This window comes from Algoriphagus aquimarinus, from assembly GCF_007997215.1.
Lineage (GTDB): Bacteria > Bacteroidota > Bacteroidia > Cytophagales > Cyclobacteriaceae > Algoriphagus > Algoriphagus aquimarinus_A.
The window spans coordinates 1-115,343 of the sequence record NZ_VORW01000011.1; the positions used below are offsets into that span (position 1 = coordinate 1).

Sequence of the window (115,343 nt, forward strand, 5' to 3'; positions counted from 1 at the left end):
AATTTAGCTATCCCAATTCGCCCTGAAAATGTAGAATCAGGTGACATTGTTACAAACGCAGTATCCGTTGATAATAATTTGCTGTTCATGGCAAATGGTGCTGCGGGAATCTCCATATCAAATGTAACCGACCTAGCTGCAATCAAGCAATTTGGTGTATTGGATCTTGATGGGTCTTCTAATTATGTAAGAAATGAAGAAGAATTTGTATTTGTAGCTACAGGATTCGGTGGTCTTCAAATATTGAAAATTAACAAAATTGCTAGTGCTACAGATATTTCCTGCAATGGCTTGCCTGTCTATACCGGTAATGCCAACTTAAATATCAATGGGAATGAATCTCAATCCTACGGAGGTTCAACTGTTTTAAAAACGGCAAATATTGGAGGCACTTTCTTATTCTGTGGCTCACTGGCAATAGAGCAAAATCTGAATGTAAACAGCAATGGTTTGATGACCATTAATAGATCATTTGCCTTTGGTCAATTCAAAAAGAATACAAGTTTGAATGTCAATAGTGATTCCAAACTTCAATTACATGGAAGCACTGTAATTTACGGAGATCTTAAACTAGATAGTGGAGCTACTCTGGAGTTCTTAGGAGAAGATAATAGCATTACAGTTTATGGTACAGTGACTATTAACAGTGGCGCACAAATCATAGGATCTTATACAGACTCAGAAGGGAAGTTTAAATAAAGATAATTGTTCTTTCACTACTGTACCAAACCGACTCAAAAATGAGTCGGTTTTTTTATTAGTAAAGTTCTGCTTTTTTCATACAAACTGGTTATTTAGTATATATAATGGGATACAACATTTTTTCTTTCGAAGAGGGATATTTTTAATAAAATTAGGCAGACAAACTATTTCATAAAAACACCCTTATTCTGAAAATATTTATACTCACATATTTTTTTATTCAAAATATTATTTCATTTTTGATATGAATTTAGGTCTCTGGCCATATAATAATCTTCAAAAAAGTTATTATTAAAATATAATTCTTATTTACGCGTATAAACCACAATTTTAAGTAGATGAAATAAGGTCTCATCTTTTATCTAAAACAATATGAAAAAATATCATTTACTCAGCTTGCTTGCTGTCATAGCGTTTTATTCCTGTAATGATAGTTCTGACCCAATTGGTGACGGCCCTAGCATCGCAAAAAACATCACAATAAACACTGACAGTCAATCTCTAACCACGCGTGTAAAAAGAGATAATACAGGTGTTATGGCGTTAATTGACCCCGATCTTCCTACAGGGAGACTGCTAGAAGTAGCATCCCACCTACCTATTATTATGGTTTCCCAGGTGGAAGCACCTGTCTTTAATGGACAAACACTTAAAGCAACTCATGTGGATATTGATGGTGATTATGCCTATGTATCTTACAATACAGAAGGAAGTACCTATTTGGGAGCAGTTGATATCTTTGACATCACAAATCTCTACAGCCCAGTAATCACCGAACAGGCTATTTTCACGGATGCTGATATAAGCTCCCTAGAATACAAAAACGGCATACTTTACCTTGCCGCTGCAGTAAATATTGATGTAAACACAGATGTAACTTCTCCAGCTAACTTGATCACTGTATCTGTAGCTGGCGGGAAATTCATCTCTGACTTTGTTTACACCTCCCTGCCTAGTTATGTTGCCACAGATGTTGCAAACACAAATTCAAATACAGCTGTTACTAGCGGAAATGATGGCGTAATCGGTCTTTTTGATGGCTCCCATAAACCTGGATCTAGCAGTCAAATGGGAGACCTAAGAGCAGTAGCATTTGGAAGTGAGAAACTTGCAGTTCTTAGCGGTACCTCAGGTGTACATATTTTGGATCCAAGCAGTCTATCTGAAGTAATTAATATCCCTATGCCAGCAGATGTAGCTGGTGCAAAAAGAACATTAGACATAGACAACGGGAATTTATATGTAGCTGAAGGCGCCAAGGGTGCCGGTATTTACAAAATGACTGACGGAAGCTTGATTCAAAAACTACCTATCCCAAACAATCCAGAGGATGTAGATCCAAGTGATATCGTGACAAATGCTGTTTCGGTAGATAAAAACTTGCTGTTTATGGCAAATGGCGCAGCAGGAATTTCTATATCAGATGTAGCTGATCTAGCCGCTATCAAAAGTTTGGGCGTTCTTGATCTGGATGGATCTTCAAACTTCTTACGAAACGAAGAAGAGTTTGTGTTCGTTGCTGCTGGTCATGTTGGTCTTCAGATTTTGAAAATCAATAAGAGTGTTGGATCAACTGATGCGAGCTGCGCTGGATTGCCTAACTACAACGGTACTGCCTACTTAAATATCAATATGTATGAGTCAGCTGCCTATTCAGGCTCCAGCGTATTAAAAGCTGTCAATATTGGAGGTTCATTCTTGTTTTGTGGCTCTTTGGCAATCGAGCAAAACCTAAATATCAATAGTGATGCAATAATGACAGTAAACGGTTCCTTTGTCTTTGGACAGTATCAAAAGAACACAAGCCTGAATTTGGGTAGCCTTTCTACACTTAAACTTCATGGCAACACCGTAATCTATGGAGATTTAAAATTGAATAGTGGATCTACGCTTGAATTCATAGGAGAAGGCAATTCCATTACTGTATATGGTTCCGTTACAGTTAACAGTGGTGCCCAAATAATAGGCAAGTTTACAGACACAGAAGGGAAGTTAAAATAAAGAACCCTGTATAAAATTAATTGCTAAACCGACTCACTCCAGAGTCGGTTTTTTTTATATAGGAGTTTCTTATCTGCAGTGGAAAAACATTTTTCACTAATTACTGCTTATAAATACGCTCAATTTGAGAAGTCAATTATTTTCAACCAGTTATACCGAAACCCATTGCTTTTAATTTAAATCATCTTAAATTTGAAGTGCATTTTAATAGCAATGAAATACTTTTTTCCAAATTAGATATTAATGCCTCTGAAGAACCTTTTACCTAACTCACTTTCTCGGTTCATCTTTCTATTAGGATTGATGTGGTTTGCCCTATTTTCTAATTTTCTAGGAGCACAGACAGTAACTTATAATTCAGGCTCAGCAAACTTCACAGTTCCAGATGGAGTAACCACTATCAGTGTATCAGTATGGGGAGCTGGTGGAGGTGGTGGTTTTAATAGCGGAAACAAAGGAGCTGCTGGAGGAGGAGGCGGAGCTTTTATTTTAGCAAATAACTATACAGTAACCCCCGGAGGAACTATCTCCTACACTATTGGTACTGGAGGCATAGGGCAATCCTCCACTTCCCCGGCACCTTTTCCCGTAGGAAATGGAATGCCTTCAATATTTGGGCCTGTTGGGCCTTCACAACTATATGCAAATGGTGGAAGTAGAGGAAGCGGTACTACAGCTGGTACAGGAGGGGCAGCAGGAGCTGGATCATACGTTTATAGAGGAGGAGGTAATTCTGCTACTCCTTCAAATTCTGGAAATAGCCCAGGATCAGGTGGGGGGGCTGCAGGAAATTCTTTATTAGCTGGAGCTGATGGAAACAATTTAGGAATTGGAGGAATAGGTTTAAATGGGGGCGGTTCAGGTGGTGCCGGTGGTACATCAGGTACAGCAGCACAACAACTGGGTAAAAATGGAATTCAACCTGGAGGCGGTGGAGGTGGTGAAGGCGCAGATGGAACTTCTGGTGGTAATGGAGGAGATGGACGGATAATAATCACATGGACCTGCTCCAACACCCTTACTTCAACAGCTAGCACTGCAAGTCAAACAGTTTGTGTTGGAACTGGAATTACTGATATTACTTATACTATCAAAGGAGCTTATGGAGCTACATTTTCCAATTTACCTCCAGGAGTCACGGGCAACTATGTAGGTGGTCTGGTAACTATCTCTGGAACCCCAACAGCAGCTGCAGCCGGAACCACATATAACTACACAGTAACTCCAACCGGAAGCTGTACTAGCTCAATAGCCACAGGAACTATCGTCGTTTCCCCTAACAATACCGCTGGATCCATTACCTCTTCTACTTTCTGCCAAGGCTCAGCCCTTCCAGCAGGAGTAACTCAAGCCACTACTGGAGCAACAGGAATTGGGGCAGCCTCAAACCTACCTCCTGGTGTGACCGTTGCTTGGGCTTCAAATCAGATTACATTTTCAGGAACTCCTACCGTATTTGGGGATTATGCCTATACAATTCCTCTAACTGGTGGATGTGGAACTGTAAATGCAACAGGTACTATTACAATCAATGAGACCCCAAGCATCAAAAGTCAAAATACCTCAGGAGGTTCAACATGCATTAATGGTGCAGCTTTTAGCCAAATGTCAGTAGGAACTGGATTTGGATACACTTATCAGTGGTTTAGCAATGATACCCCAGATTATACAACACCAAATTCGATTTCAGGAGCTACTTCAAATACATATACCCCGCTTAATTCTGCTTCAGGTACTATATATTACTATGTTGTCGTAAGTTCTCCTACCTGTACAAGTAGTGTGACTAGCCCAGTTTCTGGAGCCTACATCGTAAATCCAACTAACACTGTTGCTGCAGCTTCTTCCTCGCCTACTGTTTGTATAAACACAGCTTTACTATCTGCGATAACACATACGACTACTGGGGCTACTGGTATCGGCACAATAGTTTGGAGCCCCTCTAATCCAGGAGGCATGTCTACTTCTTTTTCTGGTAATACCATATCTATATCTGGAACGCCTGCTACTTTTGGAGTATTTACTTATTCTATACCATTAACGGGCGGATGTGGGGCTGTCAATGCTACTGGCACTATCACTGTCAATGCAACTGCAGCTATTATCAGCCCAAGCCTAGGCAATGCGACCCAATCTAAATGTATAAACTCAACTCCTGCTTTCAGCCCCATTTCTGTAGCTAATAGAACAGGTTTTACTTACCAATGGTATAGTAATACAACAAATGTGAATTCTGGAGGAAGTTCTATTCCAGGAGCAAATTCAAATAGTTATTTGCCTTTAAATAATGTAGCTGGGACAAAATACTATTATGTAGAAGTTTCCTCTTCGGGCTCTTGTGGAACCACTGCGACCAGTGCAATTTCGGGGGCGTTTGTGGTAAATGCACTCCCGGTAGTCTCATTTACAGCACAGCCATCTAGCCCAACATGCGTAGATACTGATGTAACATATTCAACCCAAGCTGGCGAAACCAATTACGTTTGGACTATTCCTGGAACACTAGGTACCGATTACTCAATAACTTCTGGAGGAAATGGTAGTCCAAACCTAGTATTAAAATGGTTGACTCCGGGAAGTAAAGCAGTTACTGTGAATTATCAAGATTTACAAGGATGTGGAGCTACAAGTCCTGCGACCTCTAATTCGATTACGGTTCAGAAAAATACGGCAACTCCGCCTTCTACCTATCCAAGTGTATGTTTAAATGGAACAATCACTCCTTTTACGCATACTACTACTCTCGCGACTGGTATTGGAGCTCCTTCTGGTCTTCCAGCTGGATTAACTGCTGGTTTTTCTGGTAACACAATTACGATCAGTGGCACTATTACTGGGGCTGTCACCCCAGGTTTTTACAATTACACGATTCCACTTACTGGAGGTTGTGGAACTGTTTCTGCAACTGGAACGGTAGAAGTAACTCCAGTTTATACGCTAAGCACCATCACATCAGTATCTCCCTCAGCAACAGGCGGTACCGCTACAGTAACAATCACAGGCGACCCAACCATTCTACTAAACGGCACTTATCTAGTGACCTATTCAATGGGGCTTGCAAACACTTCCGGACCAACTACTACTTCGGTAACATTTACAAATGGAAAAGGAGTTTTCCCAACTACTGTTATTGGCAATGAAGATTTAACTTCACTCACTATTTCCCAAATCAAAAAAGATACAGACGCGTGCTTTGTTCCCATAACTAATAATAATATTACTTTTTTCGGAATTCGATCAGCGGTTTACACTTCATCTGGCACCTATTATGTCCCTGCTGGTATTTATCAAATCACCATCAAAGTTTGGGGCGGCGGCGGCGGCGGAAGTAAAGCTTCCAACGGTGCTGGAGGTGGAGGCGGCGGCTACTCACAAGTTACCATTCCAGTTATCCCTGGCGAACCGATAGGTATGTATATTGGCTCGAGTGGGAATGGAGAAACAAATTCACCAGCAACTAGCGGCGGAAATAGCTACGCAACTAGAGATCCCGCGTTTCCTTCAAGCCTTGCCTTTGCAAATGGTGGGAGTGCAGCTTCAGGTGGCACCTTAGGAAATGGCGGTACAGGACAAACTAATAATGGCCAAAATGGATCATCCCCAACAGTCTCCGCTGGTGGCAAAGGCGGTAATGGAGGTGGATCAAACGGTGGACCTGGAGGCCCTGGAGGAACAGGATCTGGAAACAACCCTGGAGGAGCAGGAACAGCACCTGGTGGCGGAGGTGGTGGTTCAGATGGTAATAGTAACGGAGGAAATGGCGGACAAGGTCTTATCCTGATATCTTATCCTTTACCTCCCGTAGGACCTTGCTTTAAAGTAATTGATGATGGAGCAATTTCTGGTACTACGATTATTGAATTCACTTGTAACTATACATGGACTGCTCCGGAAGGTTTGAAAGAATTTACAGTTATCGTTGGTAGTGGTGGTGGTGGTGGTGGTGGTGGCTTTGGTTCAGGTGGTGGTGGGTCTGGAGCCTTAATTAAGCAATCTTTTAGTACTACTAATCCTTACGGCTTACCTGCTGGCACCTCATTTCAAATAACTGTAGGAGATGGTGGACTTGGCGCAACAGCCCCTAATTCATCTGGTATAGATGGTGACCCGTCTAAATTCTTAGGAAACATAGATGGGAATCCAATAAATATATCTGTGCCGGGAGGTGGGGGTGGTGGTTCCCAAAACTCTATTCCTGGAGCAGCCGGAGCTTCAGGTGGCGGAGGCGGAGCAAGACCTAACCCTATTGGAGCAGCTGGCACAGGAGGAAATTCTATTCCAATTATATATTCTGGTATTGGCGCAACATTATATCAAGGGAACCCTGGAGGAAATGGTGACTATAACTCAAATCAGAATGCAATTGCAGGTGGCGGTGGAGGCGGTTTGGTTCCTTGGACAGCGGCTGATCGTCCAAATGGCAAGGCTGCTGGAGCTGGACAAGGTGAAGGAGGAAATGGCGCATTTGGTGTAGGACTTAATTTGGGAGACTCCATACGATATTACGGTGCCGGAGGTGGTGGCATTGGTGAATATTTTAATGGAACTGAGAAAGTTGGGATAGGTGGATCAGCCAATGGAGTGAAACTTGGAGGGGATGGAAATCTGGCAAGTCCCACTGCTACGGGTGGCACAGGCAGAAATAAAACTGGGTCTGGTGGTGGTGCAGGATACGGCGCAGGAGGAAAAGGCGGAAAAGGCATTGTTTACATTACTTATCTAGTCAATCGTATCCTCCAAGTAGAATACCTCTATTTCAAAGCCGAATACAACCAAGAAAATCGTTCAGGTAAACTCACTTGGGCAACAGCACAGGAGTGGGAAAATGACCGTTTTGAGATTGAAAGAGCTACATCTAGTGATTTGACTTCCTGGACTAAAATCGGAGAAGTAAATGGACAAGGATATAAAGACTCTCCTACTTCTTACAGCTTTGAGGACACAGATCTACCAGCAGCAGGAGGAAATATTTTCTATCGATTGAAACAAATTGATGTGGATGGATCTTTTGCTTATAGCGTCACAAGGTCTATTCAGGTAAAAGGACTCAAAGGCCAATCCAAATGGATAGCCTATCCAAATCCTAGCAGCCCAGGAAGCTACGTCTCAGTTGATCTACTGGATAGAAGCAGCTATAGAGATGAGCAAATACTCATCAAAATATCAGATGTGAAAGGGGTTTTCCATTCCTATACAGTCAGGTCAGTTGAAGATGTAAGTGTAGCTGTTAATGATTACCTAGAACAAGCTGCTCCTGGAATCCATATCGTTCAGTTAATTTGGGGTACTAATAGCGAGCAACTCAAAATCGTTAGAAGGTAAACAAATTAAGAAATAACTAAAAAGCCCTTATGAAATCAATTTCATAAGGGCTTTTCTTATTAAAACGCGAAATATATACTGATCCTAATCCTCTTCCTTTCTCTTTGGAGCTTTGGGCTGACCAAGCCCCAAAGTCCCTTTAAGTCCACTAAAGGTAGCGCGCCACCATCCACCAAAAATAAACTTGGACTTGTCTCGCTCGAAATACACGCGCGAGGTCACACGATGATTCAGAAACTTCCTTGGGTTATTATTTTTAGCAAAGGTATTGGCAAGAAAAGTCATTAAACCTAGTTTACCTCTACCTCGCTCCAAAGTCAAAGAATCCAAGAACTCGATCTTTAGATCCTTATACTTAAAGTTCATTTTACCTCGAGCCACATCGTCGTCCATCCTGAAATTCCATTTACCATCAGTAACTCGACCATCTACAACTCTTAAAAAAAGTCCTCTACTGAGCATATTATTAAGAAGCGTAAGATCAAACCTTCCCAATTCCACATCCACATCCATCGGGTAAGGGTCACCAAAGGACATGTCAGCATTTAACTGCACTTCCCCTTCTCCCATCAGCTTAGAGGTGGCTGAAAGCATACTGGACTTCAAAGGAAAATCTTCACCAGTTCTTCTCATCGCAAAAGGAGCTATTGAAGCGTCCAGATCATCAAAATAAATAGCGCCTGGAAGCATAGCTTTCGGTGCGAATTCCTGATATCTGACCAATCCATCCTTAACTATCACCGAATCTATAGTTAAATCAAACGGAGCATTTTCCATTAATTGCTGAGGCATTGGTTTGATAATTCCTTCTTTAATGGGAATTCTCTTATCTCTAAACACATCCATTTGAAAACCATCCAACTTTAGTGAATGAGCCCTTAAATTGTTGTTATTAAAATATTCTTGAAAATCTATGTCCTTTAGATGTACGCTACTGGCAAAAGCCGTAATTGTATTGTCTTGATATACTCTTTTTCTCAGGAACTCGTATCTCCCCATAGCTGGCTCGAAATAGACACTATCAAGTATAATATCATTGTTCAAATACCTGATCTTACCAATAGTTAGCCTACTCATACTATCTTTTGTATAAATACGATAGTTGGAAAGAGATAAACTAAGATCCTTCTCAAGCAGTAACTGAGGACTAAAATCCTTACTCTTTTTCAGCAAATCCAGATTCATGGCTTTTAATCCAAAATCCACATCTCGAAAAGCCATCCTAGGTATTTGGCCTCCATCTTTGTTAAAGAAAGCAATATTTCCTTTTTGCACTAATACATCCTGCAAAAGCACAGATTCTATAAGTCCTGTTACTTTGGTGTCCTTTTGTGGTTTTTCAGTTTTCTTAGCTTTCTCGTCTGAATCCAGATATACTTTAATCGTTGGGTTACTCAATCTAAGCTGACTCAGATCAAAAATCCCTGTGGACTGAATATCACGAAGATTGTTATTTCTAACGCCCAACTGATCAATCTTTGCAGATACGATTGGCTTACCAGGAGCACCCGTAGTATTTCGTGGTACTATTTCAAAATCAGAGAAAACAGTTTCGACGTCCGTATTGTCTACCGTCAAACTGGAAAACTTAATCGTATGCATACTATCCGGTAAAGCATAAGAGAAATCTTCCAATGTTAGATTTATTTCTCTGAAAAGCCCTTCAATATTCTGCCTTGCATTTGTTGCCGAATCCAGATTCAATCCATTTATTTCCAAATCAAAATTCGTTTGAACAGACTGAAAGTCATCCTCTCCTATTCTATAATTCAAACTCAGTTTGGAATTCTTTGCTACAACACCATCAATTGTAACTCGCTCAATAGACTTTGGAAGCGCTTTCCCATCTAGAGGATCATCTTTTTTCTCTTTCCCACTTTCGTCATAATCCTTATTGATTTCTAAACTGATGGTACTACCATCTACTACCAGCCTATCCAAATCGAGTTGGTTTTCAAATAAAAATGACTCTATATCAACTCCTTCAAATAATACACTTGGCAAGCTAAGAGACAAAGCAATTTTACTTTTTATGGACTTGCTTGGCTTTAAAACTAGATTATCTACAAAAATGGTTTTTGATTTTGAGTTGAATCTCAATCCATCAGTATCTACTTCATAATTTCCCCCAGCTACCGAGAAATCATATTTCCTTAAAATCAATTCTATTTCATCCGAGAAAAATGTCCTGCCAGCTTCAGAAACTTGCCCCTTTTGGAGATAGAAACCCTTTAAATTCAGTGAAAGACTATCCTCACTCAAAGACAACTCTTTCGCTGCTGCATGATTCAAGTAATGAACTTGACCATCACTGAAACTGACTGAATCTATCTGTATATGAGAAAAATAAGAGGTGAGTAAATCCTCGATTTCATCAGACGATTCTACTTGGTTTGAGGCGCCACCAGCTGAGTTCTTCTTTCTAAATCGTGTTAAGCTTGCATTAGGTGAGGGAACCAGAATCCTGTTTATTAAAAGTTTTTCATCTTGGTATGCTGCCATAAGATCAATCCCTTCTACTCTGAATTCAGGAATTGTAAGGTTTAAGATCACTGTCTTACCATAGCTGTCTAGAATGTATTGAATAGAGTCAGGATTTTCTGGTCTCAGGGTAAAATTGTTTACGACTACCAGAGAATTCTTTGAGTCAATCAATACCTTATCAGCCATGAATTCGTGAAGATTGTCCCTCAATTTCAGCCTGTATTTATATAAACTAAGCACCATTTCTTTCGCTAAAAATTGATTCCTAACATCAATATCTGAGTTTGGTTGAAGAAATACTTTTTCTAATAGCAAGCTAAATCTCTCAAATCCGATGTCATTACTACGTACACCTTGCTCATTTTTGAATTGGACTTCACCTTCTTGCAAATCAAATCTCCCAATAGCCACTTCATTCAAATAACCCTTCAAAAGCTCTGCTACAGATTCAGTGTCTACATTTTCTACCTGACTAACCAGCTCTGTAATCTCTACTTTGGGAGACTGAACCAGCATTTCATCTATACTCAGTTTCCCTTCACGATAGAGCTGTTTAAGGTTTGCTTTATTCAGCGAGAGTTTTGGCAACGAAATTCTAACAATATTTTTAGGCTGCAATTTTTCAAGAGCTACCGTCCGCGGCTCCACCAGTACATTTTCTATGATAATTTCATCCTTAAAAGAAGAGACGCTAACACGATCGCTATAGATCACATGAATCTCATCTGAGAGATACAAGTCGGCATCTTGGATCTCCATGGCAGCATCTTCTCCATAAAAAAATTGATTTTCCTTTCTCTTCTCATCCCCACCCAAATAAAACTTAACCATCTTGAAATCAAGTTTCTGGATGTCAATGCGATTTTTCAGCGTGTCATCAGCATCGGAAGTAATAAACTTCCCATTATTAATTGAAAGCTCCTTCACTTCAAAGGACTCCAATATGCCTTTAATCAACTCATTCAAATCGCCTGTGGCCGTGCTGTCCTTCGTCTCTCGCTTATTCTGCAATACTCTGAATTCAGGATTGTTTAGAATAATCTCATCTATCGAAACATTGGAAGTCATAAAGGCCTCATTTAATGCGACATTTCCAACCCGCAGTTCATCTAGATCCACATCATAATAGGTTTTACTATCACGGGTTTTATCAGCGTAAAGCTTGAAGCCTTTGATATCTATTACATTATCCAATGAACTGACATAAACCTGATTTGCATAGATGGAATGAACGCCATCTGGAAGAGGGAAATCCACATTGTTTAGATCAAACTCAAATCCCTTAGCATTGAATGGTGTTTTCCATTCTCCTCTACTAGTCCAGTCGATATCCTTTACTAACAACCTAGTGTTTTCAGCTTTTAGAGAGTTTTGACTAAGGAAGTTTAAGAAGAATAAATCCGCATGATTGATAGATAATTCGGAGATATAAACACCTTTAAACCTAGTGTTGTTAATGATTTTCTTCAGTTCGTTTTCTAAGGCTTTTACAGAGGATTCTTTAACGACACTAGTGTCCAAACTGTCTGCTATAGGCAAATCCATACTAATGACAGGGTTATCAAAGTCCAGTTTCCCGACATAAAAAATCCCCTCTGAGAAATCATACCACAAATTTCTGAGTGCTAACTCATCCAAAGTCAAATCAAATAATGCCTGTTTTTGATCCGGTTTTCTCTCCCCCACAGGCTTCATAATCAATCCGTCCAAGAATACTCCCCTTCGAATTATTGAGAACCTAACTCTGTTAAAATCAATCGTATAGACACCTTGAGCAGAATCGTTTATTTTTCTTCTGGCCCAGTCAGCCAAGACAAAATTTGCTCCGAAATAGAATAGAAACTCTAAAAAAATGATGGATAGAAAAGCAAACATCATCCATCTCAGCACCTTCTTTCTAAAGGGATGTTTGGAATGTTTGTTTTTTTGCTCTTCAGCCATATAGCACGGATTTTTGTCTAAAATAGACAATTAGTCCAAACTTAAATGAAAAAAGCAGCACATCTGTGCTGCTTTTAAAAGCTGTAGGAGAAGGATTCGAACCTCCACGGGGCAGTTAGGCAATAGTCCGGTTGAATTACGCTTTATGCTTTCCGATCCCGATAGCTATCGGGATGGGATCCCCACCCCCGAGACAGGAGGGCTTGTCTGCCAGTTTCAACATCCTACAATGATGAATTTTAATTTCTACTGACCTTCCGCCAGTATTTGTTGGTTTTTCATATTCGAAAGAAAAAACCAAAGGTTTAATAGGTCTGAATAAGCAAGAGTCAAAACATCTGTTGTCATTTTGCTACAACAGATTTTTATTTTGCTGGGTCAAAATTAGAAATACCATTCGTTTATTAAAATTATTATAACAAATAATTATATTTTTTACAGTATTCATATCAGATGTAATATTTCAATATCATATCTATAATTAAATAGTAGATTTATGCTCATGAATTACTAATTCATTAATAGAGGTAAGCAAGTATTTTATCAAAATCTTATTGGGAAAAAGCATTTATATACCAAATTAAAAAATAGGCTCATTATAGAAAGAGCATAAAAAAAACCATGAAACAAAATTTCATGGTTTTAGTCAATTAACAATAAACCCAAAATAACCTGCTGTAGGAGAAGGATTCGAACCTCCACGGAGTAGTTAGGCAAATTTACGAGCTCGCTAAATGCTTTATCCTATAACCTCCACCCCCGAGACAGGAGGGCTTGTCTGCCAGTTTCAACATCCTACAATGTTGTGTAATTTCAATGTATTTTGAGTGCTTACCGTTTGTTTGCTCTCTTTCTATGATTCAAATATAGCAGACAGGTTTGTTTATTAAAAATAATTCAAAAATAAAACTGAATATTTACAGTATTTTTAATGAAAACGATTGAAAAATACAGTATCATTAAAAACGGCATTAATATAGACTCCTCCATTGACTATTCTTCAATAGATCAACTCTATATTGCCAAAACAGCCCAAAAAGGGCTGTTTTGTTAGCAAAATCACATCATTATGAGCAAAATATTAACTATTCATCAATATTGATACTCTTATTCGAAATTGACATAATTCTCCCACTTATCTAAAACTGCCTGAAAATCCGCAGGCAATGGAGCTTCAAAATATAGTTTCTCCTTGGTCACAGGATGTATGAATCCCAATGACTTCGCATGTAATGCCTGCCTTGGTAAAAGATTAAATGCATTGTGAACAAAGGTCTTATACTTAGAGAATTGAGTTCCTTTACGGATTTTATCACCTCCGTAGGTAGCATCATTGAAAAGAGGATGTCCCAAATACTTCATATGAGCACGGATCTGATGTGTACGCCCAGTCTCCAGATTACACTGAATCAGTGACACATACCGAAGTCTATTCAATACTTTCCAATGAGTAACTGCATGCTTCCCTTGACTTCCGTCTGGAAATACATCCATTATCTTTCTGTTCTTTGCACTTCTGCCCACATTCCCTGTGACAGTACCTGCCTCCTCTTCTATCTCGCCCCACACAATAGCCAAATAGGTTCTCTCTATCGTATGATGAAAAAACTGTGAAGCCAGGTGAGTCATGGCCTCCTCAGATTTGGCAATTACTAATAATCCGGATGTATCCTTATCTATGCGATGAACCAAGCCCGGTCTACCTTCATTACCCTTCATCTCTGGAAGATTCTGAAAGTAAAACACTAAAGCATTCACCAGAGTACCGGTCCAGTTACCATGCGCGGGATGAACGACCATTCCCGCCTCTTTGTTGACCACCAATAAATGTTGATCCTCATAGACGATGTTAAGCGGAATATCCTCCGGTACAACTTCTGTATCTCGCGGAGGCTTACCCATATGGACACGAATATCATCCAACGGCTTTACCTTATAGCTCCCCTTAATGGATTCACCATTTACTTGAATTAGGCCGGCATCAATGGCCTGCTGAATTTTATTACGGGTGGCAAAAGCTATTTTATCTGTCAAAAACTTATCGATCCTAATTGGAGTCTGACCTTTATCTATTACAAACTTAAAATGTTCATAAAGCTCTAATTCTTCCTCTTCGAAATCTTCCTCTGGTTGCATGCTCATGCTGCAAAAATAAGATTATCAAGCTTAACTTTGACACCTCTGCAAAAAAGCACTGTAAATGCTCCTTCCAAATCCGGCTCCAATCCAATTTCTTACTCACACTATTCTTGAAGAAAAAGGTATAGAACTTGCCGTAAAGCGCTTGGATTTAGTGCATCCAGAAATTTCGGGAAACAAGTTTTTCAAACTCAAATACAACCTAGAAAAAGCTAAAAAAGAAGGGAAAAACAAGATCCTGACCTTTGGAGGGGCTTTTTCGAATCATATCTACGCCACTGCCGAAGCAGCAAAAGCTGAAAATATCGAAGCCATCGGCGTCATACGAGGCGAAAGAACTGAGCCGCTTAACGCTACACTTTCACATGCCGAAAACCTAGGCATGCGTCTTCATTTTATTGATAGAAATAGTTACAGAAATAAATCAGAGCCTCAATTTCTGTCCACTCTGCAAAAAAAATTCGGCGATTTCTATCTAATTCCAGAAGGAGGCACCAATGAATTGGCCATCGAGGGAACAAAAGAAATACTAGATTCAGATGATCAGAAATTCTCACATGTATGCAGTTCGATAGGAACAGGAGGCACTTTTTCCGGAGTGTACTCATCACTTTCTAAGAATCAAAAACTACTTGGCTTTTCATCATTAAAAGGCGAATTCATTCACGAAGAAATTGCTGATTTACTAGAAAAATATCAATTGAACAGTCTAGGTACTTACGAGATCTTCACTTCCTATAACTTCGGCGGCTACGCCAAACACACCCAAGAGCTAATCGAATTCCTCTGGTGGTTCTATGAGAGTTTCGGCATTGTCCTCGACCCCATCTATACTGGGAAGATGGCTTACGGAATCTGGGACTTGATCAAAAAAGATTATTTCAGGGAAGGATCAAAAATCCTGATGATCCATTCCGGCGGTCTTCAGGGGAATATTGGCTTTACCGAAATGACAGGAATTAAACTCCCGAATCCTTCAATGTAAAAAAGTCCTCGGACTCCTGCGGATGGATTAGAAGCACATTCGCCAAAACTAAGCGCACCAAAGTTTTAGACGCTAGAAATCTTGGCAGATTCGCCAGCTTAGAAAATTCTTTGAGTGTGATTCTCTCGGATTCCGCAAGTGCTTTCATCAAGATCTCTTCCTTTCTACCATAAGTAAAGACCATATCCTTTGGGGTTTTACTTCTTCTCAAAATCTCCCAAACTTCCTTACTCGCCTGCACAGATCTATCTGCTACACGTATATAAGCTTGCTTTCTGTCTTTTTCTTTCAAATAGTGTGGACGTTGGGTACTTATCGGAACTTTGAAAACTGCCACTCCTTTTTTTTCATTGAGTTTCAGGGAAAACAATTGGTAGTCTAATGGTGGTAAAATAAACTCTTTGATAGCTTTCTCCATCACAAAAATCTCCTCCTCTATATAGCGCTGACCGCTTACTGTCCCATCATCATCGACTCCGATCAGCAAATCACCGCCCGAAGTATTGGCAAAGGCGATAAGTTCACGGACTATCTTCTCAGGAAAAGTCGCTTTCTTTTTAAATTCAATTCTCAGCCCCTCGCCCTTTGTAGCGAGCACCTTCACATCCTGCAGCGTCATTTAGTTTAGATTTTGGAAAGTACTAGCCTATTTACTTACTCCACGGTTCAATTGCTCCAATCTGGATTTTTGAGATTGCCACTCGTCCCGAAGACGCGCAGCTTCCATAAAATTGAGTTCTTTCGCAGCTTTCTCCATCATTTTCTGCGTTTGCTGAATCAGCTTTTCCAGCTTTTCTTTACTTAGGTATTGCACCACTGGATCTGCCGCCATGCTTGCTTCACCTGGCATAGGTTCCGCATAGAATTTAGGGTTCTTCTTAGAGTCAGCCACCTTAGTTTGCCCCATGATTTTATCATGTGATTTCACCACAGTAGTTGGAGTAATACCATGCTTTGTATTGTATTCGATTTGTAAGACACGTCTTCGCTTCGTTTCATCCATCGCGAGTTGCATGGAATTGGTGATTTTATCCGCATACATAATCACTCGCCCTTCAGAGTTCCGAGCCGCACGGCCAATTGTTTGAACCAAACTTCGCTCATTTCTCAAGAACCCTTCTTTGTCCGCATCCAGTATTGCTACTAAGGAAACCTCGGGCAAATCCAATCCTTCTCTAAGCAAATTCACCCCAACAAGTACATCGAAAATCCCTAAACGTAACTCCCGCAAGATTTCCACCCGGTCAAGTGTTTTCACCTCAGAGTGAATGTATCGGGACTTCACACCAGCTCTTTCGAGGAATTTCTGAAGCTCTTCAGCCATTCGTTTGGTCAGAGTTGTCACAAGCGTTCTCGCCCCAGATTTAATTGTCTGGTCAATTTCTTCCAGTAAATCGTCAATCTGATTTTGGCTTGGTCTTACTTCAATAGTAGGATCCAGCAGCCCCGTAGGTCGAATGATTTGCTCTACTACTACACCTTCTGTCAACGACAACTCGTAATCAGCTGGAGTTGCAGATACATAAATGACCTGATCGCATAGGTCTTGAAACTCTTCGAACTTCAAAGGCCTGTTATCCAAGGCCGAAGGAAGTCGGAAACCAAAATCTACCAAATTGATCTTTCGAGATCTATCTCCTCCCCACATTGCTCGCACTTGCGGTAGGGTCACGTGGCTTTCATCTACGACTAGAAGGAAATCATCCGGGAAATAATCTATCAAACAGAATGGTCTTGCTCCAGGAGCTCTTCTATCAAAATATCTGGAGTAATTTTCTACGCCAGAGCAGTAACCTAGCTCTCGCATCATTTCCAAATCGAACTCAGTTCGCTCCTGCAAACGTTTTGCTTCTGCAAACCTTCCTTCTCTTTCGAAGAAATTCACCTGATCCACCATATCATATTGAATCTCATGAATGGCAGTTTGCAACGTATCTTTTCCTGTTACAAACAGGTTTGCCGGGAAAATAGAAATGATTTTCTCGTCATTCAGCTTTTTCCCCGTAGCCGGATCAAAGCGCTGAATTGCTTCAATCTCGTCTCCCCAGAAGAAAATCCTATATCCCCAGTCAGCATAAGCCACAAAAATATCCACCGTGTCACCTTTCACACGGAAAGTCCCATGGGTCAAATCATGCTGGGTTCGGCTGTAAAGAATATCTACCAATTTGAAAAGCAACTGATTTCTTGGAATCCGATCGCCTTCCTGAAGCTTGATGACATTTTTCCCAAACTCCTCTGGATTCCCTATACCATAGATACATGACACAGATGCCACTACAATCACATCTCTTCTCCCTGTAAGCAGCGCGGAAGAAGCACTCAGCCGAAGCTTCTCAATCTCTTGATTGATCGATAGATCCTTTTCTATATAAGTACCTGAGGTAGGTATAAATGCCTCTGGCTGATAATAATCATAGTAGGAAATGAAGTACTCAACAGCGTTATCAGGAAAAAACTGTTTGAATTCTCCGTACAACTGGGCCGCGAGTGTCTTATTATGACTTAAAATTAAGGTTGGTTTCTGGGTCTGCTGAATAACATTGGCTACGGTAAAAGTTTTACCGGACCCCGTCACACCCAGCAAAACCTGAGCGGCATCGCCATTATTCACTCCAGCCGTAAGCTGTTCTATAGCCTTGGGCTGATCTCCAGTAGGTTGATAATCTGAGGTAAGTTTGAATTCCATAAGCTTCGTCCGAAAATACCCAACACCAATCCCCTATGCAATAGTTTAGAGGGAAACAAAATATTACCATGAGAACTTGATTGTTCTACCTGTAAATAGTCCTCGACTCCGCTCGGACTGACAAACTTTGGTCAGACTGACAAACTTTGGTCAGACTGAGCGGAGTCGAAGTCACTTACAATAAAAAAGGAAAAGGATGAAAAGTCAATTCACTCTCCTAAACTTCCCAATATTATAATACAAATAGTTTGTTCTGAGAATCAGCACCAAAAGCAAAGGAATAAGACTTGGGTGAAAAGACTGCCAACCCAAAATCCAGAAAACAACCGCCGCATCTGCCATGATCAAGGCAAATAGCAAGTATTTCAAAACCCAAGGTTTGATAGTGTTCTTGAGCAAAACGATAGCTAGTATGAGGTGACCTGGGAAAGCCCAAAGAATATTCCAGTTATACTTGGTAGAAGGGATTTCGGAACCTATCCAAAGCAAAGACATCACCAGGCCCATGATTCCCAAAATTCCGAAAAACACCACATCAAAACCTATAAAGAGCTTTCCTTTCTTAAATCCTATAAATGTGATTGCGGTAAAAATGATCGCGATTACCCAGAAAATCCAATAAGGATTTATCGCCCCGAAAGAACCAACTGGCTTTTCAAAATCCAAAATAACTCTGCTCTGCCCTACCAAAGAACGGGTAGGCCCATCACCTTGGATCGTTGCTCTCGAAAAAGCTCCCTCCACATACTTAGGAAGAAACTGCTCTTCCAGCGGAGTAGCATCTCTATCCAAGCGTGAACCAAGTGCCAAGTCAATTCCCAAATCAGACCAAGACATGTAATAAACCATCTCATCGATTAATTCCCGAAAGCTTCTGTCGACAGGCTCCCGCACCTCATCATGCCAGATCAATTGATCACCCAATACCGTACTGATCGCGTCACGTACCCGGGTGGCACAATTGTCAAAGAAAAAATCGTAACGATAAGCCCGATTCTCCGGGAGATAATTTGTTTCTAAAAACTGGATCAACTCTATTTTCTGCTGTTCATTGAGACTCAGCACCTGCTCCCGCACGGAGCGCTGAAAGTAATCGTACTCAGCTATAAAGCGATCAAACGTAGATACTGAGAGGTAGTAATCCAGTCTGCCTCCGGCAAAATTTAGGACAAAGTTCGGCGCGCCAAAATCAAAGGTGCCGTAGTTGTACACCACATCCCTACCTGTGTTGAGATCCAGTACCCGAATACCGCTGTGGCCAAAGGAACTGTAGATCTCCTCTCCAGGGTCACAAGTCAGCAAACTGATCTGGTATTGCTGGGCTTGTAAAGAAGCTAAACTACTGATAGTCAGTAAAAAAATTAAACTAATTGCTGTTTTTATCAAGTTCATTTCACTAAATTAATAGACGTTTTTTAATATACTTTTTAATATGAAAACACGGGGCAAAACGCTGGCCTGGAGCACACTTTTTAACTGCCGAATATACTTCATATTCTCGGCAGTTACATTTCATTGCCTTTACTTAAACGCTTCATTGTGTCAGGAAATTGGCGCTTATCGCACAGTAGCTTCTGGGAATTTTGGAAATCTCGCTATATGGGAAGTGTACAACGGTTCGGTATGGGCTCCCGCATCCGTCAAGCCGACTCTTATTAATGATATTTATATAGATCAAACTCACAAAGTAACATTAACTGCTAATGAGGAAGCTAAGAGTTTGTTTATAAATGCCGAGACCGGCGCAGGAGAGAAACTGAATCTCAGTGGCAGAAATATCAATCTCTATGGTTCTTTGCAAGCATTCTCAGGCGCAGCGCCTGGCATCCCTTCAGGTACGTGGAATAGCCAAAATTGGATAGGAAATTCTACTGCAAGTACAATTACATTTAAGGGTAACTCAAGAATAATTATCCCCAAAAATGCATGGAGTGGCTTCACAATACAAAGTAGATATACTGTAATATTCGACCCAGGTGCCGGCAATACTTTGACAATTGAAGAACCATTTAAAGCTGTAAAATTCATACTTCGATCTGGTATTTTACTTCAAAAGTTAGACATTTCAGTAGTTCCTAATTTTTGTGCTTCTATCTCCTTTAATACAGAAACGAGCTTTTATCCATCTGGACCATTCGGAGATTTCATAATCGAGTCAGGCGGGATTTTTATTTCTGAATGCAGTGATAACATTATCGCTAGATCGATTTCAGGATCTGTGAGTGCTAACCTCTTCGAGATCCAATCTGGAGGTGAACTCATTCTAGAAGGTACTTCGCCCAAAATTGAAGCTGCTACTTTTCTACTAAATGGGAAAGTAACGTTCAGAAAAAACTCAGGCACTCAGAATTTTCTTTCTAAATCTTATGCAAGCTCAGCAGTTCCCTTGACCTTCCACGACCTAGAAATCCAAGGCACTCAAAATATCACTTTACCTACCACCTTGTCACTAAACGGAAATATATCTCAAGTGGGAATAGGGGTATTTAATCTCACAAATACAACCCTCAACCTAACCGGAGCAACGGATCAACACATCATAGGATTCGCTATGAATGTTAATAATCTTACTTTAAATAAGCCTGCTGGAACAGCTTTTTTCGAACAAAACCTAATGATCCGAAACAATCTTAAAATGGATGCTGGAGGGATAAATCTCCAAGGCAATAATCTTATACTGAATACTTTGGGATCAGGAGGCTTGGAATACAATGCTGGTCATTGGAGTAACCTTGGCCAATTCACTTATCAAACCACACCTACTTCAATGACCTCCGTAAATGCCACCTTCCCATTTTACGATCAGTATCAAGGTGGTATTCGTAAGGTTCAAATGCTAGGCACTTCAGCTGGTGGTAATTTAAACATACAATTCACGGAATATAAAGGAGCAGATTTCAATCCTAGTTTCAATGACTTGGATGGCACACCAATACTTTATAGACTCTTCAGTTATTTCAATTTTTCAGGGTTAAACACTTCATCAAACCCATTGGAATTAAGGATCTCAGCAGAAAAATTAATCGTCGATGAGCCTGAAGATCTTCGGCTAGTATGCACTGGATATGCTGCTCCTGGAAATCATATTGAAGGTACAGATGAGATAAATCTATGGGCAATAAGAAGTCTGACCTTTGATGATCTTCCGGGTAAAAATTTCACTGTGGGAAGTTTCAGAACTCTCAGCATTTTACCAGTCACTTGGCTATCGATTTCTGCCCATCTTAAAGATAATCTCAAACAGATTACTTGGTCAGTCGCGGAAGAAAACGACAATGAAAAGTTTGAGATCTATAGCTCCAACAATCCACTAAAAGATTGGATAAAAATCGGAGAAGTCCTCAGCCAAGGCGATTCTGACAGTCCAACTTTGTATTCATTCACTGATGAAAACATAAGAAAAAACTCTTCAACCTATTATCTAATTAGACTTATAAATTTCTCAGGGCAAGAATTTTGGAGCAAGGTGGTGAGACTTGAAAATGACCTAACAGTTTCTAACGATCAAATTTCAATTTCACCAAATCCACATTCTTCCGGCAAAATCAGTGTAACACTCCCTGATAGTTTCAATCTCGAAAATTCACAAATAAGCATATATACAACTCAAGGTCTGTTGATTTCAGACTTTAGGTATAATGAAATTCTCCTCTCTGAAAAATTAGAGATCTTAACTCCTGGTATATATCTAATCAAATTTTCAAACCCGGAGAACACCATTCAAAGCAAATGGATTAAGCACTAACAATCATTTTCGAGGAATTATCTTAGCTGAAACGCACTTTACCCCATTTTTTTTATCTTAGCCAGCTAAACCCAACCTATTCCTATGACCATTCTTCTTGTACTGCTCAGTATTGCCATCCTGGTGCTGCTAATTGTCTGGGCCAAGCTCAATCCATTTTTAGCATTTCTCATCTCATCCATATCCGCAGGTTTTCTTCTCGGGCTCCCGGCAGACCAGATAGCTGGCTCGGTACAGCGCGGAATGGGCGTGCTACTAGGCGACTTAGTGATTGTGATTGTGATGGGCGCGATGCTAGGCAAGCTCGTAGCTGAATCTGGCGCTGCTCAGCGAATTGCTGGTTTCCTGATGAAAATCTTTGGACAAAAACACATCACCTGGGCCATGTCCATCACTGGATTAGTAGTAGGAATTCCCTTGTTTTATAATGTAGGCTTCGTGTTGCTTGTGCCCCTTGCGTTCACTGTAGCTTATCAGTATAAGATCTCGGCTGTCTATGTAGGCATACCACTTTTGGCCGCCCTTTCGGTGACACATGGTTTTTTGCCTCCACATCCTTCACCAGCCGCTTTAGTAGCTCAGTTTGATGCCAACATGGGCTTGACACTCTTCTACGGTTTTATGATCGCTATCCCCACCATTGCTCTTGCAGGACCTCTTTTCGCAAGAACTCTGAAGAATATGAAAGCAGAACCTCTCAAGACCTTCCAAGCAGAAACGAAACCTGAATCTGAGCTTCCTTCTGCTGCAAATAGCTTTTTCACCGCATTACTTCCTGTATTTCTCCTAGTGGGAACTACAGCTTTGAATCTAAATATTTCCCCTGAAAGCAGCTTAGCTCCGATTATTGGCTTTGTTGCAGATCCAGGAATTGTGATGTTGGTATCCGTTCTTATCGCGACCTACACGCTGGGCTTAAATCGCGGTTTCAACATGAAGCAAATCATGGACCTATACACGGTGGCGACTAAAGACATCGCCATGATTCTATTGATCGTTGCTGGTGCTGGCGCTTTGAAGCAAATCTTCACTGACACTGGAGTTAGCTTGGTGATCGCCGAAGGCTTGCAAACATGGGATATTCACCCACTGATCTTGGCCTGGATCATTACTGCCATTATTCGAGTTTGCGTAGGCTCTGCGACTGTAGCTGGCTTGACCACCGCCGGGATAATTGCTCCACTAGTGACGACCATGAATGTCGACCCCAATCTCCTGGTATTATCCATCGGTGCAGGAAGCTTGATGTTCTCACATTTCAACGATGCAGGATTCTGGATGTACAAGGAATTTTTCAACGTAAGTATCAAAGACACCATCAAATCTTGGTCTCTGATGGAAACCATCGTTGCAGTAGCCGGATTAGCAGGCGTGCTAATCCTTGACATTTTCGTATAATTTAAATTTCAAAAAATCACCCAAATGGAAACTCCAGAAAGCAATTTCACTAAACTTGGTCTCAATCTTCCTCCAGCGCCAAAGCCACTTGGCGTTTACAAACCTTGCTTGATTGACGGAAAATACCTGTACCTCTCAGGCCATGGCACTGTCCAAGATGATGGTAGCCTGATCATCGGAAGAATTGGAGAGGAACTTGATATAGAAGCTGGAAAAATGGCTGCTAGGCAAGTTGGATTGGCAATGCTCTCAACCATTAAAGCTAACCTTGGTTCTCTCAATAGAGTGAAGCGCGTGATCAAAGTCTTAGGAATGGTGAATTGCGTCTCTACATTCGAGCGCCATCCATACATCATCAATGGATGTAGTGAGCTTTTTGCTCAGGTCTGGGGAGAAGAATATGGAATTGGCGTTCGATCAGCTGTGGGAATGGGAACTTTGCCAGATAATATACCAGTGGAAGTAGAAGCTATGTTTGAGTTACACGAAGGAGCTTGATACCGCAGAAGCGCATTGTAGTATAAAAAAAAATGGTCTGTGAAACACAGACCATGGTAATTACAATTAGTTGAATTAATTATCCTAAGGTTCTACGAGTGCCTTGTAGGACTCGAAGACCGACATCACGTCCTTTACATAGTTCACCGCCAAATGCCCTTTGGCAAAGCCACTCTTGACAATAGGATCCCGGTAATAATCGGGATCACTTTTTAATTCTAAGAATTTGGAAACATCTGCCCAAGTCTGCGTGTTTTCACCAAATTTCATGGTCAATCTCCATGCATCTTCTACATGCCCATGACCGATATTATAGGAGGCTAAAATAAATTTGAGACGCTCACTAGTATCTGGCACTCTTTCCATCCAGAACTTATCCAAATACCTCAAGTATCGAACTCCTCCCATCAAAGACTGTTGTGGATCATTGGGATTATCCACACCAAAGCGTTCCAAAGTCACTGGCATGAGCTGAAGCAAACCTTTTGCGCCAGCATACGAAGTAGCTACCGTGTCGAAACGGGATTCCTTATAAACCAATGAAGCCAACAAGCGCCAATCCCAGCCTAGCTGTTCCGCTCCATTTTTAATCATATCATCATAAACAGAAATCTGATTTCCTGCTAAAGACGAGAATGGGCTATTACTTCTGAAATAACTGTTTTTAGAATTCAGAAAATATTTTGCGTATAGATCAGGTATAAATCTCTTCTGTTTATCCTCGAGCCAATCATCCAGTGCAGTCAATAGTTTTGGAGAATTCTCCCTAACCACCCAAGACACATCTCCTTCTTTCTGAACTTTCCAAGATATATCCAACCCATCGTAATAGGTAGCATTTGCCTGCGCGATATTCTGATCAGCAATAGTCCATTTGATCGTTCCATCAGCCACTTGATCAATCAGTGTCTCCTCATGATCGGGAGTAGTCACAATCGTGTAGTTCAATAGAAGAGAATCTTTCAGAGTGCAAAGCTGAGTTTTATACACAGCACCTTCTCTTACATATATTGTATCAGAGGCTAATTGATCCCACGCAGTGATTTTTCCTGAGGATTCATTTCCGACGAGAACCGTGTTCATTTTTCCCAAAGGAATAGAAAAAGAAGCCTTTTCAGACCGTTCCATGTTCTTCTCAAGATTCATGGCAATCAAATCCACTTTTCCTTCTTGCAGGTAGTCAAAAGCTTTGTCTATGTCCGAAACCATCACCAAATGCAATTGAACATTTAATCTCCTAGCAAGGTCACGAAGTAGCTCATACTCATAGCCCATTCTACGTCCACGATAGATGTAGTAGCCCGTGGAATTATTATCCACTGCGGCACGGATAAACCCTTGGTTTTGGATCCCTGCAAGGTCAAGTATATAGACTTCTTCCTTGAATTTGGAGCCAAAGTTCTTCTCTATAAAGGTGCATTGCACACCAAAAAGAAGAAGCGTCAATAGGGAGAAAAAGAGTATTAATGATTTTTTCATTCACTAGAGCCATAAGACTCTGGATGTTACACGAAAGCCCATTTGGCAAATGCTGTGCCAAAAGAAAAATAAAGCATTCGTTAAAAAAAGCAAATAAAAAAACGAAGGCTATTGATGAGGCCTTCGTTTCGTAACTAATCTTCTGAAGTCAACTGAAAGTCTTCGAAGCTATTTTGAAAGAAAATCTTTCCAGAAAGCCTTCTCAATTCGATTTCTTGTTCCTTGATGTTATATATAGAAGTGATGAGTCTGTTCTCTGCTGTCAGCAAATTTACCTGAGCATCCCTGAATTCAAGGTATGAAGAGATACCCAATCTGAATCGTTCCAAAGCAATTTCAGAGCTTTCTTTCGCTACCGCATAATTCTTTTGCTCCACTTCTAGCAGATTACGATTAGTGGTATACGTATTAAAAGCCCTATGAATATCTGAACGCAACTGGATCTCATACTGGTCTACCGCATAAGACTGGATTTTCTGTTGCACTTTGGCATTTTGGATTCTTCTGTTCAAGGTAAATCCGTTAAATACATTCAACTGGATATTGCCTCCATAATTAAATCCAGAACGCTGATTCTGAATCAAAATCCCTGCATCTGAATTGGAAGTATTATTGGCATAATTGGCATTCAGGTTAATGACTGGCAATCTGGAAGCACGGAGCTCCTTCATCTGAAGGAAAGCAACATTCTCTTGGCGTTGAGTGATTAAGTATGTTTTATTCTCCAGAAAAGCATTTTCTACCAAGTTTTGAAGTAGTAAAGGTTCTCCGATGAGGATTGTATCCTTTACGACAAATTGTTCATCTGGATTCAAAGCCATCAGCTCATTCAGGTTAATTCGCGCATTTTGAATTACCTGCTCTTGTCCTAATAGCAAACTTAAATCAGAATTGTAATCAACTTCTGCTGTTAGAAAATCCCGCTTTCCTGCACCGCCTAGAGAATATTGCGCTTCAGCGATATCTAATCTAGACTGACTAAGTTCAAGTGTACGCGCTAAAACTTCCTGACGCTGAAGCTCCAAAACCAATCTATAATACGCAGAGGATATATTGGCTACAGTATTCTCCACAGCAATTTTCGCATCCAACTCAGAGATTTCCGTCAACACTCCAAATCGCTCCATAACTACAAAGCTTTCTGGGCGGAATCCGTATATAGCAGCCAAACTAAAGTTTTTGGATCTGGATTTTGCATTGTCGATAGTTCTAGGATTAGGATCTGTAGCAAAAACTTGTTCCACATCTTCGTTGCTATAACTTCTGGTATAGGCAGCATTTAGACTAGGCAGCAAATAATCGCCAGCACCAATACGCTTATTCCCTTCTTGAATAGCTACTGTTTCCACAGCGATTTTTACATCCAGATTATTCTCCAACCCCATAGTAATCGCTCTCTCCAAATCCAGAGATTCATTACTTTGGGCATAAAGGCTTGTTCCAATGATACTCAATAAGAGCAATAAGCTTAGTTTTTTCATTAAATTCTGGCTAATCTTCCTTCATTGGAAGTGAGATAAGTATAAATAGCTGGGATCACAAAAAGCGTCAAAACAGTCGCGAAAGCCAAGCCACCAATCACGGCAGCACCCATCGGCACACGACTTTCTGCCCCTGCACCTAGCCCAAGAGCAATCGGCAAAATACCCAGGATAGTAGATAAACTAGTCATCAAAATCGGTCTAAATCTTGCCACCGCAGCACCATAAATTGCTTCATGAACCGTCATTCCTGAGGCTTTTCGTTGGTTAGCAAATTCCACGATCAAGATCCCGTTCTTGGTAACTAGACCTATCAGCATGATTATACCAATCTGGCTGAAAATATTCAGCGTGAATCCAAAAGCCCAAAGCGTAAATAATGCACCAAAGAGTGCTAATGGCACAGTAAACATGATAGTAAGTGGATCCAAGAAACTTTCAAACTGTGCCGAAAGCACCAGATAAATCAAGACCAAGGCGAATAAGAATGCAAAAAGCAAACTGTTTGAGCTTTCTCTAAATTCCTTAGAAGGACCAGAAACGTCAGTAGTAAATGAGTCATCGAGAACATCAGCTGCGATTCGATCCATCTCTTTCAAACCATCTCCGATAGTATAGCCTTCGGCCAGGTTTGCTGAAACTGTTCCTGCTACGAATCTATTAAATCTATACAATTGTGGCGGCGTACTTTTCTCTGTCACTGATACTAAGTTGTCTAGCTGTACCAACGATCCATTTTCAGCACGTACATAAAGCATTCTTAGATTTACAGGCTCATTTCTATCCTCCAATCTCATTTCTCCCACGACTTGATACTGCTTACCATTCTTGATGAAATAGGCAAATCTCTGTCCTGAATAGGACAACTGAAGTGTTCTAGCTATTTCTTGGATAGACACACCGATATTTCTTGCTTTCGCCCGGTCTATTTCAATCTCTAGCTCCGGTTTGGTAAATTTCAAATTGATATCAGAGAAAATGAATATGGGGCTTTTACCAACTTCTTCCATAAATGTCGGAATCACTTCCTTCAGCTTATCCAAAGTAGGAGCCTGCAACACATACTGTACAGGAAGACCACCGCGTGAATTCCCAATAGACTGTGCTTGGGACGCAAAAGCTTTTACTCCAGTGTATGCCTTGAGTTTCTGATTGATTTCATTGAAATATTGCCCTTGGGTTTTATCTCTATTCTCAGCATCTGTAAGTATGAATCTCACAAATCCTGAATTAGTGCTGGATGATCCAAAACCTGGAGAAGTAACTGAAATCAATCCTCTTACATCTTCCTTCGGAAACTCGCTTTTGAAATCCTCCACCATTTGATCTATTACTCGATCCATGTACCCGAATGTCGCCCCTTCCGGACCGTTCATCCGTATTACGATTTCACCTCTATCCTCTGTTGGCGCCAGTTCAGTAGGTATTTCGTTGAACAACCAATAGATACCAAAGCCCATCAAACCTACCAATAGGAAGGATACCCAACGGAATTGCATAAACCATGAAAGTGCACCATCGTACTTGTCGTTGATCCAAACAAATATCGGTTCAGTAGCATTATAAAAACGGTTGTGCTTTTCCCTTTTTTTCAAAAGCTTAGAACTCAACATTGGAGTCATCGTCAAGGCCACAAAGGAGGAAATAATCACAGCTCCTGCTACCACTATCCCAAATTCACGGAATAGACGTCCAGTTGTTCCTGTCAAAAATATAACTGGTAAGAACACAGCTGCAAGTGCTACAGTAGTAGCAATAACTGCGAAGAAAATCTCTTCAGAACCTTGCTCAGCTGCTTTCTGAGGTTCTTCACCTTTTTCTATTCGAGTATATATATTCTCCAAAACTACAATCGCATCATCGACGACGAGTCCAATGGAGAGCACGATTCCTAGGAGAGTCAGTACGTTGATGGAGAAATCCATCAGGTACATGATAAAGAATACTCCAATCAGGGAAATAGGAATTGTCAATACAGGAATAAAAGTAGTACGCCAATCCCGTAGGAAAAGGAAGATAATCGCTACCACCAAGATAAATGCAGTGATAATCGTCTCCTGAACCTCTGAGATGGAGCTACGGATATATTTGGTGGAATCAAATCCGATCTCCAATCCTACATCTGCTGGGAGATCCTTCTTGATAAACTCTAAACGTCTATAAAATTCATCTGCGATTTCAATACTGTTTGAGCCCGGAAGGGGCACGAGCACCACACCAACCATTGGCACTCCGTCCCTTTTTAAAACTGTGCGTTCATTCAAGGCAGCCAATTCAGCTCTTCCTATATCCTGAAAACGTACAATATTATTTTGATCTTCTTTGATAATCAGATCATTGAATTCTTGTGGACTACTTAGTCTACTCTTCGTTCTTACAGAAAGCTCAATAGTCTCTCCTTCGATTCTTCCTGAAGGAAGCTCCACATTTTCACTTTGTACTTTGGATAAAACATCCAGTGGAGTCACCCCATAAGATGCCATTTTGAGTGGATCCATTCTCAATCGGATCGCATACTCTTTTTCTCCCCAGATCTGAACCCGGCTTACTCCAGGAATGGTTTGAAGTCTTTCTTTGAAAATATTCTGTGCAATATCTGAAAGGTCCAACAGGCTCCTCTCGTCACTTTTCACATTTAAGAAAACAATAGGCTGGGAATCCGCATCTGCTTTGGATACAACTGGCGGCTCAGCATCAGGCGGAAGATTACGTTGTGCGCCAGAAACTTTATCACGTACGTCATTTGCAGCAGCTTCCAAATCCGCTCCCACATCAAATTCTACGGTGATGCTGCTTCCCCCATCATTACTTGTTGAGGTCAAAGATTTAATTCCCTGGATCCCATTAATTGCCTCTTCAAGAGGTTCAGTGATTTGTGCCTCGATTACATCGGCATTTGCCCCTACGTAGGTAGTCCTCACATTGATTACAGGAGGATCTACACTTGGGAACTCCCTGATTCCTAATAGAGAAATACCGATGGCACCAAAGAGCATGATGACCAGAGACATTACGATGGCCAATACCGGCCTGTTAATACTTATACTTGATAAGCTAGCCATGTTAGTTTATTTGAGTGAATTCAACAGGCGTTCCCGTCCTTGCTTGCAATACACCAGTGGTGAGCACCAGATCACCCACATCCAAACCACTCATGATTTGAACGTGTGTATCTGTACGTGTACCAATCTCTACCGTCCGCTCTTCGGCTTTATTATCGGCACCAACTACAAAAACTTTATACCCCTGCAATTCAGGAATTATAGATTCTGAAGGAACCATCAAGGCATCTTCAGTTTCTCCTAATACAAAGCGGATTCTAACAAACATTCCTGGTAAATACCTTCTTTCCTTATTTGGGCTTTCAGCACGTAACTTTAATGTACGCGTGGCAGCATCTATCTGAGGCTCAAAAGCATATACTTTACCCATAACCTCCTCTGGGGTGGATTCATTAGAAAAGTAAATAGGAGACCCAACTGAAACCTGATTAGCATAGCGCTCCGGAATGGAAAACTCAATCTTAATCGGATCGATATTCACGAAGTTTGCAATAATATCATTGGTTCCGATCACCGATCCTTCACTCACTTGCCTCAAGCCCAAAATCCCATTGAACGGAGCTCTAATTACAGTTTTGGAAAGCTGAGCTTCTACCAATTTCAAATCAGAAAGTGTAGTATTATATTGATTTAATGCAATATCATATTCTTCCTGGCTGATTGCTTCTCTAGCCAAAAGCTGCTTTTGTCTGTTTTCCTGTGTTTCAAAAAGTTTCTGAGTATACTGAAGCCGCTGAAATTGAGCTTGTAGCTCATCGTCATTCAGGTAGAGCAAAGGAGTTCCTTTACTTACGTATTGACCTTCTTTAAAAGAAATTTTGGTAATCAAACCAGAGATCTCAGTTCTCAGATCTACTGACTCGTTTGGTATAATAGTGCCAGTGATAGAAAGTTGATTTCTCAAAGTCTCACGCTGAAGCTTCACTACTTTCACCGGTAAATTTGTAGGCTCACCCGGGCCAGCGCCTGTCGATGCCACTCCCGTGTCATTGCTCTTGCGACTGTCCATCCTAGGGTAAATGTATGCCACCGCAGCAATCAAAATAACAGCAACGATCAATATGGTTTTAGTTTGCTTTTTCATTAGCTTAAAATTGCTTTTTTATGGTCATACCGATAGCTATCGGTAGGAATCTCGCGTGACAGATAATCATCCTATTTTTTGACATTTAGAGTTATGCTCGATTTCATATAGAAAAGTAATAGGCTTATAGGGTTTGATTCTGGAGAAATGCGAGTGACAACTGGTTAAATTCCTGCGGCCTTTCCACGTTTACTACATGTCCGCACTTCTTCAAAATATTCAGTACTGAGTTTTTATGCGTCTTAATTATTTTCTTCACTGGCTCCAAAAACATAACATCCTGATCTCCCATCACATACAACGTAGGAATCCCTAAATCGGATTCCTTAAAGTATCTAAGAAGCGGATTAATATCCTTTGTCAATTGAAACCATCGTATAAATTCTTTCTGACAGAGTTTTTGAGCTTCTCGGACAAATAGATTTCTAGATTCAGCGTGTTGCTTACGTGGCATAATCACAAATGCGAACAGTCTGTAAAGCCACATGTAAGGAATCACACGCTTAAATGTACTCCCCAAGAAAACGAATATCCTGGACTGAGCGGTCAATCGGGTAATTGCACCAGCCATCACAAGAGATTTCACTCTCCATTGCTCCAACTCTGCTAGCTGACGAACGATGATAGTTCCTAGTGACACACCCATGAAATGCGCTGGCGGAATCTTCAGGTGATCCAAAACTTCAATAATATCCTCAGTCACTCCCTTAAAAGTATATTCTTCATTGTAGATCGCTTGGGGCAAATCAGCTGATTTACCGTGTCCACGAAGGTCAATGAGCAGTAGATTATACTTTTCTTTGAAGTCCTTGAGTTGTTTAAACCAAACCGCAGAGGATCCTCCTGCCCCATGTATAAACACGACCCATTCCTTACTCACCGAATGAGAAAATATTTTATAATACAACATGCTTGGTTAACCTTTAGACCTTTCACAAGGTTGTCAGAATACAAAAATAACTTACAATAAAACGGAAAAATCAATAAAACTTACTGATGGCAAATCTCCTCTATCAATGGAAAAAATAAAGGATACTCAAAATAACAAAGGTCGACATCAGGTATGATATTGATTCTTTTTAGTTATAGTAAACTGTAAATGCCTTCTAACGCCACACCACTTTAGCTTGAATAATGTAATCAAGCTAAATAGCACCCTCAAGGCTGATTTTCACAGTAATAAATAGAGCCTTTCTTCGCACTTATAACCTACCGTACATCAACGTGTTTATTCATTACAAACCACAGCATAAAACGAAAAAGGCATCCCAGATCTGGGATGCCTTTAAACTTATATCATTAAATTCTTAGAATATATATCTCAAACCTAACTGCATACTCCAGGTAGTAGAGAAATTACTTACATTCTGGTAAGGAGATGTTGGCAATTGACCAGAAACTTGGTTCATCACATAGTTAGGGGTTGCACTAACTGAACCAGAGCGAGAAAGAAGGTTCTGAGCTCCGTTTGTTCTCTGCGAAATTCCCCAATCCTTGTTTAATAGGTTACCAAAGTTCACAACGTCTAAACTAACTTGAAGTGTATTTCTCTTCTCACCGATATTAGTGAAAATATCCTGTAGAACTCTCACGTCAAATCTGCTCAACCATGGCTGAACGATAGCATTTCTTGGCACATATCCACCTCTGTATTGCTCAAGATCATTATCTGCTACATACTGGTCGAAAGCAGTTCTTTGCTGCTCAGCAGTGTAAACTATATTGCCACTAGATACGATATTCACAAAGTTGAAATCTGCAGTATTTGCTGGAATGTACAGAAGATCAGCATTGATACCATCACCATTTAGATCATTTCCATAAGTGTAAGAAAGTCTACCTTGGTTTGCGCCTGTGTAATACACGCCAATAGTAGTTGCAAGAAAGTTTGCATATTCCACTCTGTAGCTCATGTTAGCTACTACTCTATTTGGTAAAGCAAAATCTGAGATATTCAAACGCTGATCATTAGGCGAGTTGATATTTGGAGAAGCTCCCCAAGCAGAACTTGCGCTAGATCCAGAATTGGAACTAACCTCTTTTGCAGCTGAGTAAGTATAAAATACACTTCCTGAGAAGCCATTGTATTCAGGAACAGACAAACCAATGGTTGCACTTACAGCATGACCTTTCACGTCAGTGTTAGTCAAGATAGTTGCATTATTAGCACCCAAAGCTGAGTTATAAGCTACACTAGTACCTGGTAATACAACCTCTCTGTTATCTCCAGCACTATTCATTTTGTTTGTTGAAATAGCTCTGTTTGCTCCGAATTGGAATACACCATTGATATCTTTAGTGTAAAGGAGATCAGCAGTCACCATAAATGGAGAATCACCCAACTGGTAATCAGCTCCTAAACTAGATCTCCATACCATTGGCATTCTGAAATCAGTATCAACCAAAGCGAATGAGTTCGGTGCACCTTGCGTTGGACTCTTGATGAAAACACTTTCAGCACCAGCTGGAGGGTTTTGCACATAATAGTATTTCTCAGGCTGGAAAGTCATATTTCCAATCCATCCAGCAATCTCACCATAGCTACCAGGCTCCACAGTGTTTTGAAGAACACCAGCTCCAGTCGGCATATTTGTCAACCATACAAATGGAACTCTACCAGAGAAAACACCTGTACCACCTCTTACAATTAGGCTTCTATCACCCATTACGTCATAATTGAATCCGAATCTTGGAGACAACATCACGCGAGATTTAGGCCAGCTACCTGAATCGTAATTCTTAGGCTTATAATCTGTACCTAATAAGGAAAGATCGTTGATCGCCTCGTTTGGAGTAAGATCGTTCAAATAAATTGGTAATTCAGCTCTTAAACCTAGAGTCAAAGTCAATTGATCGTTTACTACGAATTTGTCTTGAGCATATAGAGATGCCAAACCGAAATTCACTCGTGCGTAAGTCTCTTGTCCCTCATATGGATAAGTCAAGGCAAACATTATTGGAGCAACTTCATTTGGAGTGCCTGTAGTTAAGAAATCTTCTACCGATGCATATCTGTAGTATGAAGTTCCTTCTCTAACAAAACTATTTCCAAATTTTTGAATCTCAAATGCAGCACCTGCGGTGATCGTGTGGCGACCCTCAGTATAAGTCAAGTTGTCGATAAAAGAGAAATTGTCATTTATCACATCATTGTTGTAAGAGAATAGCTCAGTACCGAAGCTCATGTAGTTGGAATTACCATCACCTCTTCCACCACCATCCCAGATATCAACCATAGGGAATTCAGCACCCGGTGTTGTTCTGGTATCTTGGATTTTGGAGTAAGTAGCCAAAAATTGGTTGGATACTTTAGCGCTTAAGTAAGAGTTCAATTCTGCAGTTAATGATCTTACCGAATTTTCAAAGCCATAAGCTGCGTTTTCAAAAGCCATAGAGTTAGGTCCAACTCTTTGTGCTGAACCTGGAGTTCTAGGTCTTGGACCTGAAGATCCATTTGTAATTTGAGGAGAAGTACCTACTACTTGATTGTAACGAACCGCTAGCTTATGCTTGTCATTGATGTTCCAGTCAATTCTAGCCAAAAATTTAGTGCTTGACTGCTCTGCTTCATTCGCAAATCCTTGGTATCTACCTGGATCATATCCCCACTGATTGATCAAGTGACTTTGTACAGCTTCAAGATCAGTTACTGTAGTTCTTGCAATGTTATTATCAGGATCAGCAACACCATTTGTAGATGCTTTCCAAAGGTTAGCTCCAGAAGCATTTGCTCCAGTGTTCACTTCTCTTTCAGCATTTACGAAGAAGAATAATTTGTTTTTGATGATTGGACCACCTAGTCTAAAACCGAAGTTGTTTGTAGCAGCATCAGTTGCTTCTAGTTCAGTGTCACCAATTTTCTTGCCTTGCAAGTTTTGGTTTTTGTTGAAATAGTAAGCAGAACCAGTAAAGGTATTTGTACCACTACGAGTTACAGCATTGATACCTGCTCCAGTGAAACCAGATTGAGTTACATCAAAAGGAGCAATGTTTACAGAAATTTGCTCAATTGCGTCCAAAGAGATTGGCTGAGAATTTCCACCTGGAAGTGGGTTACTGCTCAAACCAAAACCGTTGTTGAAGTTTGCTCCATCGACCTGTAGATTGTTATATCTAGAATCACGACCTGCGAAAGATGTTCCATTTGCTTGTGGAGTCAATCGGGTGAATTCCGTAACAGATCTGTTGATCTGAGGAAGATCAGTCAATTGCTTTGTAGAGATACTAGTGGAAGTACCTGTCTTGTTTGAATCAAATTCCGAAGATTTTGATGCAGACACGATCACTTCACCAAGTTCTGTGCTATCATCGTTTAGCGTAATTGAAAGCGCAAACGGCTCGCCTAGTCTTAATACCACATTGCCATAAGTAGCAGCTTGGTATCCAATAAAGCTAACTTGAATAGTGTAAGGACCACCAATTCTCATGTTTGGAATGGTGAATCTACCATCCAAATTGGAAACAGCTCCATAACGAGTACCTGAAGGCTCGTGCGTAGCTACAACATTCGCCCCTGGAAGAGTTTCTCCCTGTGCGTCCACCACTTGTCCTACGATAGAACTTGTGGTGACCTGTGCTTGTGACACGCCGATAGTTGCAATCACAACCAATACGAGTGAAATCAAACTTTTAAGTAAATTTTGCCTCATAATTTGTACGTTTTGATATAAGTTGGTTTGAAATAAATTCCAGATACAAAGGTAATTTCGCCTTTTGGGATGTAGGGGTACTTACAGTTAAGTTTTACACCCCAAATTTCACAAATTTTAACAATTTGTTAACATTGATAGATGAATAATATTTTGTTTTTGATAGAAAAAAATATGTTTCACCATTCATTGATTAGGAAATACCCACTTAACTTAGAATATTATTCTAAATTAAACCCAATCCATTACCAAATTGTTAAGACATGTTTTAGCCAAATTTATTTTGGTTTATTCGTACTAATTCAAATTATTAATTTCATATTTTAACTTCATTCAAAATTTATAACTCATTGAAAAAGAAAAATATTTTGTGGCTTTACCTGTTTTTATTCGCTTCTATGACGGATATGGCCTTTATCTTAGAACAAAAAAATGAGCTAAGATTTTTTTCCAAACCTTTGATTATTTTAGGTTTAGCACTCTATTTCTATCAAATAACCAAACCAATTTCCACGACTTTATTGGCAAAGTCAGTTTTAAGTGGATTGATTTTCTCCTTACTCGGAGATATTTTACTGCTTTGGGACAACCTTTTCATCTATGGAATCGGCGCATTTCTCATCGCTCATGTGTGTTACATCATAGGATTCAAAGTAGCACAGAAAGCACCCGAATCCATTTTGAATGTAAACTTCGTAAAGACCTTCTTCATCAACCTACCAATATATTTTGTCGCAGCTTTTATATTCTATATGATCAATCCCAATTTGGGAGTGCTCAAAATCCCTGTTATAGTATACATCATCGCTATCGTAAGTATGCTGACCACCGCCAGAGAGCGCTATGGCAAATGCAATACCGCTTCCTTTTGGCAAGTTTTTATTGGTGCCTGTCTTTTCTTTATTTCTGATGGACTGATAGCACTAGACAAATTTTACCAGGAAATTCCTGATGCTAGTTTAATGATCATGGGGACCTACGCAATTGCCCAATTAATGATCGTAATGGGAGTTCGCTCCTATATTATCCAACCGAGTTTGAAGTGACTATGATAAGGAGTGAGTGCTTGTAGAACCGGAATTGGAAAACTTTACAAAAAAGAAGGATTTAGCGGATTGAATACCGCATTTATGCTAGCCGGAGCGAATAGCACGCTACTTTGCCTTTGGCCAGTATATGATTTTGGAACCATGCTTCTTATGCAGCAAATGTATAAAGACATCCTATAGGAGGGCAGCAATATTACAGCAGCACTGAATCAAATTAAACGAGATATGGCAACTGGAAAATATGGTTCAGATGCTCAAGTTCCTTCGATCTGGGCTCCATTTGTTCTTAATGGCAACTAGCAATTCTCAAAGTTTCGGAGCTCTCCGATGCTTCGTCCCTTGCTCATAGCTATAAGTCAAGCGGATCAAAGTAGGCTCAGCATACATCCTTCCAAGAAACTGAAGCCCTGCCGGAAGATTTCCTGAGCTAAAGCCCATAGGAACAGTAAAGGCAGGCTGACCTGTAGCCGGAGCAATGATCTGCGAGTTGTCACCTCGGTATTCTTCTTCAAATCGCTCGATAAGCGCTGGGCGATTATTCCAGGATGGGTAAACCAAAACATCCAAATGAAGTGAATCCATAGTTTTCTCTATTGCTTCACGAAAAGCTACTCTTCGCTCATCTTCGTATGCATTTCCGCAAGGAATCTCTGAATTGCCTCTTCTCAAAGAATTCTCGGAAAAAGAGGCTATTCGTCCGCGGGCAAAGTCTGACTTTGTGCCTACTCGAATCACATCTTCTAAGCTGCTCATCGTATCTCGCTTGACATAGGTTTGAAGAAAGTCTTCCAAATCAGCACGGAAAGTAGGACACCATTGATCTTGTCTCAATTCATCAAAATTTGGAACGGCAACCGAATCTACAAGTATGGCACCTAATCCCTCCATATCTTTCAATGCTTGGTTGAAAAGCGCAGAAATCTCCGGATCGGGATCATTTTCACTCAGGGTACGGAATACTCCAATCCGAGCTCCTTTCAGTCCATCTTTATCGAGGTATTGGACATAATTACTTTCTGCTTTTCCTTCTGAATAGGCGGTTAAAGGGTCTTTTGGATCTATTCCAACCATGACCTGAAGGACACGGGTGGCATCTTCAACACTTTTGACCATTGGTCCGACTACGTCATTTCGCAGATAAAGCGGCACAATTCCTTCTCGGCTAACGAGCCCAAGTGTACTTCTGAATCCAACCAATGCATTATGAGAAGAAGGACCTCGAATCGAATTACCAGTATCTGTACCCAAGCCTATCACAGCCAAATTAGCGGCTATTCCAGCACCCGTACCTCCACTGGATCCCGCAGGCACATAATCTAAATTATAAGGATTCCGAGTGATGCCAGCAGTAGAACTCTCCGAATGCATTGCCGAAAAAGCCCATTCTGCCATGTTTGATTTAGCAATAATGATTGCACCCGCTCCTTCTAGTTGCTTAATAATAAAGGCATCTGTCTCAGGATAAAAATCTGCTAATGCCAATGACCCTGCAGTAGTCGGCATACCAATCGTATTAATATTGTCTTTAACGATCATTGGGATGCCATGAAGTGGTCTGAGGACCCCGGTTTCCTTATACTCTTCGTCCAATGCTCTGGCGATCTCCAATGCCTTTGGGTTTACGATTGTCAGCGCATTGATTTTAGGGTTTACCGAATCAATACGAGCGAGGTATGCCTCCACCAATTCCACTGAGGTCAATTCTCCAGCCGAATATTTCTGATGAATAGACTCAATGGATAGTGTCTCCAAATCGAGAACTTGGGTCTTCTTTTCCGGAAGACAGGCTGAAAAAAGTAGCAGACAAACAAAAAACGTGATTAATCTATTCATGGCAGTAAATCTAACGGGGTTTAAATCTTTTCGAATTTCTCTACAGTTCGCTCGGTCATCACGTCTCCAGTATGCTTGGTACTTTGTGGCTCAAAAAGCAAAAGCCAAACTTCCTCTTCTGCTATGGGATAATGCTCTACACCTCTGGGAACAATCAGCATTTCACCTTCATTTAAAGTCACACTTCGATCGCGAAACTCAATTCTGAGAGTGCCTTTGATAATCAGGAAAAGTTCATCCTCTCCTTTATGATCATGCCAGACAAATTCGCCTTTAACTTTGGCCAGCTTTACATCCTGACCATTGAGTTCGCCAATAATTTTAGGACTCCAATGTTCCTTGATCAGATCAAATTTTTCGTTCAGATTGACTTTGTTCATGATGATAATTAGATAATATAAATATGACTACCCGTAATAATATTAGTAATGTAATTACTTCGATTAATTGGCTGGAAGACCGATGACCGATGACCGAAGTCACCTCAATGCTAGCTTTAACCAATTCCTTTAATGCTTTTACCTATTTCTAGCAGGAAGGCGAACATCCATAAAGAAGAATACTAAAACCTGATGTCACAATCATTTACCCAAAATTTAGGATAAAAATTTCAGGGAAGTCCTATAAATCAAGGTTTATCCCAGATCTATTTCTCTTCCCAAAAAAACCACTCCCTCTCAAGATCGAATATACTCGTTCTGAAAAGGAGTGGTCAAAAGAAAAACCTAACTCTAGTTATATTACAAGTTGGTCTCTTCAGTAAAATTAATGTTGATGATCCATTCTATGCTTTCTAAGAATGTCCGCACCAAAATCATTGTTGTTTTGTCTTAAAATGGAGTGGATATGATTGGCATTATCCAAAAAGCCAACGTTGTCGTATTCGATGATAAAGTCAGGACTGTGGATCAAATAATAATGAGGCTTCATAGGTTCCAAGCTCCCGATCCAAGAGAAGTAAACTTCGCCTAAACCTCTCTCATGAAGAATTGCCATATATTCTTCAGCTTTCTGTATTTCCAAGTTTCGGACATATTCTTCTATGAGGTAATGAAGTATTTTTTGTTAGTCGGGGTTGAGTTCGGATCCTTTTATCCCTCTAAATTCAGTAATCCACTGCGGTCTATCAGGGCTGGTAATAATATCTCCAGGTACTTTATCTTCAAAAACAGCTTTTGCCTTTTGTGCTTCATCGAGTAAGTTTACAAACCAAAACCCGTAATCCTCCTCCTTGCTCAAAGGCCTTAAACCAGCATATTGAGTTTCCTCAACTACAGCAGGATCCGATCCAAAAAACAGTGGAGTTAATGCATATTCTGAACCTGTTGCAGTCAAGTTGATCATTGATTCCTCCGAAAGGTCCCCATATCTAAGTCCAGCTCTGGGTGCAAGACCCAAAGGCAGATTAGTCCATTTAGTTCGCATACTGTCCTCCATTGAGAGCATCACTTGATTTTTTTGATCAGAATCAAGAGACTCTATAAAGGGCTGAATAGTAGCAAGTTATTTTTCAGCCGTTTGGGAAATAGCTATTTGCCCAAACAGGAAAATAATGCAAACAGTTAAAAGCGATTTCTTTGCTAAACTTAATTGAGATACCATTCTTAAGACTTTTTGATAAATGTTTTGGTTTGAATTTCTGAGCCAGGCTGGAAAGTATGAATCGTCATTTTTCCATGGGCTGATTCGGGTTCAAAATGGATTCTCATATAAGATCCATCATGAAGACCAGGATACTCGAAAGTATTTTCTCCTAGATAATCATAAGAATCTCCAAATACTTCATTTTTTATCCAAAGTTTTCCAGCACTTTGAAAAAGCTCAACTTCGCTACCATCGCCATCTTCTGGCCCGTATGTTCCAATCAGTTTATCCATAGAAGCATTTTCCATGCTGAGCTTTTTGGCTAGGCCGACATTGAAAACCACCGTGTTGCCACCATTAGCCCCCTTACTTACATCAAGAATTCTATTTTTAGCAACATCCGCAGATGCCCATGCATCTTTCTTGATATTTTCATCTCCGGAAAAATAAAGTTGAGTGACTAAGGTCTGATAGCCATCAGCAGTGATCATAAGATGAAAGTGAGCTGGACGAATCATGCCTCCACCTGCATCATAGGGAACTGGAAGGATAGTTTCGAAATCATATTCTCCCTTTTCATTCGTAAATCCTGTGGCTCTATAATCATAGGCAGGAGTGGAATTATCGTACACACCGTCCGCATCGCAATGCCACAATTCCACTTTGGCGTTTTTGTATGGCGTGGCGCAATCTTGATTCAAAACCAATCCCTTTAGTTGAATCGGAGAACCTGTTTTCCCTGGAATAGTCAGGTTACTTCGCACTGGACTATTAGGTCTATAAAATGGCCCAAGTATGTCAGTGGTTGTTTCGCAATCGCCAATAAATTTTTTGCCGTCAAATTGGATGAATCCAAAAGAACTTACTGCAACTACGCTTAAGGCAGAGGATTGAATAAATTGTCTTCTTTTCATGGTTTTTGGGGTTAATCCAAGAGAGTATTAGCCATCCTGTGATATGGATATATCTATTGGAAAAGAGTAAAAGTAAATTCCATATGCGTTAAGCTTGAAAAAGCTTCTGTTAATCTTGATATCGAGTTTTGATCAGATTTATTCGGATCAAAAGGTAAAGCACTCAGCTAAACAGATTCATTTAGATGTGCCTATTTGTAAGCTATAGCAGCACTTGCCGGACCTGCTAGTGGAATTATTTCGCATGATTTAAATCCAACTGATTTTGCCCATTTGCTAAAATCTTTGAAGGTATAATCAAACCCACCTGGTGTTTCGATCAACATATTTAGGCTCATCATCATACCAAAGAGATTTCGAGACCTATCATCATCGATGATGTTTTCTATAGCTACAAAGACCCCTCCCTCAGGTAAGGTATCATAGGCTTTTTGCAGGAGTTGAATTTTCTGCGATTCATCCCAATCATGTAGTATATTCCCCATGACAATGATGTCTGCTGCTGGAATCGGGTCAACAAAAAAATCTCCACTTTTGGCCTTTACTCGATCTTCCAAATGAAGCTTTTTGATCGTTTCCCTTGCAATAGGTTCAATAGCAGGCAGGTCAAAACTAGTGCATGTCATATGAGGATTTTCCTTTGCAACCATTAGTGAAAGGTACCCTGCAGAGCCACCTGCATCTGTTAAAGTTTTAAAAGGCGAGAAGTCAAATTTCTTCGCGAACGTCATGAAATTACCCAATTGTACTCCAGTCATTCCATTCACAAAATTTTCCAGTATTTCTGGGTCCTTATATATTTCCTCAAAGATATTCACTCCATGCTTTGCTTCATTTTGAGGTGTCCCGGTTTTCAAACCTTCTTCCAGATTTTCCCAAAAACCATAGAGCCTTTTGTTCATCATTTCCAAAATCCCACCTATGTAGGACGGCTTATTTTTATCCAAAAAGACTTCAGTGTCCAAAGAATTGGAATAAAAAGCCTCCTCTAAAATGCCAGTGCGAGTTAAAAAACCAAAGCCCGTCAAGGTATCTAAGAAGTCAAAAAAGTGTCTATCCGTACAATTCAGATTCAGTTGACTCTTTAACGCTCGAGCAGATTGATCTGGGTGCGCTGCAAGTTTGGTGAAAATTTGAAAATCAACGGCTGCTAATAAAACCTTGCATGCCATAAAACCTGAACCAATTTTCAAGATGTTTTCTGGATTGGGTTGTTGTGCTGTGTTTTCCATGAGGATTGGATTTAAAAGTGTCTAACAGAAAAAAACAAGTCTTGACCTTCTTTTGAATTCAGCTCAACACTAAAAAAATTAGCCAAGTTGAATCAAGTCAACAAATCAAAAATTATAGTTTCTGGCTAAGAATTTAACCATTAATATTAGAATAGTTAAACCAATTGATAAAAATATTTAAAAAAAGTGCCTTGGATTGTATTATAGCATTCAAAATCCGAGTCAAATGTCGAAATAAATCATTCCATTCATTATCAGTACATTAACTATAAATTAAAAAAGCTGTCTCATTTCTGAAACAGCTTTTTTTGTATATGATTTATTTGGTCGAAAGATTTTTCGCTACAAGGCGAATGTTGATTCGACTCTACTTTTTAATCGCTAACTGTATAGAAAGCTCCTTCAATTGCTCATCCGCAATGCTACTTGGAGAATCGATCATTACGTCTCTTCCAGAGTTATTTTTCGGGAATGCGATGTAATCTCTAATTGAATCAGAACCACCGAAAATCGCGCACAATCTATCAAAGCCGAAAGCTATTCCACCGTGTGGTGGTGCTCCGTATTCAAAGGCTTCCATCAGAAATCCAAACTGCTTTTGCGCTTCTTCTTCTGTGAATCCAAGATGCTTGAACATCAATTGCTGGGTAGCTCTATCGTGAATACGGATAGATCCGCCTCCGATTTCCACTCCGTTGATCACCAAATCATAGGCATTTGCACGAACAGCACCTGGATCAGTATCCAAAAGCGCCATGTCTTCCTTCTTAGGAGAAGTAAACGGATGGTGCATTGCATGGAAGCGTGAAGTCTCCTCATCCCACTCTAATAATGGAAAGTCCATCACCCAAAGTGGTTTGAAAACTGTCCGGTCACGAAGCCCAAGCTCTTCACCCATTTTCAGACGAAGCTCGGAAAGTTGCTTACGCACCTTATCAGCATCTCCGCTTAGGATCAACATCAAGTCTCCTTGTGCTGCTCCAAAGGCATCTGCCCAATCCTGAAGATCATCAGCAGAATAAAATTTATCCACAGAAGATTTGATCGTGCCGTCAGCATTGTATTTGGCATAGATCATGCCTTTTGCTCCGATCTGAGGACGTTTTACCCAGTCAGTCAGCGCGTCCAGTTGCTTACGTGTATATTCCGCAGCTCCTTTAGCACAGATACCTACTACCAATTCTGCATTATCAAAAATGCTAAAACCTTTACCTTGGGTAAGTTCATTCAGCTCAACAAATTTCATGTCAAAACGAACGTCTGGCTTATCATTGCCATAAAACTTCATGGCATCCGCATATGTCATTCGCTTCACTTCTTCCAGTTCCACACCTTTCACTTTGCTAAACAAATGCTTAGTCAAGCCCTCGAAAGTATTCAGGATATCTTCCTGGTCGACAAAAGCCATTTCGCAATCAATCTGAGTAAACTCAGGCTGACGATCTGCTCTCAAATCCTCATCACGGAAACACTTTACAATCTGGAAGTACCTATCAAAACCAGAAACCATCAGCAACTGCTTGAAAGTCTGTGGAGACTGTGGCAAGGCGTAGAATTCACCTGGATTGGTACGGCTAGGGACGACAAAATCACGCGCTCCTTCTGGAGTAGACTTGATCAAAACCGGGGTTTCTACCTCGATGAAGTCTTGCGCATCCATGTATTTACGTGTCTCCTGCATCATTTTATGACGCAATTGAAGTTTCTCACGAACTACATTTCTACGAAGGTCAAGGTATCTATATTTCATACGGAGCTCTTCGCCACCGTCAGTCTCATCTTCGATGATAAACGGAGGTACTTTCGCCGCATTGAGCACATTAAGTGCTGTTACTTTGATTTCTATAGATCCGGTTGGGATTTTATCGTTTTTGGATGTTCGTTCGATTACTTTTCCAGTAGCCTGAACGACAAACTCACGGCCTAACTCAGACGCTTTTTCCAATAATGCTTTTTCGCTGGAATCCTCTTCAAAAATCAATTGAGTCAAACCATATCGATCGCGAAGATCGACCCAGATTAAGCCTCCTTTATTTCTTACTCGCTGTACCCAGCCTGCAAGAGTTACTTCTTGATTTACGTGATCCAGGCGAAGTTCGCCACAAGTATGCGTTCTCAGCATGTTTATTTAGTTTTTTTTGGGAGGTCAAAGATAAAGAAATGACCGTGAGAACACACGAATCATTGGATGATTAGCAATCTTTTCGGCAATTTCTTTGAGATTTTCACACAAAACCAATCAGTTCTTCAAGAAAAGGCAAAATATCTTAACATTCGAAAGAAATCACCTTTTACGATTTTAAAATAAAATAATAACCTCGTTCTATTCGTTGGTATGATAGTTGGGTAAAGACTATCAAAAGGTTTCCACCTCAAAACTTGGAATAAAAGCCCTTTTTTGTTTCATTTAGTTAAATTTCACCCCCCTTAATAGTAAAGATTAATGAAAAAGACTTGGATAGGAATTGCTGCACTCATTATCACCATAGGAGCAGCATCTTCACTCCAATTTTTCAGCCTGCCATTTCAAACCGAAAAGGAAGCAGAGATTGTTGAACCACCATTGATTGATTCCCTTGCGAATCAGGTTTTTCTCTATGGAATCAACGTCACCGGGCTGAATATTGTAGAAGGTACAGTAAGTAAAAATCAAACGCTCGGATCTATTCTTGCTCCATTCAATGTCCCCTATCAGATTATTGATCAAATCGCCAAGAAGTCAAAGGCTATTTTTGACGTAAGAGGCATAGCCGCCAACAAAAAATTCACAGTAGTAACTCCAGCTGATTCATCTCAGGCTGCATTTTTCATCTACGAACCAAATCCTGCAGAGTATGTAGTCTTCAATCTGGACTCCATTGATATCTACAAAGCAGAAAAACCAGCCGAATATAGAACCAAGGAAGCTGGCGGAATTATCAATTCCAATCTTTCGGCTGATATGACTGGTCTAGGTATTACTTATGATATCATTGATCAGTTTGCTGATTTGTATGGATGGTCTATTGATTTTGGAGCCTTGCAAAAAGGTGATCAGTTCAAAGTGACTTATCAGGAAAAAGTAATTGACGGTATAGTTGTGGGTGTTTCTGATATTCAGACGGCATTTTTTGAGCATAAAGGCGAGCCATACTATGCCATTCCATTTGAGCAAAATGGAGAAGTCACTTTCTTCGACCAAAATGGAGACAGTTTCAAAAAAGCATTCTTAAGAGATCCATTAAAATATTCTAGAATTAGTTCTAGATATAACCTGAGAAGATATCATCCAGTACAAAAGCGCTACAAAGCACACTTAGGTACAGACTACGCTGCGCCAACAGGAACCGATATCCGATCTGTAGGAGAAGGAACAGTAGTAGATGCGCGCTATACTTCAGCAAATGGCAATTATGTGAAAATCAAACATAATGGCACATATACTACGCAGTACCTTCACATGTCAAAAATTGCTAAGGGCATTAAGCCTGGTGCACGCATCAAACAAGGTCAAGTGATCGGCTATGTAGGCAGCACTGGCTTGGCTACAGGTCCACATCTTTGTTTTAGATTTTGGAAAAATGGCAAGCAAGAAGATTGGTTGAGCGAAAAGATTCCACCTTCCGAACCAATTGCTTCAAAAAACAAATTGGCTTTTGAATCGACGAAAGCTGAATACATGGAAAGATTAGCTTCTATTAGACTTCCAGGTGATCCACAAAAATTAGTGGCGGCGACTCCAAAGCCTGCTACTTTACCCAAAGGAGAGTAAAAGACTCTTTTGATAACATACTAGCGCAGATCTCTGGATTTGCGCTTTTTTTAGTTCAAGTCTCATGACTTGGACTTATTTCACTGCAGTCTTCATACTGCTCAAGGTAGACTTGTAATTGAAGTAGATTATTTTTAGAATGATATTGATTGAATAACAAAGTCTAGCTAGTAGAGAAAATCACTTCCACTATCGTTTAAAATTGATTTGTGCAGTCAGGAGACTGCATTGGTTTGGGTCCAAGCCCGCCTGGCGTCGGACAGGTCTGAAGACTTGAACCAATAGAGGTTCCGCTCTCTGCGTAATCCTCTGAGTCCACCGCGGTAAACATCTATTACGTAACTTGCAGCCTTAATCCATTTTCTATTTCCAGTGGAACCAGATCAACAAATACGAATCAATAAATACCTCAGTGAAGTTGGCTTTTGCTCTAGACGAGCAGCTGATAAACTGTTGGAGGAAGGCCGAATCACCATCAACGGTATAGTACCTGAACTCGGTACTAAAGTCGGATCAACTGATGTGGTAGCAGTAGATGGAAAGCAAGTAGGCAAACCTATACAGGCTCATACATATATTGCATTTAACAAGCCAGTCGGTATAGTGAGCACTACTGACACCAAAGGTGAAAAGGATAATATCATTGATTACATCGGACATCCTCAACGCATTTTTCCAATAGGAAGATTAGACAAAGACAGTGAAGGCTTGATTTTGCTGACAAGTGAAGGTGATATCGTGAACAAGATTCTTCGCTCCAAAAACAATCACGAAAAGGAATACATTGTCACGGTAGACAGACCTGTCAATGATGAGTTTGTTCGACTGATGGGTGCCGGCGTTCCTATTCTAGACACAGTCACTAATCCTTGTAAAGTAGAACCGATCAGTAAATTCAAATTTCGTATTATACTCGCTCAAGGTCTCAATAGACAAATCCGCAGAATGTGCGAGCACTTTGGCTTTAAAGTCGTTCAGTTGAAGCGCATCCGAATCATGAATGTGCATTTGGACATCCCTGTAGGAAAATGGCGTGACCTGACTGAAAAAGAAATGGTGGAGATCAATGAGATGGTTTCAGATAGTTCGAAGACTTTTGATTAAGTGGATTTTACAGCTAAAGTCATATTGGTACTTTTTGATGGTCAGGCTGAGCGAAGTCGAAGCCCTGCTAAAATTGTCCTCGACTTCGCTCGGACTAACGCATTTCCGCTGTGCAGCTTCTCTATAAGCTCACTTCTTTATATCATTCCTGTTGTGCTGCTTGTGAAGAAGCAGCATAGCCTAACTCAAATTTACTTCTGATAAACTCGGACATAGTCCACCACATATTCTTTAGGAAATGAGGTTCCGCTTGGATCCCCTCCATTGCCTCCTATCGCAAGATTGAGTAAGATATAATGTGGCTGCTGAAAAGGATTGGAACCATCAGGATTGACTGTTCTGGCTAAATCAACTTCATTGAGTAATTCATCATCAAGAAATAGTTTGATGGACTTATCAGTCCACTCCATTCTCCAAATATGGAATTTACTTGGCCATTCAGGATCCTTTTCCAAGAACTCGGCAAATGGTATTTTGGCCTCATCCCATTTGGCATTGTATTGTCCTTCATCTGCCCAGGCTGCATTGGCAAGGATGGTCGCCTGACTTTTTACACGATAATATTCCATCACATCGATTTCACCATTGGATGGCCAAGGCTTTGTAATTCCCAGAGTCCAGATCGCTGGCCACATGCCCATTGCTGTGTCTATTTTGGCCCGTACCTCCATGATACCATACTGAAATTCATACTTCCCACGTGTATTTATACTTGATGATGTGTACTCGGCAAACTCCCGATTTATCTTCCAATTCTTACTTTCAGAATCAAACCTAGGGTTTTTGATTTGCTCTCTTTTTCCAGTGATGATAAGCCTTCCATCTTCTACTAACGCGTTGGGTTCCTGATACCATTGCAACTCATTATTTCTCACAAAGCCTTTTTCAAAGGACCAAAAAGCTGAATTTACTTGACCATTGGAATCAAACTCATCTTGCCAAACAAGTTTGTAATCTGTTTCCTTTGCGTTGAATTGGGCGAAGACATTAGAGGTAAAAACAAAAAATAACGTTAGGAAAAGAAAACTGTATTTAGTCATTTTTAGGGAAGTGGGGAATGTAGTAAGAGTCAAGATAAGCCCAATCTAGCATTCATCAAAAGCTTTTAACTCATCATTTAAATGATAAAGCCGTATGAATTTTGGAATAAATACTAATAAATATGGTTATAAACTTGATTCTAGAATACCTTTACGCGAAATGCTTAAAAGCACACTCTACATATGGCTTTGCACTGTTCTGGTGATGAACAGTATGGTGTATTCGGTGATCAAAGTGAGTTTCACTATGAATCAGAAATACATCATAGACAACTTCTGTGTCAATACAGACAAACCTATGATGAATTGTGACGGAAAGTGTTATCTCGCAACTAAGCTCAAAGAAGAGCAGGAAAGACAGGGAAACACGCCAGCTTTAACCTTCAGTCAGGACTTCGGGATTTATATTTCAAATTCCGCTTTAAGCTATCTTCATCCTACAAATTCCATCGAGCCTTTTGCTCATGAATCTTTTTACCAAAACTGGTTTGGCCAAACCATCTCTACAGAAATCGACCATCCGCCACAAGCGTGATTTTTTGATCGATAAACCGATTTCTTATTTCAAAATTACAACTCATGCGATTTCAATTCCCTGCTTGGCTAGGGTTGATCTGCGTGTGTGGCCTAGTTTCCTGCGGAAATACTGAAGAAAACCCCATCAGTGGACCTAGTCAGATTTCATTGGATGGACCGGATTATTTTCCGGCCAATATTGCCATGCCCGCCGACAATCCACTAACTATGGAAGGAGTGCAGCTTGGGCGATTGCTTTTCTATGAAAAAAAGCTTTCGTCTGACGGCACAATTTCCTGTGGTTCATGCCATCAACAGCAAAAAGCATTTTCTGACGGCAAGCAATTTAGCTTGGGTGTCAGTGACTCCATTGGAAATATGAATGCTATGTCACTGTCCAATCTTCATTGGCAAAACAAATTCTTCTGGAATGGCCGAGGGGCTTCGCTTGAAGCTCAAGCAGTTCAGCCGATCGAAGACCAACGAGAAATGAATCTTCCAATAGAAGAAGCAGTCAGCAGATTGCAAGCTGACTCTCAGTACCCTAGTCACTTCAAAAGCGCTTTTGGCACGGAAGAAATCACTTCGGATCTCATCGGAAAGGCCTTGGCTCAATTTGAGCGGACGCTGATTTCAGCCAATTCAAAGTTTGATGCCTGGATCAGAAATGACGTTGAACTTACCACTGAAGAACAGTTGGGATTAGAGCTTTTCTTTACACATCCTGATCCGAAACTTCAGCTACGTGGAGGGAATTGCAGTGATTGTCATCTAGGTTTTTTAACAACAGGTGATCCGAATGGATTTAGCGGTTTCCATAATAATGGACTCGATGCAGAAGAAAATCTGCAAATGGGACTGATGAAAGTCACTGGCAATCCTTTTGACAAGGGGAAATTCAAAGCTCCTGGCTTGAGAAACATAGCTCTGACAGCACCCTACATGCATGATGGGAGATTTGGAACATTAGAAGAAGTGCTCGATCACTACAATGATCACATCCAAAATAGCAGTACACTGGATGTGTTGATTTTGGAAGCCAACAATGAGCTTTCAGATGGCAGCGATGCCATAAAGCTGCATTTGAGTGAGGGTGAGAAAAAGGCAATTATCGCTTTTCTCCATACACTTACAGACCAGCAATTTATTACCGATTCAAAATTCTCTAATCCTTTTAATTAAAAAATGAAAAATCTAATTTATACGGCACTATTCTCTTCATTATTGATCTTTTCTTCTTGTAAAGACGAGGAAATTCCTGCCACTATGGCGATGGATCTTACGATTGAACATGTGCTGGACGGCCAAACTTTGGAACTGAATGGAAAGTCTTTTACACTACCGTCAGGCGAAGACTTCACTCCAAAAAAATTCAAGTATTACATTTCCAATGTGGTATTGACCAACTCCCAGACAGGTGAAATGTTTGAGGAAATGGATAGCTACCACCTAATCAGTGAAGACGGAAACAAGAGCATTGATCTGGGAATGATTCCTTCTTCCAATTACGACCAACTTACTTTCTCCATCGGTGTAGATGAAGTAGCGAATGGTAAAACTGACCAGACAGGCGACTTGGACCCTAATTCCGACATGGCTTGGAATTGGAACACAGGTTACAAGTTCTTAGTACTTGAAGGTGAATTCACCAATGCTACTTCAGGTGACAGACAAGGTCTAGTGATGCATATTGGCACCAACGGCAATTTTAAAACAGTTACTCAATCTCTTTCAGGAGTGAGAGCTGGCAAATCAACTTCATTGATGCTTATTTCAAATTTGGATGAGTTATTCAAAGATCCAAATGTACTTCTAGTGAGTGAGTTGGAAAGCACCACGATCATGTTCGGCGAAATGGCAGGTAAGGTTGCCGAGAATTACTCTGAAGGTTTTATTACAGTGAAGTAATCAATATCCCGGGGCCTTTGGTCCCCCGGTATTCCTATGAAAACGTTTTCCAAACTCTTCCTATTTACTGGTTTCATCTTAGCCTGGGCTTGTTCTCCTGAAGAAGATCCAATTGAGCTAGCGCCTGAAATCCATTATTATATTCCTAAGATATCTCATACCCTTCAGGTTGCTGGGTTTCCACAGCCAGAGCGGAATATCACGTCAGAAGAAGGTGTCGCTTTGGGTAAAAAACTATTCTTTGACCCAAATCTTTCTTCTAATGGCAAGGTTTCCTGTGCTACTTGCCATAGCCCAGAATTAGCATTTACAGATGGTATTAACTTGGCTGATCATGGGGTTTCAGGTAAAAAATTGCACCGATCTGCACCTGCTATTTTCAATTTAGCTTGGCAGTCAGACGGACTGTTCTGGGATGGAGGAGCACATGATCTGGAATCGCTGAATTTTGGCCCACTTACACATTCTGACGAAATGGATGCTAACCTCGACGAAGTAGTGACATATCTTGAAAATGACAACGAGTACAAACAGCAATTCGGCCTAATCTTTTCAGAAGGAAGAATTGAAAGTGCACAAGTTACCAGAGCAATCAGCCAATATTTGAGAACGCTGATTTCTCAAGATTCAAAGTATGATCGCTGGAAAGGAAAGGAGGAAGGGTTTACCGAGTTAGAACTCAACGGCTATCAGCTCTATCAAAAAAACTGCTCCAGTTGTCATCGAGAAGGGCTTTTCACTGATAGATCCTTTCATAACAATGGCTTGGATAGCGAATATCCAAATCCACCAGAACTTGAAGGTTTGTACCAAGGAAGGTATAGAATCACATCCAATCCTGAAGATATGGGAGCCTACAAAACTCCTACCCTGCGAAATATTTATTTAACAGCTCCATATATGCATGATGGGAGATTCGAGACTTTAGATGAAGTCTTAGATCACTATCAAAATGGAATTCAGGTTAATGAATCTCTTGCTTCCCAACTTACGAGTGGTATTTCCTTAAGTCAAAATGAACGAGAAGCGCTTATTGCATTCCTCGGTTCGTTGACTGATTCAATATTTATTAAACAACATCATCACCTAACGAACTGATGAAATCTACTTATTATAAAATAATATTGCTTAGCCTAGTCTGTTTTTCATGTCTTGGAATTCAGAAAAGCTATGCCTGCGACAGCTGCAATTTCTTCGAATACAGCCTGCTTCAAAACAAAAGTTACCTGGGCGTTTTCTACAGATATAGAGCATTCAATGACTATAAAAGTTACAGCTCAATATCTACTGCAGCTCAGTCCGTTTTAACTTATCCCCAGCAACTATCTACGAATTTACTTCCGGGCAACTATCCCATAATCATGCATGAGCCCGAAGGAAATAATCTCTATGTGAAAAAATCCAAGGAAGACTTTGAAACCTATCAGACGATAGAAGTCCGCGGCAATTTTACGATTAAAAACAAATGGAACTTCACGGCAGTATTGCCTTATGAGTTCAATAAGGTGTACTATGAAGAATATCTTGACCTTCCTAACCCAAGCCGGGATACTACCCTTTTTGTACAAGGCTGGGGGGATCTGACCTTAGCAGGAGATTACATTTTGATGGTTTATAATCAGAAATCAAGGCATACCATACGTCTGGGAATTGCCATAAATTTACCGACGGGGCAGGCTTTGATTCAATCGGATAATGAAAACCATGATTATTATGACCCCATCATACAACCTGGAAAAAAGGCCTTGGCAATCATACCTAGATTAAACTATCAATGGTTTCTAAACAATCAGGGAATAAATGCTGGAGCCAGCTATCAATTCAGTACAGAAGGTGCCCAGAACTATCAGGCCGGCAAGAGTTTTAATGCCTACGCCATTTACTTTCATCAGGTTCAGGCGAGTGACAAAGTACTTCTCGCGCCTAATGCAGGGCTTTATTATGAAGCTTCAGAGAAGGATCTATGGAATGATGTTAAGCAAAATCTAACTGGAGGAAAAGTAGCCTTTGCTCAAATAGGCCTTGATTTTAATATCACCCAAACTACTTTAAACCTTGTCTATCAGCACCCGATTTGGCAAGATTTAAATGGGAATCAAATACAGCATGCCAGTAGGATAAATGTGGGTATTATCCGGAATTTCAAGCTTTAATCTATTGATGAAACAGACAACAAAAAAGTGGCTGCCATATGGCAGCCACTTTTAGCACTATATTATTCACATCAATAGCGTATTACATTGTATCTACTTTCTTCTTTCTTCCTGAATAAGTAAATGATGATTTTCCTACTCTAAGTTCGGTACGTCTGTTCAACTGGTGCATCGCTTCAGTACAAGTGATTTCATTGCAGTTATTTATCGGCTTGGTCTCTCCGAACCAAGTATCTTCCATTCTATTGGCTTCGATGCCTCTCTTAGTAAGATACGCCTTAACGACTTCGGCTCTACGCTCAGACAAAGGCTTGTTGTATACGTCGTCTCCCCGCTGATCGGTATGTCCTTCAATGTACAGCATCAGATTTGGCATACGCTGAAGCATAATCGCTGTACGCTCCAGCTCCTTCTTATGTACAGATCTTAGCATCGACTTGTCAAAGTCAAAATAGATCGTAGGGATTGAAGCAAGCTCTTTTTGAATATCTTCAAACAAAGTTTCTGGATCACAGAAATTCATATCCTTGAAGCTTTCAGGTATTTCGTATTGCTTACTTGTATCAGGAAAAGCTTCTAGGATCAATTCTGATCTTCTGTTCAACTGATGGTCAACCTCAGGACATGGTACTCCATTTCCGCAATTATTCACCAATCCCTGCTCTCCAAACCATTCTAACCTAATCCTGTCTCCAGAAATATTATGCTGTGCCATGTATTCAGTCACTGCTTTTGCTCTGTTGTTGGAAAGGATAATATTATATTCATCACTAGCTCTAGAATCTGTATGAGAAGCTACCAACAAATCTAAGAATGGATACTTGTTCATCATCTCACCCATTTTATCCAAAACCGGCTTGGCATCTTCTCTGATCTTAAATTTATCAAGGTCATAATACACGATATCTACATGAACTGGCAACTGGTAAGGAATAGCAATTAGTGTATATTCTCTTTTTACCGTGTCTCCTACAAAGCCTTTTGTTGTAAGGCTCTCGTCAGTCACACTAAAATAACCAGGCTTGGAAATCACAATACCAAAATCACTTTCTGGCTCAAGTTCTGCAAGAAGTTCACCAGTCTTGCCCCTTGTGGTCTGCACATTACCATTTTGGGTCTTATCTCTCAACGTAGCCAAGTAGCTATCCGTTATCACCAATCCATCACAATCAATTACTCTAGCAAGGAATTGCTTATACACTTCTTCTATCGTGTATATATCATCCAGTCCTTGTCCACCTGCTCTGTTAGAGGAAACATAAACTTCTGGATTGCCATCTTTGTCTAATATTTCGCGGTATGCAAAATCATCTGCCATCGAGTTGATCGGCATCCCCATATTCTGCACATTGCTAAACTGACTAGCCGTGTAGTTTGATTGGAAAACATCCATTCCACCTACTCCCGGATGTCCAGCAGAACTAAAATAAAATTTATTTCCGTTCCTAAAAGCATGAGATTCATTGCCAGACGTGTTTATTTGAGAACCCAAATTGACTGGAGTGCCAAACGTCATGTTTTCATCGTAGGTCGCATAATACAAATCCGTACCGCCCATTCCACCAGGCATATCAGATGTGAAATAAAGTCGCTTGGCTTCCTCATCCACAAAAGGATTCATTACAGAATAACCTATAGAGTCATTGAACGGTACAGGATAAAACCCTTCCATTGTGCCGTCTGCATTCAATTTGCTATAATAAATCTCAGGCTGAACTACTATATTATCACGCTTCCGAACTTTCTTAATATCTCTAGTCACAGAGTAAAACATGATTCCCTGTCCTTTGTCATAACTAGGATCTGAAAAGTGGTAGGTACCTGGTACATTCGATACTAATTCAGTAATGTTACCTGTAGTATCTTGTCTATATACCGAAAAGTACTCTCTGTCGTTGAAGTCACTTTTCTCTTCACTGAAGTATTTGTTTTTGGCATCTATCCTCAAACTAGGCGTTTCACTTGGATATACTCCACCTCGGTCTGATACAAAGTATTTATTCCCATCTGAATCCACAGATAGATCAAAATCAGATCCTGCAGAATTTAGTCCTTCTGCCGGCTCCAGCTTTACTTTCTTCTTACTTTGAAGTGTCAATAACTTGACTACTCCCAAGCTGTCGGCTGCTACTCCCTTTGCCTCTAATATACTTACAGCCTCATTAAAATTATCTGTCAACTGAGCAGACCTTAGGAAATTGGTATAATCGAAATTTTCCGCTTCATCATAACCTACTGTTGTTTTCCACCACTCATATGACTTGTCGTAATCCCGAATGATATCCTGAGTCTTTGAGATTTTTTTGGCAGTCTCATAGTTAGGCTTCTTCGCATACGACTGCTCATACACTTCTAATGCATGCGTATAATTCATCAGCTTGAACTGTGCGTCGGCATAACGTACCTTGCTGTTTTGAGCATCTGCTATTCCTACGGATCCAAAGATCATCGCTGCGGTAATACTGAGTATTGTAATTGTCTTTTTCATAATCAGAACCATCTTTGGTTTTTCATTACTGCTGTTCTTGGAGTGATATAGTAGCCTACAGAAAGCTCATGAGAGTTGTTCCGATAGTTACTTAACACATTAAGGTTATGGTCATAGGCATAGCCCAGACGTAATCGCTTGGTAGCGTAGATCTCCACAATCGCTGCTACTGCATTGCGACTGTTCAGGTTCTCCTGTAGATTATCATTCCAAATTTTGATGTTACTTCGGTAGGATCCTCCCACCCAAAGCCTTTCCCCAAGCAGGAACATCGCATTCAGATCATAATTGGTCGGTGCACCTTTAACTTCCTTGATCAAAAAGCTAGGCTTGAACTTCACCATATCTCCAAAATCGAAGATTGCTCCTGCGGTCAGGTAATAGTGGAAATCATGATAGGCGAGTGCTACATCTTCTTTCTCCAAAGATTTCTTTCCTACCATATTGTAAACACTGAAACCGGCATAGAACCTGTTTGTATTGAAAAACAATCCTGTATTCAAATTCGGTGCGGTCACGTTAATTCTGCCGTCAGGAATCTGAGAATCAGGATAGTCGTTCGGATCCATCATACTTCCATCTATCGAATACTGCGAGAAGCCTGCGCTTACTCCCAGACCCAAATGACTGTTAGTACCTGTCTGAATCCGATAGGCATAGGTTAATAAGCCTCCCGTAGTTTTTGCAGGTCCTAAATTGTCACTTAGAAAAGAAATACCGAATCCCATCTTTCCTTCGTTAGCAGATAAATCCGCCGTTACAGTGAACGTCTCCGGAGCTCCAGGGAAATTAACCCACTGACTTCGGTAAGTAGACTGAATGTACCCCTCCTGTTTATACCCTGCATATCCTGGGTTAATGTGTAACCCATTAAAGATATACTGGCTGAACTGCGGAAGCTGCTGTCCAAAAGTCCCCCCGGTGGCCAATATGGCCACAAGAAAGGTCATTCCAATGATTTTAAAAGTAGTTTTCATATGCTGTCTATTTTCTTCCTGTCCGCAGACGTATCTTAATTACTCTTTATTACTTGTATCCAACCTTTGTACACGTGTGGCTGACCTGCTTTATCAATAGCTGTCAACACGTAGAAGTAAGTGCCAGCCGCTTGTCCTGGAGCATTCCAATCATTTTGGTAATTCTTCTTTTCAAATACATGATCACCGTACCTATTAAATATAGTAATCTCAGTGCTAACAAATATGTTAATCCCTTCAATTTCAAATGTATCATTGTCTCCGTCATTATTTGGAGTAATCACATTCGGTATGTGGAATGGTTTAATTGTATTTACATCATCATCCTGATTATTTGAATCATCAGTATCATCTTCTTCAGATCCAATAATCACTGTATTTGTGATTGTACCTGGCGTTACTGCATTTACCTTCACTCTAATTGTGATGGTAGCATTAGCTTCCAATGCTGGAATCGTCCAGGTAATCGCACTTCCAGACACATTATCATTTACTGTCGCATTCGTACTGTTTCCAGTTACAGTGTTGCTGATATAAGTCACCCCAGCAGGAAGATTATCTGTCACAACTACATTCGTCGCAGGCGTATCTCCATTGGTGATAACGATTTCGTACTCAAATTCGTCACCTTCAAATATTTCAGCCTCAAAGGATGTTTTTGTTACGCTAAGATCTACTTGATCATTCAATAATCTGAATACTACTAGTGCATCATCACTATTGGAAGGATTAGCCACCTCACGAAGTGTATACTTTAAGGTATATTCTCTTGCCTCATTCACTCCTGGGATCAAGTTCAATTCCCCATTTTCATCGATCAACAGACCTATTATTCCGTCAAGCTCAGTGAATTCGAAGTCAACATCCGCATCGTCAGGTCTTACACCATTCAATAAATCATTATCAAGGATGTTACCCAGTCTACCACCATAGCTTAGGAAGTAGGTTCCAAAGGCATCATCGTTTGCAATGATCTGGTTGTTTGATACTCCTACTGTCTCACTTGCCTCTTTTTCAATAGTTTCATCATTTGGCAGGGTTGCTTTTACCGTTGCTACGTTCAAGATGGATTCTTTCTGAAGATCAGAATCTGTAACAGTATAGCTTGTCTCCTCTGATTTAACCTCTCCTGGAAGTAAAGTGCCTATGTTCTTATCTGATAATCCTGTCATCAGATCGGTAATAGTCACATCAGTCAATGTTGAATTTCCAGTGTTGGTAACTGTTAAAGTGTAAGTGATCACTTGACCAATTTCTTTAACCTCAGTAACATCAGCTGTTTTAACGAATTGGATTGCACAATTAAATATTGTCAATGTGACTGGAGTTCTAGTCGAACTTACACAACCAGTCTCATCATTTACTGCCTGAGCATAGTATGTTACGTTTCCAACAGCATTCAAGCTAGGATCAGCTACTTCGTTTCCTCCTGTTGGCGCATCGTACCAAACTAAGCTAAGTCCTTCGCCAACATTAGCTGATGCTGTCAAAGCTACCATCTGATCCTGAAGACACTCAACTTGGTCTCCATCACTAGTAGGCGCTACTGGTGATAACGGCGCTGGAGCAACTGTGTAGTCTGAACTGATCACACAGGTTGTGCCTATTGTTCTCGCATATACCGTACCTGAGTTGTTAACTTCTGATGTAAAGCTACCATCTGTAATAGTGGTACTGAAGCCTGAATTTAAGGAGTATTCTACTCCATCAACCGCAGTGAACGTGATCGCTACTGTAGTCGCATCACATGTTGGTGCAGGGACTGTCAATACCGGTGCTGTTGGTGTTACTGGTGCTGGAGCTACTTGGAAAGCTGAAGTAGTTACACAAGTAGTACCTGTTGTTCTCGCATATACAGTTCCTGTGCTGTTCACAGCCGCTGTAAAGCTGCCATCAGTGATCGTAGTACTGAAGCCTGAATTTAAGGAGTATTCTACTCCATCAACTGCAGTGAACGTGATCGTTATTGTTGTCGCATCACATGCTGGAGCAGGGACTGTCAATACCGGTGCTGCTGGTGTTACTGGAGCTGGAGCTACTGAATAACCTGAACTAGTTACACAAGTAGTACCTGTTGTTCTCGCATATACAATTCCTGACCTGTTTACAGCCGCTGTAAAGCTACCGTTAGAGATAGTAGTACTGAAGTCTGAATTTAAGGAGTATTCTACTCCATCAACTGCAGTGAACGTGATCGTTATTGTTGTCGCATCACATGCTGGAGCAGGGACTGTCAATACCGGTGCTGCTGGTGTTACTGGAGCTGGAGCTACTGAATAACCTGAACTAGTTACACAAGTAGTACCTGTTGTTCTCGCATATACAATTCCTGACCTGTTTACAGCCGCTGTAAAGCTACCGTTAGAGATAGTAGTACTGAAGTCTGAATTTAAGGAGTATTCTACTCCATTAGCTGCAGTAAATGTGATCGTTACTGTGGTCGCATCACACAGTGGAGAAGGAACTGTCAATACCGGTGCCGCTGGTGATCCTGGTGCTGGAGCTACTTCGTAACCAGAGCTGATCACACAAGTAGTACCTATAGTTCTCGCATATACTGTTCCTGTGCTGTTTACAACCGCGGTAAAGCTGCCCTTAGCGATCATAGTGCTAAAGTCTGAATTCAAGGAGTATTCAACACCCTGCTCAGTAGAGAACGTGATTATTACTGAAGGGGCATCACACGTTGGAGCAGGAACAGTCAATATTGGTGCTGTTGGTGTTACTGGAGCTGGAGCAACTTCGAAGCCTGAGCTGATCACACAAGTAGTACCTTCTGTTCTCGCATATACAGTTCCTGAGCTGTTTACATTTGCTGTAAAGCTACCATCAGTAATCGTAGTGCTGAAATCTGAATTTAAAGAGTATTCTACTCCATCAACTGCAGTGAACGTGATCGTTACTGTTGTCGCATCACATGCAGGAGCAGGGACTGTCAATACCGGTGCTGTTGGTGTTACTGGAGCTGGAGCTACTTGGAAAGCTGAACTGCTTACACAAGTAGTACCTTCTGTTCTCGCATATACAGTTCCTGAGCTATTTACATTTACTGTAAAGCTTCCATCAGTGATTGTAGTGCTGAAGTCTGAATTTAAGGAGTATTCTACTCCGTCAACTGCAGTGAACGTGATCGTTACCGTAGTCGCGTCACATAATGGTGCTGGGACTGTCAATACCGGTGCTGCTGGTGTTACTGGAGCTGGAGCTACTTCGTAACCAGAGCTAATCACACAAGTAGTACCTTCTGTTCTCGCATATACAGTTCCTGAGCTGTTTACATTTGCTGTAAAGCTTCCATCAGTGATCGTAGTGCTGAAGTCTGAATTTAAAGAGTATTCTACTCCATCAACTGCAGTGAACGTGATCGTTACTGTCGTCGCATCACATGCTGGAGCAGGGACTGTCAATACCTGTGCTGCTGGAGTTACTGGCGCTGGAGCGACTTCGTAACCAGAGCTAATCACACAAGTAGTACCTTCTGTTCTCGCATATACAGTTCCATTACTATCAACTTCAGCATCAAAGCTGCCATCAGTAATCGTAGTGCTGAAATCTGAATTTAAGGAGTATTCTACTCCGTCAACTGCTGTGAAGGTAATTGTTACTGTAGTCGCATCACACGTTGGTGCAGGTACATCAAGTACCGGTGCTGTTGGTGTTACTGGAGCTGGAGCTACTTCGTAGTCTGAACTGATCACACAAGTTGTGCCTATTGCTCTCGCATATACAGTTCCTGAGCTATTTACATTTGCTGTAAAGCTACCATCAGTTATCGTAGTGTTGAAGTCTGAATTTAAAGAGTATTCTACTCCATCAACTTCAGTGAACGTGATCGTTATTGTTGTCGCATCACATGCAGGAGCAGGTACATCAAGTACCGGTGCTGTTGGGGTTACTGGAGCTGGAGCTACTTGGAAAGCTGAACTAGTTACACAAGTAGTACCTTCTGTTCTCGCATATACAGTTCCTGAGCTGTTTACATTTGCTGTAAAGCTTCCATCAGTGATCGTAGTACTGAAGTCTGAATTTAAGGAGTATTCTACTCCTTCAAGTGCAGTGAAGGTAATTGTTACCGTAATAGCATCACATAATGGAGCTGGGACTGTCAATACCGGTGCTGCTGGTGAACCTGGAGCTGGATCTACTTCGTAGTCTGAACTAATCACACAAGTTGTGCCTATTGTTCTCGCATATACTGTCCCTGTGCTGTTTACAGCTACTGTAAAGCTACCATCAGTGATCGTAGTACTGAAATCTGAATTCAAGGAATATTCTACTCCCTGATCAGGAGTGAACGAGATTGTTACTGAAGGGGCATCACACGTTGGAGCAGGAACAGTTAAAACTGGTGCGGCTGGTGTAACTGGAGCTTGAGCTACTTGGAATGCTGAACTGCTTACACAAGTAGTACCTTCTGTTCTCGCATATACAGTTCCTGAACTATTTACATTTGCTGTAAAGCTTCCATCAATGATCGTAGTGCTGAAATCTGAATTTAAGGAGTATTCTACCCCATCAACTGCAGTGAACGTGATCGTTACTGTAGTCGCATCACATGCAGGAGCAGGGACTGTCAATACCGGTGCTGTTGGTGTTACTGGTGCTGGAGCTACTTGGAAAGCTGAACTGCTTACACAAGTAGTACCTTCTGTTCTCGCATATACAGTTCCATTACTATCAACTTCAGCATCAAAGCTGCCATCAGTGATCGTAGTGCTGAAATCTGAATTTAAGGAGTATTCTACTCCATCAACTGCAGTGAAGGTAATCGTTACTGAAGTCGCATCACACGTAGGTGCAGGGACTGTCAATACCGGTGCTGTTGGTGTTACTGGAGCTGGAGCTACTTCGTAGTCTGAACTGCTTACACAAGTAGTCCCTTCTGTTCTCGCATATACAGTTCCTGAGCTATTTACATTTGCTGTAAAGCTACCATCAGTAATCGTAGTGCTGAAATCTGAATTTAAGGAGTATTCTACTCCGTCAACTGCAGTGAACGTGATCGTTACCGTAGTCGCATCACATGCAGGAGCAGGTACATCAAGTACCGGTGCTGTTGGTGTTACTGGAGCTGGAGCTACTTCGTAGCCTGAACTTGTTACACAAGTAGTACCTTCTGTTCTCGCATATACAGTTCCTGAGCTGTTTACATTTGCTGTAAAGCTGCCATCAGTAATCGTAGTGCTGAAATCTGAATTTAAGGAGTATTCTACTCCGTCAACTGCAGTGAAGGTAATTGTTACCGTAGTTGCATCACATAATGGAGCTGGGACTGTCAATACCGGTGCTACTGGTGAACCTGGAGCTGGAGCAACTTCGTAGTCTGAACTGATCACACAAGTTGTTCCTACTGTTCTTGCATAGACAGTTCCTAAGCTATTTACATTTGCTGTAAAGCTGCCATCAGTGATCGTAGTGCTGAAATCTGAATTTAAGGAGTATTCTACTCCATCAACTGCAGTGAAGGTAATCGTTACCGTAGTCGCATCACATGTTGGTGCAGGGACTGTCAATACCGGTGCTGTTGGTGTTACTGGTGCTGGAGCTACTTCGAAAGCTGAACTGCTTACACAAGTAGTACCTTCTGTTCTCGCATATACAGTTCCTGAGCTGTTTACATTTGCTGTAAAGCTACCATCAGTAATCGTAGTGCTGAAATCTGAATTTAAGGAGTATTCTACTCCATCAACTGCAGTGAAGGTAATCGTTACCGTAGTCGCATCACATGTTGGTGCAGGGACTGTCAATACCGGTGCTGTTGGTGTTACTGGTGCTGGAGCTACTTCGAAAGCTGAACTGCTTACACAAGTAGTACCTTCTGTTCTCGCATATACAGTTCCGGAGCTGTTTACATCTGCTGTATAGCTGCCTTCAGTAATCGTAGTGCTGAAATCTGAATTTAAGGAATATTCTACTCCATCAACTGCAGTGAAGGTAATCGTTACCGTAGTCGCATCACATGTTGGTGCAGGGACTGTCAATACCGGTGCTGTTGGTGTTACTGGTGCTGGAGCTACTTGGAAAGCTGAAGTAGTTACACAAGTAGTACCTGTTGTTCTCGCATATACAGTTCCTGTGCTGTTCACAGCCGCTGTAAAGCTGCCATCAGTGATCGTAGTACTGAAGCCTGAATTTAAGGAGTATTCTACTCCGTCAACTGCAGTGAACGTGATCGTTACTGTAGTCGCATCACATAATGGATCAGGAACTTCTAACACCGGTGCTGTTGGTGTCACTGGAGCTGGAGCTACTTGGAAAGCTGAGTTGCTTACACAAGTAGTAGAACCTATAGTCCTTGCATATACCGTTCCTGAACTATTTACATTTGCTGCAAAACTACCGTTAGTGATTGTAGTGCTGAAATCTGAATTTAAAGAGTATTCTACTCCGCTAGCCGCGGTAAATGTGATTGTTACTGTTGTCGCATCACATGTTGGTGCAGGAACTGTCAATACTGGTGCAACTGGTGTCACTGTGGCTGGAGCTACTTCGAAAGCTGAACTGCTCACACAAGTCGTACCTTCTGTTCTTGCATATACCGTTCCTGAGCTACTTACACCCGCTGTAAAGCTGCCTTCCGCGATCGTAGTACTGAAATCAGAATTTAAAGAGTATTCTACTCCATCAACTGCAGTGAACGTGATCGTTACCGAAGTTGCATCACACAATGGCGTAGGAACTGTCAATACCGGTGCAGCTGGTGAAATTCCGTAAAGCGTAACCGTCTTTTGAATTGATTTGACAATACCACCACTAGTTACCTGTAGAGTAACTTGATAAGAATTAGCTGATCCAAAATCTACATTTTGTGGATCAGAAGCTTCCGAGGATGCAGGAGTACCTCCAGTAAATGACCAAGAATAAACATAATTCGCAGGATTTCCGCCAGTTGTCAAATTCTCAAAATCTACTGTGAAATCATTACAATTAGTTTCAAAATCAAAATTTGCTACTAGAGGAGTGTTTACAATCAATCCAGTTGGATTATAATAACACTGAGAATTTTGAAGTCTTGGGGTACAGTTTCCATCACCGGCATTACCAGTCGTCCAAGTCATGTAGATGTTTTTGATTTCTATCTTCTCACCATAATTCCAATTAAAATCATCGAGAAAGTAAAATAGCCCATCTTGAGTAGGAACTTTAACTCCACCAAATAAACAAAGGGTACGAGTGGCTCCGGTCTTTACACCATTAATAAATACATCGAATTGCGCATACAAATTGTATGCGTTGTTAGTACTACCACCATATTTTACAAAAATCTTTCCTGGAACGTTATCTCCAAGCTCTAATCCAACTGGATCAAATGGAGCTGGAAAGGGCGTTCCGTCTAATTGACGAAACTGAATTTCCGCAATATTTACGTTGTTCTGAGGACATCCAGGAGGATTTAACGGATCAATTACGATGGGAATAGTCCCTATAATTTGACCCTGAGAAAAACCCGTTGACGGTAAAAGAAAACTAGACGCCATGAAAAAAAGCAACAGGAGAAGTCCTGCAGAGCGATCTATCTTTTTAATCCCTTCCAAAAATCCACCTTTGGGTGGCTGGGAGCTGAATTGATAATTGGATAACTGGTCCATATCGGTATTATTTAAAATTTTTTGCTTTCGTAAACCTGTTTTCTATATGGGATCGTTTTTAGTTGGCTTTTTAGACGCCTAAAAATTTTCCTTTTTCCTTCAAAATTCTACCTAAAAGTTCGATGTGATTGCTTAAAATGATCGAGTTAAACTTTGGTATTATTAATTATGCCCTAAAAATACACTTTTATGGCTTTCATATCCAAACATTTACGCAAAATATTTTTACGTAATGCGTTTTTTTTTATGTGAAAATATTTTTAAGTGGGTTGAAAAGTAATTTTAACCTGTTTTATTCCTTGCAAAACCCCCTAGAATTTCACCCAAAGCCATCTAATTATTAAATCTCTATTTGACTAGTTCAAATTCTAACAAAAAAACATTTGTACCTTAATTACTCCTACAGCCTCCTATTCAAAAAATTAAGCCTTATAGAAATGCATAGTCCCTCCACCCCTGCACCAAACGATATTGACCTTAAACATCTTTTTGAAAGCCAGCACTTAACCTCCACTTCATGGAGGACTTCCTCTACCGCTGACAGAATAGTTAGGCTAAAAAAAATTGGAGTGTGGATAAAAAACCACCAACAAGAAATTCGCGATGCCTTAAAAAACGATTTTGGCAAACCTGAACCAGAAACTGACCTCAGTGAAATCTTTCCTGTTACAGCTGAAATCAATCACAGTATCAAAAACCTGAAGAAATGGATGACTCCTAAATCGGTCTCAACTCCTCTTCCAATGTTTGGGACTTCTGGCAGTATTTATATTGAACCCAAAGGTAGGTCCTTGATCATTGCTCCATGGAACTACCCTTTCAACCTTTCAGTCGGTCCCTTGATTTCTGCGTTGGCGGCAGGGTGTCCTGTGATTCTCAAACCTTCTGAGATGACTCCTCATACATCGGAACTGATATCGAAAATGATTTCTGAGCTTTTCGATCCTAGTGAAGTAACTGTCGTTTTGGGTGGCATAGAAACATCACAAGCCTTACTAAAGCTTCCTTTTGATCATATTTTTTTCACGGGTAGTCCTTCGGTTGGAAAAATCGTCATGAAAGCAGCGGCAGAGCACCTTAGTTCTGTGACTTTGGAATTGGGAGGGAAATCACCTGCGATCGTAGATGAAGACGCAGATTGCAAAGATGCTGCTGAGAAGCTGATTTGGGGAAAATATGTCAACTGTGGGCAAACCTGTATCGCACCGGACTATCTTTTGGTCCATGAATCCAAGCTAGAAAACCTCTTTTTGGAAATGAAAGTCGCACTACAGAAAATGTACGATCCTCACTTTAAAGGAATCGATAAATCTCCCGATATGGCCCGTATAATTAATGACAAACATTTCAATAGACTGACAAAAAATATTGAAGACGCATTATCTAAAGGAGCTCAACTTGTTTTTGGTGGAAATAGCGATCAACACACACATTATATAGAACCAACTATTTTAAGTAATGTAACTGATGAAATGCTGGTCATGGAAGAAGAGATTTTTGGTCCAATTCTCCCAGTTATATCATATACCTCCTTAAGTGAGGCTATTGCTTATGTCAATTCAAAACCAAAACCACTAGCACTATATTTCTTTGGGAAGAATTCTGAACAAACAGAAAAAGTACTTCATGAGACAAGTTCAGGAAACGTGGTCATCAATGATTGTGTACTGCATTACCTACACATGCAATTGCCTTTTGGGGGAGTAAATAATAGCGGAATAGGCAAAGCACATGGATATTATGGTTTTTTAGCCTTCAGCAATGAAAAAGGTGTGCTAAAACAGCGTGTTGGGTTAAACAATGTGACGCTACTAAGACCTCCTTATGGGATCAAAGCAAAGCAAATCATTGCCTCATTAATCAAATGGTTTTAAGCATGTTCAAGAATATAAATAATCTTTTATGGAAATCACTTGTCTCCATCCTGATCATCTGCTCCATATGGAGCTGTGGCTCGAATATAGATGAGTCCCCAAACGGTGCACTTGCAGCTTTAGACTTGTTTGATCAATCTTATGGAACGGAGCAAAACCAGATTTTTGACATTTATTTACCTGCTGGAAGGTCTATTGCAAAAACACCACTCCTTATATATATACATGGTGGGGCTTGGGTAGAAGGGAGTAAAGAAGAATTTAATCAGTTCAAGCAAGCATTATCAGCAGTATTCCCAGAGTATGCTTTCGTGTCGATAAATTACAGATTGTACAACTTCAACATGGGAATAAATAAATTCCCAGCCCAAGAAAATGATGTACTGGAAGCCATCAACTTTATTCAAAGTAAAACCATTGACTGGAATATTTCTGACCAGATAATCCTCGCTGGCGCAAGTGCCGGAGGGCATTTGGCTTTATTACATACCTACAAACATCCATCTATAGGTAAGGTCAAAGCGGTGATTGCTTTCTTTTCACCTACTCAGCTAGCCGAATTATATGACTTTAGCTACTTCACTCAGACCGGTTTAGGCGGAATGCTGGGAGGAAGCCCCAAAGATCAACCCGAAGCTTATGCCGCTTCCAGCCCAATTACATATATTGATAGCAAATCAGTTCCTACGATCTTTTTCCATGGAACCTCAGATATCATAGTACCTATTTCACAAAGCCAGCTATTGAAAAAAGCATTAATTGATGCAGGCGTGAAGTATGAATTTACAGAAGTGCCAAATCAGGGGCATGGATTCACCTTAGATACTTATCCTGGTTTATTTCAGCAAGCTGCAAAGTTCGTTAAGGAACAAATGTAAAAAGGCTCCGATTGAAGCCTTTTTACATTTCGTTTAATCTTTTTAAAGAAGTTCATTCGCCAGATTTGCCAACTCTGATCGCTCTCCTTTTTCTAGTTTGATATGAGCATAAAGCGGATGGTCTTTTACCCTATCTATCAAATACGACAAACCATTCGACTGTGAGTCCAAGTAAGGCGTGTCTATCTGAAACACATCTCCAGTGAAGATGATCTTCGTATTCTCTCCCGCTCTCGAGATAATCGTCTTGATTTCATGCGGAGTCAGGTTCTGTGCTTCATCCACGATAAAGAAGATATTTGACAGTGAACGTCCTCGTATATATGCCAATGGCTGAATCACCAACTTCTCCTGATTGACTAGCTCAGTGATCTTCTGAAATTCCTTATCCGTTTCCTTGTATTGGTTTTGGATGAATTTCAGATTGTCCCAAAGTGGCTCCATGTATGGATTCAGCTTGGATTTGATATCTCCCGGCAAATACCCAATATCCTTATTGCTCAAAGGAACAATAGGCCTAGCCAAGAAAATCTGCTTATACTCTCTTCTTTGCTCCAAAGCTCCCGCCAAAGCCAGAAGCGTTTTACCCGTTCCTGCTACTCCTTGTATAGAAACTAAACGGATATTTGGATTGGTGATCGCGTGCAGGGCAAAAGTCTGCTCGGCATTTTTAGGCTTTATATTATAAGCCAACTTTTTATCAACTCGCTCAAGAATACTCTCATCCGAATTGTAATAAGCTAGAACTGAATTCTTGTCACTTTTGAGGATATAATAAGCATTAGACTTTCTTTTTCGTGTTCCTAAGACTGTCTTTGCGTCAATAAATCCCTGCTCATACAGCTTATCAATATGCTGTGGGTCAATATCATCAAGAATATATTTCCCTGTATTCTCGAGCTCAGTGATATTCTTAATCTTTCCAGTCTCATAGTCCTCAGCAAGTAAATCAATGGATTTGGCCTTTAAGCGAAGATTAATATCCTTGCTTACCAAGATTACTTTTCTACCCTTTTCGTGCTGCTTGAGGTACAAGGCACAGTTTAGAATCTTATGATCATTCTTTTCCTCACCAAAAATCTCGTTGGCGTTGATCTGATTCTCCGGGTTCATCAGTACCCTAAAATTCCCCTTGGTCTTCCCATTCAAAGGAGTCCAATTATGAATCATATGATCCTGAGAGAGTTTATCCAGTAATCGGATAAATTCGCGGGCTTCAAAATTCTTGGTGTCATTGCCTTTCTTGAACTGGTCAAGCTCCTCTAGCACTGTGATCGGAATGACCACATCGTGCTCGGCAAAGTTCATTATGGAGTTGTGTGCGTAAAGGATCACCGAAGTATCCAGCACAAAGATTTTCCGATCTTTATCGGACTTGGCTCTAGGCATGCGCAGGTAGTGTAGTGGAACTATGTTATTTAATTTAGAAAAATAATTGGGCTATTGTCAAAGTTTAGAAAAGAATTTATGGTTAATTAAATGTGACCATTCTCTATGCTGTTGACTATCAATCCAATAAAAAAAGGGCGGAATTTATGGTTCCGCCCTTTTTTGAAAAATCATACTTTTTTAATCCAGTAATGCTGCAATATCATCCTGGCCAAGACTTTTCATAAAGCTTTCCTCCGTATTTATCAGCTCTCCAGCAAGTGCTAGTTTGCGATCCTGAAGAGCCATGATTTTCTCTTCCACCGATCCGCGAGTGATAAATTTATAGATGATGACCTTATTTTCCTGTCCGATTCTATGTGCTCTATCAATTGCTTGCGCCTCCACAGCTGGATTCCACCATGGATCAAGTAAGAACACATATTCTGCTTTGGTCAAATTCAAACCTACTCCACCAGCTTTTAGTGAAATTAAGAACACCTTAATATCTTCGTTTTCCTGGAATTTCTCAACCTGAGCCTGACGGTCTTTAGTGCTTCCATCTAGGTAGGCATAGGGAATCCCTTCTTTCTCGAGGTATTCCTTCACGATGCCTAAATGCCTTACAAATTGACTAAAGACTAACACTTTATGCCCTTCTGAAATAGTAGATTGAAGCATGTATGTCACATCTTCCAACTTACCTGATTCACCTTCATAGTCATCTCTGACTAGTTTTGGGTGATTGGCAATCTGACGAAGCTGGGTAAGACCGCGAAGTAATGTGAATTGCTGATTATTTCTACCGGTACTCTGGATATCAGAAATAATCTTCTCCCTGTAATAGTTCTTAACCTCTTCGTAAACCTCCTCTTGCTCAACCGTCATATCAGAATACTTCACGTTAGTGATTTTCTCTGGTAGGTCTGTTGCTACTTGAGATTTCAGTCTTCTAAGGATAAATGGCTTAATCATCGCATGGAGCTTAGCAGATTTATTTGCGTCACCTTGCTTTTCAATAGGCAGTAAAAACTGCTTCTTAAACGAATTCTGATTGCCCAATAATCCTGGATTGATAAAATTCATCTGCGACCAAAGGTCCATCGTACTATTTTCTACAGGAGTACCTGTCAAAATCAACTTTTGCTTGCTCTTTAGCTGATTTACAGCTGCCGCAATATTACTCCCAGGATTTTTGATTGCCTGAGATTCATCCAAAATGATATAGTTGAAGTAAAAGCCTTTCAGCACCTCAACATCCAATCGGGTAATTCCATAGGATGTCAATACCAAATCATATTCACCAAATCTCCACGGATCTTTGATACGCTGAGTACCCGAATAAACCAGAATTTTCAATTCAGGAGTAAACTTCCTTGCCTCAAGTTCCCAGTTATAAATCAGGGAAGTTGGCATCACCAAGAGCGAGGTTAAACCTGGATTTTCCTCCATCTCATGAGCTAGCAATGCAAGCGTTTGGACAGTTTTACCCAAGCCCATATCATCTGCTAAGCATCCACCGAACTTAAACTCATTCAGAAATCTAAGCCAATTGTATCCCGCATGCTGATAAGGACGTAATGTGCCCTCAAAGCCTCTTGGCAAAGTATATTCTTCAATAGACTCGAAATCTCTAAGTCTCTCCAGCTTCCTACTCAACGTGACCTGAACAAGATTGCCGATCTCCATCTCTCTGGCCAGAGCCAAATGATGCTTGCGCAACACCATGGAGTTCTCATCTCCACGATCTTCCATGAAGTTGAAAAGCTCTGAGTAATTCACAAACCAAGATGCTGGAATCACTGCAATTTCACCATTCGGCAATTCGAATTCGGCTTTACCTTGTAGCAAAAGCTTTCTTAGCTTCGCAAAAGGCACCAAGTAAATCCCAAACTTGATTAGTGCCTTGACGTCAAACCAATCAATATTTTCATTGACTTCTATAGAAATCTGTGCCTTACCTATATTATAAACCTTTCCTTTGGAATTCGGCTTTTGGACGATCTTGATTTTCTCGGTTTCAAGAAAGTCTTCATTTTCACCGATCCACTCAAAGGCTTCAGTCTTCGGCAAAGTATCTTTACCTATTTTGAACTCAAGTCCCTTATCACGAAGTAATTTTAGATAGGCTTTTTCTTTTTGAGTACTACGAATCGTCTTATAAAAAGTATAGCTATCCTCTCCTTCCTCTAGTCTTACAGATGCTCCATGCTTTTCAGAACTTGGTGTCTGCACAGGAAAATCAATATTTCCGTACTTGAACCGTAGCTCGAAAGCAATTTTATCCTCTTCTAGCTTTTCCCCATCTTCTCCAAAGAGATTCTTGCCTGATCCTCCAGGCAAATCACTGATGTTGATAAAAACCTCTGGTGTGCCACGCTCTATATTAATATCAAAACCAACTGACTCCACATCAAACTGCGAAATCAAATTAGCCATAAAACCACGGTAGTAACTTGGCTCAATACGTTTGTCGATGACAATAAATTTTTTGTTCAAAAAAGCTCTGAGCTTCTTCCCATCAATCCCTTTCTCAAAATGGAATAGCTGACCTGCCACAACCAGCCATCCTGGCTCATTACTGATGAAATAGCCATTCTTGTACTGCCAATCGAGTTTTTCACCTTTGAATTTAATCGTTGGCCAATAATGTGTGTTTTCCTCATTTTTATGAAAATGAAAAAGAACACTAGCACGTTCTGCATTAATGGTTATTTCTTTCCAGACTGGATTACCATCACTTCCCATTTCGAAAAGCCTTTTACCAATAAGCAAAGGCATTATTTTGGAACGCTTCTTCTCAATCACTTCCTCTATGGCATCCTGTGTCTTTTTATCTTCCGTCTTAGGGTCAAAGATTTTCTCGAGGTATTGCTTGGGGCGGATATTTCCTCTTTTAATAAAGGGCTTCACCACCACTTCAGGGCTCATTGAATCCATGATTTTTATCAAATCATAATCCGCCTTATTCAATCCTGAGTCAAATTCGCTAGCATTTGCAGAACTAATATTTTGATAAGCCAGAGAAAGCCTTCCTTGAGGATCTATCTGTACTACAAAAGATTCTATCAGGAGGCCTAGGGATTCGTGGCTGTAAATAGAATAAACTATCTGAAAAGGTTTATCAGAATCAACTATCATATAATTATCGGAATGACAAAACTTCCACAAGTTTAGGATTAAGCAAAAGGAAGTAAAGCCGGGGTTAAGTATCCCAAAAAAGGGAAAAGCAAGTTGCAAATTACAAAAAATACTGCTCAAATTCAGAATTTAAGCCAATTATCTCCCATAAAACCGCAAAAGTCTTTAGGATCAGATTCTCTGATCCTAAAGACTTTTAGTGAAAATAACGTAAAATACTACTCAGAAATTTGATCTACTTCCTCTCTTACTGACTGCTTAGGATCCGCTGGTTTTTCAGGAAAAAATCTACTCTGAAACACCAGAATCATCGCAACACCAATAAATATAGCAGCATCAGCCACATTGAAGATTGGCCAAAGTGCAGTATAACTACCTCCCCATACTGGAAGCCATTCAGGAAGGTATCCTTCCCAAATATCAAAGTAAAACATATCGACTACCTGACCATGAAACCATGGAGTGGTAGCATTATACGGAGCATTATTTAGCCACACGCCATAGAAAACAGAATCAACTAAATTACCTATTGCTCCTCCCAAAATCATCGCTATACATACTATATATAAGGCTGGCTGTTTTTTATCGATGATGTGATATAGGTAGTATCCAATTCCCACCATCGCTACCAAACGGAATGAAGTGAGTAGCAGTTTACCATAATCAGATCCAAGCTCCATACCGAATGCCATTCCTGGATTCGTAGTATAATGGAGTTTAAACCAGTCACCGAATATTGGTATCTGTCCCGGTGAACCAAAGTCCATCTCGAAATGAACTAGCATCTTCACTGTTTGATCTATGAGGATCACCAATAGCGCGATTCCAAAGTATTTCAGGTATTTATTCATTTTATACGATTTGCTATTAGGCTTTTTCTACCAAAATAGCGAGTTCAAAATCATCCATATCAAGTACTGTTGCTCCATCCAAATCAGCAGATAGCTCTAGTTTCAATGCTTGTACTTCGGTTTGGATATATTCCCCAAAAGACTCTAGTGCATTTTTCACCAACTCATTATCATCAGCGAGGGTGACATTGATCTTGTCTTGTACTTCTAGTCCCATATCCTTACGTAAATTTTGGATACGGTTGACCAAGTCTCTCGCAATGCCCTCTTCCTTCAATTTGTCAGAAAGTGTTACATCAAGTGCGACAGTTACTCCTTGATCTGAAGCAACTGACCAGCCAGGAATATCTTCAGAAGAAATCAACACTTCCTCCAATAGAAGTTCTAGACTTTCGCCGTCTACATCAACCGAGATCTTACCATCTCGCTCAATTTCGGCGATTTCGGTTTGTCCCCATTTATTGATTGCTGCGACTACAAAACGCATTTTTGGACCAAGCTTCTTCCCTAACAGGGGAAGATTTGGTTTCACACTTTTCACCAAGATACCTGAAGCATCATCGATAAATTCAATGTCTTTGATATTCACTTCTGATTTGATCAATTCTTCCAAATGCAAAATCTGAGCTTTAGTCTTCTCTTTCAGGATTGGAATCAAGATTCTTTGCAAGGGCTGACGCACTTTCATCTTCTCTTTCTTTCTCAGCGAGTGAACCAAAGAAGAAATGGTTTGAGACAATTCCATGCTTTCTTCCAAATCTTTATTGATCAACCCAGAATCCGCAGCAACCCAATCTGTCAAGTGCACAGAAGCTTTGGCATCAGATCCAGATTCAGTCAAATTCTGATACAACCAATCTGAATAGAATGGCGCAAAAGATGACATCAACTGCGTAAGCGTCAACAAGGACTCATACAAAGTCTCATATGCCGCCTGCTTATCAGCATTCATTTCTCCTCTCCAGAATCTCTTTCTGGCAAGTCTCACATACCAATTGGAAAGCTGGTCGACCGTGTAATTCATGATCGCTCGAGTAGCTCGTGTCGCATCGTAGTTATTCATCGAATCCTCGACCTCAGCGATCAATGATTGAAGCTTAGACACGATCCACTGATCAAGTTCTGATCTTTCTCCCACTGGAACTGCTTTGGATTTGTCATAGACAAAAGCATCCAAATTCGCATACAGCGCGAAGAAATTATAAGTATTCTGAAGGGTCCCGAAGAAGCGACGTTGCACCTCAGTCACACCATCCAGATTGAATTTTAAGTTATCCCAAGGATTGGCATTGCTCAGCAAGTACCAACGCACCGCATCTGGACCGTATTCTTTCAACGTTTTGAAAGGATCCACAGCATTGCCCAATCTCTTAGACATTTTGTTGCCATTTTTGTCCAGCACCAATCCATTTGCAATCACGTTTTTGAAAGCCACGCTATCAAAAAGCATCACTGAAATGGCATGAAGTGTAAAGAACCAACCACGTGTCTGATCAACGCCTTCCGCAATGTAATCTGCTGGATAGTTAGCTTTGAAAATATCCTCGTTTTCAAAAGGATAATGCCACTGAGCATACGGCATAGCTCCAGAGTCAAACCAAACATCGATCAAGTCTGGCTCACGGAACATCTTTTCACCTTTTGGAGAAACTAAGATCACATCATCCACATACGGACGGTGCAGATCCAGCTCCTTGCCTTCATATGGCGACTTCTCCATGAAGCCTTTTGCGATGGAATCATTGATAGCGGTTTCTAGCTCAGCAATCGATCCTATGCATACTTCTTCTGTTCCATCTTCAGTTCTCCAGATCGGAAGCGGCGTGCCCCAGAATCTAGATCTACTCAAATTCCAATCCACCAAATTTTCCAGCCAGTTGCCAAAACGACCAGTTCCAGTAGCCTCAGGCTTCCAGTTGATCGTCTTATTCAGCTCTACTAATCTATCCTTGTATGCAGTGGTTTTGATAAACCAGCTATCCATCGGATAGTAAAGCACAGGCTTGTCAGTTCTCCAGCAATGTGGATAACTGTGCTCATATTTCTCAACCTTGAAGGCCTTATTTTCATTTTTCAGGATAATAGAAATGATCACGTCGGTGCTTTTGAAGTCCGTCGCACTCTCATCATCCTCTGTGTAGTTTTTTACATAGAAATCATCCACACCATATTCTTTATGGGCAGTGATCGCATGTTCAGCTACTTTATCCACAAGGTACTCACCCACCATCGTGATGAATTTACCGCGTTTATCCACAATCGGAATATCTTTTCCTTGCTCATCTTTGACGAAGATGCCAGGCACATTATTCTGTGCCAATGTTCTAAAGTCATCCGCACCAAAAGCTTTGGCAAGATGCACTATACCAGTACCATCTTCTGTAGTCACATAGTCACCAGAAACTATCGTAAAAGCTGGATGAGGAAGTGCCAAACCTGCTATGGGGAACAATTGCTCGTATTCCCAGCCTAGCATGTCTTTTCCTTTCATTTCCTCGATTACTTCGAAAGGGATCAACTTGTCTCCACCAGTGTAATCTTCCAACTTCAGCTCAGCTGCCTTTGGATTCAAGTAAGCATTCATTCTGGCTTTTGCCAAAATCACAGTGCAAGCATCGTAAGTATAAGGATTGAAAGTCTTCACTTTTACATAATCCAAGTTCTCACCGATTGCTAAAGCCGAGTTGGCTGGCAAAGTCCAAGGCGTAGTCGTCCAAGCTAGGATATAGGTATTTTCCTCACCTTTCAGTTTGAACTGAGCGGTGATGGAAGTGTCTTTTACATCCTTGTACGTGCCAGGCTGATTCAGTTCGTGCGAGCTCAAACCAGTACCCGCAGCTGGAGAATAGGGTTGAATTGTATAGCCTTTGTAGATCAGGTCTTTCTCGTATAGCTTCTTCAGCAAGCTCCAAACTGACTCGATGTAGTTCGGCTCAAACGTGATATAAGGATCATCCAAATCCACCCAATAACCGATTTTCTCAGTTAGGTCATCCCATTCATTTTTGAATCGCATGACCGTCTCACGGCACTTTTGGTTGTATTCTTCTACAGAGATTTTCTTCCCGATATCTTCTTTAGTAATACCCAATTCTTTCTCCACCTGTAGTTCTACAGGTAAGCCATGTGTATCCCAACCGCCTTTTCGCTTTACTTGAAAACCCTGAAGTGTCTTGTAACGGCAGAAAATATCTTTCAGCGTACGCGCCATCACGTGGTGAATACCCGGAGTACCATTTGCCGAAGGCGGACCTTCAAAAAATGTAAATGTCTCCGCACCGTCACGGTTGGTTACTGATTGCTCGAAAATCTGGTTTTCTTTCCAGTACTTCAATACGGACTCCCCTATTTCGGGATAATCCACTTGTTTAAATTCCTGATATGTCTTCACTGTATCCTTTCTTAAGGGCAAGTAGGTGATAATTCATTCCAATTAGCCAGCTCCTATCCACATTGGATAAAGATTAATTTTGGCCATTTTTGTATGCTTTTTAAGGGACTATACCCTCAAAAGCAGGCACAAAGATAGGAGAAATCCCCCTTTTTGGGAGGGTCAATTGGAAAAAATGCCAAGCTATGATTCATGGCGCTCTAGTTTCAATTTGCTAATCTTCAAATTTTACAATCTTTCAATGCCTAAAGCTCCAATTCATAGCTCACACTTCTACCTCCACCTTGTGATGAAAAGACTCCCAATTCAGTCAAAGCCTGTAAATCACGAGTAGCTGTAGCTTTCGAAGCTTTGGTGATGGCGATGTATTTCTTTGCAGTCATCCCACCTTCAAAACCAACTGGTCCTTCAACTAGCATACGGTTGATAACTTTGATCTGCCGTTCATTCAGTACCTTCTTATAGCGGTCAAAAAACTTGACTTTTTGGAGCGTGAAGTTGATCAACTGTTCTGCGCTAAACTGTGCTTGGAAGACAGTGTTCGCAAAGTAATCCAACCAATCAGAGATCTCATTGGAGCTTTGTCCGCTTTTTAATGCCGCATAATACTCGTACTTCTTCGCTTCTATGGCACTAGAGAGACTGATCAATGTCGCATGCCCCAATCCTTGATGCAACGCTTTTTCCGCCAAAGCACGACCAATCCGCCCATTCCCATCCTCGAATGGGTGAATAGACTCAAAATACAAATGAGTAATTGCCGAGCGGATCAGCGGATTGTTTATCGCCTCTGCTTTACCTAGAGCAGTTTCGTTAAACCAAGAAATAAAAGCCGCCATTTCTAAGGGGACTCGAGCCGAAGGTGGCGCTTCGAAATGCACGGTTTCCTTCCCAATTGCTCCTGAAACTACCTGCATGGGCGCAGTATCCGCACGCCATTGTCCAGCTCGCACATAGCGATTGCCCTCCATTAGCAATTCATGCCACTCGAAAAGTGCCTCTGCTGTCAACTCCTCGGCGAAATCCTTTCGCACCTTGATCATCAATTTTGCGATGCCCTTAGCTCGCTGATCTTTGACTAATAAAGGCTGCTCCTCATGAATGCCTAGGTTTTTTTTGATGGAAGACATCACGTCGGGGCGGCTGAGAAATTCACCTTCGATCTCGGAAGTTTTGATTGCTTCCACTACCATCATTTCTAGTAGTAGCTCAGTTTGATTTCCTTCCGACAATCCAGTGAGCACACCAGAGATTTGCCCGGATTTCATGAGAAAATCGAGCAGTATTTTCCCCGACTTACCTTCTTTGAAAGTAAATTTTGGCCAATCCGACTGTTCCCAATTATAACTCATGAGCCGAATATACAACTTATTCGGCTCATAAAAATCAATATTTTGATCCGAATAAATGATTTATTCGGCTCACGAAAAGAAAAACTCCATAATTACCCACTTTTCCACCAGACATAACTTCATTTCATTCACTCTTCTTAAATTTCCCATTCATTTGACTTCAACTAGTATTATGAAATTAAGCATGAATCAAGTGTCACACAGATTGATGATTTTTAAAAATGCGAGATTCCATCTGACCATTAAAAACCTAAAATTAAACAGATGAAACATAGCTATTCTTTATTAGCAGGAAGCCTTGCTTTAGCATTTGCTTGCTCGTCCCCAAAAGAAGTAGAAGAAACAGAAGCTCCAAAACTTTCGGGAAATCCAATTGTCAAAGGCTGGTATGCCGATCCTGAAGGAATTGTATTTGGAGACGAATACTGGGTTTATCCTACTTTCTCTGCTGGCTACACTGACCAACTGCACTTCGATGCTTTTTCGTCAAAGGACTTGGTGACTTGGGAAAAGCATGCAAATATCTTGGACACAGCTGCAATCAAATGGGCTCGACAAGCGATGTGGGCACCAGCGGCAATCGAGAAAGATGGAAAATATTACCTCTTCTTTTCTGCAAATGACATCCAGCGCCCAAGCCGTGATGGCTGGGATCCGACTAATGACATCAATCATTTTGGAGGATTAGGGGTTGCGGTAGCTGACTCACCTAGAGGACCTTTCAAAGACCATATTGGTAAGCCTTTGCTTTCGGAGTTTTACAACGATGCACAGCCAATCGACCAATTTGTATTCAAGGACACCGACGGGACTTATTATATGCTTTATGGAGGCTGGAGTCACTGCAATATTGGTAAGCTAAATGCTGACTTCACTGGCTTTGAGCCTTGGGAAGACGGTGAGCTTTTCCATGAAATAACACCTGAAGGCTACGTAGAAGGCCCGTTTGTATTTATCAGAGAAGGAAAATATTACTTCATGTGGTCTGAAGGAGGCTGGACAAATGACAGCTATAAAGTTGCTTATGCAATGGCAGATAAAATCACAGGACCTTGGAATCGAATTGATACAATCTTAGAATCAGACACTACCATCGCTACTGGAGCTGGCCATAATTCGGTCATTCAAAAGCCAGGAACTGATGATTGGTATATGGTTTACCATAGAAGACCAATTCCAAATGAAGATCGAGATCATCGTGTGACGGCTATTGATGTGATGGAATTCAATGAAGACGGGACAATCAAACCAATAAAAATGACTTTTGAAGGAGTAGCAGCAAATCCGATCTTAGAATAAGCACTTTTAATAAATCTATTCTCTAAATCCAGTTGTGAACTTCGCGACTGGATTTTTTTATTCCGTTTAATTCATAAAAAATATATATTTAAACTACTGAACGCCAACGAATAACTACACTTTTCTAGCGAGAATCAAGACCCTTCAAATCTTGGCTCATTCTTCAATTAAGATTAGTTTTTATGAAGCCTTTTCCAAAACTCTATTTGTGGCTAATTCTGCCATTTGTAATTACATTAATAGGATTCCAAGGCTATTGGGCTGGCTTTAGTAAAGCACCATTTCATTGGCATTTGCATGGTCTTTCTGCGACTTTGTGGTATGTGTGCTTGATCATTCAGCCTTGGCTTTATCACAATCGCCCTATTCAGATTCATAGAAAAGTAGGAATGCTTTCTTTGCTTGTCGCTGGATTTGTAATCGCTTCAGCACTCAATATGATCCTGATAAGCTTGCCTAACATGAGCGAATTCTCACCTCTTTATCCTGTTAGGTACAGCCTTGCTTTTGTAGATTTGATTTCAATTTCTGGTTTCACTTTGTCAGTTACACTTGCCATTGTTTATGCCCGAAACACCCAAGTCCATGCACGATGGATGATCTCTACCGTATTTTGGGTTTTAGCACCAGGAACGGTACGCTTCTCATTCATACCATTAGGCGCAATTTTTCAGCCGAAAGAATTTTCTGATTTCCCTTTTGCATGGACTGATGTATTTATCTGGAATCAGGTCTTAATTGTATTGATTATACTTTTTCTGATGGTTAAAGACTACAGGAAACATCAGAAAATCTATTTCTCCTATGCTTTAACCTTAATTGCAACTGTTCTTTTCATTCCCATAATCAATGGCTTAAAAGACGCAGCTTGGCTAAGGTCGTTTTTTGACTGAAGATCTGAGCTAACCAAAAAAAACAGCCCTGAAATTTAATTTTCAGAGCTTTTTTAAAATGAAATTGAAAGTCATCATTTAGATGCTCGCGTCTTTCCATTAGGTATTACAAAACAACCTTCACTTCCTTTTTCTCTCCTCCTCTTTCATAGCCAAGAAGTACTTCGTCGCCTTTTTTGAAAGCACTCAATGCACGCATGTAACTCATCATGTCCACAATTGTAGAGTCTCCCATTTGCAGGACAACATCGCCTTTCATCAATCCGGCTGCCTGCGCAGGTTTGTCCTCAGATACACCGTCGATTCGCATTCCTTTTCCATCATATAAATAGTCAGGTACAACACCTAGAGAAACTGTAAAGCGCGGAGAATCTCCATTGCTGTCTTTTGTTTTTGTGAAGGCAAGCTTTGGTTCGGTATCCAATTGATCGACCAAACGATCGATGTATTTCACCACAAGTAATAATCCATCGTAATTGATTAATTCCGAATCATCGGAGGGCTTGTGATAATCTTCATGCTGACCAGTGAAAAAGTGAAGTACTGGCAAATCCTGAAGGTAAAAGGAAGTGTGATCGGAAGGACCAACTCCAGACTCTGAAGTAACTAATTTCAAGCTATCGGCATTTGCCAGATCCAATGAAGGAACAAAGCTTGGACTAGTACCAACACCGTTAATCGCAAGCGTCTTTTCAGCATTCAATCGACCAACCATATCCATGTTGATCATATAATTGACTTCGGAAAGGTCAATCGTAGGGTTCTTCACGAAATAATTTGACCCCCAAAGACCATTCTCCTCACCTGAGAAAGCTATAAAAAGAAAGTTGCTTGTATGCTTCTCATGCTTCAAGATTCTGGCTAAAGCTACCAATGCAGCTGTTCCGCTGGCATTATCATCTGCTCCATTATGTATCGCCGAATCTCCTCGGTGAAGTGAACCGCTTCCGCCCATTCCCAGGTGATCAAAGTGCGCACCGATCACGATGGTATTCTCAGATTTGTTATCAATAAAACCAATCACATTTCTACCTGTCACACCTTCTCCATCTGTACCGATTACGGCTTCTTCATGTGGATTCATTGGTTTTGATACAGTGAAAGGCTGGAAATACTCCTCGGTTCCCTTAGGTACAAGTCCGATTTCTTTGAATTCTGCGGCAAGGTATTCAGCAGCTTTTTGCTCGCCTTCTGTACCAATCGCACGTCCACTAAGATCATCTGCAGCCAGAAAAGTAACGTCATCTTTCAAACCATCTTTCAAGCTTTCGTCTGTTGGCGCAGTATTACAGCTCCAAGTGAATATGGCCACCGCAATTGCCACCAAGGTATATTTAGATAGGTATTTCATTTGATTATAATTGTTTTTTAATGGTCAAATAGCCTGTCCCGATTTTTCTTCGGGAGAATCTCGCATGGTTATATCGTTCCAGTGTGTACATCCGCGACATGCCTGTCTGTCTCAGGCAGGCTCGATTTCATGTGATTTGTCATATTTCGTCAAAGATAATAAATGGTAACTTTGCGCAGCAATTCTAAAATTTCAAATTCATAATGAGACAAATCCTTGTTTCCCTGCTGCTACTTTCTTTTGCATGCAACCCAAAAACTGAAGTCCAAACGGAAATTCAAACTGAGGAGCACTCAGCTTCAGATTCTTTGCTTCTGACTCGAGAGGAAATGAAGTATCTAAAAAACATCAAGCAACTGACTTTCGGTGGAAATAATGCCGAAGCCTATTGGTCATTCGACGATTCCATGCTGATTTTTCAATCCGATTATAGCGAATGGGGAGCTGAATGTGATCAAGTGTATTATACCAATTGGCAAGAAGATGATTTGAAAAATAATCAGCCGAAACGATTAAGCACAGGCCTAGGAAGAACTACCTGTTCCTATTTTCTCCCAGACGATAAAAGTATAGTATATGCTTCCACTCATCTTGGTGGCGATAATTGTCCTCCAGTCCCGGAGAGCAGAACAGATGGCAAATATGTTTGGCCGATTTATGATTCCTTCGACATTTTCACAGCTGATATGGAAGGTAATATTACTTCTCAATTGACAAATGAGCCTGGTTATGATGCGGAAGCGACTGTATCTCCAAAAGGAGACAAAATTATTTTCACTTCTTTGAGATCTGGAGATCTGGAGCTTTACACTATGAATATTGACGGTTCGGATGTGAAGCAAATCACCTCTGATTTGGGCTATGACGGCGGTGCATTTTTCTCACCTGACGGGAGTAAAATAATCTGGAGAGCTTCAAGACCAACTTCTGAGGAAGACGTGAAGGTATATAAAGACTTGCTGGCTGAGGGTTTGGTCATGCCGACAAGTATGGAGCTTTATGTGGCAAATGCAGATGGATCTGATGCGAAAAAGATAACCGACTTAGGTAAAGCTAACTGGGCACCTTTCTTTCATCCATCTGGAGAAAAGATAATTTTTGCCTCAAATCATCAAACAGAAAGAGGTTACCCATTTAACCTTTTTATGATCAATCTGGACGGGACTGGTCTTACACGAATCACTCATGACGGGACTTTTGATGCATTCCCAGTATTCTCCAATGATGGTAAATACTTGGTTTTCTCCTCCAATAGAAACAATGGTGGTACTAGAGACACCAACCTTTTTGTGGCTGAATGGATAGGAGGTTAATTATTAAATAATTGCCATTACAAACAACTTGAATATTCTTCTTAACTTAAATCTTCAAATAAAACCGAAACCTCCTTAACTATGAAAAAATTAAAATCATTATTCTCATTGATAATTTTGATTACGCTTTTCTCAGGTATGGCAATCACATCTTGTGGTGGAAAGAAAGATGTTAAAGATGAACAAACAGAAGCAGCGGATCATCCAGCTGATTCAGATAGTTCTGAACATCCTGCCGACGCCGACAGCACAGATCATCCAGCTGATGGAGATACTACCGAACATCCTGCAGAAGATTAAGTTACATCAATCTTGGAATCAAAAAAGAGGCTGTCCATCGACAGCCTCTTTCAGTTACATCTCATTTTTTCTACTGAAAGTAAACTTGGAATTAACCTTTATCTGCTTTCCATCAATCTCTAGATAAGGATACGCCAGGAAATTTATAGGACCGGCTTCAGGACCAGGAGTCAACTTTAGATCTCTTCCTCTACTCAGTTCTATCCTATTGGCGGGATGACGTCCAAAATAATAGGTTGCCAAAGCGGTATATTTATTGGCCTCGGAGATATCCACCGGCCACCATTTGCCATCCGCGTAAAACTCCGCCCAACAGTGGTAACCGTCTATTCCACCTTCATCACGATCCGAAGGGATAGATGCTCCAATAGCAAACCGGGAAGGAATCCCCACAGATCTAGCCAGAGAAATAAACAGAGAATGAAATTCAGTACAGTTTCCAGTTTTACTATCACAGGCATAATAAGAATCACCATTTCCATAATTTCCCACCTTGGCATATTTCATATTATCAATGACGTAATCATAGAGCGCACGAGCTTGGATCAAATGAGAATCATTAATCTTCTCTCCAAGTGTTTCTTTAGCTATTTGCTCAAACTGCCCACCCGTTGGCATGAGTTTAGTTGATCCTAAATACAAGGAGACATCAGGATCAGGAGCATTGTATGGCCCTTTTTCTTTCCTTTTTACGTGGTAGGCAAGTGAGATTTCCTCACCAGAATTTTCAGGACCAAGCTCTATAAAAAGAAGTTTGTTGCCATAGTTTTCCTCACGTATTTCTTGTGTGCCTACAGGCACTTTCTGTGAGATCAATTCTACCTGCTGAAAATCATCAGATTCCCCAACAGGAATCCACATTTTAGCAGGTCCATCCAAGGTCGGTACTTGGGCGGTATAGTAAAAAGTAAATTCATCACCACCTTCTATTACTCCAAGAAGCCTGTTGTTAGATTCTGCCATGGCCACCTTATACCATGTTTTATCCTCCTTGTTTTGCTTCCAAGAATAGTATGGCTTGCCATTGAACTTATGGACAGACGTAGAAGTGACACCCATAGCTCCAGGATCTCCTTCCATAAAAAAATCCACATCATAGACATCGCCACTTTCATCTACCAGGTCAACACAGGCAAAATGGCTTTTGGGGCCTAGCCTGGACAAGTACTCGGTATGTACCCTGACCAGTTTCATCTTCAAATCATGGTTCTCATCTTTTACAGGGAATACTCCACCATTCTTTTCCGTTTGGTCAGCTATAAACACTTTTATGCCCTCTTCGATCTCATCTATACTTACTCTCTCTGTAGTTTCAGATTTTTCTTCCTTTACTTCTTCTTTGCAGGAAAAAAGCAAAATGGATCCAAACAGAATAATGATACTAGAGATTATTTTTCTTTTCATTGTATTTCGGGATTTGGGCTAAAGATAGTAATCATTGCTGATGCATGTCAACTAGTATTAAAGTGTTACTAGTTTATCAAAGTACGTTGCATCTTTTTTAAGTTACCTAGTAGAGGGACTATTGTTTGAAGCAACGGGAAAAGTCTGGATTTGGCGGTCTTTTTGTTTATCATATCATCTAACCTACTGGAAAGTCATCATGAAAGCTCTAACAACAGTTATTTTCGCTTCATTAGTATTTGTAGCCTGTAAAGCCCCAAAAGAAGATTCCCCAATTGAAGTGGCATTTTCCCCAGACGCTGAACACATTGAAGAAATCAATACGGAATGTTTCAGGTATGTTGGGAATAAAGACACTGTTCTACTTACCACTCACATTGACGGGACAAATATCACTGGTACCCTTGATTATGTGCTGTTTGAAAAAGATAAAAACAGCGGAACAATCGAGGGAGAAATTAGAGATAATAGGATAATCGCCGAATATACTTTTATGTCAGAAGGAGTTACATCAAAACGCCAAGTAGTCTTCAAGAATACTGAAGATGGCTGGAAAGAGGGTTACGGTGAAATGAAGACCGTGGATGGGATTCCTGTTCAAGTCAATATAGATTCGCTGGATTATAGTCACCAGATGGCCTTAACTCCAATTCCCTGCGACTAGAATCAATTCAACTCAGTTTTGACTTTCTCACGTCAATTTCCTAATTTCTAAACTCAACCCACCCAAAATCACCTTTTTCAGTGGCTGAAAATTTCAGTCCATATACTACAAATCCTTTTTAAATTGAGTTTATGAAATACTATACCCGCTTGGTTCTACCCTTACTGGTGACGCTTGCTCTTGGCTTTTCCAAGCTTTATTTTGGAGAAGAGTCTAAAGACTGGGTAGGGATATGGTCTTATTTACCTCACATCAATACGGTATTAATTATTTGCGGCTTTACTTGGTGCCTGCTAGTATTAATGCAGATTTTGAAAAAACTCTTCATCAAACAATATGATATTTCACAAGAGGACAATCTAAAAGCTAGGAAGGTTTTAACTCAGATAAACATCCTAGTGAAGGTGGCCAATTTTATAATTATACTGCTTGGTATAGGATTGATCTTGATTTCTTTCGAATCAGTCAGAAAAGTTGGTGTTGGCTTCTTTGCTTCCGCTGGAGTAGCTGGAATTATCATAGGTTTTTCTGCACAGAAAGCTATCGGGACATTGATTGCCGGAATTCAAATAGCTATTACCCAGCCCTTCCGTCTTGAAGATGCGGTCGTGGTGGAGGGTGAGTGGGGATGGATTGAAGAAATCAACTTGAATTATATCGTAGTAAGAATTTGGGATCTGAGAAGACTTGTGCTGCCGACTACTTACTTTTTGGAAACACCTTTTCAAAACTGGACCCGAACCTCAGCGGATTTGCTCGGCTCAGTTTTCCTATACACAGACTACACGATTCCTTTCGATGAGCTACGGAAAGAGTTGGATAGAATTCTAGAAACCACTCCCCTTTGGGACAAAAAAGTCAAAGTCCTACAGGTGTCAGACGCGAAGGAATTCACCGTAGAAACGCGAATTTTGGTCAGTGCCAAAAACTCACCTACAGCCTGGGATTTACGTGTATTTGTAAGAGAAAAAATGATAGAGTTTATTCAGAAAAATTATCCAGAAAGTCTTCCTAAGACTAGAATTGAGATGACACAAAAGGACATGAGAGATACATGACTTATGAGCTATTAATGTATAGCCACTTGACTACGGTTGTTCCATGTATTTTTTCGGGAGCATAGTTGCTTTTTTCTCGAAAAGGCACCTATTTAATAGAAGTGATGCGGATGGTGGTGTTTAAAGGAAGTGATTTTCAGGATATCTCAAAGTATTTCCTGATCATGATCGGCTAAGCAGTATTCTTCAATACTTGGGCAATATTGAATTATCGAAAAACTTCCTAAATCAATATTTAAAGCAAGGCATAGAGGTTGTTCTGCCTGCTCCACGCTTATTCGTAGCAAGGAAGCTAAAACGCATACTGATCTCATGTGCGCCACCTGTATTCGCATTTCCCAAAGATGACAAGGTGAAATCATGGCTATAGCCAATGTCTAAACCTCCACCAAGAGATATCCCTACTAGGCCAATGATCGCTTCGTGATTTGGCATATCATCTTTCTGTACAGGAATTCCTCTATACCAAACTCCCAAAACAAGAGGCTGAATATTAATCTGAGCTCCCATATCTAGTTGAGAAAAAGCACCTTGATTCTTATAATTAAATGCTAAAGTCAATTCTCTTGTACCAGTTCTTTGGTTCAAAAGCTGAGATGAAGTGCCACCAGAAAGGTCAAACTTCACTCCTCCATGTGCAGATACCTTAATAGGTAGCTTACTATTTTCACCATCGATGAAAGAGATGTTTGGCTGAGTCAAATGATGTCCAGCTAAACCAAACCAGATATTTTCATTGTGATACACCATGCCAAAGCTATAGTCCATAAACTGATGACTGATGCCGTCTCCAAGACTTTCTCCACTAGTACCACCTACGGCACCAGTCTGGTCGTTGATCTGACTTCCAAAAACCATATCTCCAAAGTACGCATCGCGGTCCATGTAACTCACCTGACCACCCATTCTCAAAAATGATCTAAATCCCAATCTCATTCTATAGGAGTAGGTAGCTCCGATCTCTGTCATGCTTAGATTTGCCATGCTTTGCTCAGATCTGTTTACAATCAGACCAACACCACTATTTGCACTGAAGATATAATGATCAGCATAAGCGGAATAGGAATTGAATGACTGATCAAGACCGGGCCATTGGTTACGGTAATTGACACCAATTTGCGTCATCTCTGATGCACCAGTCATAGCGGGATTTAGATACAATGGAGCGGCATAGAACTGCGAATATTGAATATCCTGAGCACTGAGGTTTAAGCTTAGTAAGCTTAGGGCGATAAGCAGATATAAATTTTTCATTTTCTATCGTATTAGGGTGACCCCTCCAGTTCGAGTGAATTGCTCACCATCTCTGGAAGTGTAAGTAATCTGGTATAAGTAATTGCCAGGGGGTGAAATCTGACCTTGATATATACCATCCCAACCCTTGGACTCAAGACCTGAAACGGAATACATTTTTTCTCCCCATGTATTGAAAATATCCATGGAGAAGGTGGTAACGGCTCTGAGCTTAGGGATAAATGTGTCGTTCAGGCCATCACCATTTGGAGTGAAAGCATTTGGTATGGTAATAAACTCTAGAGGTGTATTTACTTGAATGATATTTTTCTCAATACTAGAACAGCCGTATATATCATAAGCAGTAAGGGTGACTTCGAACATTCCTGATGCTTGGAAAATGTGAATTGGGTCTTTATCCTTAGAGGCATTGCCATCTCCAAAAGACCATTCCCATCCTATAAAATCATCTGAAATAACACTTTCAAAAATGATTTCTTCATCTACTTGTACTTCAGGCTCACTGCTGATTTCTAATTTCCTATAGTCAAAATCCAATCTTCCAGACTTATTGATTTGACTAGGAAAATTAACACGGACTTCAGTTTGAGAAGTACATCCCAAGGCATCAGTAACCCGCACTTTTAAGCTTCCGGAAGAATGGAAATTGATCTCTCGAGTAGACTCTTCGCCTGAACTCCAACTGATTTGGTAAGGCTGCATTCCACCTTGAATAGAAACCCAAGCTACTCCTGTAATAGCTCCGATAGCACAATCAACATCTAAGGTTGTTTCGATTCTTGCTTGTAAAGCTTTTGCCTCCTCTATGGCAAATGATTTGGATACATTACAACCACTTTCATCAGATACAGAAAGGTGATAAGTCCCTGCAGGTAAATTTTCACGATTTAACCCAGCGGATGGATCATCAGACCACTTAGTGGTATATTTTCCTGAAGCTCCTTTTATAGCTAAATGAATAGACCCCGCACTTGAACCAGCGCATTCTGAGTTAGTTTGATCGAGTATCTCTATTTCCAGAGCGGAATCGGTACCCAATGCGAATTTCTTTTCAACCGTGCATCCTATGGCGTCGGTTACAGTTAAGGAGTAATCGCCCGCATTGACATCAGTTAGTCTGGAAGTGTTCTGACCATTGCTCCACTTATAGGTGTAAGGTGCAGTTCCACCTTGCACATTCACTTGGATTGCTCCATTACCAGCACCAGCACAACTCTCAGGCTGAATAGTTTCTTTAACTCCCATCTGAGTAGCCGCCTTTACAGAATAAGATGCTTGGAATGAGCAACCGGTTAGATCTTTTATTATTACACTATAGTCTCCCGCAGTAATATTGTTAAGATCTTCGGAAGTAGATCCGTTGCTCCATGTATAGGTATATGGCGCTTGACCTCCTTTTACACTTAGGTTTATAGAACCATTGCTTTGACCAGAGCATCCCAGATCCTGAATGGACTCAGAGACTTGCATTCCTTCTGACGCAGCCTTGATTTCGAAAGTAGTGGTAACATCGCAGTTGAATTTATCTGCAACGGTGACAGAATAAAATCCTGGTTCCAAATTGGTAGCTTCCCAAGTATCCGTCAGTCCATTACTCCAGGTAACTTTATAAGGCTCGCCTCTTCCTACTTTCACGCTGATCTTTGCAGATCCATCTTTACCCGAACTACAGCTAGCATCTGTCTTCTCTACTGGATTTAGAATCAAAGGGTAAGGAGGTTGAACAACAATTCTTTCGGTATGGACTGTACCGACCGCATCAGTAATTACTACTGTGTATGTTCCTGAATAAAGGTCCGTACGGTCTTTGGTAGTTTGTAAGGTATTCCAACGATAAGTATATGGAGCTACTCCACCTTGCACATCGAGTATGATATGTCCTTTTTCAGCATGAGAGCAAAGAGCAAGCTTTCCCGAAACCGCAACTGTTATTCCTTTCGTAGCTAAAATTCTATTGTTCCCAAAATTGAGTTCACCTCTTTCAACAGCATACTGTGCTGAAACAGTAAAACTGATCATCACACTCCATAAGAGTGGGAGTATCATTAGGCAATATGTAGGATATACCTTTTTCAAGAGTTTTGTAGCTGTTGGAAGTTCGACGACTTTTCAACTTTCTTAATTTGTCTTACAAACGAGGATTAGTGTATTTCATTTTTAAGAACATTATTTTATGTAAATCATATACAACAAAATGATATTCTTATTTAAATGGCTTATACCGAAATAAGTATAGAAATATTCTTAAAAACAACCCTTGGCAGAAAAGTGTCTAAAACGAAATGCGCCTTAAAAAAGTATTACTTTTCTTAAAATATTGCCATAATCAAAAAACATGTCAAATGATGCTTTTTTGTGATTACCAAAAAAAAAAGCCTGTAAAACAGGCTTAGAAAAAAAAATGTGAATTTTTTAAAGTTTTTTCTTGACAAACGATAATTATGTTATCAATCAGTCTAATACTTGAAACAAGGGATAGTTCTTCCTCTTTGGTTTCTGCTTTTGGCATCGCCCCATAAAAATGTATAAGTAAGCGAAATCTCATGTGCTCCACCACTATTTTTCAACCCCAATTTGGAGATAGTTGCATCATAAGAATAGCCAATATCCAGTCCACTCTCAAGTGATACTCCCACCAATCCTATGAAAGATTCATTATTTGGAAGGTTGTTTTTAGTCGGAAGTCCTCTGTACCAAACACCTAAAACCAAAGGTTCTAGGTAGAACTGCGCTCCTACATCTAGCTGATTGAATGGATCCTGTTGCTTGTAATTGAAAGCAAAAGAAACAGATCGCTCTGAATAGGCATGTGTAAAGTAATTTCTGCGTCCACCTCCCAAGTCAAACTTTATACCACCTTGAGCAGATAGTTTCATTGGAAGCTTTGAGATTTGCCCTTCTACAAACGAAGTATTGGGTTCTGAAATATGATGAGCAGATGCTCCTAGCCAGATTCGGTTTGAGTAAAACATCCCCCCTACACTGTAATCGACAAAACTGTAGTGACTATCAATCGGAATCCCATTAAGCTCGTCACTTATGCCTCCTATAGTACCATTAATGATATCGATCTGAGTACCAAACACAAGGTCTGAAAAGAATGCATCTCGCTGCATATAGCTCACCATTCCGCCAATTCGGAAAAACATGTCCTCACTTAGCTTTAACCTATATGCATAAGACAATCCTATTTCGTTGGTTGAGAGGTTAGCCATACTTTCTTGGCTCCCATTGAATATCAAACCAATACCACTGTTGTAATCAAAAATGTAGTGATCAATGTAAGCTGAATAGGAATTGAAATTATGATCTAACCCTGGCCACTGATTTCGGTAATTAACACCTACTCGTGTAAGCTCACTTGCTCCTGTGAGGGCAGGATTTAGATAAAGAGGTGCAGCATAAAATTGAGAGTACTGGGTATCCTGAGCTATTACATTAGAAAAAATGCAACTAATAGCCCCTAAAATAATGAATACGCCGATTGTTCTCTTAAACATAGACAACTACACCATTACCACACACTAATTTAAGAATTAGTAAAATGGCTTAGGTTAAATAATTATGATTTAAAGATTTGAAATTACTAGGGCTTATGATTGGGGCTTTCAATCAATCGAATTTCAAATCAATTCAAACTGAGAAAGGCTACCCGCAGCACATTCTCAACTTGACTTATCGGTATTCAATAATTATACCAAAGGGAATAAAGAGAAGGAATTAGCAAATTAAATATCCAAAATAACCTGATGTCTGATCAAATCCTCAAAAATCTCTCGCTCACGAATCAATTGGGCTTTGCCTTGCCAAACCAAAACCTCAGCCGGTCGCAATCTTGAATTATAATTGGAAGACATGCTAAAACCATATGCCCCAGCATTTTTGAACACCAAAAAATCTCCTTTCGAAACTGAAGCTAGCATTCGGTCTTTAGCTAGCGTGTCTGTTTCGCAGATATACCCTACTACATTATATGGCGTTTGATCTCCCTCAGGATTGCTCAGATTATATACATCATGAAATGCATCATACATCATCGGTCTGATCAGGTGATTCAACCCAGAATCTACCCCTACAAAAGTGATCTGAGGGGTCTTTTTAACCACATTGGACTCTACGATAAGATAGCCCGATTCACTAACAAGGAATTTTCCTGGCTCAAGCCATAGTTCAAGCTGTCGACCGTATTTCTCACAGAATTCATTAAATGCTGCAGACACTTTTGTCCCAACTTCTGCAATATCTGTAGCTGGATCACCGGACTTATACGCCACTTTGAATCCTCCCCCAAAATCCAGAAAGGCAAGATCAGGAAAGTTCATTGCAGCTTCAAACAACACATTTCCTCCCCTCAAGAATATCTCCGCATCAAGAATGTCCGAACCCGTATGAATATGGAGCCCCTTGATTTTAATATTAAATTTCTTCACCACCTCTATAATCTCAGGAAGTTGCTGGATCGAAATACCAAACTTGCTCTGAATATGGCCCACGGATATTTTGGCATTTCCTCCCGCCATGATATGTGGATTGATCCGGATGCAAGCAGCCACCGTATTACCATAAGTCGCCCCAAACTCTTCCATCAGAGGAATACTATCCAGATTAACTATGACACCTAACGCCACAGCTTCCTCCACTTCGCGGAAATTAACCCCACTTGGAGTGTACATAATTTCCCCAGCAGTGAAACCTGCCATCATACAGATTCTTATTTCCTCTATTGATACTGCATCTACACCTTCTCCAGCCTTTTTCACCAACTTCAAGATATTGATGTTGGAAAGTGCTTTAGTCGCATATTTGATTTTCAATGGAACGGTAGCGAAGGCAGACTGAAGGGATTCGATTTGACTTACTATCTTGTCTCCGTCATACACATATACTGGAGTACCGAATTCTTGAGCAATAGACTCTAGGTTAATTCCCTGGAGCTGAATAGGATGTTGAGATGCTGACATTATCTGAAATTTGCGGGCAAAGATAGCCAAATAACAAAAAAAGGAGGCCTTTGCCCCCTATTTTCATTAGTTATAGTGTAATTAAGAAAACGTAGTTTTCGAGCCTAAATATAGAGGAAGGAGTTGAATTTGAGCTACTGCTCACTCACCTTGAGGCGGTTAAATATTGTTAAGCTGTCTTTACAGGCTGATTATAGGTTTAAATTTGTCCCATGTCGAAAAGTAATATCATCCTCATCGTCGTCTTGATGTCCCTTGCCAGCTTCGGTCTGATGGGATTCCAATTCTATTGGGTGAAAAATGCAATTCGAATAAATAGAGAGAGATTTGATCAAAATGTGCATCAAGCGCTTACTGGCACCATTGAACAATTAGAGAAAGGTGAAAATTCTGATGCCTTTTTTAGCTTTTTAATCCAGGACTCTTCCATACAAAAATCCCTATTTGAAAAAATAGACCCACTAGAATTACAAATTCGATCAAGACCAATGCAAGGAAGAAGACCTTCCATGGTAGATACTTTTTTCCAAGAGCCAGCCCCCCAAATCAGTCAAACTTTTAAACGAATTCTAGAATCTAGAGGCTTAGATCGTAAAGTGCTGGACGATTTGGAAACCTTCTTTACATACCTAACTCCTGAAATAGCCTCAGAACTATTTACGGCAGATGAAATGCAAGTATTACTTGACGAAAAAGAACGTCAACTCGCATACTTAAATCGCGTCGAAAATTCCAATACAAAAAACACAAATAGAGCTTTGCCAACTTTAAGGGACATAATGCCTGAAATGAATCTTAATCCGGATGCGGTGGAGAAAATTGCCAAAACCAATATGAAGATCGAGTTCTTCAACAAAATGTGGGATGAAATGGCCGCTGGCCAACAGGCTATTTTAGATCGATTGGATACCGCGCAGGTGCGAAAACTACTTAAAGGATACCTACTTGAACAGAATATTTCTGAAAATTTTGAGCTGGGATTACTAAAAGAAGACGGCTTAATCATGCCTATAGGCAATGTAAAAGAGCAGTTTACCTTAGTACAAAAAGGAATACAGGCCAAGCTTTTCCCCAATGATATTTTGGGCAAAAACAATTACCTATACGTGTATTTTCCAGAAAAAAGCACACATGTGATCCGTGAGGTTTGGTTGCCTATTTCAAGCTCTCTCCTTTTTATAGCGGTGATTATTTCTTGTTTCATCTATGCTATTAAAGTTATCATTCGACAGAAAGCACTTTCTGACACCAAGAATGATTTCATCAATAACATGACGCATGAATTCAAGACACCTTTGGCTACCGTGAGTCTAGCAGTGGAGGCACTTCAAGATCCCGAACTTTCCAGTCAGGACAAGTTCCGTTCGAGATATCTGGGGATTATCAAGGATGAAAACAAGCGCTTAGTGTCACAAGTTGAAAACGTTCTTCAGGCCGCTGCGTTAGACAAAAAGGATTTCAATCTGAAAATTGAATTGTTGAATCTAGCAGAGATTCTGGAAAATACAGTAGATCATTTTGGTCTTCAAGTGGAGAAGAAAGGCGGACAAATCACCTTTATCAACTCGCTAGAGGCTCCTATGATAGAAGGTGACCTTTTTCACCTCTCCCATATTTTCAACAATCTGCTGGATAATGCAAATAAGTATTCCCCCGAAAATCCTTTTATAACCATCGAAGCTAAAGATGATGCAGATCAAGTCTTCATCACGATCAAGGACGAAGGAATAGGAATGAATAAAGACGCACAACGGAAAATTTTTGATAAATTCTACCGAGTTCCTACGGGAAACGTACATGATGTCAAAGGCTTTGGTCTTGGATTATCTTATGTTAAAACCATGCTGGAAGCTCACAAAGGCGGGATTCAAGTAAGTAGCGAACTTGGAAAAGGAAGCTCATTCACCATTAACTTACCAAAGAAACAATGAGTAAAGCAAAACTATTAGTGGTCGAAGACGATCCAAATTTGGGAGATATCCTACAGGAATATTTGGAAATGAAAGGATATGAACCTACGCTTTGCCGGGACGGTGAAGAGGGTTGGAACAAATTCAAGAAAGGAAAATTTGATCTTTGTCTTCTGGACATCATGATGCCGAAAAAGGATGGTTTCACCCTGGCAAAAGAGATTAAGAAGGTAGAGGAAAACCTACCTATTCTTTTCTTAACAGCGAAAAATCAAAAAGATGACATCATTGAAGGTCTCAAAATAGGTGCTGACGACTATATCACCAAGCCGTTTAGCATGGAGGAATTGCTCCTTCGCGTAAATGCAATTTTGAAGCGAACTCACAAAAGTGAAGAGATCAACCCACTAAAGGTTTACTCCTTTGGAGGCTTTGTACTTCACTACGACGAGCAATTTTTAGATGGACCAAAAGGTCGTCATAAACTGACTTCGAAGGAAAATGAGCTAATCCGCTTACTTGCTTCTGAAATCAACAATTTGGTAAACAGAAGTCATGCTCTAAAACAAATCTGGGGAGACGATAGCTATTTCAATGCGCGAAGCATGGATGTGTATTTAAGTAAAATCAGAAAGATTCTAAAAGACGATCCAAAAGTTCAGATCATCACCGTTCACGGTGAAGGCTTCAAGTTAATCGTGAGTGAAGGATAAGGAATGGCCTGATCTCGGATGTTTTGCTAATGTGACTTAACCATGACAGCATAAAAACAGAAAGCCGGAGTGATTTACATCGCTCCGGCTTTTGAGTTTAATGCAATATGGAATTATTGCGCTCCTTCAGAGCTTTTAGAAAGGCAATTTCACGACATGATCCCAGCCCTATCGAGCTGGGCTTTGTTATTCAGGACTTTCAGTCCTAAGAAATAAAGAGGTAACTATCTCTAAAAATAAACTCTCACTCTATTCTCATTCTTAAGCTTAATGCTTGACTATTAGATTGCTTCGTCGCAATGAAGTCTTGGCTCTTGTTTCTTGACTCTCTTATCTTAATACTAACGTCTAGCTACTTAATACTTAGACAACCATTTCCGCACCTATTCCATTTCCGTCTGGGAAAGTCACTTTTTCAGGTGTGATGATCACGCCTTTCGCAGGATCTCTGGACAGTAGCATCGCACCATCCATATCTACATAATCCAAAAGTGGTGCAATGTGCGCTATGGCTGTGATTCCCACCGAAGACTCTGTCATGCAACCTACCATCGTTTTCATCCCGAGTTTCTTTGCCTCATAGATCATTCTAAGCCCTGGAGTAATGCCGCCAGCTTTCACCAGCTTCACGTTGATTCCATGAAAAAGCCCATGACATTTCTTCACATCAGATTCTATGATGCAGCTTTCGTCAGCGATAATTGGAAGTTTGCTATACTTGAAGACTTCCTTCATCCCCTCCAAATCATCTTTTCCAAGCGGCTGCTCCATAAACTCCACACCCAACTTCTCTAGCTCAACTGAATAGTCAATTGCCTGCTGAGCAGTCCAAGCACAGTTGGCATCAATTCTAAAAACAGCGTCCGTATGCTTTCTAAGCTCTCGGATGATCGCCAAATCGTCCGAAGTCCCTAGTTTTATTTTATAAATCGGCCAGTGAACCTCCTTCATTTTTGCCACCATCTTTTCGATGCTATCAATACCAATCGTAAAGTTGGTCAGAGGAATATCTGCAGGATTTAACTCCAGTAATTCATATAGTTTCTTCCCCTGCTTTTTGGAATAAATATCCCAAGCAGCCAAATCCAAGGCACATTGAGCAAAAGGATTGTCTTTAAAAACGTCCTTTCCCAACTCCCAAAGTTCAGCTGGAGTCTCCCACTCACCTTTTCCGACGATTGGTCTGAATTTCTCCAAACATTCCGACATATTAGTAATCGTCATGCCGTAAAAAGGATTAGTAGTAGATTCTCCCAACCCATAAAATGCACCATCTTGCAGTTTTACAATGATAGTATCTTGCACATCCCTGCTTTGATGCGCGATAGTAAATGTATGCTTGAGCGGAAGGTCTACGACTTGATAGGATAAGTTCATTTGGCAAAATATTCGATTTGAAGCAAAATTAACCTGTTTTTTACTTGAATGACAGGTAGATTTATATTTTATTCAAGGTAAATAGAAATAAGTATGAAAGTCAATTCCAAAATCTCGATAAGCTTGTTTTTGCTGTTTTTAATATTAGCAATTAGTTGTAAAACGGCAAGCATTCCTATTTCAAAGAGCACTACGGTCGCAACTCTTGAATCCGCCTATTCCAAATTCAAAGAATCAGCGATTACACACAGAAGATTTAAGCATGCAGACCTTCAGCCTTTGATTCAAAAGCATGCAGATTCTTTCAAAATCTCAAAACTTGGAGAATCGGTGGAAGGTAGAAGCATTTCGAGTTTAGACTGGGGTGATGGCAAAACCAAGGTGATGCTTTGGTCCCAAATGCATGGAAATGAAAGCACCGCTACCATGTCTCTTTTTGATTTATTCAACTTCCTAGAAGCAAACGGAGATGAATATGATGAGCTTCGGGATCTGTTGAAATCTAAGTTAGATCTTAAGTTTATTCCCATGATCAATCCTGATGGAGCGGAAGAATTCAAGCGTAGAAATGCCCTGGATATCGATTTGAATAGAGATGCTATTTCGCAGATTTCTCCGGAAGCAGTAATTTTGAAAGGAGCACGCGATGATTTTGACCCGGAATTTGGATTCAACCTTCACGATCAGCAAACCTATTACAATGCGTCGAGAACACCGAATCAAGCGACAATTTCTGTTTTGGCGCCAGCCTACAACTACGAGACCGATGTAAATATGGTGCGCACTAAAGCGATGCAAACCATCGTAGGAATGAATGAGGTTTTGCAACAAGTAGTGCCAGGTCACGTGGGGAAATATGACGATGCTTTTGAGCCGAGAGCTTTTGGCGACAATATTACCAAGTGGGGAACAAGCACCATTTTGATCGAGTCAGGCGGCTATCCAAATGATCCCGACAAGCAATATATCCGTCAGTTGAATTTCATGATTATTCTCAATGCATTGGAGCAAATCGCTACCAGAAGCTACGAGCAATACACTACAGAGGAATACTTTGCAATTCCAGACAACGACCTACAACTAGTTGACTTGTTAATCAATGAAGTGCAAGTTCCAGTAAAGGGAAAATATTACCCATTGGATTTAGCGATCAGAAGAAGAGAAATGAGTGTAGGTGACACGTACTATGTGACAGCTTCAGTAGACGACTTAGGCGACATGCAAGTGTATTTCGGCATGGAGGAATTTGATGCAAATGGCCTGAATTATACTGAAGGAAAAGTCTATGAATCTACTTTTGAGTCCGTCTCGGAGATTGATAATACACAGGCTATGGACTTACTAAAACAAGGTTATTTGGCAGTGAAAGTGAAGAGTGGAGCAAAAGGTGATTTGCACCAGCTTCCTATTTTAGTATTGAAAAGAACGGATACATTCTCTTCTGGCTGGAGAACTGGAGAAGCGACTAACTTCTTTTTGGAAAAAGATGGCGAGAGAAAATACGCAGTGGTTAATGGGTATTTGATTGATTTGGAAAATCCAAAAGATCAGGAGTTTAAGCAAAGAGTTTATTAAAAAATAGTTCTCAAAAAGTAAATTATTGTTTACCTTTTGGAATCATTTTTTAGTAAGAATGTTATATGAAGAGTTCTGAACTGTTGAGGTTACTTGAGAAAGATGGCTGGTTTTCGGTTTCCCAGAAAGGATCCCATCTTAAAATGAAACATGCTACTAAAGATGGGATTATAATTTTTCCAAACCATGGAAGTAAAGAGGTAGGTAAAGGACTCGAGAAAAAGATTAAGAAAGATGCAGGAATTGCTAAATGAACGATAATGAAGACACAAAAACTTAAAATGATTTTGGAAAAGACTGACACTGGTTTTTCCGCTTTTTCAGAGTCTCATGCAATTTTTACAACTGGTGCTACTATTCCGGAATTACTTCACAATGCATTGGAAGCAGTCAATTTCTATTTTGAGGAAGAAAACAAAATTTTTCAGGCAGAGGAATTAAAATTTGAAATTGATTTTCAACAATTCTTTCAATACTATAAAGTTCTAAACTCGAGATTTTTAGCTGAAAAGATAGGCATGAATCCATCTCTTCTCTCTCAATATGTTCAAGGACAAAAGAAACCTTCTGAAAAACAAACACAGAAAATTCTATCTGGGATTCATCAGATTGGGAAGGAACTTTCAGAAATCAATTTAATCCACAGTTAAACAACTTTAAATCCCGCTTCTTGGCGGGTTAATTGTTAACTGAATAGGAAAACTTACCTTCTGCATCAACTTTTAGATGTTATGAAATCGAGCATGACTAAAAACTCATACAATTGGATGATTATAAGATTTGCGAGATTCTCCCGAAACTAGTTCGGGACAGGCTATCTGACCTTTGAAAAAATATTAAAATCATATGAAAAATAATATATCAGCCATTCTTTTCGCAGTTGCCATCGTGATCGCTTCGATTGTATTGGGAAATGCCGTAATCAACCGAAACAGACCTCAGGGCACGATCAATGTCACGGGATTGGGAGAAAGTAATTTCACTTCCGATCTAGTCGTTTGGGAAGGGAATTTCAGCAGAGAAAGCTCGGATTTGAAATCTGCCTATGCTGATCTTGAAAAAGACAGAAAACTCGTTTCAGACTATTTGATTTCAAAGGGAATTCCTGCTGAGAAGTTGATTTTCAATGCCGTTAATACCAATCCTAACTATGACCAGAATTATTCAAATGATGGTAAATATTTGGGACAAACTTTCAAAGGTTATACACTCAGCCAATCCTTGAAAATCGAATCCACTGAAGTGGAAAAAGTAGAGAAAATCTCACGCGAGATCACCGAATTGCTTAACCAAGGAATCGCATTTTACTCTCAATCTCCGCGCTATTACTACACCGAGCTGGAATCTTTGAAACTAGAAATGATAGCCAAAGCCACCGAAGATGCAACTATCCGAGCTGAGCGAATCGCTGAAAACTCTAAAGGTGATCTTGGGGATCTGATCTCAGCAAATATGGGAATCTTCCAGATCACGGGTCAAAACTCCGGGGAAGACTATTCTTGGGGAGGGACTTTTAATACGGCCGACAAAAACAAAACTGCTTCGATTACGATGAAGTTGATTTTTGAGGTCGATTAAAAATTGACTTCTTCAAACAATTATAGTTCTTAGTGCTTTGACACTAAGTGAAAGCTTTATTCCTATTATCCCTAATGTCTCCATTTATTATTCTCTATCAGTTTGACAAAAACTCGCCTACTTCAGATTGGAGAATAGTTGACGATGGAGTAATGGGAGGGAGATCATCAGGTGATTTCCATATCAATGAATCTGGGAATGGAGTTTTTGAAGGCGTTATATCCTTAGCTAATAATGGAGGGTTTTCTTCAGTCAGATATAGAGAAACTTTTCAAATTCAGTCCCACACAACTATTCGAATCCATTTTAAAGGGGATGGTAGCAAGTATCAATTTCGAGTAAAGGCTTATTCTTCTGATCGCCATTCCTACATCTCTGAATTACAAACAAGCGGAGAATGGGAAATAATTGAAATTGATCTATCTGATATGTACCCTGCATTTAGAGGCAGAAAACTTTCCATTCCCAACTTCGATAAAGATCAGATTGAGGAAGTGGCATTTTTGATTGGAAATAAAAAAGAACAAGAATTTCACTTGGAAATAAAGTCCATCCAATTATTCTGAGTTTTTGCTTATCAATGGAGATAGGAGGAATGTTCTTGGGAAGACGCGTTTAAAATAGGTGATATAGAAATTCAGCTACAGATGAAGACCCCGGAATCGCTGTTTTTAGAATCCCAGAGGAGCTTTTATAAAACACAAAAAAACCGGTTCCAAACGGAACCGGCTTAACTATTGGGTTACAAACAACTTTACATCTTTGGAAGAACCACCGTGTCAACAGAGTGAATCACGCCATTTGATTGCCATACATCCGCAATAGTCACTTTAGATTCTCCGCCATTTTCGTCAGTGATATAAAGGTCTTTACCTTTCATCCAGGCAGTTAACTTTCCGCCTTGAACTGTTGTAAGAACTGCTTTACCGTTTCCTTTTTTGATCGCAGCAGCGATTTCTTTGGATCCCATTTTACCAGATACCACATGATAAGTAAGAACTGCTTGAAGTGTAGCTTTGTTTTCAGGCTTCAAAAGCGTCTCTACTGTTCCAGCAGGAAGTTTGTCGAAAGCCATGTTATCCGGTGCAAATACAGTAAATGGTCCAGCTCCTTGAAGTGTCTCCACCAAACCCGCTGCTTTTACTGCCGCTACCAAGGTGGTATGGTCAGCAGAATTAACTGCATTTTCTACGATATTTTTAGAAGGGTACATCTCTGCGCCACCCACCATTTTTGTTTTTTCCATTTGAGCAAAAGCCATGTTTGCAGAAAGAAAAATAAAGGCTGCAATAGCAACTTTGAAGAAATTTTGAATTTTCATGATCTTGTTAGTTTGATGATTTTTTTTGGTTTCTTATTTGGTGTGAGATACGAGCAACTTTACTTGGCTGGATTTAGTGAAGTAAAAAAAAATACGAATTACGATATTCGATTTACGAGATCATCAGAACTTCATCCGTTCATTTACCTTCAGGCCTTTTGATCAATAGACATAACACGATTTTCTGATCTTCTAGCTTTTCAAAACCTAAAGTCAACCTTCAGGCTTTCCAAAAGAACCCAAAAACCTTAGCTTTGTCATTCGAATAATTTGAATCCCATGTACCAAGAGAAAATCGAAGCTATCAAAGCAGCTATTTCAGCCGCTGACGCAAATAATCCAGAAGAGCTAGAAGCCTACAGAATGGAGTACATCTCCAAGAAATCTGTGGTGGGAGAGCTTTTTGCCGGCATGGGCAAAATTCCCAATGAGGACAAAAAAGCCTATGGTCAGTTGGTAAATGGCGTAAAACAATTGGCTGAAGAGAAGTTTCAGGAGCTGATAGAAAAAGTAAATCAGGCAAATAAGAAGTCTAAATCGGCTGGTATTGACTTGACTCTTCCTCCTTCCAATCAAAATCTAGGAGGTATTCATCCACTGACAGCTACGCGTCAGCGTATCATCGAAATCTTCGAGCGTATTGGATTCAACCTTTCCGAAGGCCCAGAGATCGAAGACGACTGGCATAACTTCACTGCACTGAATTTCCCTGAAAATCACCCAGCTCGTGAGATGCAGGACACCTTCTTCATCGAGAAGAATCCTGATATCGCCTTAAGAACTCACACTTCTTCTGTTCAGGTTCGGGTGATGGAAAATCAAAAACCTCCGATTCGTACGCTTTCTCCGGGAAGAGTATATAGAAATGAAGCCATCTCAGCTCGTGCACATTGTATTTTCCACCAAGTGGAGGGACTTTATGTGGACGAAAATGTAGGTTTCGCTGATTTGAAAAATACGCTTTATCACTTCGCCAAAGAGATGTTTGGCAAGGAAACCAAAGTTCGATTCAGACCATCTTATTTCCCATTTACAGAGCCAAGTGCAGAGATCGATATCACGTGTCTGATCTGTGGTGGCAAAGGCTGTAACGTCTGCAAAGGCAGCGGCTGGGTAGAGATCGGTGGATCAGGAATGGTAGATCCGAATGTGTTGGAAAACTGTGGAATTGATTCTAAGAAATATACTGGCTTTGCCTTCGGTATGGGTATCGAGCGAATTGCGATGCTGAAATATCAGATCAAAGATCTTCGATTGTTCACTGAGAATGATGTTAGATTCCTGAGGCAGTTTAAGCCACTTTTATAAAAATCAAAGGCGTTGAGAAATCAATGCCTTTTTTGTCATTTTTTTTAACCAAGGAGTGCGCGGAGGTTTCGTAGAGAGCGCAAGAGAAGTTTATTGTTATCCTGCTTCTCCAGAAGCAGGATGTTTTTATTCAATCGACAAGGTTAAGCAGTATAGTAATTCCTCTCATATCAAGACCATGCTGGAGTAATAAGCAGTCAGGAGACTGCAGCAATCTAGGCCCAAGTCTGAAGACTTGAACTAAATTATTTCAGTGCCTTCATAGGGCATTTCCTTCCAGAATTTAAATTAGGAAAACAGTGACCTCTGCGAAACCTCTGTGCGCTCCGTGGTTAAATACAAAAAAAGCGATCTGATTAGACCGCTTTAGCTGTTTCCATTTTATAAATAATATCCTCGTAGTCGAGTTTATTCCAATTCTCCGTGATCAGCGGATCAGCCATTACGCGATCCATTATTGCTTCCTGAAGTTTCCCTTGAATATAAGCTTCAGAATACCTCATATTCGTGAAAGTCACCATAGAATACAGCGGAATCCAGTCATTTGGATACAACTCGTACAGCTTGGCTTCTATTTTCTTGCGAAGTACGAACTTAGGATCGGCCACAGAATCTCTCATTTCTTCAAAATTCTCCATCGCCAATTGACAGATTGCATCGGTGTCTATTTTGCGCTTTTTCTGAAATTTTTCAAAAACCAAATCCCAGGAATTAGTCCCGAACTTATCAATCAAACCATTCAAAATCGAGCAATCTTCAAAGCCACAATTCATGCCCTGTCCATAGAAAGGAACCATCGCATGACTGGCATCTCCCATCAGCAAACTCGTGCCTTGAACCCATGGAAAGCATTCCACATTGATCAACGCTGAGGTTGGGTTAGCAAAAAACTCAGTCTTTAGATCTGGCATAAGCTGATACGCGTCATCAAAATAATTGGAGAATAAGATCTCAAGATCATTCTCATCATTGATTTTGTCGAAGCAAATTTTAGAACCGCTATGCGGTAAAAATAGTGTACAGGTAAATGTCTTATCAGGATTTGGAAGAGCGATCAGCATAAACTTGCCTCTTGGCCAGATATGCAATGCATTCGGATCCATCGCAAACTCGCCTTCTGCCGTTGCCGGAATCGTCAACTCCTTATATTCGTGTGTGATGTATTCCTGCTTGTAATTGAATCTGATTTGCTTTTGCATCGCCAATCTAAGCGAGGAATAAGCTCCATCAGATCCAAATAGAACTGGTGCAAGCACTTTCTTTTCTCCTTCAGGAGTCTGGAAATTGATTTCCTGATTGCGAAAATCTACATCGGTGCATTTGTATTCAAAATTGAATTTGACACCTAAGTGCTCTCCTTCTTCTACAAGCAACTGATTAAATTTTCCTCGGGAAAGTGAATATATAGCTTGATTCTCTTTTCCATAGGAAATAAAAGTAGTACCTCCATGCTCATCATGAACCTTGCGACCATACATAGGAATGGCCAAAGGCATTACTTTATCCTTCAGTCCAACCTCTTCCAAAGCATTCCATCCTCGCTGGCTAAGCGCCATGTTGATGGATCTTTTCCCCTCTTCGAAAGTTGACTTGCGCTTGTCGGGTCTCTTGTCAAATACTTCGACTTCTAAACCTTGGCGCTTTAGATATATAGCCATTAGGGATCCGATTAATCCGGCTCCTAATACGGTAACTTGATTCTTTTCCATTTGGATTGTTTTATCCACGCTTCCTTTAAGCGAATTTCTTCAGAGATTGTTCCAAAATCTGTGCAAAACGGAACACGTCTAGGAAGCTGTTATAGAGCGGTGTAGGTGCCAGACGGATCACATTTGGATTGCGCCAGTCGCCCACGACTCCTTGTTTATACCATTCATCGAATACAGCCTTGCCTCCGCGATGAATGTGCAAAGATAACTGACAGCCTCTTTCCGCAGGATTTTTAGGAGTAATAATTTCCAAAACCCCTGAATTTCCACTGATTTCCTCAATTAGATAGGCTAAATATGCTGTCAGCTCCTCAGATTTCTTTCTCAAATTTGCAATTCCAGCTTCCTGAAAAATATCCAAAGACGCCTGATGTACTGCCAAACCAATAATATCAGAATTGGAAAGCTGCCAGCCATCTGCGCCATGCATAGGCACAAAGCCCTTTTCCATTTTAAAGCGCTGCTCCTGATCATGTCCCCACCATCCAGCAAAACGATTCAAATCAGGACGCTCCGCAAATCGCTCATGGATAAATATCCCTGAAACATTCCCTGGGCCCGAATTCATGTATTTATAACTGCACCAAGTTGCAAAATCCACATCCCAATCATGCAAACTTAATGGAGCATTTCCAGCAGCATGAGCCAAATCGAATCCCGCATAAGCACCAACTTCATGAGCTGCAGCGGTAATGGCTTTCATGTCAAAAACCTGCCCTGTATAATATTGCAAACCAGCCATATTTACCATGGCCAGTGAATCTCCCTGCTTTCTTATCTCTGCCAAAATATCCTCCGTACGAAGCGTATGCTCCCCATCACGGGGTGAGAGCTCTACGATAACTTCTTCAGGATCTAATCCATGAAATTTTACCTGAGTTTCCAGCATGTATTGATCTGAAGGAAAAGCGCCAGCTTCTATGATGATTTTGTAGCGCTCCTTTGTGGGCTGATAAAATGAAACCATCAAAAGATGAAGATTCACTGAAAGGTTATTCATTGCGACCACTTCATGCTCATGAGCTCCGACTATCTCAGCAAGCGCCGGTTTTGATTTTTGCTTCACAAACATCCAGGCATCTTCTCCATGAAAATGCCCATCAACACCCATATCTGCCCAATTTGTTAATTCCTTTGCTATGTAGTCTTTGGCTGATTTGGGTTGTAAGCCCAGAGAATTTCCACAGAGATAAATCGCATCTTTTCCATCAACTTTCGGAAAAAGAAACCGATCCCGAAAGTGCGATAGAGAGTCCTTCTGATCCATCTCTCGGGCAAATTCAGCTGAATATTCGTAGTTCATTTTTGAAATATTTGGGGTTTTTAAACTTCTAACTATTAACAGACGAAAGCATCATAGGTTTTGCTAAATGACATCGCTTAGACAACATCGGTCATCCGTCACCGGGCATTAGTGACCAAGTATCGAATGGGCATAAGTTAGGTCATCTGCTTCTCAACTCTATTTCTCCATTACTGTTCCGCAATTCTTGCATGTAGTGTTTTCAGGATTCTCCCAGAATCTCTCCTGAACTGGAGGCAGCTGGGTAACAATGTCTGTAACCTCGAAAAATTCCTCATAAAGCTTTTCCCCACAATTTTCACAATGCCAGATAAACCCATCCACTTCACCTGCTCTTCTGTAGCGCTCTATTACTAATCCGATAGTATTGGCAGGACGGCGAGGAGAATGCGGAACTTTGGCTGGAAGCAGGAATATTTCCCCTTCACGGATATGAATGTCTTTAGGCTTTCCTTCTTCGATAACTTTCAGCACGATATCGCCTTCTAACTGATAGAAAAACTCCTCTCCTTCGTTGGAATGATAGTCTTTTCGGGAATTTGGCCCGCCAACCACCATTACGATGAAGTCATCATTTCCTTTATAAACCTGCTGATTTCCAATAGGAGGTTTGAGTAGATGTCTATTTTCATCTATCCATTTTTTGAAGTTGAAAGGTTGAGCTAAGGCCATATCGCTTATTTTTCTGGTAAAATTAAAAATCTATCTGCTGATTACTTAACTGTAATCCTCCCTAAAAGTATTAAAAAACGTACGCTTTTTTGGTTTACTTTGTCTTAACCCCAAAAAACGATGAGCTTTCCGATAATCGACATGCACTGTGATTTGTTGTCCTATTTGGCAAAAATTCCGGGAGCGAACCCATACGCAAAAGATGAAATCGCCTGTGCAATTCCTTGGCTGCAAGCTGGAAATGTACGGATGCAGATTTTAGCGATCTACACCGACGTAAGGCCAGAAAGCATGAATTTGGCATCTAGACAGGCCCAAATTTTCTCTGAATTATTAGAAAAGCATGAGAACGATCTAGCATTTGCAGATGCTGATTTTTTACAAAATTGGCACAAACAAAACTGTGTCGGGATCAAAGCTGCAGTAGAAAATGCAGCAGGTTTTGGTAATGAATCGGCAAGTTGGGATGAGATCTATTCCCAGTTTGATGGAATTCTTCAAAAAGTAAAATCTCTTGCCTATATCAGCTTGACGCACCATACTGAAAACCGCTTTGGTGGAGGTAATTACACCAAAGGTATCGGTTTGAAGGACGATGGGAAAAAATTATTGGACTACATGGCTGGCAAAAGCATTCCGATTGATCTATCGCATACCTCAGATTTGCTTGCTGAGGGAATTTTGAGCCACATAGACACTCAAAAACTCGATATCCCAGTAATCGCCAGTCACTCCAATTTCAGAGAAATCTGGAATCACCCTCGCAACCTTACTGATGAGTTTGCCAAGGAAATCATACATCGAGGAGGAATCATTGGCGTGAACTTCCTGAGAGCTTTCTTAGATCCTGAGGTTCCTGAGCGGCTATTTGAGCATATTCTTCGCGGTTTTGAATTAGGCGGAGAAAAGTCTATTTGTTTTGGGGCTGACTATTTTTACACCAAGGACTTTGGAGATCCATCCCGCATTCCTTTTTATTTTCCTCTGGCAGAAAACGCGGGGAAATACCCATCGTTGATTGAAAGTTTGGAAGATAAATTAAGCCCTGCCGATCTAGAAGGTTTAGCTTATAGAAATTCATTGGAGTTCTATAGAAAAATTCAATCCTAATGTCGTCGCATCATTTCGTCAAAGATAAACAGGAGCCTGCGGTGTTAATTTTAGAAGTTGACCAGATCCGATTTGATCAAGTTTCTCCTCTTCTGGAATGGGTTCCGACGGTGCTTGTGAGTGAAAAAGTGCTTGATCAAGTAATGAGCTGGGGAATTAAAATAGATGTTATTCTAGCTTCAGAGACTTTTCAAGCAGAAAATCAACAGGTACTGGAAGAGCAATATCCAGTGAAATTCGTCAATACCTTAGATGAAAATTATCTGCAAACAGGGCTTGATTACCTAGTATCTACTGAGCACAAAGCGGTGCATTTGGTTGGGATTTCACATCTGAAAGCACTTGAACTACAGGACAAACTTGAGCTGATGAATCTTACGATCTTGGATGGAGACTGGAAATATTACCCAGTGAAATCGGGTGAATTCAAAAAATGGTTTGCGGAAAGCAGCATCCACATCCATGGTAAGGAAGGCATGCCAGTGCAAATTCAGAATGAAAATGGGGAATTGATTTTGCCCATTACCTATGCGACAATGCTGGAAGTGCCGGAAGGAAATACCACGATCAAAGCACCTGGGATTTTTTGGATTGGCGAAATGGTAACACAATTAGACTAATTTAGACTTTCTTTTTCCTACCAACACTTCAACTGGCAAACCAAGCATTTCACTTAATCCACGAATCATATCAACAGTCAGACTTCTTTTACCCTTCAAAATCTTTGAAATATTGCCAGGATCTCCCATAATCGGTTCAAGGTCTTTATTTTTCAACCCCAAACCCACCAAGCGTATTTTTATTGCTTCTATGGGATCAAGTGCTGGCAAATGAAAGTTTTCTTGTTCATAAAGCCTGACTAGAGTTACCAACAATTCTAACTCATCACCATCATGTGTTCCTTGCTCAGCATCAAAAATCTCATCTATTCTAGCTAGATAGTCTTGATGTTGTAATTTATTATGAATCAATGTTATCATGCCTGAAATCTAACTACTTGATACTTAAGTCTAGTGTCTTGATACTCATATCTAGCGTCCACCTACTGCAATTCTTTCCTTTCCATTCAAATCCTTTAAAACCTGCACATTTGAATAACCTAGATCCTGCATCAATTGAGAAACCTCTTTCCCGTACTTTTCATTGATTTCAAAATACAGCTTCCCACCTGACTTCAGGAGTTGTTTCCCTTTTTCAGCTATTTCTCGGTAAAATATCAGCGGATCGTCATTGCTGACAAACAAGGCCAATTCAGGCTCAAAATCCAGCACATTTCTATGCATTTCAGTTTTCTCCTGCTCAGGGATATAGGGAGGATTGCTTACCAAAATATCCAGTTCCGAGACTTCTGGTATCTGAGTCAAAATATCACAGGTGGAGAAAGTAACTTTTGTACCTAGCGCACCTGCATTTTGAGCGGCTATCTCCAAAGCTTCCTCAGAAATATCCATTGCAAAAACTTCAGGGTTATTCATCTCCAATGCCAAGGAAATAGAAATACAGCCTGTTCCAGTACCTATGTCCAAAACCCTCAAACCAGCTTTTGGATTCTCTTTGATGATCAGATGAACCAATTCCTCTGTTTCATTTCTAGGAATCAAAGTAGCTGAACTGACGAGAAACTCTCTTCCGTAAAATGGGCCTTTCCCCATTATATACTGAATAGGCTCTCCAGTTTTCAATCGCTCGAAGTCTTCAAAAAGCTTTGGAGGAAAGGAGCTTTCATCTGCTTCATTCAAAATCTCCGTTCTCTTCCATCCGAGATGATGCTCAAAAAGCCAGCTCACGATTGATTCAGCCTCTTGCTTTTCATAGATCGAAAGTTTTGTAGCCCAAGAAGAAAAAAGGACCTGAAAGGTAGACATAGCGAAATGGCGTTTGGAGGAATAAATTGTAAAGGTATCAAAACCAAAATTTCTATTGAGTCACCAAAGCCAGATTGTCAAAGCACAGTTTTTCACCGCTTTTAAAATCTCATTCTGACAGACTCAGAAAGAAAAACTACCTTTGTACAGAATTTATTTCCCATGAAGCTACACAACAACACCATCCGCGGAGTCCATACCGCACTTGCAGCCATTTTCGAAGAAGGTCAGTACGCTGATAAAGTGATCGAAAGAACACTTAAATCTAACCCAAAATGGGGTGCGCGAGATCGCTCTTTCATTGCAGAAACTACTTATGAAATGGTTCGTTGGTGGCGTCTGATCAACTTTTTAAGCCCGAGTAAGGAGCCTTACGACCTTTTTGGTACCTATTGGTTGATGCAGGGTCATACTCTTCCTCCTTGGGAAGAATTTGCAAAAATCAACCCGGACAAAATCAAAGAGAAGTACGAGAAGCTGGATGATCCAGCCAAGTTGGAATCTGTTCCTGATTGGCTTTTTGATCTAGGAAAAAAGGAATTGGGAGACAAATGGGAAGCTGAAATCCACAGTTTGAATCAGGAAGCACAAGTAGTTTTACGTGTAAACACCCTGAAAATCACTCGTGAGCAGCTCAAAAACAGACTGGCTGAGGATAATATTCACACACACATTGTGAAGGGATATCCAGATGCTTTGATATTGGATGAGCGAACCAATGTATTCCGCAACCCTGCTTTCAAAGAAGGGATGTTTGAAGTACAAGATGCCTCTTCTCAGTTAGTTGCCGCCGCCCTAGCCGTTGAGCCTGGAATGCGAGTGATCGATGCTTGTGCAGGTGCTGGAGGAAAATCCCTTCACATCGCAGCGTTGATGCAAAACAAAGGAAAAGTTCTTTCCATGGATGTGGAAGAATGGAAACTTCAGCAAACCAAGCTTAGAGCTCGTCGTGATGGCGTAGCGATCATTGAGCGCAAGGTGATTGAAGGTTCTAAGACCATCAAAAGAATGAAAGAAACAGCTGATAGATTATTATTAGACGTTCCTTGTTCAGGTTTGGGAGTTCTTCGTAGAAATCCTGATACCAAGTGGAAACTGAGTGAAGAATCGATAGAGAAAGTACGTCAGACGCAACAGGAAATTCTTCAAAGCTATCCTTCCATGGTGAAGCCAGGCGGACAAATGGTCTATGCGACTTGCAGTATTTTGCCTTCTGAAAATCAGGATCAAATCGCCAAGTTCTTGGAAAGTGAAGCGGGAAAAGACTTCACATTAATCGAAGATCAAAAAGTCCTAGCACAGGAAAGTGGTTTTGATGGATTCTATATTGCTAGACTGCAGAAAAAGTAGTTTTTCACTATATTGGATTAGCTTAAACATTTGATCCTATGAAAAAGGCAGCTGTATTAGAATCAATTTCTAAAATGAATGAGGAAATAAGTATAGATGAGATCGTGGACCGCTTACTTATTCTTGAAAAAATTGACAAAGGAAGATCTCAATTGTCCTCAGGTCAATCTAAAACTGAAGAGCAAGCCAAACAAAAATTGGCAAAATGGCTAAGCTGATTTGGTCAGATCAAGCTATCTCTGACCTTGAAGGCATTGGAGATTTTATTGGTCAAGATTCAGAAAAGTTTGCGAAAATCACTGTGAAGAAACTCTTTGAAAGAGCACTTATCCTCAAAACTTTCCCAACCATGGGACGAATTGTTCCAGAAAAAAATTCATCCAAAATTAGAGAGTTAATAGAAAGGAATTATAGGATTATTTACGAGATCATTTCAGAACTGGAAATCCATATACTCACTATTCACCACAGCAGACCTGATTTATAGTTATTATTATTCAGAATTATATTCAATCACCGCAGTTTCTTAGCATTATGTACAAATTCGGTTTTAATTAAAATTCAGCCTCATTTCCAAATTTATTTTGGAGGGTATTAGTTTGGCATTGGATTTTGTATGTAACTTTGACGGGCAAATAGGGTTACCTCCATACCAATATTTGCCATGAATAGAAATTCCGACAAGTTCCTTTACGAAGCACTCACCTACGACGACGTGCTTCTTGTCCCAGGTTATTCAGAAGTCCTTCCACGCGACACGAATACCTCTACCCAACTCACCAAAAAAATCAGGTTAAACATTCCTTTGGTTTCCGCTGCTATGGACACGGTCACTGAGGCTGAATTGGCTATTGCCATAGCGCTAGAAGGTGGACTTGGATTTGTTCACAAGAACATGTCTATCGAGCAGCAGGCGGCGCAAGTACGCAAAGTAAAGCGCTCTCAGGCAGGTATGATCCTGGATCCAATCACGCTTCACATAGATGCCAAAGTTCGTGACGCTGAGCAAATCATGCGTGAATTTAACATTGGCGGGATTCCTGTAATCGATGAAAACAAGATTCTGAAAGGAATCATCACCAACCGTGATCTTCGTTTCATTAAGGATCAGGATCGTCCTATTCGTGAGATTATGACCATCGAAAATCTCATTACTGCCAAATCTGGCGTATCGCTAGAGCAAGCAGAAGAGATCCTTCAAGAATATAAAATCGAGAAACTTCCAATTGTAGATGATGAATACAAGCTAACTGGCTTGATCACCTATAAGGATATTCTTAAGAGAAAAGACAAGCCAAATGCTTGTAAGGATGAATTTGGAAGACTTCGTGTTGGCGCAGCAGTAGGTGTGACTGCAGATATCGTAGAGAGAGTAGAAGCGTTGAAAAATGCAGGTGTTGATGTGGTTTCTATCGATACTGCTCATGGCCATTCCAAAGGAGTAATCGAAACTTGTAGAAAAATCAAAGATGCTTTTCCTGATTTGGAAGTAATAGTAGGAAATATTGCTACACCGGAAGCGGCAATTGCACTAGCGGATGCGGGTGCTGATGCGGTCAAAGTGGGTGTAGGCCCAGGATCTATCTGTACTACAAGGATCATTGCCGGTGTTGGTGTTCCTCAATTATCGGCTGTGTATGAATGTGCAGAGGCATTGAAAGGTCGCGGAGTTCCTGTCATAGCAGATGGCGGTATTCGCTATTCTGGTGATTTGGTAAAAGCAATCGCTGCAGGCGGAAGTTCAATAATGATTGGATCTCTTTTGGCAGGAACTGAAGAAGCTCCTGGTGAAATGATTATTTTCCAAGGCAGAAAATTCAAGTCTTACAGAGGCATGGGTTCTTTGGAGGCTATGGAGTCTGGTTCCAAAGATCGTTACTTCCAAGACGCTGAAGAAAATATTAAAAAGCTCGTTCCAGAAGGAATCGTAGGTCGAGTTCCTTTCAAAGGCTTGGTATCTGAAGTTCTATACCAACTTGTAGGGGGACTTCAGGCAGGAATGGGATACTGTGGTACAGCGACTATAGAAGATCTTCAGAACAATGGTAAATTCGTGAAAATTACGTCAGCTGGGGTGAAAGAATCACATCCACACGATGTAAGTGTAACTAGAGAAGCTCCTAACTACAGCCTCAAATCATAAATTAACTCAGGTTTTTAACCTAGTGAGTAAACACCAAAAAAGACCGGGGTTTCCGGTCTTTTTTAGTGCCTCAGAAAATTAATTTTCCAATTTTCTAATCTTCCAATTTTAAAATTTCAGGAATTCACCTCGAAACTCACATCCCATTCCTCCACTACTTTTACTGAATTTTGAAAATCAGGATGCAGAGGATTAATCAATACATTATACTCGCTTGGATAGCTTTTTAAAGGAATTCGACAGGATGGAATTCTAAGAACTGGAGAAATCATCCCTTTTGCCCAAGCAGTACCAAACTCCTGAGTTGATCGAGGATGAGGTCTATTTTTCCAGTCAGTCGGCAACAGCGTAGCATCTAATTCTGGAATTGGAGTCTGAATCTCAAGTACAACCAGCTTCCATTTACTTTGGGTAACTACGGCTCCTTTGATACTTAGCAGCTCTAGAAAGTTAAGGGAAGAAATACTGCTTCCGTAGATTATCGGTGTACCGTATTGATTCCACCTTCCAGCTCCTACACCAAAGCCAAGTGAACTTCTACCTGCAAGATTTTCAATTAGTCGAAAATACTTCATCAGCTACAGAATAGATCCCCAGGACATCGCTTCCATCGCCTCATCCACACGATCGACACCATAAGGACTCTTCATCAGTAGAGATGGCTTTTGATCGCCAAGGGATGTATTTTCAGTATGAAGCCATTGCGAAAGCAACTCCTCCGTACCGAATATCCTGATGCCCTTTGCAATCACCTGATCCATCTCCAAAATACTCTTCGTAAGCATCTTGGTAAGCTTCCTATCTTCTTTGCGCCAGCGAGACAAGGTACTCGGATCCACTTCTAGCATCTCCGAGACATCCTGCTGAGTAAAATCCAGAAAGTCAAAGATCTCTCCTGTATCGTGGAAGGAAACAGCTACATCATAGACTGCTGCTGGCTCGCTCACCATGGATATAGCCTCTTGAAAAAAATAGTAAGAATCATGACCTGTGCTTATAGTCTCAGCTCCCGCCTCTCCAAATGATATTTTCCAAGTGTGTGTCATAGCTATTCAATTAACCCACACTAAGTTACATACATTTATTGCAAATGCAATACTATTATATCGCATTTGCAATATTTTAATTAACTCCTAATCGAGGATCTGTTTGATTTCATAATCTTGCAGGTGGGCATTTAGCCAGCCGGCTTCTAGTGTTGCGCCATATTTTCTATAGAAATTGATTGCGGGCTCATTCCAATCCAATACTTGCCACATCATTCCTGTACAATTTTCCTCCAGGCCTTTCTTCATCACACGATCAAAAAGCAGCTTACCAGCACCATTTCCTCTTTCAGATTGGGTCACAACCAGATCTTCTAAATAAATTCTCCGTCCCTTCCAGGTACTATAGCGATAATAATAGATGGCAAGACCTATAATCTCAGATGTTTCGTCTTTTATACAGAGAAACGTTCCAAAAACAGGATTTTTACCAAATCCATCTTCTTCCATCATCGCAAGCGTATTCGTGACTTGCTCAGGCGCTTTCTCATAAAGTGCCAACTCATTTATCAATTCCAGTACTCGAGGTAGGTCCTCGATTTTTCCTTCTCTTAGCGTATACATGTTCAAAGTTTATAAATCCGTTTAATTTTGGGAAAGGCTAATTTAATCAAATCTGAGAAACAATGTTTTTAGCAATCGATGCAGGAAATTCAAATGTGGTTTTTGCGCTCTATGATGAAGTGAGTAAAAGCTGGAAAAATCACTTTCGGATCGAAACGCAATCTTCCAAATTCGCTGCGCAACTTCACAAAAAAGTACCTATGTATTTTTTGGAGCATGGGATAAGTCCTAGCGACATAAAACGAATAGGATTCAGCTCTGTAGTTCCGGAGATCAATGAGCAGATTCTTCAGTTCTGCGAAAATTACATCGGCACTCAGCCATACCTTATTTCTCCTGCCAGTTTTCCAAACCTCCCTATAAAAAGCCTCCGACCTAATGAAATCGGCACTGATCTGATGTGCAACGTAATGGCGGCCTATTCTAAGTACAGAAAAGCTTTAGTCGTAGTGGATTTTGGAACAGCGCTCACTTTCACTGTGGTTGATGGCAAAGGTGAAATTATAGGAGTCAATATCGTCCCTGGGCTCAAAACTGCACTCAATTCGCTTTTTCAAAACACATCCAAACTACCGGAAGTAGAATTGAAAATGCCTGAATCTGCGCTTGGCAAAGACACCATCCATGCAATCCAAGCAGGTATTTTATATGGGTACACGGGTTTGGTGAAGGGAATGCTGGAAGCAATAGCCCGTGAAACCCAGCAAAATTTTCAGGTAATCGCCACGGGAGGACTTTCTTCAGTTTTAACACCCCTTGCGGAGGTTTTTGAGGAAATCGACAAAAATCTTACACTGGAAGGATTACGATTAATCACTGAAGCTAATTCCTAAAGTAGCTCGCTTCGCAAAATCAAATTGGGATCTGGGCAAATCATCTGATATTCCCCAACTTCTCTCTGTGAGCAAACGCCTGGGAAATCACCAACATTTCCCATCAAATCCCATATTAACTGAAAATGTAAGTGCGGTGGCCAATCACCGTTTTCAGGAAATGGACCCACATGAGCAAGTAATTCACCTGGCTTTACTTCTTGCCCGATTTCAATTCCTGCTAGATCAGACAGAAAAAGATGGCCATAAAGTGAATACAGTTTTTCCCCTTCTAATTCATGCTCCAAAATGATAGTAGCTCCATAATTTCCGAAGCCAGCATTATCCTGAAAGCTGTGAATACTTCCATCTATTGGTACAAATACAGGCGCGCCCGCTTCAGTCCAGATATCTACCCCAAGATGTATGTTTCTGAAATCAGCGTCTGCTGTCGCAAAGACAGTACTTCTCCTGTAAATAGCGCGGTGCTCCAAATACCCACCAATTCCATATTTCCTGCCTGAGTTCTCTATCTGCTGAGTTACATATTCATCAAATGCTGCAGTATTTGACAAGTCCAAACTCTCCAAATCTGAATTTGTAGGACTAAAATCCAACTTGACAGTAGTCTCACTACTTAGCTTTTCCCCCATGACTGGGAAAAAATCAATCTCATTCCAATTCATGCCTGAAGATATATAATCATCTCAAACCGACTAAACTATTTCCCAATTCCCTAAGTCACTTTTCTGCAATTCTCCCTATTTTCAACCCATGAAATCGAGCATGTCGAAAGAGACACATAGAGGAATGATTATTCACAATGCGAGATTCCATCTGACCATTAAAAAACTAAAAATAAGCAGATGAAAACCACTTTCCCTACTCTTACTGACATTCAGGCTGCACACGATCGCATTCAGCCTTTTATTCACCGCACGCCTATTTTGACATCTTCAGCAATCAATGAAATAGCAGGTTCTGAGATATTTTTTAAGTGTGAAAACTTCCAGAAAGTTGGAGCTTTCAAAGCTCGTGGAGCTGCAAATGCAGTGATGAAACTTACCAATACACAAAAGGCAAAAGGAGTAGCAACGCATAGCAGTGGAAACCACGCTGCAGCCTTAGCTAGAGCGGCCTCAGTCGCTGGTATTCCATCTTACATCGTCATGCCATCCAACGCTCCAGAAATCAAAAAGAAAGCGGTAAAAGGCTACGGCGGAGAAATCATAGAATGTGAACCAAACCTAAAGGCAAGAGAAACCGCACTGGAAGAAGTAGTGAAGAAAACAGGAGCGACTTTTATTCCTCCTTACGACTTTATGGATGTGATCGAAGGCCAGGCAACTTGTGCTTTAGAGCTTATTGAAGACCAAGAAGATTTAGATATCATTATTGCTCCAGTGGGCGGCGGAGGATTGCTTGGAGGGACAGCTCTAACAGCTCATTACCTAAATCCAAACATTGAGGTAATTGCAGCAGAACCACAGGGTGCCGATGATGCATTCCAGTCTTTTCACGCAGGCAAAATCATTCCCCAATCCGGTCCAAACACAATCGCGGATGGATTATTGACTTCGCTGGGAGTTTTGAATTTCGAACTGATCAAAGCCTACGTTTCGGATATTCTTTTAGCCACAGATCCGCAAATCATCGAAGCCATGCGTTTGATTTATGAGCGGATGAAAATAGTTATTGAGCCTTCCTGCGCTGTACCCTTAGCAGCTTTGCTTGCAAATCAAGATAGGTTCAGGGGGAGAAAAGTTGGGATTATTCTTTCAGGTGGGAATGTCGATTTGGGGAAATTGCCTTTTTAGAAAGACTATTTTTTCCCCATC

General features: G+C 40.6%; 82 protein-coding genes and 2 pseudogenes (1 of these 84 running past the window's edge). 40 read left to right on the plus strand and 44 right to left on the minus strand.

The features are described from left to right. The 3 genes and pseudogenes from ESV85_RS22325 to ESV85_RS22330 all read left to right on the plus strand — a co-directional run. A pseudogene (locus ESV85_RS22325) lies at nucleotides 1-699 on the plus strand (hypothetical protein); the annotation flags it as partial. Nucleotides 700-1,074: 375 nt separating this feature from the next. Next, complete coding sequence (locus tag ESV85_RS14720) at nucleotides 1,075-2,703, plus strand: hypothetical protein (RefSeq protein ID WP_146918852.1); 1,629 nt, start codon at nucleotides 1,075-1,077, stop codon at nucleotides 2,701-2,703. A 243-nt stretch (nucleotides 2,704-2,946) separates the two neighbouring features. Then, nucleotides 2,947-8,025, plus strand: a complete 5,079-nt coding sequence (locus tag ESV85_RS22330; RefSeq protein WP_191322024.1) for a beta strand repeat-containing protein — start codon at nucleotides 2,947-2,949, stop codon at nucleotides 8,023-8,025. Nucleotides 8,026-8,109: 84 nt separating this feature from the next. Here ESV85_RS22330 and ESV85_RS14730 read toward each other — a convergent pair whose 3' ends face one another. Both ESV85_RS14730 and ESV85_RS14735 read right to left on the minus strand, forming a co-directional pair. After that, nucleotides 8,110-12,450, minus strand: a complete 4,341-nt coding sequence (locus ESV85_RS14730) for a hypothetical protein (RefSeq protein ID WP_146918854.1) — start codon at nucleotides 12,448-12,450, stop codon at nucleotides 8,110-8,112. A 1,107-nt stretch (nucleotides 12,451-13,557) separates the two neighbouring features. Next, the gene (locus ESV85_RS14735) at nucleotides 13,558-14,592 is read right to left on the minus strand and encodes an RluA family pseudouridine synthase (protein ID WP_146918856.1); all 1,035 of its coding nucleotides are present in this window, start codon (nucleotides 14,590-14,592) and stop codon (nucleotides 13,558-13,560) included. A 58-nt stretch (nucleotides 14,593-14,650) separates the two neighbouring features. On the opposite strand from ESV85_RS14735, the gene ESV85_RS14740 reads away from it, so the two are divergent. Then, entirely contained in the window at nucleotides 14,651-15,574 is a 924-nt protein-coding gene (locus ESV85_RS14740) for a 1-aminocyclopropane-1-carboxylate deaminase/D-cysteine desulfhydrase (protein WP_146918858.1), read from the plus strand. On the opposite strand, the gene ESV85_RS14745 is transcribed toward ESV85_RS14740, so the two are convergent. The 3 genes from ESV85_RS14745 to ESV85_RS14755 form a co-directional block, all read right to left on the minus strand. Continuing rightward, complete coding sequence (locus ESV85_RS14745) at nucleotides 15,549-16,193, minus strand: helix-turn-helix domain-containing protein (protein WP_146918859.1); 645 nt, start codon at nucleotides 16,191-16,193, stop codon at nucleotides 15,549-15,551. The genes ESV85_RS14740 and ESV85_RS14745 overlap by 26 nt on opposite strands. 27 nt (nucleotides 16,194-16,220) lie before the next feature. After that, entirely contained in the window at nucleotides 16,221-18,263 is a 2,043-nt protein-coding gene (gene uvrB, locus ESV85_RS14750) for an excinuclease ABC subunit UvrB (protein ID WP_146918861.1), read from the minus strand. A gap of 204 nt (nucleotides 18,264-18,467) precedes the next feature. Next, nucleotides 18,468-19,655: a DUF4105 domain-containing protein gene (locus tag ESV85_RS14755; RefSeq protein ID WP_146918863.1), complete on the minus strand. Its 1,188-nt coding sequence runs from the start codon at nucleotides 19,653-19,655 to the stop codon at nucleotides 18,468-18,470. Nucleotides 19,656-19,695: 40 nt separating this feature from the next. On the opposite strand from ESV85_RS14755, the gene ESV85_RS14760 reads away from it, so the two are divergent. The 3 genes from ESV85_RS14760 (at nucleotide 19,696) to ESV85_RS14770 (ending at nucleotide 23,904) form a co-directional block, all read left to right on the plus strand. Continuing rightward, nucleotides 19,696-22,008 (plus strand): T9SS type A sorting domain-containing protein, encoded by a 2,313-nt coding sequence (locus ESV85_RS14760; RefSeq protein WP_146918865.1) that lies wholly within the window; start codon nucleotides 19,696-19,698, stop codon nucleotides 22,006-22,008. An 84-nt stretch (nucleotides 22,009-22,092) separates the two neighbouring features. Continuing rightward, nucleotides 22,093-23,406 (plus strand): gluconate:H+ symporter, encoded by a 1,314-nt coding sequence (locus ESV85_RS14765; protein ID WP_146918867.1) that lies wholly within the window; start codon nucleotides 22,093-22,095, stop codon nucleotides 23,404-23,406. A 24-nt stretch (nucleotides 23,407-23,430) separates the two neighbouring features. After that, a complete protein-coding gene (locus tag ESV85_RS14770; protein ID WP_146918869.1) occupies nucleotides 23,431-23,904 on the plus strand; it encodes a RidA family protein in 474 nt (157 codons plus the stop codon). Nucleotides 23,905-23,988: 84 nt separating this feature from the next. Here the strand turns inward: ESV85_RS14770 and ESV85_RS14775 are convergent, their stop codons facing one another. The 6 genes from ESV85_RS14775 to ESV85_RS14800 form a co-directional block, all read right to left on the minus strand. Next, nucleotides 23,989-25,383: a transglycosylase SLT domain-containing protein gene (locus ESV85_RS14775; protein ID WP_146918871.1), complete on the minus strand. Its 1,395-nt coding sequence runs from the start codon at nucleotides 25,381-25,383 to the stop codon at nucleotides 23,989-23,991. A 134-nt stretch (nucleotides 25,384-25,517) separates the two neighbouring features. Next, entirely contained in the window at nucleotides 25,518-26,864 is a 1,347-nt protein-coding gene (locus ESV85_RS14780) for a TolC family protein (RefSeq protein ID WP_146918873.1), read from the minus strand. After that, complete coding sequence (locus ESV85_RS14785; protein ID WP_146918875.1) at nucleotides 26,864-29,926, minus strand: efflux RND transporter permease subunit; 3,063 nt, start codon at nucleotides 29,924-29,926, stop codon at nucleotides 26,864-26,866. The genes ESV85_RS14780 and ESV85_RS14785 overlap by 1 nt, the downstream gene beginning before the upstream one ends. 1 nt (nucleotide 29,927) lies before the next feature. Continuing rightward, nucleotides 29,928-31,010 carry an efflux RND transporter periplasmic adaptor subunit gene (locus tag ESV85_RS14790; protein WP_146918877.1) on the minus strand — a complete coding sequence of 361 codons (1,083 nt, stop codon included), beginning with the start codon at nucleotides 31,008-31,010 and terminating at the stop codon, nucleotides 29,928-29,930. Nucleotides 31,011-31,134: 124 nt separating this feature from the next. Then, nucleotides 31,135-31,920, minus strand: coding sequence for an alpha/beta fold hydrolase (locus tag ESV85_RS14795; RefSeq protein ID WP_146918879.1), 786 nt, complete (start codon nucleotides 31,918-31,920; stop codon nucleotides 31,135-31,137). Between the two features lie 397 nt (nucleotides 31,921-32,317). Beyond that, nucleotides 32,318-35,659 carry a carboxypeptidase regulatory-like domain-containing protein gene (locus tag ESV85_RS14800; RefSeq protein ID WP_146918881.1) on the minus strand — a complete coding sequence of 1,114 codons (3,342 nt, stop codon included), beginning with the start codon at nucleotides 35,657-35,659 and terminating at the stop codon, nucleotides 32,318-32,320. Between the two features lie 350 nt (nucleotides 35,660-36,009). Here ESV85_RS14800 and ESV85_RS14805 point away from each other — a divergent pair, with 350 nt between their 5' ends. Together ESV85_RS14805 and ESV85_RS22775 are read left to right on the plus strand one after the other, a co-directional pair. Beyond that, nucleotides 36,010-36,705 (plus strand): lysoplasmalogenase, encoded by a 696-nt coding sequence (locus ESV85_RS14805; RefSeq protein ID WP_146918883.1) that lies wholly within the window; start codon nucleotides 36,010-36,012, stop codon nucleotides 36,703-36,705. 12 nt (nucleotides 36,706-36,717) lie between these two features. Next, nucleotides 36,718-36,888 (plus strand): CHAT domain-containing protein, encoded by a 171-nt coding sequence (locus ESV85_RS22775; RefSeq protein WP_146918885.1) that lies wholly within the window; start codon nucleotides 36,718-36,720, stop codon nucleotides 36,886-36,888. Nucleotides 36,889-37,014: 126 nt separating this feature from the next. Here the strand turns inward: ESV85_RS22775 and ESV85_RS14815 are convergent, their stop codons facing one another. From ESV85_RS14815 to aspS, 6 genes and pseudogenes are all read right to left on the minus strand, one after another. Then, a complete protein-coding gene (locus tag ESV85_RS14815) occupies nucleotides 37,015-38,541 on the minus strand; it encodes an amidase (RefSeq protein WP_146918887.1) in 1,527 nt (508 codons plus the stop codon). A gap of 20 nt (nucleotides 38,542-38,561) precedes the next feature. Next, a complete protein-coding gene (locus ESV85_RS14820; RefSeq protein WP_146918889.1) occupies nucleotides 38,562-38,921 on the minus strand; it encodes a cupin domain-containing protein in 360 nt (119 codons plus the stop codon). 385 nt (nucleotides 38,922-39,306) lie between these two features. Further along, nucleotides 39,307-39,987, minus strand: a pseudogene (locus tag ESV85_RS14825) (DUF3500 domain-containing protein). A 158-nt stretch (nucleotides 39,988-40,145) separates the two neighbouring features. Then, nucleotides 40,146-41,039 carry a catechol 1,2-dioxygenase gene (locus tag ESV85_RS14830; protein ID WP_146918891.1) on the minus strand — a complete coding sequence of 298 codons (894 nt, stop codon included), beginning with the start codon at nucleotides 41,037-41,039 and terminating at the stop codon, nucleotides 40,146-40,148. A 191-nt stretch (nucleotides 41,040-41,230) separates the two neighbouring features. After that, complete coding sequence (locus tag ESV85_RS14835) at nucleotides 41,231-42,271, minus strand: methyltransferase (protein WP_146918893.1); 1,041 nt, start codon at nucleotides 42,269-42,271, stop codon at nucleotides 41,231-41,233. A 367-nt stretch (nucleotides 42,272-42,638) separates the two neighbouring features. After that, entirely contained in the window at nucleotides 42,639-44,393 is a 1,755-nt protein-coding gene (gene aspS, locus ESV85_RS14840) for an aspartate--tRNA ligase (protein WP_146918895.1), read from the minus strand. 321 nt (nucleotides 44,394-44,714) lie between these two features. Here aspS and ESV85_RS14845 point away from each other — a divergent pair, with 321 nt between their 5' ends. Further along, nucleotides 44,715-46,022 carry a peptidoglycan DD-metalloendopeptidase family protein gene (locus ESV85_RS14845; protein WP_146918897.1) on the plus strand — a complete coding sequence of 436 codons (1,308 nt, stop codon included), beginning with the start codon at nucleotides 44,715-44,717 and terminating at the stop codon, nucleotides 46,020-46,022. 372 nt (nucleotides 46,023-46,394) lie between these two features. Then, nucleotides 46,395-47,126, plus strand: a complete 732-nt coding sequence (gene rluF, locus ESV85_RS14850; RefSeq protein WP_146918899.1) for a 23S rRNA pseudouridine(2604) synthase RluF — start codon at nucleotides 46,395-46,397, stop codon at nucleotides 47,124-47,126. A 191-nt stretch (nucleotides 47,127-47,317) separates the two neighbouring features. Here the strand turns inward: rluF and ESV85_RS14855 are convergent, their stop codons facing one another. Beyond that, a complete protein-coding gene (locus tag ESV85_RS14855) occupies nucleotides 47,318-48,166 on the minus strand; it encodes a family 16 glycosylhydrolase (protein ID WP_146918900.1) in 849 nt (282 codons plus the stop codon). Nucleotides 48,167-48,326: 160 nt separating this feature from the next. On the opposite strand from ESV85_RS14855, the gene ESV85_RS14860 reads away from it, so the two are divergent. The 5 genes from ESV85_RS14860 to ESV85_RS14880 are packed head-to-tail and all read left to right on the plus strand — an operon-like array spanning nucleotide 48,327 to nucleotide 52,743. Next, on the plus strand, nucleotides 48,327-48,701 hold the full coding sequence (locus ESV85_RS14860; RefSeq protein WP_146918902.1) for a hypothetical protein: 375 nt from the start codon (nucleotides 48,327-48,329) through the stop codon (nucleotides 48,699-48,701). A gap of 44 nt (nucleotides 48,702-48,745) precedes the next feature. After that, on the plus strand, nucleotides 48,746-49,864 hold the full coding sequence (locus ESV85_RS14865) for a cytochrome-c peroxidase (RefSeq protein WP_146918904.1): 1,119 nt from the start codon (nucleotides 48,746-48,748) through the stop codon (nucleotides 49,862-49,864). Nucleotides 49,865-49,867: 3 nt separating this feature from the next. Beyond that, nucleotides 49,868-50,590, plus strand: coding sequence for an MbnP family protein (locus tag ESV85_RS14870; RefSeq protein WP_146918906.1), 723 nt, complete (start codon nucleotides 49,868-49,870; stop codon nucleotides 50,588-50,590). A 36-nt stretch (nucleotides 50,591-50,626) separates the two neighbouring features. Beyond that, nucleotides 50,627-51,688, plus strand: a complete 1,062-nt coding sequence (locus ESV85_RS14875; protein ID WP_146918907.1) for a cytochrome-c peroxidase — start codon at nucleotides 50,627-50,629, stop codon at nucleotides 51,686-51,688. Further along, on the plus strand, nucleotides 51,688-52,743 hold the full coding sequence (locus ESV85_RS14880; RefSeq protein ID WP_146918909.1) for a hypothetical protein: 1,056 nt from the start codon (nucleotides 51,688-51,690) through the stop codon (nucleotides 52,741-52,743). The genes ESV85_RS14875 and ESV85_RS14880 overlap by 1 nt, the downstream gene beginning before the upstream one ends. Before the next feature lie 82 nt (nucleotides 52,744-52,825). On the opposite strand, the gene ESV85_RS14885 is transcribed toward ESV85_RS14880, so the two are convergent. Genes ESV85_RS14885 through ESV85_RS14895 form a run of 3 tightly spaced genes read right to left on the minus strand, consistent with a single transcriptional unit; the run spans nucleotide 52,826 to nucleotide 63,797 of the window. Next, entirely contained in the window at nucleotides 52,826-55,231 is a 2,406-nt protein-coding gene (locus ESV85_RS14885; RefSeq protein ID WP_223276008.1) for an OmpA family protein, read from the minus strand. 2 nt (nucleotides 55,232-55,233) lie between these two features. Further along, nucleotides 55,234-56,208: a type IX secretion system membrane protein PorP/SprF gene (locus ESV85_RS14890; protein WP_146918913.1), complete on the minus strand. Its 975-nt coding sequence runs from the start codon at nucleotides 56,206-56,208 to the stop codon at nucleotides 55,234-55,236. Nucleotides 56,209-56,243: 35 nt separating this feature from the next. After that, nucleotides 56,244-63,797: a gliding motility-associated C-terminal domain-containing protein gene (locus ESV85_RS14895; protein ID WP_146918915.1), complete on the minus strand. Its 7,554-nt coding sequence runs from the start codon at nucleotides 63,795-63,797 to the stop codon at nucleotides 56,244-56,246. 437 nt (nucleotides 63,798-64,234) lie between these two features. Between ESV85_RS14895 and ESV85_RS14900 the strand changes: the two genes are divergently transcribed. Further along, nucleotides 64,235-65,671 carry an aldehyde dehydrogenase family protein gene (locus tag ESV85_RS14900; RefSeq protein ID WP_146918916.1) on the plus strand — a complete coding sequence of 479 codons (1,437 nt, stop codon included), beginning with the start codon at nucleotides 64,235-64,237 and terminating at the stop codon, nucleotides 65,669-65,671. 2 nt (nucleotides 65,672-65,673) lie between these two features. Continuing rightward, entirely contained in the window at nucleotides 65,674-66,549 is an 876-nt protein-coding gene (locus tag ESV85_RS14905) for an alpha/beta hydrolase (RefSeq protein ID WP_191322025.1), read from the plus strand. 42 nt (nucleotides 66,550-66,591) lie between these two features. Here ESV85_RS14905 and ESV85_RS14910 read toward each other — a convergent pair whose 3' ends face one another. The 5 genes from ESV85_RS14910 to ESV85_RS14930 form a co-directional block, all read right to left on the minus strand. Further along, complete coding sequence (locus ESV85_RS14910) at nucleotides 66,592-67,938, minus strand: PhoH family protein (protein WP_146918920.1); 1,347 nt, start codon at nucleotides 67,936-67,938, stop codon at nucleotides 66,592-66,594. A 180-nt stretch (nucleotides 67,939-68,118) separates the two neighbouring features. Further along, nucleotides 68,119-71,058: a DEAD/DEAH box helicase gene (locus tag ESV85_RS14915; protein ID WP_146918922.1), complete on the minus strand. Its 2,940-nt coding sequence runs from the start codon at nucleotides 71,056-71,058 to the stop codon at nucleotides 68,119-68,121. A gap of 218 nt (nucleotides 71,059-71,276) precedes the next feature. Next, nucleotides 71,277-71,909 carry a lipoprotein signal peptidase gene (locus tag ESV85_RS14920; protein WP_146918924.1) on the minus strand — a complete coding sequence of 211 codons (633 nt, stop codon included), beginning with the start codon at nucleotides 71,907-71,909 and terminating at the stop codon, nucleotides 71,277-71,279. Nucleotides 71,910-71,925: 16 nt separating this feature from the next. Further along, the gene (gene ileS, locus ESV85_RS14925) at nucleotides 71,926-75,300 is read right to left on the minus strand and encodes an isoleucine--tRNA ligase (protein WP_146919016.1); all 3,375 of its coding nucleotides are present in this window, start codon (nucleotides 75,298-75,300) and stop codon (nucleotides 71,926-71,928) included. A 245-nt stretch (nucleotides 75,301-75,545) separates the two neighbouring features. Next, entirely contained in the window at nucleotides 75,546-76,652 is a 1,107-nt protein-coding gene (locus ESV85_RS14930; RefSeq protein ID WP_146918926.1) for a Fic family protein, read from the minus strand. A 264-nt stretch (nucleotides 76,653-76,916) separates the two neighbouring features. Here ESV85_RS14930 and ESV85_RS14935 point away from each other — a divergent pair, with 264 nt between their 5' ends. Both ESV85_RS14935 and ESV85_RS14940 read left to right on the plus strand, forming a co-directional pair. Beyond that, complete coding sequence (locus ESV85_RS14935) at nucleotides 76,917-77,951, plus strand: glycoside hydrolase family 43 protein (RefSeq protein WP_146918927.1); 1,035 nt, start codon at nucleotides 76,917-76,919, stop codon at nucleotides 77,949-77,951. A 182-nt stretch (nucleotides 77,952-78,133) separates the two neighbouring features. Continuing rightward, on the plus strand, nucleotides 78,134-78,844 hold the full coding sequence (locus tag ESV85_RS14940) for a hypothetical protein (RefSeq protein WP_146918929.1): 711 nt from the start codon (nucleotides 78,134-78,136) through the stop codon (nucleotides 78,842-78,844). Nucleotides 78,845-78,950: 106 nt separating this feature from the next. Here ESV85_RS14940 and ESV85_RS14945 read toward each other — a convergent pair whose 3' ends face one another. Beyond that, nucleotides 78,951-80,195, minus strand: a complete 1,245-nt coding sequence (locus ESV85_RS14945) for a M28 family peptidase (protein ID WP_146918931.1) — start codon at nucleotides 80,193-80,195, stop codon at nucleotides 78,951-78,953. Between the two features lie 203 nt (nucleotides 80,196-80,398). On the opposite strand from ESV85_RS14945, the gene ESV85_RS14950 reads away from it, so the two are divergent. After that, entirely contained in the window at nucleotides 80,399-81,508 is a 1,110-nt protein-coding gene (locus ESV85_RS14950) for a TolB family protein (protein WP_146918933.1), read from the plus strand. A gap of 108 nt (nucleotides 81,509-81,616) precedes the next feature. Beyond that, nucleotides 81,617-81,808, plus strand: coding sequence for a hypothetical protein (locus ESV85_RS14955; RefSeq protein ID WP_191322027.1), 192 nt, complete (start codon nucleotides 81,617-81,619; stop codon nucleotides 81,806-81,808). Nucleotides 81,809-81,862: 54 nt separating this feature from the next. Here ESV85_RS14955 and ESV85_RS14960 read toward each other — a convergent pair whose 3' ends face one another. Next, the gene (locus tag ESV85_RS14960; RefSeq protein ID WP_146918936.1) at nucleotides 81,863-83,212 is read right to left on the minus strand and encodes a transglutaminase-like domain-containing protein; all 1,350 of its coding nucleotides are present in this window, start codon (nucleotides 83,210-83,212) and stop codon (nucleotides 81,863-81,865) included. Between the two features lie 199 nt (nucleotides 83,213-83,411). Between ESV85_RS14960 and ESV85_RS14965 the strand changes: the two genes are divergently transcribed. Together ESV85_RS14965 and ESV85_RS14970 are read left to right on the plus strand one after the other, a co-directional pair. Beyond that, on the plus strand, nucleotides 83,412-83,876 hold the full coding sequence (locus tag ESV85_RS14965) for a hypothetical protein (RefSeq protein ID WP_146918938.1): 465 nt from the start codon (nucleotides 83,412-83,414) through the stop codon (nucleotides 83,874-83,876). Between the two features lie 131 nt (nucleotides 83,877-84,007). After that, on the plus strand, nucleotides 84,008-84,934 hold the full coding sequence (locus ESV85_RS14970) for a mechanosensitive ion channel family protein (RefSeq protein ID WP_146918940.1): 927 nt from the start codon (nucleotides 84,008-84,010) through the stop codon (nucleotides 84,932-84,934). Between the two features lie 228 nt (nucleotides 84,935-85,162). On the opposite strand, the gene ESV85_RS14975 is transcribed toward ESV85_RS14970, so the two are convergent. From ESV85_RS14975 to lysA, 4 genes are all read right to left on the minus strand, one after another. After that, the gene (locus tag ESV85_RS14975) at nucleotides 85,163-86,188 is read right to left on the minus strand and encodes a type IX secretion system membrane protein PorP/SprF (protein WP_146918942.1); all 1,026 of its coding nucleotides are present in this window, start codon (nucleotides 86,186-86,188) and stop codon (nucleotides 85,163-85,165) included. 3 nt (nucleotides 86,189-86,191) lie between these two features. Further along, on the minus strand, nucleotides 86,192-88,234 hold the full coding sequence (locus ESV85_RS14980; RefSeq protein ID WP_223276009.1) for a gliding motility-associated C-terminal domain-containing protein: 2,043 nt from the start codon (nucleotides 88,232-88,234) through the stop codon (nucleotides 86,192-86,194). A gap of 410 nt (nucleotides 88,235-88,644) precedes the next feature. Further along, the gene (locus ESV85_RS14985) at nucleotides 88,645-89,688 is read right to left on the minus strand and encodes a type IX secretion system membrane protein PorP/SprF (RefSeq protein WP_146918946.1); all 1,044 of its coding nucleotides are present in this window, start codon (nucleotides 89,686-89,688) and stop codon (nucleotides 88,645-88,647) included. A gap of 228 nt (nucleotides 89,689-89,916) precedes the next feature. Further along, nucleotides 89,917-91,149, minus strand: coding sequence for a diaminopimelate decarboxylase (gene lysA, locus ESV85_RS14990; RefSeq protein WP_146918948.1), 1,233 nt, complete (start codon nucleotides 91,147-91,149; stop codon nucleotides 89,917-89,919). Between the two features lie 212 nt (nucleotides 91,150-91,361). Here lysA and ESV85_RS14995 point away from each other — a divergent pair, with 212 nt between their 5' ends. Together ESV85_RS14995 and ESV85_RS15000 are read left to right on the plus strand one after the other, a co-directional pair. Next, nucleotides 91,362-93,080, plus strand: a complete 1,719-nt coding sequence (locus ESV85_RS14995) for a sensor histidine kinase (RefSeq protein WP_191322026.1) — start codon at nucleotides 91,362-91,364, stop codon at nucleotides 93,078-93,080. Next, on the plus strand, nucleotides 93,077-93,772 hold the full coding sequence (locus tag ESV85_RS15000; RefSeq protein ID WP_146918950.1) for a response regulator transcription factor: 696 nt from the start codon (nucleotides 93,077-93,079) through the stop codon (nucleotides 93,770-93,772). Before ESV85_RS14995 ends, ESV85_RS15000 begins: the two co-directional genes overlap by 4 nt. Nucleotides 93,773-94,135: 363 nt before the next feature. Here the strand turns inward: ESV85_RS15000 and ESV85_RS15005 are convergent, their stop codons facing one another. After that, complete coding sequence (locus tag ESV85_RS15005) at nucleotides 94,136-95,149, minus strand: dipeptide epimerase (RefSeq protein ID WP_146918952.1); 1,014 nt, start codon at nucleotides 95,147-95,149, stop codon at nucleotides 94,136-94,138. Between the two features lie 93 nt (nucleotides 95,150-95,242). Here ESV85_RS15005 and ESV85_RS15010 point away from each other — a divergent pair, with 93 nt between their 5' ends. From ESV85_RS15010 to ESV85_RS15030, 5 genes are all read left to right on the plus strand, one after another. Next, entirely contained in the window at nucleotides 95,243-96,724 is a 1,482-nt protein-coding gene (locus ESV85_RS15010; RefSeq protein ID WP_146918954.1) for a M14 family zinc carboxypeptidase, read from the plus strand. 65 nt (nucleotides 96,725-96,789) lie between these two features. Then, on the plus strand, nucleotides 96,790-96,978 hold the full coding sequence (locus tag ESV85_RS15015; RefSeq protein ID WP_146918956.1) for a type II toxin-antitoxin system HicA family toxin: 189 nt from the start codon (nucleotides 96,790-96,792) through the stop codon (nucleotides 96,976-96,978). Nucleotides 96,979-96,984: 6 nt separating this feature from the next. Continuing rightward, complete coding sequence (locus tag ESV85_RS15020; RefSeq protein WP_146918958.1) at nucleotides 96,985-97,374, plus strand: helix-turn-helix domain-containing protein; 390 nt, start codon at nucleotides 96,985-96,987, stop codon at nucleotides 97,372-97,374. Nucleotides 97,375-97,570: 196 nt separating this feature from the next. Next, entirely contained in the window at nucleotides 97,571-98,302 is a 732-nt protein-coding gene (locus ESV85_RS15025) for an SIMPL domain-containing protein (RefSeq protein ID WP_146918960.1), read from the plus strand. A gap of 74 nt (nucleotides 98,303-98,376) precedes the next feature. Next, nucleotides 98,377-98,868 carry a CIA30 family protein gene (locus ESV85_RS15030; RefSeq protein WP_146918961.1) on the plus strand — a complete coding sequence of 164 codons (492 nt, stop codon included), beginning with the start codon at nucleotides 98,377-98,379 and terminating at the stop codon, nucleotides 98,866-98,868. A 188-nt stretch (nucleotides 98,869-99,056) separates the two neighbouring features. Here the strand turns inward: ESV85_RS15030 and ESV85_RS15035 are convergent, their stop codons facing one another. Then, nucleotides 99,057-99,623: a fasciclin domain-containing protein gene (locus tag ESV85_RS15035; protein ID WP_146918963.1), complete on the minus strand. Its 567-nt coding sequence runs from the start codon at nucleotides 99,621-99,623 to the stop codon at nucleotides 99,057-99,059. Between the two features lie 279 nt (nucleotides 99,624-99,902). Here ESV85_RS15035 and pheS point away from each other — a divergent pair, with 279 nt between their 5' ends. Beyond that, nucleotides 99,903-100,931, plus strand: coding sequence for a phenylalanine--tRNA ligase subunit alpha (gene pheS / locus ESV85_RS15040; protein WP_146918965.1), 1,029 nt, complete (start codon nucleotides 99,903-99,905; stop codon nucleotides 100,929-100,931). A 356-nt stretch (nucleotides 100,932-101,287) separates the two neighbouring features. Here the strand turns inward: pheS and ESV85_RS15045 are convergent, their stop codons facing one another. From ESV85_RS15045 to ESV85_RS15055, 3 genes are all read right to left on the minus strand, one after another. Further along, entirely contained in the window at nucleotides 101,288-102,640 is a 1,353-nt protein-coding gene (locus ESV85_RS15045; RefSeq protein ID WP_146918967.1) for an FAD-dependent oxidoreductase, read from the minus strand. 25 nt (nucleotides 102,641-102,665) lie between these two features. Next, on the minus strand, nucleotides 102,666-103,943 hold the full coding sequence (gene kynU / locus ESV85_RS15050) for a kynureninase (RefSeq protein WP_410488863.1): 1,278 nt from the start codon (nucleotides 103,941-103,943) through the stop codon (nucleotides 102,666-102,668). A gap of 159 nt (nucleotides 103,944-104,102) precedes the next feature. After that, nucleotides 104,103-104,615 (minus strand): 3-hydroxyanthranilate 3,4-dioxygenase, encoded by a 513-nt coding sequence (locus tag ESV85_RS15055; protein ID WP_146918971.1) that lies wholly within the window; start codon nucleotides 104,613-104,615, stop codon nucleotides 104,103-104,105. 120 nt (nucleotides 104,616-104,735) lie between these two features. On the opposite strand from ESV85_RS15055, the gene ESV85_RS15060 reads away from it, so the two are divergent. Together ESV85_RS15060 and ESV85_RS15065 are read left to right on the plus strand one after the other, a co-directional pair. Then, nucleotides 104,736-105,725: a dipeptidase gene (locus ESV85_RS15060; protein WP_146918973.1), complete on the plus strand. Its 990-nt coding sequence runs from the start codon at nucleotides 104,736-104,738 to the stop codon at nucleotides 105,723-105,725. Further along, nucleotides 105,725-106,345 carry a thiamine pyrophosphokinase gene (locus tag ESV85_RS15065; protein ID WP_146918975.1) on the plus strand — a complete coding sequence of 207 codons (621 nt, stop codon included), beginning with the start codon at nucleotides 105,725-105,727 and terminating at the stop codon, nucleotides 106,343-106,345. The genes ESV85_RS15060 and ESV85_RS15065 overlap by 1 nt, the downstream gene beginning before the upstream one ends. On the opposite strand, the gene ESV85_RS15070 is transcribed toward ESV85_RS15065, so the two are convergent. Together ESV85_RS15070 and prmC are read right to left on the minus strand one after the other, a co-directional pair. Further along, nucleotides 106,337-106,705: a type II toxin-antitoxin system HigA family antitoxin gene (locus ESV85_RS15070; RefSeq protein WP_146918977.1), complete on the minus strand. Its 369-nt coding sequence runs from the start codon at nucleotides 106,703-106,705 to the stop codon at nucleotides 106,337-106,339. The two genes, ESV85_RS15065 and ESV85_RS15070, sit on opposite strands and share 9 nt — an antisense overlap. Nucleotides 106,706-106,756: 51 nt before the next feature. Continuing rightward, nucleotides 106,757-107,590, minus strand: coding sequence for a peptide chain release factor N(5)-glutamine methyltransferase (prmC, locus tag ESV85_RS15075; protein ID WP_146918979.1), 834 nt, complete (start codon nucleotides 107,588-107,590; stop codon nucleotides 106,757-106,759). Between the two features lie 162 nt (nucleotides 107,591-107,752). Between prmC and ESV85_RS15080 the strand changes: the two genes are divergently transcribed. From ESV85_RS15080 to guaB, 4 genes are all read left to right on the plus strand, one after another. Continuing rightward, complete coding sequence (locus ESV85_RS15080; protein WP_146918981.1) at nucleotides 107,753-108,940, plus strand: class I SAM-dependent methyltransferase; 1,188 nt, start codon at nucleotides 107,753-107,755, stop codon at nucleotides 108,938-108,940. 38 nt (nucleotides 108,941-108,978) lie between these two features. After that, entirely contained in the window at nucleotides 108,979-109,158 is a 180-nt protein-coding gene (locus ESV85_RS15085; protein WP_146918983.1) for a hypothetical protein, read from the plus strand. Continuing rightward, entirely contained in the window at nucleotides 109,146-109,427 is a 282-nt protein-coding gene (locus ESV85_RS15090; protein WP_146918984.1) for a type II toxin-antitoxin system RelE/ParE family toxin, read from the plus strand. The genes ESV85_RS15085 and ESV85_RS15090 overlap by 13 nt, the downstream gene beginning before the upstream one ends. Nucleotides 109,428-109,604: 177 nt before the next feature. Further along, the gene (guaB, locus tag ESV85_RS15095) at nucleotides 109,605-111,083 is read left to right on the plus strand and encodes an IMP dehydrogenase (RefSeq protein ID WP_146918986.1); all 1,479 of its coding nucleotides are present in this window, start codon (nucleotides 109,605-109,607) and stop codon (nucleotides 111,081-111,083) included. Between the two features lie 116 nt (nucleotides 111,084-111,199). On the opposite strand, the gene ESV85_RS15100 is transcribed toward guaB, so the two are convergent. From ESV85_RS15100 to ESV85_RS15110, 3 genes are all read right to left on the minus strand, one after another. Then, nucleotides 111,200-111,658 carry an RES family NAD+ phosphorylase gene (locus ESV85_RS15100; RefSeq protein WP_146918988.1) on the minus strand — a complete coding sequence of 153 codons (459 nt, stop codon included), beginning with the start codon at nucleotides 111,656-111,658 and terminating at the stop codon, nucleotides 111,200-111,202. A 3-nt stretch (nucleotides 111,659-111,661) separates the two neighbouring features. Continuing rightward, nucleotides 111,662-112,129 (minus strand): antitoxin Xre/MbcA/ParS toxin-binding domain-containing protein, encoded by a 468-nt coding sequence (locus ESV85_RS15105; protein WP_146918989.1) that lies wholly within the window; start codon nucleotides 112,127-112,129, stop codon nucleotides 111,662-111,664. A gap of 87 nt (nucleotides 112,130-112,216) precedes the next feature. Further along, entirely contained in the window at nucleotides 112,217-112,693 is a 477-nt protein-coding gene (locus ESV85_RS15110; RefSeq protein WP_146918991.1) for a GNAT family N-acetyltransferase, read from the minus strand. A 62-nt stretch (nucleotides 112,694-112,755) separates the two neighbouring features. Between ESV85_RS15110 and ESV85_RS15115 the strand changes: the two genes are divergently transcribed. After that, nucleotides 112,756-113,526: a type III pantothenate kinase gene (locus tag ESV85_RS15115; protein WP_146918993.1), complete on the plus strand. Its 771-nt coding sequence runs from the start codon at nucleotides 112,756-112,758 to the stop codon at nucleotides 113,524-113,526. Here the strand turns inward: ESV85_RS15115 and ESV85_RS15120 are convergent. After that, a complete protein-coding gene (locus ESV85_RS15120; RefSeq protein WP_146918995.1) occupies nucleotides 113,523-114,191 on the minus strand; it encodes a peptidoglycan DD-metalloendopeptidase family protein in 669 nt (222 codons plus the stop codon). The two genes, ESV85_RS15115 and ESV85_RS15120, sit on opposite strands and share 4 nt — an antisense overlap. A 180-nt stretch (nucleotides 114,192-114,371) precedes the next feature. Between ESV85_RS15120 and ESV85_RS15125 the strand changes: the two genes are divergently transcribed. Further along, complete coding sequence (locus ESV85_RS15125; RefSeq protein ID WP_146918997.1) at nucleotides 114,372-115,322, plus strand: pyridoxal-phosphate dependent enzyme; 951 nt, start codon at nucleotides 114,372-114,374, stop codon at nucleotides 115,320-115,322. Nucleotides 115,323-115,327: 5 nt separating this feature from the next. Here the strand turns inward: ESV85_RS15125 and ESV85_RS15130 are convergent, their stop codons facing one another. Then, a protein-coding gene (locus tag ESV85_RS15130) for a glycoside hydrolase family 3 N-terminal domain-containing protein (RefSeq protein ID WP_146918999.1) crosses the window boundary here: on the minus strand, nucleotides 115,328-115,343 show its end. The gene runs 2,945 nt beyond the window's last position; 16 of the gene's 2,961 nt are visible here — the last part of the coding sequence; its start codon lies beyond the right edge, outside the window; the stop codon is at nucleotides 115,328-115,330.

Excerpts from the sequence above, each read along its gene's own strand:
- ESV85_RS14720 (WP_146918852.1), top strand. The coding sequence starts at position 1,075 with ATGAAAAAATATCATTTACTCAGCTTGCTTGCTGTCATAGCGTTTTAT.
- ESV85_RS22330 (WP_191322024.1), top strand. The coding sequence starts at position 2,947 with ATGCCTCTGAAGAACCTTTTACCTAACTCACTTTCTCGGTTCATCTTT.
- ESV85_RS14730 (WP_146918854.1), bottom strand. The coding sequence starts at position 12,450 with ATGGCTGAAGAGCAAAAAAACAAACATTCCAAACATCCCTTTAGAAAG.
- ESV85_RS14735 (WP_146918856.1), bottom strand. The coding sequence starts at position 14,592 with ATGAGCATGCAACCAGAGGAAGATTTCGAAGAGGAAGAATTAGAGCTT.
- ESV85_RS14740 (WP_146918858.1), top strand. The coding sequence starts at position 14,651 with ATGCTCCTTCCAAATCCGGCTCCAATCCAATTTCTTACTCACACTATT.
- ESV85_RS14745 (WP_146918859.1), bottom strand. The coding sequence starts at position 16,193 with ATGACGCTGCAGGATGTGAAGGTGCTCGCTACAAAGGGCGAGGGGCTG.
- uvrB (WP_146918861.1), bottom strand. The coding sequence starts at position 18,263 with ATGGAATTCAAACTTACCTCAGATTATCAACCTACTGGAGATCAGCCC.
- ESV85_RS14755 (WP_146918863.1), bottom strand. The coding sequence starts at position 19,655 with ATGAACTTGATAAAAACAGCAATTAGTTTAATTTTTTTACTGACTATC.
- ESV85_RS14760 (WP_146918865.1), top strand. The coding sequence starts at position 19,696 with ATGAAAACACGGGGCAAAACGCTGGCCTGGAGCACACTTTTTAACTGC.
- ESV85_RS14765 (WP_146918867.1), top strand. The coding sequence starts at position 22,093 with ATGACCATTCTTCTTGTACTGCTCAGTATTGCCATCCTGGTGCTGCTA.
- ESV85_RS14770 (WP_146918869.1), top strand. The coding sequence starts at position 23,431 with ATGGAAACTCCAGAAAGCAATTTCACTAAACTTGGTCTCAATCTTCCT.
- ESV85_RS14775 (WP_146918871.1), bottom strand. The coding sequence starts at position 25,383 with ATGAAAAAATCATTAATACTCTTTTTCTCCCTATTGACGCTTCTTCTT.
- ESV85_RS14780 (WP_146918873.1), bottom strand. The coding sequence starts at position 26,864 with ATGAAAAAACTAAGCTTATTGCTCTTATTGAGTATCATTGGAACAAGC.
- ESV85_RS14785 (WP_146918875.1), bottom strand. The coding sequence starts at position 29,926 with ATGGCTAGCTTATCAAGTATAAGTATTAACAGGCCGGTATTGGCCATC.
- ESV85_RS14790 (WP_146918877.1), bottom strand. The coding sequence starts at position 31,010 with ATGAAAAAGCAAACTAAAACCATATTGATCGTTGCTGTTATTTTGATT.
- ESV85_RS14795 (WP_146918879.1), bottom strand. The coding sequence starts at position 31,920 with ATGTTGTATTATAAAATATTTTCTCATTCGGTGAGTAAGGAATGGGTC.
- ESV85_RS14800 (WP_146918881.1), bottom strand. The coding sequence starts at position 35,659 with ATGAGGCAAAATTTACTTAAAAGTTTGATTTCACTCGTATTGGTTGTG.
- ESV85_RS14815 (WP_146918887.1), bottom strand. The coding sequence starts at position 38,541 with ATGAATAGATTAATCACGTTTTTTGTTTGTCTGCTACTTTTTTCAGCC.
- ESV85_RS14820 (WP_146918889.1), bottom strand. The coding sequence starts at position 38,921 with ATGAACAAAGTCAATCTGAACGAAAAATTTGATCTGATCAAGGAACAT.
- ESV85_RS14830 (WP_146918891.1), bottom strand. The coding sequence starts at position 41,039 with ATGAAAAGAAGACAATTTATTCAATCCTCTGCCTTAAGCGTAGTTGCA.
- ESV85_RS14835 (WP_146918893.1), bottom strand. The coding sequence starts at position 42,271 with ATGGAAAACACAGCACAACAACCCAATCCAGAAAACATCTTGAAAATT.
- aspS (WP_146918895.1), bottom strand. The coding sequence starts at position 44,393 with ATGCTGAGAACGCATACTTGTGGCGAACTTCGCCTGGATCACGTAAAT.
- ESV85_RS14845 (WP_146918897.1), top strand. The coding sequence starts at position 44,715 with ATGAAAAAGACTTGGATAGGAATTGCTGCACTCATTATCACCATAGGA.
- ESV85_RS14855 (WP_146918900.1), bottom strand. The coding sequence starts at position 48,166 with ATGACTAAATACAGTTTTCTTTTCCTAACGTTATTTTTTGTTTTTACC.
- ESV85_RS14860 (WP_146918902.1), top strand. The coding sequence starts at position 48,327 with ATGCTTAAAAGCACACTCTACATATGGCTTTGCACTGTTCTGGTGATG.
- ESV85_RS14865 (WP_146918904.1), top strand. The coding sequence starts at position 48,746 with ATGCGATTTCAATTCCCTGCTTGGCTAGGGTTGATCTGCGTGTGTGGC.
- ESV85_RS14870 (WP_146918906.1), top strand. The coding sequence starts at position 49,868 with ATGAAAAATCTAATTTATACGGCACTATTCTCTTCATTATTGATCTTT.
- ESV85_RS14875 (WP_146918907.1), top strand. The coding sequence starts at position 50,627 with ATGAAAACGTTTTCCAAACTCTTCCTATTTACTGGTTTCATCTTAGCC.
- ESV85_RS14880 (WP_146918909.1), top strand. The coding sequence starts at position 51,688 with ATGAAATCTACTTATTATAAAATAATATTGCTTAGCCTAGTCTGTTTT.
- ESV85_RS14885 (WP_223276008.1), bottom strand. The coding sequence starts at position 55,231 with ATGAAAAAGACAATTACAATACTCAGTATTACCGCAGCGATGATCTTT.
- ESV85_RS14890 (WP_146918913.1), bottom strand. The coding sequence starts at position 56,208 with ATGAAAACTACTTTTAAAATCATTGGAATGACCTTTCTTGTGGCCATA.
- ESV85_RS14895 (WP_146918915.1), bottom strand. The coding sequence starts at position 63,797 with ATGGACCAGTTATCCAATTATCAATTCAGCTCCCAGCCACCCAAAGGT.
- ESV85_RS14900 (WP_146918916.1), top strand. The coding sequence starts at position 64,235 with ATGCATAGTCCCTCCACCCCTGCACCAAACGATATTGACCTTAAACAT.
- ESV85_RS14905 (WP_191322025.1), top strand. The coding sequence starts at position 65,674 with ATGTTCAAGAATATAAATAATCTTTTATGGAAATCACTTGTCTCCATC.
- ESV85_RS14910 (WP_146918920.1), bottom strand. The coding sequence starts at position 67,938 with ATGCCTAGAGCCAAGTCCGATAAAGATCGGAAAATCTTTGTGCTGGAT.
- ESV85_RS14915 (WP_146918922.1), bottom strand. The coding sequence starts at position 71,058 with ATGATAGTTGATTCTGATAAACCTTTTCAGATAGTTTATTCTATTTAC.
- ESV85_RS14920 (WP_146918924.1), bottom strand. The coding sequence starts at position 71,909 with ATGAATAAATACCTGAAATACTTTGGAATCGCGCTATTGGTGATCCTC.
- ESV85_RS14930 (WP_146918926.1), bottom strand. The coding sequence starts at position 76,652 with ATGAGTTATAATTGGGAACAGTCGGATTGGCCAAAATTTACTTTCAAA.
- ESV85_RS14935 (WP_146918927.1), top strand. The coding sequence starts at position 76,917 with ATGAAACATAGCTATTCTTTATTAGCAGGAAGCCTTGCTTTAGCATTT.
- ESV85_RS14940 (WP_146918929.1), top strand. The coding sequence starts at position 78,134 with ATGAAGCCTTTTCCAAAACTCTATTTGTGGCTAATTCTGCCATTTGTA.
- ESV85_RS14945 (WP_146918931.1), bottom strand. The coding sequence starts at position 80,195 with ATGAAATACCTATCTAAATATACCTTGGTGGCAATTGCGGTGGCCATA.
- ESV85_RS14950 (WP_146918933.1), top strand. The coding sequence starts at position 80,399 with ATGAGACAAATCCTTGTTTCCCTGCTGCTACTTTCTTTTGCATGCAAC.
- ESV85_RS14960 (WP_146918936.1), bottom strand. The coding sequence starts at position 83,212 with ATGAAAAGAAAAATAATCTCTAGTATCATTATTCTGTTTGGATCCATT.
- ESV85_RS14965 (WP_146918938.1), top strand. The coding sequence starts at position 83,412 with ATGAAAGCTCTAACAACAGTTATTTTCGCTTCATTAGTATTTGTAGCC.
- ESV85_RS14970 (WP_146918940.1), top strand. The coding sequence starts at position 84,008 with ATGAAATACTATACCCGCTTGGTTCTACCCTTACTGGTGACGCTTGCT.
- ESV85_RS14975 (WP_146918942.1), bottom strand. The coding sequence starts at position 86,188 with ATGAAAAATTTATATCTGCTTATCGCCCTAAGCTTACTAAGCTTAAAC.
- ESV85_RS14980 (WP_223276009.1), bottom strand. The coding sequence starts at position 88,234 with ATGATACTCCCACTCTTATGGAGTGTGATGATCAGTTTTACTGTTTCA.
- ESV85_RS14985 (WP_146918946.1), bottom strand. The coding sequence starts at position 89,688 with ATGTTTAAGAGAACAATCGGCGTATTCATTATTTTAGGGGCTATTAGT.
- lysA (WP_146918948.1), bottom strand. The coding sequence starts at position 91,149 with ATGTCAGCATCTCAACATCCTATTCAGCTCCAGGGAATTAACCTAGAG.
- ESV85_RS14995 (WP_191322026.1), top strand. The coding sequence starts at position 91,362 with ATGTCGAAAAGTAATATCATCCTCATCGTCGTCTTGATGTCCCTTGCC.
- ESV85_RS15000 (WP_146918950.1), top strand. The coding sequence starts at position 93,077 with ATGAGTAAAGCAAAACTATTAGTGGTCGAAGACGATCCAAATTTGGGA.
- ESV85_RS15005 (WP_146918952.1), bottom strand. The coding sequence starts at position 95,149 with ATGAACTTATCCTATCAAGTCGTAGACCTTCCGCTCAAGCATACATTT.
- ESV85_RS15010 (WP_146918954.1), top strand. The coding sequence starts at position 95,243 with ATGAAAGTCAATTCCAAAATCTCGATAAGCTTGTTTTTGCTGTTTTTA.
- ESV85_RS15015 (WP_146918956.1), top strand. The coding sequence starts at position 96,790 with ATGAAGAGTTCTGAACTGTTGAGGTTACTTGAGAAAGATGGCTGGTTT.
- ESV85_RS15020 (WP_146918958.1), top strand. The coding sequence starts at position 96,985 with ATGAAGACACAAAAACTTAAAATGATTTTGGAAAAGACTGACACTGGT.
- ESV85_RS15025 (WP_146918960.1), top strand. The coding sequence starts at position 97,571 with ATGAAAAATAATATATCAGCCATTCTTTTCGCAGTTGCCATCGTGATC.
- ESV85_RS15030 (WP_146918961.1), top strand. The coding sequence starts at position 98,377 with ATGTCTCCATTTATTATTCTCTATCAGTTTGACAAAAACTCGCCTACT.
- ESV85_RS15035 (WP_146918963.1), bottom strand. The coding sequence starts at position 99,623 with ATGAAAATTCAAAATTTCTTCAAAGTTGCTATTGCAGCCTTTATTTTT.
- pheS (WP_146918965.1), top strand. The coding sequence starts at position 99,903 with ATGTACCAAGAGAAAATCGAAGCTATCAAAGCAGCTATTTCAGCCGCT.
- ESV85_RS15045 (WP_146918967.1), bottom strand. The coding sequence starts at position 102,640 with ATGGAAAAGAATCAAGTTACCGTATTAGGAGCCGGATTAATCGGATCC.
- kynU (WP_410488863.1), bottom strand. The coding sequence starts at position 103,943 with ATGAACTACGAATATTCAGCTGAATTTGCCCGAGAGATGGATCAGAAG.
- ESV85_RS15055 (WP_146918971.1), bottom strand. The coding sequence starts at position 104,615 with ATGGCCTTAGCTCAACCTTTCAACTTCAAAAAATGGATAGATGAAAAT.
- ESV85_RS15060 (WP_146918973.1), top strand. The coding sequence starts at position 104,736 with ATGAGCTTTCCGATAATCGACATGCACTGTGATTTGTTGTCCTATTTG.
- ESV85_RS15065 (WP_146918975.1), top strand. The coding sequence starts at position 105,725 with ATGTCGTCGCATCATTTCGTCAAAGATAAACAGGAGCCTGCGGTGTTA.
- ESV85_RS15070 (WP_146918977.1), bottom strand. The coding sequence starts at position 106,705 with ATGATAACATTGATTCATAATAAATTACAACATCAAGACTATCTAGCT.
- prmC (WP_146918979.1), bottom strand. The coding sequence starts at position 107,590 with ATGTCTACCTTTCAGGTCCTTTTTTCTTCTTGGGCTACAAAACTTTCG.
- ESV85_RS15080 (WP_146918981.1), top strand. The coding sequence starts at position 107,753 with ATGAAGCTACACAACAACACCATCCGCGGAGTCCATACCGCACTTGCA.
- ESV85_RS15085 (WP_146918983.1), top strand. The coding sequence starts at position 108,979 with ATGAAAAAGGCAGCTGTATTAGAATCAATTTCTAAAATGAATGAGGAA.
- ESV85_RS15090 (WP_146918984.1), top strand. The coding sequence starts at position 109,146 with ATGGCTAAGCTGATTTGGTCAGATCAAGCTATCTCTGACCTTGAAGGC.
- guaB (WP_146918986.1), top strand. The coding sequence starts at position 109,605 with ATGAATAGAAATTCCGACAAGTTCCTTTACGAAGCACTCACCTACGAC.
- ESV85_RS15100 (WP_146918988.1), bottom strand. The coding sequence starts at position 111,658 with ATGAAGTATTTTCGACTAATTGAAAATCTTGCAGGTAGAAGTTCACTT.
- ESV85_RS15105 (WP_146918989.1), bottom strand. The coding sequence starts at position 112,129 with ATGACACACACTTGGAAAATATCATTTGGAGAGGCGGGAGCTGAGACT.
- ESV85_RS15110 (WP_146918991.1), bottom strand. The coding sequence starts at position 112,693 with ATGTATACGCTAAGAGAAGGAAAAATCGAGGACCTACCTCGAGTACTG.
- ESV85_RS15115 (WP_146918993.1), top strand. The coding sequence starts at position 112,756 with ATGTTTTTAGCAATCGATGCAGGAAATTCAAATGTGGTTTTTGCGCTC.
- ESV85_RS15120 (WP_146918995.1), bottom strand. The coding sequence starts at position 114,191 with ATGAATTGGAATGAGATTGATTTTTTCCCAGTCATGGGGGAAAAGCTA.
- ESV85_RS15125 (WP_146918997.1), top strand. The coding sequence starts at position 114,372 with ATGAAAACCACTTTCCCTACTCTTACTGACATTCAGGCTGCACACGAT.